At 55.6% G+C, this 115,343-nt stretch carries 96 protein-coding genes and 2 pseudogenes (1 of these 98 cut by a window edge); 61 read left to right on the top strand and 37 right to left on the bottom strand.

Going from position 1 to position 115,343, the window contains the following annotated elements; genetic code table 11:
* The 6 genes from QYQ99_RS27055 to QYQ99_RS27030 all read left to right on the top strand — a co-directional run.
* Window positions 1-162, top strand: the 3' end of a protein-coding gene (locus tag QYQ99_RS27055) for a hypothetical protein (RefSeq protein WP_302090792.1). 1,170 nt of this gene lie to the left of the window's left edge; 162 of the gene's 1,332 nt are visible here — the last part of the coding sequence; its start codon lies off the left edge, out of view; the stop codon is at window positions 160-162.
* 1 nt (window position 163) lies between these two features.
* Window positions 164-484, top strand: a complete 321-nt coding sequence (locus tag QYQ99_RS27050) for a hypothetical protein (RefSeq protein WP_302089379.1) — start codon at window positions 164-166, stop codon at window positions 482-484.
* Window position 485: 1 nt separating this feature from the next.
* Window positions 486-776: a hypothetical protein gene (locus tag QYQ99_RS27045; protein ID WP_302090791.1), complete on the top strand. Its 291-nt coding sequence runs from the start codon at window positions 486-488 to the stop codon at window positions 774-776.
* Window positions 777-871: 95 nt separating this feature from the next.
* Complete coding sequence (locus QYQ99_RS27040; RefSeq protein WP_302090790.1) at window positions 872-1,192, top strand: hypothetical protein; 321 nt, start codon at window positions 872-874, stop codon at window positions 1,190-1,192.
* Window positions 1,185-1,736 (top strand): lysozyme, encoded by a 552-nt coding sequence (locus QYQ99_RS27035; protein ID WP_302090789.1) that lies wholly within the window; start codon window positions 1,185-1,187, stop codon window positions 1,734-1,736. Before QYQ99_RS27040 ends, QYQ99_RS27035 begins: the two co-directional genes overlap by 8 nt.
* On the top strand, window positions 1,736-2,251 hold the full coding sequence (locus QYQ99_RS27030; RefSeq protein WP_302090788.1) for a hypothetical protein: 516 nt from the start codon (window positions 1,736-1,738) through the stop codon (window positions 2,249-2,251). Before QYQ99_RS27035 ends, QYQ99_RS27030 begins: the two co-directional genes overlap by 1 nt.
* Window positions 2,252-2,305: 54 nt before the next feature.
* Here the strand turns inward: QYQ99_RS27030 and QYQ99_RS27025 are convergent, their stop codons facing one another.
* Entirely contained in the window at window positions 2,306-2,560 is a 255-nt protein-coding gene (locus QYQ99_RS27025; protein ID WP_302090787.1) for a hypothetical protein, read from the bottom strand.
* 660 nt (window positions 2,561-3,220) lie between these two features.
* Window positions 3,221-3,493, bottom strand: a complete 273-nt coding sequence (locus tag QYQ99_RS27020) for a hypothetical protein (protein WP_302090786.1) — start codon at window positions 3,491-3,493, stop codon at window positions 3,221-3,223.
* 299 nt (window positions 3,494-3,792) lie between these two features.
* Between QYQ99_RS27020 and QYQ99_RS27015 the strand changes: the two genes are divergently transcribed.
* Both QYQ99_RS27015 and QYQ99_RS27010 read left to right on the top strand, forming a co-directional pair.
* Window positions 3,793-4,458, top strand: a complete 666-nt coding sequence (locus QYQ99_RS27015) for an SOS response-associated peptidase (RefSeq protein WP_302090785.1) — start codon at window positions 3,793-3,795, stop codon at window positions 4,456-4,458.
* Between the two features lie 118 nt (window positions 4,459-4,576).
* On the top strand, window positions 4,577-5,422 hold the full coding sequence (locus QYQ99_RS27010) for a trypsin-like peptidase domain-containing protein (RefSeq protein WP_302090784.1): 846 nt from the start codon (window positions 4,577-4,579) through the stop codon (window positions 5,420-5,422).
* Window positions 5,423-5,819: 397 nt separating this feature from the next.
* Here QYQ99_RS27010 and gloA read toward each other — a convergent pair whose 3' ends face one another.
* The 4 genes from gloA to QYQ99_RS26985 all read right to left on the bottom strand — a co-directional run bounded on the left by gloA (window position 5,820) and on the right by QYQ99_RS26985 (window position 7,783).
* Window positions 5,820-6,275 carry a lactoylglutathione lyase gene (gene gloA / locus QYQ99_RS27000; protein WP_302090783.1) on the bottom strand — a complete coding sequence of 152 codons (456 nt, stop codon included), beginning with the start codon at window positions 6,273-6,275 and terminating at the stop codon, window positions 5,820-5,822.
* Between the two features lie 79 nt (window positions 6,276-6,354).
* A complete protein-coding gene (locus QYQ99_RS26995) occupies window positions 6,355-6,579 on the bottom strand; it encodes a hypothetical protein (RefSeq protein ID WP_302090782.1) in 225 nt (74 codons plus the stop codon).
* A gap of 119 nt (window positions 6,580-6,698) precedes the next feature.
* On the bottom strand, window positions 6,699-7,511 hold the full coding sequence (locus tag QYQ99_RS26990) for a hypothetical protein (RefSeq protein ID WP_302090781.1): 813 nt from the start codon (window positions 7,509-7,511) through the stop codon (window positions 6,699-6,701).
* On the bottom strand, window positions 7,511-7,783 hold the full coding sequence (locus tag QYQ99_RS26985) for a hypothetical protein (RefSeq protein ID WP_302090780.1): 273 nt from the start codon (window positions 7,781-7,783) through the stop codon (window positions 7,511-7,513). The genes QYQ99_RS26990 and QYQ99_RS26985 overlap by 1 nt, the downstream gene beginning before the upstream one ends.
* Window positions 7,784-8,132: 349 nt before the next feature.
* Here QYQ99_RS26985 and QYQ99_RS26980 point away from each other — a divergent pair, with 349 nt between their 5' ends.
* From QYQ99_RS26980 to QYQ99_RS26925, 12 genes are all read left to right on the top strand, one after another.
* On the top strand, window positions 8,133-8,582 hold the full coding sequence (locus QYQ99_RS26980) for a hypothetical protein (RefSeq protein ID WP_302090779.1): 450 nt from the start codon (window positions 8,133-8,135) through the stop codon (window positions 8,580-8,582).
* Window positions 8,583-10,554: 1,972 nt separating this feature from the next.
* Window positions 10,555-11,363, top strand: a protein-coding gene (locus tag QYQ99_RS26975) for an IS5 family transposase (RefSeq protein WP_302093079.1) whose coding sequence is annotated in 2 segments (ribosomal slippage) — window positions 10,555-10,885 and window positions 10,885-11,363 — 810 coding nt in all. Because the reading frame shifts where the segments join, the coding sequence is not laid out codon by codon here.
* 137 nt (window positions 11,364-11,500) lie between these two features.
* The gene (locus tag QYQ99_RS26970) at window positions 11,501-12,211 is read left to right on the top strand and encodes a hypothetical protein (protein ID WP_302090778.1); all 711 of its coding nucleotides are present in this window, start codon (window positions 11,501-11,503) and stop codon (window positions 12,209-12,211) included.
* Complete coding sequence (locus QYQ99_RS26965; RefSeq protein WP_302090777.1) at window positions 12,201-14,120, top strand: hypothetical protein; 1,920 nt, start codon at window positions 12,201-12,203, stop codon at window positions 14,118-14,120. Before QYQ99_RS26970 ends, QYQ99_RS26965 begins: the two co-directional genes overlap by 11 nt.
* 8 nt (window positions 14,121-14,128) lie before the next feature.
* Window positions 14,129-15,316 (top strand): ATP-binding protein, encoded by a 1,188-nt coding sequence (locus tag QYQ99_RS26960; protein WP_302090776.1) that lies wholly within the window; start codon window positions 14,129-14,131, stop codon window positions 15,314-15,316.
* Window positions 15,297-16,826 (top strand): hypothetical protein, encoded by a 1,530-nt coding sequence (locus QYQ99_RS26955; protein ID WP_302090775.1) that lies wholly within the window; start codon window positions 15,297-15,299, stop codon window positions 16,824-16,826. The genes QYQ99_RS26960 and QYQ99_RS26955 overlap by 20 nt, the downstream gene beginning before the upstream one ends.
* Window positions 16,827-18,285: 1,459 nt before the next feature.
* Entirely contained in the window at window positions 18,286-20,481 is a 2,196-nt protein-coding gene (locus QYQ99_RS26950; protein WP_302093285.1) for a type I secretion system permease/ATPase, read from the top strand.
* Complete coding sequence (locus tag QYQ99_RS26945) at window positions 20,478-21,974, top strand: HlyD family type I secretion periplasmic adaptor subunit (RefSeq protein ID WP_302090774.1); 1,497 nt, start codon at window positions 20,478-20,480, stop codon at window positions 21,972-21,974. Before QYQ99_RS26950 ends, QYQ99_RS26945 begins: the two co-directional genes overlap by 4 nt.
* 32 nt (window positions 21,975-22,006) lie before the next feature.
* On the top strand, window positions 22,007-22,633 hold the full coding sequence (locus QYQ99_RS26940) for a hypothetical protein (protein WP_302090773.1): 627 nt from the start codon (window positions 22,007-22,009) through the stop codon (window positions 22,631-22,633).
* On the top strand, window positions 22,633-31,149 hold the full coding sequence (locus QYQ99_RS26935; RefSeq protein WP_302090772.1) for a calcium-binding protein: 8,517 nt from the start codon (window positions 22,633-22,635) through the stop codon (window positions 31,147-31,149). The genes QYQ99_RS26940 and QYQ99_RS26935 overlap by 1 nt, the downstream gene beginning before the upstream one ends.
* 277 nt (window positions 31,150-31,426) lie before the next feature.
* Window positions 31,427-32,668: a TolC family protein gene (locus QYQ99_RS26930; protein WP_302090771.1), complete on the top strand. Its 1,242-nt coding sequence runs from the start codon at window positions 31,427-31,429 to the stop codon at window positions 32,666-32,668.
* A gap of 695 nt (window positions 32,669-33,363) precedes the next feature.
* Window positions 33,364-33,906 (top strand): hypothetical protein, encoded by a 543-nt coding sequence (locus tag QYQ99_RS26925; protein WP_302090770.1) that lies wholly within the window; start codon window positions 33,364-33,366, stop codon window positions 33,904-33,906.
* Between the two features lie 740 nt (window positions 33,907-34,646).
* Here the strand turns inward: QYQ99_RS26925 and QYQ99_RS26920 are convergent.
* From QYQ99_RS26920 to QYQ99_RS26905, 4 genes are all read right to left on the bottom strand, one after another.
* A complete protein-coding gene (locus tag QYQ99_RS26920; RefSeq protein WP_302090769.1) occupies window positions 34,647-36,050 on the bottom strand; it encodes a hypothetical protein in 1,404 nt (467 codons plus the stop codon).
* Window positions 36,051-36,082: 32 nt separating this feature from the next.
* On the bottom strand, window positions 36,083-37,951 hold the full coding sequence (locus QYQ99_RS26915; RefSeq protein ID WP_302090768.1) for a S8 family serine peptidase: 1,869 nt from the start codon (window positions 37,949-37,951) through the stop codon (window positions 36,083-36,085).
* A gap of 448 nt (window positions 37,952-38,399) precedes the next feature.
* Entirely contained in the window at window positions 38,400-40,058 is a 1,659-nt protein-coding gene (locus tag QYQ99_RS26910; RefSeq protein WP_302090767.1) for a hypothetical protein, read from the bottom strand.
* A 503-nt stretch (window positions 40,059-40,561) separates the two neighbouring features.
* Entirely contained in the window at window positions 40,562-41,893 is a 1,332-nt protein-coding gene (locus QYQ99_RS26905) for an MmgE/PrpD family protein (RefSeq protein WP_302090766.1), read from the bottom strand.
* 170 nt (window positions 41,894-42,063) lie between these two features.
* On the opposite strand from QYQ99_RS26905, the gene QYQ99_RS26900 reads away from it, so the two are divergent.
* The 3 genes from QYQ99_RS26900 to QYQ99_RS26890 are packed head-to-tail and all read left to right on the top strand — an operon-like array spanning window position 42,064 to window position 46,311.
* Complete coding sequence (locus QYQ99_RS26900; RefSeq protein ID WP_302090765.1) at window positions 42,064-43,218, top strand: acyl-CoA dehydrogenase family protein; 1,155 nt, start codon at window positions 42,064-42,066, stop codon at window positions 43,216-43,218.
* A gap of 33 nt (window positions 43,219-43,251) precedes the next feature.
* Window positions 43,252-44,223, top strand: coding sequence for a Bug family tripartite tricarboxylate transporter substrate binding protein (locus tag QYQ99_RS26895; RefSeq protein ID WP_302090764.1), 972 nt, complete (start codon window positions 43,252-43,254; stop codon window positions 44,221-44,223).
* Window positions 44,224-44,226: 3 nt separating this feature from the next.
* Window positions 44,227-46,311, top strand: a complete 2,085-nt coding sequence (locus tag QYQ99_RS26890) for an acetate--CoA ligase family protein (RefSeq protein ID WP_302090763.1) — start codon at window positions 44,227-44,229, stop codon at window positions 46,309-46,311.
* Window positions 46,312-46,556: 245 nt separating this feature from the next.
* On the opposite strand, the gene QYQ99_RS26885 is transcribed toward QYQ99_RS26890, so the two are convergent.
* The 5 genes from QYQ99_RS26885 to QYQ99_RS26865 all read right to left on the bottom strand — a co-directional run bounded on the left by QYQ99_RS26885 (window position 46,557) and on the right by QYQ99_RS26865 (window position 51,390).
* Window positions 46,557-47,477, bottom strand: a complete 921-nt coding sequence (locus QYQ99_RS26885) for a LysR substrate-binding domain-containing protein (protein ID WP_302090762.1) — start codon at window positions 47,475-47,477, stop codon at window positions 46,557-46,559.
* Window positions 47,478-47,980: 503 nt separating this feature from the next.
* A complete protein-coding gene (locus QYQ99_RS26880) occupies window positions 47,981-48,883 on the bottom strand; it encodes an amidohydrolase family protein (protein WP_302090761.1) in 903 nt (300 codons plus the stop codon).
* A 192-nt stretch (window positions 48,884-49,075) separates the two neighbouring features.
* A complete protein-coding gene (locus tag QYQ99_RS26875; RefSeq protein WP_302090760.1) occupies window positions 49,076-49,603 on the bottom strand; it encodes a carboxymuconolactone decarboxylase family protein in 528 nt (175 codons plus the stop codon).
* Window positions 49,600-50,565: a Bug family tripartite tricarboxylate transporter substrate binding protein gene (locus QYQ99_RS26870; RefSeq protein ID WP_224650620.1), complete on the bottom strand. Its 966-nt coding sequence runs from the start codon at window positions 50,563-50,565 to the stop codon at window positions 49,600-49,602. The genes QYQ99_RS26875 and QYQ99_RS26870 overlap by 4 nt, the downstream gene beginning before the upstream one ends.
* Window positions 50,566-50,592: 27 nt before the next feature.
* The gene (locus QYQ99_RS26865) at window positions 50,593-51,390 is read right to left on the bottom strand and encodes an SDR family NAD(P)-dependent oxidoreductase (protein ID WP_224650622.1); all 798 of its coding nucleotides are present in this window, start codon (window positions 51,388-51,390) and stop codon (window positions 50,593-50,595) included.
* A gap of 123 nt (window positions 51,391-51,513) precedes the next feature.
* Between QYQ99_RS26865 and QYQ99_RS26860 the strand changes: the two genes are divergently transcribed.
* Complete coding sequence (locus QYQ99_RS26860) at window positions 51,514-52,413, top strand: LysR family transcriptional regulator (RefSeq protein WP_302090759.1); 900 nt, start codon at window positions 51,514-51,516, stop codon at window positions 52,411-52,413.
* Between the two features lie 21 nt (window positions 52,414-52,434).
* On the opposite strand, the gene QYQ99_RS26855 is transcribed toward QYQ99_RS26860, so the two are convergent.
* From QYQ99_RS26855 to QYQ99_RS26830, 6 genes are all read right to left on the bottom strand, one after another.
* Window positions 52,435-53,040, bottom strand: a complete 606-nt coding sequence (locus tag QYQ99_RS26855; protein WP_302090758.1) for a hypothetical protein — start codon at window positions 53,038-53,040, stop codon at window positions 52,435-52,437.
* Window positions 53,041-53,083: 43 nt separating this feature from the next.
* Complete coding sequence (locus QYQ99_RS26850) at window positions 53,084-54,076, bottom strand: tripartite tricarboxylate transporter substrate binding protein (protein ID WP_302090757.1); 993 nt, start codon at window positions 54,074-54,076, stop codon at window positions 53,084-53,086.
* A 21-nt stretch (window positions 54,077-54,097) separates the two neighbouring features.
* Entirely contained in the window at window positions 54,098-55,081 is a 984-nt protein-coding gene (locus QYQ99_RS26845) for a Bug family tripartite tricarboxylate transporter substrate binding protein (protein WP_302090756.1), read from the bottom strand.
* Between the two features lie 22 nt (window positions 55,082-55,103).
* On the bottom strand, window positions 55,104-56,093 hold the full coding sequence (locus QYQ99_RS26840) for a tripartite tricarboxylate transporter substrate binding protein (protein ID WP_302090755.1): 990 nt from the start codon (window positions 56,091-56,093) through the stop codon (window positions 55,104-55,106).
* A gap of 249 nt (window positions 56,094-56,342) precedes the next feature.
* On the bottom strand, window positions 56,343-57,176 hold the full coding sequence (locus QYQ99_RS26835) for an alpha/beta fold hydrolase (RefSeq protein ID WP_302090754.1): 834 nt from the start codon (window positions 57,174-57,176) through the stop codon (window positions 56,343-56,345).
* A gap of 234 nt (window positions 57,177-57,410) precedes the next feature.
* Entirely contained in the window at window positions 57,411-58,208 is a 798-nt protein-coding gene (locus QYQ99_RS26830) for an IclR family transcriptional regulator (protein ID WP_302090753.1), read from the bottom strand.
* A 286-nt stretch (window positions 58,209-58,494) separates the two neighbouring features.
* On the opposite strand from QYQ99_RS26830, the gene QYQ99_RS26825 reads away from it, so the two are divergent.
* The 8 genes from QYQ99_RS26825 to QYQ99_RS26790 all read left to right on the top strand — a co-directional run bounded on the left by QYQ99_RS26825 (window position 58,495) and on the right by QYQ99_RS26790 (window position 68,886).
* Complete coding sequence (locus tag QYQ99_RS26825) at window positions 58,495-59,472, top strand: tripartite tricarboxylate transporter substrate binding protein (RefSeq protein ID WP_302090752.1); 978 nt, start codon at window positions 58,495-58,497, stop codon at window positions 59,470-59,472.
* Between the two features lie 34 nt (window positions 59,473-59,506).
* A complete protein-coding gene (locus QYQ99_RS26820) occupies window positions 59,507-60,298 on the top strand; it encodes an enoyl-CoA hydratase/isomerase family protein (protein WP_302090751.1) in 792 nt (263 codons plus the stop codon).
* A gap of 4 nt (window positions 60,299-60,302) precedes the next feature.
* Window positions 60,303-62,396, top strand: coding sequence for an acetate--CoA ligase family protein (locus QYQ99_RS26815; protein ID WP_302090750.1), 2,094 nt, complete (start codon window positions 60,303-60,305; stop codon window positions 62,394-62,396).
* On the top strand, window positions 62,396-64,498 hold the full coding sequence (locus QYQ99_RS26810) for a 3-hydroxyacyl-CoA dehydrogenase NAD-binding domain-containing protein (RefSeq protein WP_302093284.1): 2,103 nt from the start codon (window positions 62,396-62,398) through the stop codon (window positions 64,496-64,498). The genes QYQ99_RS26815 and QYQ99_RS26810 overlap by 1 nt, the downstream gene beginning before the upstream one ends.
* Window positions 64,499-64,522: 24 nt before the next feature.
* The gene (locus tag QYQ99_RS26805) at window positions 64,523-65,539 is read left to right on the top strand and encodes a tripartite tricarboxylate transporter substrate binding protein (protein ID WP_302090749.1); all 1,017 of its coding nucleotides are present in this window, start codon (window positions 64,523-64,525) and stop codon (window positions 65,537-65,539) included.
* A gap of 11 nt (window positions 65,540-65,550) precedes the next feature.
* On the top strand, window positions 65,551-66,366 hold the full coding sequence (pcaD, locus tag QYQ99_RS26800; RefSeq protein WP_302090748.1) for a 3-oxoadipate enol-lactonase: 816 nt from the start codon (window positions 65,551-65,553) through the stop codon (window positions 66,364-66,366).
* A gap of 370 nt (window positions 66,367-66,736) precedes the next feature.
* Entirely contained in the window at window positions 66,737-67,528 is a 792-nt protein-coding gene (locus QYQ99_RS26795) for an alpha/beta fold hydrolase (protein ID WP_302090747.1), read from the top strand.
* A gap of 14 nt (window positions 67,529-67,542) precedes the next feature.
* Window positions 67,543-68,886 carry an MmgE/PrpD family protein gene (locus tag QYQ99_RS26790; RefSeq protein WP_302090746.1) on the top strand — a complete coding sequence of 448 codons (1,344 nt, stop codon included), beginning with the start codon at window positions 67,543-67,545 and terminating at the stop codon, window positions 68,884-68,886.
* 73 nt (window positions 68,887-68,959) lie between these two features.
* Here the strand turns inward: QYQ99_RS26790 and QYQ99_RS26785 are convergent, their stop codons facing one another.
* From QYQ99_RS26785 to QYQ99_RS26760, 6 genes are all read right to left on the bottom strand, one after another.
* Entirely contained in the window at window positions 68,960-70,234 is a 1,275-nt protein-coding gene (locus QYQ99_RS26785; RefSeq protein ID WP_302090745.1) for an MFS transporter, read from the bottom strand.
* Window positions 70,235-70,244: 10 nt separating this feature from the next.
* Window positions 70,245-70,592, bottom strand: a complete 348-nt coding sequence (locus QYQ99_RS26780) for a DMT family protein (RefSeq protein WP_302090744.1) — start codon at window positions 70,590-70,592, stop codon at window positions 70,245-70,247.
* Window positions 70,593-70,676: 84 nt separating this feature from the next.
* The gene (locus tag QYQ99_RS26775) at window positions 70,677-71,351 is read right to left on the bottom strand and encodes a hypothetical protein (protein ID WP_302090743.1); all 675 of its coding nucleotides are present in this window, start codon (window positions 71,349-71,351) and stop codon (window positions 70,677-70,679) included.
* Window positions 71,352-71,517: 166 nt separating this feature from the next.
* On the bottom strand, window positions 71,518-72,867 hold the full coding sequence (locus QYQ99_RS26770; protein ID WP_302090742.1) for a sigma-54-dependent transcriptional regulator: 1,350 nt from the start codon (window positions 72,865-72,867) through the stop codon (window positions 71,518-71,520).
* Window positions 72,852-74,165: a sensor histidine kinase gene (locus QYQ99_RS26765; protein ID WP_302090741.1), complete on the bottom strand. Its 1,314-nt coding sequence runs from the start codon at window positions 74,163-74,165 to the stop codon at window positions 72,852-72,854. Before QYQ99_RS26765 ends, QYQ99_RS26770 begins: the two co-directional genes overlap by 16 nt.
* Before the next feature lie 490 nt (window positions 74,166-74,655).
* Window positions 74,656-75,867 carry an MFS transporter gene (locus QYQ99_RS26760; RefSeq protein WP_302090740.1) on the bottom strand — a complete coding sequence of 404 codons (1,212 nt, stop codon included), beginning with the start codon at window positions 75,865-75,867 and terminating at the stop codon, window positions 74,656-74,658.
* A 152-nt stretch (window positions 75,868-76,019) separates the two neighbouring features.
* Between QYQ99_RS26760 and QYQ99_RS26755 the strand changes: the two genes are divergently transcribed.
* The 3 genes and pseudogenes from QYQ99_RS26755 (at window position 76,020) to QYQ99_RS26745 (ending at window position 79,418) form a co-directional block, all read left to right on the top strand.
* Window positions 76,020-76,934 carry a LysR family transcriptional regulator gene (locus tag QYQ99_RS26755; protein ID WP_302090739.1) on the top strand — a complete coding sequence of 305 codons (915 nt, stop codon included), beginning with the start codon at window positions 76,020-76,022 and terminating at the stop codon, window positions 76,932-76,934.
* A gap of 677 nt (window positions 76,935-77,611) precedes the next feature.
* Window positions 77,612-78,094, top strand: a pseudogene (locus QYQ99_RS26750) (transposase); the annotation flags it as partial.
* A gap of 124 nt (window positions 78,095-78,218) precedes the next feature.
* Window positions 78,219-79,418 (top strand): tyrosine-type recombinase/integrase, encoded by a 1,200-nt coding sequence (locus tag QYQ99_RS26745; RefSeq protein WP_302090738.1) that lies wholly within the window; start codon window positions 78,219-78,221, stop codon window positions 79,416-79,418.
* Between the two features lie 157 nt (window positions 79,419-79,575).
* Here QYQ99_RS26745 and QYQ99_RS26740 read toward each other — a convergent pair whose 3' ends face one another.
* Together QYQ99_RS26740 and QYQ99_RS26735 are read right to left on the bottom strand one after the other, a co-directional pair.
* Window positions 79,576-80,616, bottom strand: a complete 1,041-nt coding sequence (locus tag QYQ99_RS26740) for an IS481 family transposase (protein WP_302090104.1) — start codon at window positions 80,614-80,616, stop codon at window positions 79,576-79,578.
* Between the two features lie 1,367 nt (window positions 80,617-81,983).
* Window positions 81,984-82,792 (bottom strand): IS5 family transposase gene (locus QYQ99_RS26735; protein ID WP_302093079.1). Its coding sequence is split into 2 segments (ribosomal slippage): window positions 81,984-82,462 and window positions 82,462-82,792, totalling 810 coding nucleotides; the frame shifts between segments, so codons are not numbered across the junction.
* Between the two features lie 86 nt (window positions 82,793-82,878).
* On the opposite strand from QYQ99_RS26735, the pseudogene QYQ99_RS26730 reads away from it, so the two are divergent.
* Together QYQ99_RS26730 and QYQ99_RS26725 are read left to right on the top strand one after the other, a co-directional pair.
* Window positions 82,879-83,990: pseudogene (locus tag QYQ99_RS26730) on the top strand (IS30 family transposase).
* Window positions 83,991-84,212: 222 nt separating this feature from the next.
* The gene (locus QYQ99_RS26725) at window positions 84,213-84,560 is read left to right on the top strand and encodes an H-NS histone family protein (RefSeq protein ID WP_302090737.1); all 348 of its coding nucleotides are present in this window, start codon (window positions 84,213-84,215) and stop codon (window positions 84,558-84,560) included.
* 182 nt (window positions 84,561-84,742) lie between these two features.
* On the opposite strand, the gene QYQ99_RS26720 is transcribed toward QYQ99_RS26725, so the two are convergent.
* The 3 genes from QYQ99_RS26720 to QYQ99_RS26710 all read right to left on the bottom strand — a co-directional run bounded on the left by QYQ99_RS26720 (window position 84,743) and on the right by QYQ99_RS26710 (window position 87,691).
* Window positions 84,743-85,792 carry a site-specific integrase gene (locus tag QYQ99_RS26720; protein WP_302093283.1) on the bottom strand — a complete coding sequence of 350 codons (1,050 nt, stop codon included), beginning with the start codon at window positions 85,790-85,792 and terminating at the stop codon, window positions 84,743-84,745.
* Window positions 85,793-86,156: 364 nt separating this feature from the next.
* A complete protein-coding gene (locus QYQ99_RS26715; protein WP_302090736.1) occupies window positions 86,157-87,059 on the bottom strand; it encodes a hypothetical protein in 903 nt (300 codons plus the stop codon).
* 161 nt (window positions 87,060-87,220) lie between these two features.
* On the bottom strand, window positions 87,221-87,691 hold the full coding sequence (locus QYQ99_RS26710; RefSeq protein WP_302090735.1) for a hypothetical protein: 471 nt from the start codon (window positions 87,689-87,691) through the stop codon (window positions 87,221-87,223).
* A gap of 96 nt (window positions 87,692-87,787) precedes the next feature.
* On the opposite strand from QYQ99_RS26710, the gene QYQ99_RS26705 reads away from it, so the two are divergent.
* On the top strand, window positions 87,788-88,075 hold the full coding sequence (locus QYQ99_RS26705) for a helix-turn-helix domain-containing protein (RefSeq protein WP_367882831.1): 288 nt from the start codon (window positions 87,788-87,790) through the stop codon (window positions 88,073-88,075).
* Between the two features lie 329 nt (window positions 88,076-88,404).
* Here the strand turns inward: QYQ99_RS26705 and QYQ99_RS26700 are convergent, their stop codons facing one another.
* The 3 genes from QYQ99_RS26700 to QYQ99_RS26690 are packed head-to-tail and all read right to left on the bottom strand — an operon-like array spanning window position 88,405 to window position 92,655.
* A complete protein-coding gene (locus tag QYQ99_RS26700) occupies window positions 88,405-89,550 on the bottom strand; it encodes a hypothetical protein (RefSeq protein ID WP_302090734.1) in 1,146 nt (381 codons plus the stop codon).
* A gap of 1 nt (window position 89,551) precedes the next feature.
* Window positions 89,552-92,239 (bottom strand): MobH family relaxase, encoded by a 2,688-nt coding sequence (mobH, locus tag QYQ99_RS26695; RefSeq protein WP_302090733.1) that lies wholly within the window; start codon window positions 92,237-92,239, stop codon window positions 89,552-89,554.
* Complete coding sequence (locus QYQ99_RS26690; protein ID WP_302090732.1) at window positions 92,236-92,655, bottom strand: hypothetical protein; 420 nt, start codon at window positions 92,653-92,655, stop codon at window positions 92,236-92,238. The genes mobH and QYQ99_RS26690 overlap by 4 nt, the downstream gene beginning before the upstream one ends.
* Before the next feature lie 355 nt (window positions 92,656-93,010).
* Between QYQ99_RS26690 and QYQ99_RS26685 the strand changes: the two genes are divergently transcribed.
* The 23 genes from QYQ99_RS26685 to QYQ99_RS26575 all read left to right on the top strand — a co-directional run bounded on the left by QYQ99_RS26685 (window position 93,011) and on the right by QYQ99_RS26575 (window position 114,314).
* The gene (locus tag QYQ99_RS26685; RefSeq protein ID WP_302090731.1) at window positions 93,011-93,994 is read left to right on the top strand and encodes a DUF6710 family protein; all 984 of its coding nucleotides are present in this window, start codon (window positions 93,011-93,013) and stop codon (window positions 93,992-93,994) included.
* A 47-nt stretch (window positions 93,995-94,041) separates the two neighbouring features.
* The gene (locus tag QYQ99_RS26680) at window positions 94,042-94,539 is read left to right on the top strand and encodes a hypothetical protein (protein WP_302090730.1); all 498 of its coding nucleotides are present in this window, start codon (window positions 94,042-94,044) and stop codon (window positions 94,537-94,539) included.
* A gap of 456 nt (window positions 94,540-94,995) precedes the next feature.
* Entirely contained in the window at window positions 94,996-95,499 is a 504-nt protein-coding gene (locus QYQ99_RS26675) for a hypothetical protein (RefSeq protein ID WP_302090729.1), read from the top strand.
* Between the two features lie 2 nt (window positions 95,500-95,501).
* Window positions 95,502-96,866: a hypothetical protein gene (locus tag QYQ99_RS26670; RefSeq protein ID WP_302090728.1), complete on the top strand. Its 1,365-nt coding sequence runs from the start codon at window positions 95,502-95,504 to the stop codon at window positions 96,864-96,866.
* Between the two features lie 3 nt (window positions 96,867-96,869).
* Window positions 96,870-97,400, top strand: a complete 531-nt coding sequence (locus QYQ99_RS26665; protein WP_302090727.1) for an integrating conjugative element protein — start codon at window positions 96,870-96,872, stop codon at window positions 97,398-97,400.
* A gap of 1 nt (window position 97,401) precedes the next feature.
* On the top strand, window positions 97,402-97,941 hold the full coding sequence (locus QYQ99_RS26660; RefSeq protein ID WP_302090726.1) for a PFL_4695 family integrating conjugative element protein: 540 nt from the start codon (window positions 97,402-97,404) through the stop codon (window positions 97,939-97,941).
* Complete coding sequence (locus QYQ99_RS26655; protein WP_202787453.1) at window positions 97,938-98,108, top strand: hypothetical protein; 171 nt, start codon at window positions 97,938-97,940, stop codon at window positions 98,106-98,108. Before QYQ99_RS26660 ends, QYQ99_RS26655 begins: the two co-directional genes overlap by 4 nt.
* An 11-nt stretch (window positions 98,109-98,119) precedes the next feature.
* Complete coding sequence (gene traD, locus QYQ99_RS26650; RefSeq protein WP_302093281.1) at window positions 98,120-100,351, top strand: type IV conjugative transfer system coupling protein TraD; 2,232 nt, start codon at window positions 98,120-98,122, stop codon at window positions 100,349-100,351.
* Window positions 100,348-101,124, top strand: a complete 777-nt coding sequence (locus tag QYQ99_RS26645; RefSeq protein ID WP_367882830.1) for a TIGR03747 family integrating conjugative element membrane protein — start codon at window positions 100,348-100,350, stop codon at window positions 101,122-101,124. Before traD ends, QYQ99_RS26645 begins: the two co-directional genes overlap by 4 nt.
* 23 nt (window positions 101,125-101,147) lie before the next feature.
* Window positions 101,148-101,462 (top strand): RAQPRD family integrative conjugative element protein, encoded by a 315-nt coding sequence (locus tag QYQ99_RS26640; RefSeq protein ID WP_302090724.1) that lies wholly within the window; start codon window positions 101,148-101,150, stop codon window positions 101,460-101,462.
* 18 nt (window positions 101,463-101,480) lie between these two features.
* Window positions 101,481-101,723 (top strand): DUF3262 family protein, encoded by a 243-nt coding sequence (locus tag QYQ99_RS26635; RefSeq protein WP_029158356.1) that lies wholly within the window; start codon window positions 101,481-101,483, stop codon window positions 101,721-101,723.
* Between the two features lie 29 nt (window positions 101,724-101,752).
* Window positions 101,753-102,136, top strand: a complete 384-nt coding sequence (locus QYQ99_RS26630; RefSeq protein WP_302090723.1) for a TIGR03745 family integrating conjugative element membrane protein — start codon at window positions 101,753-101,755, stop codon at window positions 102,134-102,136.
* A 43-nt stretch (window positions 102,137-102,179) separates the two neighbouring features.
* Window positions 102,180-102,566, top strand: a complete 387-nt coding sequence (locus QYQ99_RS26625; protein WP_034396555.1) for a TIGR03750 family conjugal transfer protein — start codon at window positions 102,180-102,182, stop codon at window positions 102,564-102,566.
* Window positions 102,566-103,306, top strand: a complete 741-nt coding sequence (locus QYQ99_RS26620) for a PFL_4703 family integrating conjugative element protein (protein WP_302090722.1) — start codon at window positions 102,566-102,568, stop codon at window positions 103,304-103,306. Before QYQ99_RS26625 ends, QYQ99_RS26620 begins: the two co-directional genes overlap by 1 nt.
* A 5-nt stretch (window positions 103,307-103,311) precedes the next feature.
* On the top strand, window positions 103,312-104,400 hold the full coding sequence (locus tag QYQ99_RS26615; RefSeq protein ID WP_302090721.1) for a TIGR03749 family integrating conjugative element protein: 1,089 nt from the start codon (window positions 103,312-103,314) through the stop codon (window positions 104,398-104,400).
* A 7-nt stretch (window positions 104,401-104,407) separates the two neighbouring features.
* Window positions 104,408-105,826: a TIGR03752 family integrating conjugative element protein gene (locus QYQ99_RS26610; RefSeq protein ID WP_302090720.1), complete on the top strand. Its 1,419-nt coding sequence runs from the start codon at window positions 104,408-104,410 to the stop codon at window positions 105,824-105,826.
* Entirely contained in the window at window positions 105,813-106,298 is a 486-nt protein-coding gene (locus QYQ99_RS26605) for a TIGR03751 family conjugal transfer lipoprotein (protein ID WP_302090719.1), read from the top strand. The genes QYQ99_RS26610 and QYQ99_RS26605 overlap by 14 nt, the downstream gene beginning before the upstream one ends.
* Complete coding sequence (locus tag QYQ99_RS26600) at window positions 106,295-109,144, top strand: conjugative transfer ATPase (RefSeq protein WP_302090718.1); 2,850 nt, start codon at window positions 106,295-106,297, stop codon at window positions 109,142-109,144. The genes QYQ99_RS26605 and QYQ99_RS26600 overlap by 4 nt, the downstream gene beginning before the upstream one ends.
* Window positions 109,141-109,587 carry a TIGR03757 family integrating conjugative element protein gene (locus QYQ99_RS26595; RefSeq protein ID WP_302090717.1) on the top strand — a complete coding sequence of 149 codons (447 nt, stop codon included), beginning with the start codon at window positions 109,141-109,143 and terminating at the stop codon, window positions 109,585-109,587. The genes QYQ99_RS26600 and QYQ99_RS26595 overlap by 4 nt, the downstream gene beginning before the upstream one ends.
* A 62-nt stretch (window positions 109,588-109,649) precedes the next feature.
* Window positions 109,650-110,879 (top strand): TraU family protein, encoded by a 1,230-nt coding sequence (locus tag QYQ99_RS28525; protein WP_302093280.1) that lies wholly within the window; start codon window positions 109,650-109,652, stop codon window positions 110,877-110,879.
* A gap of 20 nt (window positions 110,880-110,899) precedes the next feature.
* On the top strand, window positions 110,900-112,282 hold the full coding sequence (locus QYQ99_RS26585; protein ID WP_302090716.1) for an integrating conjugative element protein: 1,383 nt from the start codon (window positions 110,900-110,902) through the stop codon (window positions 112,280-112,282).
* Window positions 112,279-112,692: a hypothetical protein gene (locus QYQ99_RS26580; protein WP_302090715.1), complete on the top strand. Its 414-nt coding sequence runs from the start codon at window positions 112,279-112,281 to the stop codon at window positions 112,690-112,692. Before QYQ99_RS26585 ends, QYQ99_RS26580 begins: the two co-directional genes overlap by 4 nt.
* 5 nt (window positions 112,693-112,697) lie before the next feature.
* On the top strand, window positions 112,698-114,314 hold the full coding sequence (locus QYQ99_RS26575) for a conjugal transfer protein TraG N-terminal domain-containing protein (protein WP_302090714.1): 1,617 nt from the start codon (window positions 112,698-112,700) through the stop codon (window positions 114,312-114,314).
* A gap of 7 nt (window positions 114,315-114,321) precedes the next feature.
* On the opposite strand, the gene QYQ99_RS26570 is transcribed toward QYQ99_RS26575, so the two are convergent.
* Window positions 114,322-114,591, bottom strand: coding sequence for a hypothetical protein (locus QYQ99_RS26570; RefSeq protein WP_224648078.1), 270 nt, complete (start codon window positions 114,589-114,591; stop codon window positions 114,322-114,324).
* A gap of 253 nt (window positions 114,592-114,844) precedes the next feature.
* Window positions 114,845-115,264: a Cd(II)/Pb(II)-responsive transcriptional regulator gene (gene cadR, locus QYQ99_RS26565; RefSeq protein WP_003079129.1), complete on the bottom strand. Its 420-nt coding sequence runs from the start codon at window positions 115,262-115,264 to the stop codon at window positions 114,845-114,847.
* Window positions 115,265-115,343 lie beyond the last annotated feature (79 nt).

The following is a 115,343-nucleotide window of genomic DNA, read 5'->3' as shown; positions in this document are numbered from 1 at the left end:
TCTGATACAGCAGCCTACGACTTCCGCGCTTTTCATAACGTGGCTGCAGCAACTGTCGATTTTCTGAAGCGGGCAGTTGGTGTCACCACGAGCGGTGCATTCCCGGCTTCTGAAGTTGGCAACACATCGCAAATCTATCTTTCTGGTCACTATGAGGTCTGATATGTCGCTCGAAAAAGTAACTGTTCTCAATTCGGTGGAAATCGTATTTCCTTCTCGCTCCATTAATGTGTCTTGGCACACCTCTATTGTGGAAGATGGATTGGTGATTTCTGGTCCCAGCATTCACCGCACAGCGTTCAGTGCAGAGAATTCTGCGGAGGTGATACCTGAAATCAGCAGCGTCGTCTCTGCCGATTATCTCGCTGCCGTCCAGGAAAACTCGGTGCTGAGAGATGAGGCTATTACTGCCACTCAGCTCATTGCTCATCTCGAGGCGCAAGTAACCGCACTGAAGCTGCAACTACAAAACCAGGGTGGCTGATATGGACTGGACGCCACTGATTCACGCCCTGATCGCCCTTCTGGCACAGGCCCTAGTCGGCCTGGCGGTGGGTAACTGGTGGTTGGGGGGCGCGCTGGCCTGCAACTGGTGGCTGGCCCGCGAGCACACCCAGGCGGAATACCGATGGATTCAGGCATTTGCTGGAGGGCATCGCACGGGCATGCCCTGGTGGGGCGGGTTTGATCCCAAGGTCTGGAATTGGGCCAGCGGCCTGGATGCGCTGGTTCCGGCGGCCGCCTGCCTTGTTCTCTTTGTCTCTGTGCGCGCCTGACTGGAGATCCTCTCCCTCCCTAGCATCCCTGAGCTATGTCAAAGGCATCCGGACTTAACGGTTGCCTTTGGTGCTCATTACGGTGGAGGGAGTCCATGAACGAGACACTGGAGAATGCCGCGATCGTTGCAGGCAAGACAGCAACGTATGGAGGGGCCGCCGGCGCTGTGCTTGGCGGCCTGACCATTTCTGAGCTTGGTATCACGATTGGTGCCATCGTTGGCATATTGGGCTGGGTCTGCAGCCAATATTGGTCATGGCGGCGGGACCAGCGGGCCGCAGCTGCAGACCATCGTGCAGCAGCGGCCGATCTCAGGGACAAGGCAGAGAGCGACTTGCGCATGACCCTGATGCGCACGACTGGAGCGCCGATCATGCCGCCGACCAAGGAAATCGAGGAGGCCGAGCATGAATGAGGTCTCCATGCCCAAGGCTCCAAGCATTCCTGCCTCATTGGCCAGGAAGGGGGCGATCCCGGCCGCACTGTTGGCAGCCCTGACCAGCCCGCTGGCCTACACAACGCTTGAACGCTGGGAAGGCAACATTCTTCACGTCTACAAAGACAAGCTGGCCAACGGAATTCCCACGTTCTGCGCTGGCCGAACGGACTGGAAGGCCACGCCAGGCGCAAAGCTGACCAGCGACCAATGTCAGGAGATCAACAAGACCACGCTGCTGGAATACGGCTACACCGTCTTGGGCTGCGTGAACTGGGATTATCTGACTGCCAAGCGCCTGATCGGCCTGACGATGTTCGCCATCAACGTCGGGAAAGAGGGCGCTTGCGGCTCCCAGGCCGTGCGCCAGATCAACGTTGGCAACGTGACGGCCGGCTGCAACCTGATTGCCAGGACACCAAGCGGAGCGCCGAACTGGTCATTCGCGGATGGCAAGTACGTGCAGGGCCTGCAGAACCGCCGGCAAGCTGAGCGCTCGCTGTGCCTGGAGGATGGCAAGTGATGAACGAGCGAGCCAATTCTATTGCCATGGGCCTGCTGTTGGTGTTGGCCTTCTCCGCTGGCTGGGCGGTAAATGGCTGGCGAGCTGACGCGCGCATCGCGCGCTCTGATAGCACGCAAGCCAAACAGGAGGCAGAACTAGCCCAGCAATCGAAAGCAGCTACTGAAAACAAAGCGGTTGCCGTGGTCACGCACGGTGCTACCCAACAGGAAAATACCCATGACTACACGCAAGAACTGGCCCGCCTGGAAGCTGGCCGCGCTGCTGATGCTGTCCGCATTGCAGGCCTGCAGCACGACATCAGGGGCGCTGCCACCCGCAACGCCCAGCTTGCCGGTGACGCCGCTGCCTGCCGAGATCTCGCAGATCAGCACCAGCGACTCGGAGCCATTGCTGCAGAGGGCGCAAGCCTGGTTGGAGACCTTAGCGGCCTGGTCCAAAAGCGAGACGCCCAGGTGAACTTTCTACGCGGCCAGATCACGGCCGACCGGAAACTACTAGAGCAGCTGAATTGAAAGCGCCCCGATACCTCGATTAGTGTCGGGGCGCCTTTTTTGTTTGGAGCTCGATCAGTAGCCTTCGATCAAAGGCATTTCCCTCCCATCGACCGCAATCATCACGCCTGTGGTGTTGGAGTCGACCTCGATCGGGACGCCCCACATTTCATCGGGCTTGGCAAAAGCGTTGACGATGTTGAACTGGCGCAGCTCTTCCGGCGTCATCTTGATCAGCTTGGGATAGGCGTTGTTGTGGGCCTTCCAGTGCCGGAGGAACCTGTGGCAAACACGCTTGTGGATTGTGTGGATCGGAGATTCATCGGTCATGGCGCGATTGTCTCAGAGCAGAAAGTTGCGCCTGCAACTGTCAGAATGCTTTAGCCACAGTATCTAGACAGCATGAAAAAAACTACTGCACTTGCCATTGGGCTTTCAGTCGCCGCGGCTCAGTCCCTTGCGCATCAGCAATTTACGTGTGAATCAACTGAGTCATTGCCTGAGTATGGGCGCACGATGAGACTTGTTCTGACTGTCCCAGAAGAAACGGTCTTGGAAGACGCGCGATTGACACTTTCGCTACGGGATCGAAAGAGTAGCACTACTGAAGCACTAACTGACCCGCTTCGCACTGCAGTTGGCTCGCTGTCCGTGCATATCGGGAGGCCGTCTCTCTACCCATTCGTCGTCTTGAACTATCCCTCAATGACGTTGAAGCAGGACGCAGGTAACTCTCTTCGGGGCTTCGCGATCGATAAGGACACAAGCACAGTGCTTTCCTTAGCTATTTTTAAAGGCAAAGCGGGATTCGAGTTTGTTGCCTTCGACCATTTGCTCGCGCCAAGCACTGTTATTCGCGGCCGATGTGATTCAGCCTAATCTTTGCTACATGTCAGCCATCGCACTGCGAACCCCTAAAGCTTGTTACCACGCATCAAATTCTCAGTGCCCAAGACCGCTCCATGGAGACTTGCGTCTTGTGCTCAGTACTCAAAAAGGAGCGGGGGACACCACCACGCTTGCTGGTCCCGGCCCAAAGTACACAAGACCGTCATCAACGGTGACCACAAGCATCCATCCGGGGTGAACTTCTTCTGTGATGTAGTCGCTGGGGCTGCCAGGCAGGATGCGCTCATTGGGAAAGCCATATCGCCCGGGCGTGCGCAGCAGGGTCGGGTGACTAGGGTTGTGCATCGTGCGTGCGCCCCAGTGCTGGACCTGGCACGCACCACCAGCTTTGTCTGATGTGTCGATGGTGGACATTCCACTCTTGTCCACTCAGTCGCAGGCCGCCGCCATTGATCAGCTTGAGGTGGCAGTGCTCAAGCGGCTTGATCAGCTCTGGCACAGTGGGCGCGTCCGGCTCGGGCAGCAGATAGGCCTTGCAGAGAGGCATGCCAACCACTGGCGTCTTTGAGTGCATGTACAGCCAGCCGTAGACGCCATTGGCTTTTGCGACCTCTGGCGGCAGCCTCACGCCGTCTGAGTACAGTTGATAGATAGTGCACCACATACTGTAAATTTATACAGTAAAATATTTCCCGACTTGTTAGTATGCACTCATGTGCAACCGCTACAACACGCCCTCAGAGATCGAGATAGAGCGGCATTTCCGAATCGGTCGGGAGTCTCCGGGCTGGTGGAAGGATGAGCGGCTCGACATCTTTCCGCGCGCATCTGGCCCATTTCTTCGCCGCGCGGTCGATGATCCTGGTTACAGCATCGAGGGCGTGGCGGGCCAGTGGGGCCTGATCCCTTGGTTTGTCAAAGAGCGTGTGCTGAAGTACAGCACCAACAATGCGCGCTCGGAGGAGCTGGCCAGCAAAGCCAGCTACAAGACTCCCTGGGCGCGCGGCCAGCGCTGCATCATTCCAGCCTGGTCCTTTGACGAGCCATGCTGGGAGACTGGAAAAAACGTGTGGTGGAGATTTCGCCGGGCCGATGGTGCGCCGTGGGCGCTGGCCGGGCTGTGGAATCGCTGGAATGATCCCAAGACAGATGAGCTGGTGGAGAGCTACACCATGCTGACCATCAATGCCGACTCACATCCCCTGATGAGTCGCATGCACAAGCCAGATCCCAAGCTGCCGGCGGACCAGCAGGACAAGCGGAGCGTGATTGCGATCGAGATGCAGGATATTGATCAGTGGCTGGCCGGGACAGCACGGGAGGCTCAGCAGTTGCTGGTATTAGCGCCCGTCAACATTTTTGATACAGCCTATGCCTAGCTTTGAATCCTCTTTGGTATTTGCTCTCGGTTGTGGCATTTTGTTTGCAGAAGCCGCTTTCTGGTAGGCTGTCTGGTCTTTCCAAAGACCTACTATTTTCTTTTTTGAATGGATTCTGATGCGAGTTGAGACCTTTGCTGAACAGCTATTCTTCACTACTGTTCAGATTAGAACGTTTTCTGCCAATGGTGACCAAGGTTCGGGTACCGGCTTTTTTTATGCTTCAAAATTCGATAAAGGGGAGGCGCTTTTCATCGTAACGAATAAGCATGTGTACGCTGGAACCGCGCATGGGGAAATCACATTTCATCTCGCGAAGAATGGAAAGCCGGATATCGGCAACACCTATACCGTGCAACTCAATGCCGGCGAGTGGGCCATGATGTGGCACGGTCACCCAAACCCCGATGTAGACATTGCTGTTGCGCCTTTAGCCCCAATTCTCGAATTCGTTCGAAATCAACACCAGTTGGAGCTATTCTTTCGCTCGATTCCTGAGTCGTTGAGCCCCAATGAGGAGGAAATGCATCTGTTCGATGCCATCGAACCAGTGACCTTTATCGGTTATCCGAATGGCATTTGGGACAGTAAAAATTTTCTGCCGGTAGCGCGCCGCGGCACAACAGCCACCCCTTTGGAGGTGGACTTTGAGAATACTCCCCGGTTTGTTGTCGACGCTTCTGTCTTTGGCGGGTCAAGCGGTAGTCCAGTTTTCGTTATACACGAAGGAGCTCGCGCGACTCGAAACGGTTCTATTGTCGCGAATGGCGGTCAAATTTATTTTGTTGGTGTGATTGCGGCCGTTTTCCACCGTGTACAGACAAACATGGTTAAGGCTATACCAATTCCTACGGGAATGACGCCGGTCGTAAGCTCTCACGAAATGCTTGACCTTGGTATTGTCTTCAAAGCCAGAACAGTTGCGGAGGCTGCGGAGTCTTGCCTAAGGTCTTATGGATTTTGAATAGTGCCCTCTGTCCAGGGGCTGTCGTCAAAGGACGGCAAATTCACTACGTCTGCGGAACACTGCCGGTTCTGTGGCTGACCCAGTAAAGCCAATGCCTCTCACGACGTTTGCAGAGCGAGGTCTTGTAGAGACTTTCGCGAGTATTTGCACCAATCCCAGAGGCAGTTCGGCCGGTGCTTGTCGGGCGCGCTCCCCGAATGGTTGCATGCGCTCAGGGGGCGTCAATGCACTGCAGCCTCACGTTGACCTGCTCGTATTGCCCGGGCTCGCCACATCTGGCGGTCAAGGTTTCACCGTCTGATATACCGACGACGTAGAGGAGGGTGGCGGTAAGCATCGGACCTCAAAAAAGAAAAAGCCCCGCTGCCTTACTGTGTCGGGGCTTTTTTGTCGTTTACGCGTTGCGCAGCGGATCAAAATTATCGTCGGTGGTGGCATTCTGGCGGTCAGCCATGTAAGCTCTTGAATTCTCTTGTATTAATTCGATCTTGTAGCCGTCGGGATCCGTCACAAAAGCAATCACGGTACTGCCGCCTTTGACAGGACCTGCTTCACGGGTCACATTACCGCCGGCCGCCTTGATCTTTTCGCAGGCTGCATAGGCATCCGGCACACCCAGGGCAATATGACCGTAAGCCGTGCCCATGTCATAGCTCTCGGTTCCCCAGTTGTAAGTCAGCTCAATTTCCGCCTGACCCGGGTTACCACCTTCGAAGCCAAGAAAGGCCAACGAGTACTTGTACTCGGGGTTCTCGGACTTGCGCAGCAGTTGCATGCCGATGACGTTGGTGTAGAAGTCAATAGAGCGCTGGAGATTGCCAACGCGCAACATCGTGTGGAGGAATCGCATGGTCGCCATTTTGCCAGCAGGTTCGGAGCTGCGTATGATTTGCCTCGGGCAGGTTCTTTGGATATGGCAGCGCTTCGTTCTAAGCCTGAGCGGTGTGGCGCTCGCCCTTGCGCAAGCTCCTGGAAATGCCATAGCCGAAGAGCAACAGCATCAGAGCGGCTGTCCCGTACAAAGTGACCGTGGACTGCCAGAGCAAGCCATCGCTATCGACATTTACCAGTCCCCCAATTTGCTCTTTCGGGACGATCCCGGTGAACGTTGGAGAGTCGATTTGATAGCCGCCAGTCACGATATTGCGGCTCACGCGGCCTTCATAGGCTTTTGGTAGCTCTTGTCGATAAATTTGGCCTGCTCGTGGACTTGCAGCCGCGCTGCGAGGTTGAAGCCGGTTAGAAAAAAGTAAGGAGAGAACGCATGGAGCAATCAGGAGGCGCGTGTACGGGGCTTCTGGGCTGTGCGCAGTGCTTTAGCAGCATTCAAGGCATCCTCGGCAGCGCTGAATTCGTCCGGGGTCAGCAGCTTGTCCCCCGGGCACAGGAACCAGCCCTTGATGGATGAAAGATCGTGCACCGCGAGCTGGAGGTGTGTGTCATCGTATATTGCGCTCGATGGGTCAACTTGCTTGCCTTGTTCAAAGGCACCCCTCGAAGCTTGAAACGGTGCTGTATTGACAATCTGCAGGGTGGCTTCTCCGAGTTGCTTCAGCTGTGATGCTGTCAACGGGGATGAACCGCTCTCATTTAGCCCCAGCAACTGAGATAACTGAGCCGCCAGAGCTATCGCCTCGGTATTTGCATGTCTGCGCAAGGCATGAACCATCTTGCACACTTCTCGGTCGAAGGCTCGGTGAAGATTTTCGGTGTCACCCGGAAATGAAGGCTTATTCTTGGGCGGCTCTTTGCCATCGACTTCATAGGCCTTGACCATGAGTTCCGCCGCGAGGGTGAAGTTTTCAATCCCGCTCTGCGTGGTCAGGTCAAACAGGCGATCGATCTCAATAATTGCCCCAACAACAGCTGGCGTAGCTATAGGGTTGCGGGTGAGCTTGTGTTGAGGCCGCTTGCTGGAGGCTGTAGCAAGCTTTAAGGCGCGGGCTGAGTCGCCTTCGAAAAAGTACATCCCGTCATAGAGCCAATCATATGGGTTGGACGAAGGTACAGGGCTAGTGCGTCGTGATACCAGTGCATCACGGACTGTCGCATCGGTGCCGTGATACGCAATGAGGATCTGACCCATCAGGACTTGGGCTTGGAAGTCTTTACTTTGCTAGACAAGGCGAAGCCGCCAACGCTGCGCATGAAGTGCAATGCCTCATGGCCTGTCAGTTTGGGAACAACGAAGCCAAGATGGCTGTTGACGGACGCCTTACGCGCGGCGGCCATTTTCTTCTCAAAGCTGCGCGCGACCACCTCTTTGGATGTGCTTTTGTCGGCGGATTGAGTAACCACACGACCGCCTGCGGGGATCGTGCCCGTTTTCGCTTTGGTGAGTGTGTGTGCTTTAGCCATGGTCATAGTTTGCCACATACGAAAAAAAAGGACAGGTGTTGGTCATTTCTGAATGGCTCCGGCCAGCCAACACTGTGTGTTGCTGATCTCATGCGGCCAGCGCCAGCAGAGCGCGAACGTGGTTCAGTTCTTCTGGGGTGTGGACCGAGCCACCGGCATTGATTCTCAGGTAGTGGTACCTAAGCCGTGATTGCCTGCTGTGGCCTTGTGTTCCAAGTTGCCGCCAGATGAAGCCAGGGTCCTCGCGTGGCGCGCTCCTGGCAAAGATTGGGCCTTCGCGCCGTGTCCCGAGAGACAAACCGCCGTAGGCGCTCCGCCCTATGATTGGGAAAAGAGGAGGGGAGTGGCTATGGCTCGTTATATGGCCGATGAGAAAGAAAGCACATTTTTTGTTGATGTGCTCAAGATAGCGCTGGGCGTCTTCATTGGTGGACTGCTGGCCGCACTGGCTTACACCAAATACATGGCATGGGAGGTCGAATATTCACTTCGGCAGGCGACTGCCGAGATGCAGAAGCAGGCTAAACAACAGGCTGACCGATCTAGAAAGCAGGCGGAGGAAGATCGTCAGCGTCGTGAGGCCGCCGCTAATGAGAGAGTCGCTAGAGAGAGGCAGCAGGCAGCAGATGCACTGCAAAGGAAGCAGCATGAAGCAGATATGCGAGCAGCATGGAGTCAGATTTACAGGCCATCTGCTGCATGTCAGACAGACCAGATGACGCTGACATGCGCCAATGCTCATGCGGCTGCGCATAAGAGGTTTATGGAGATTTATGGCGAAATGCCTCCGCGCTTTTAGCCAACGCTGAAAACTGGTAGAGGCGCTCTGTCCTATGATCCCGACTGAGGGGGATGTATGGGAATACAAGACAGAGATTATTGGAAAGAGCGTTACGACGAGAACCTGAATGCCCGAAGAGATCCTCGTGATAATCCATTCACGAGTGGCCGAAGTGAAATGAGCTTTCTGGGGAAGTTCATTTTTACGATTGCGGTACTTCTAGTCGGGGCACTTGCATACAGATATCAGACTGAGATCGTTCGATTCTTGAAGAGGCCTCCTGCTGCTGGTCCTCAACGAACTGCTATTCAATCACCTGAACCAGAAGTCATTGCGCCACAGGCCGTAGTTCCTGATAGGTCAGTCACGCCATCAGCAGCCCAGATCTATCGATGCGGGAATATCTACAGTAACTCGCCATGTGACGGTGGCCAGCAGCTCGCGCAGCAGAACAGTCGGCCAGTAGACAGGTCCGAGACAAAGGAAATCTACCTCTGTAAAGACTTTCAAGATAGGTTGACATGGGAGGGGGTTCCGTGTTCAGCAAACGGTCGTTTTATGGATCGGATTGCACGTGTTCCCGCCCATGTATCTTGGGAAGAGCAGCTGGCCATTGCCAGACAGCAGAGAGATAGAGCCCACGCTATAGCTGCTGAGCAAGTCGTTCCTGTGGCTTCCCGTTCCATTTCTTCGACTCCGAACGAATGCCAAATGCTTGAGCATCAGATTCGAGTGCTTGATGCCGAGTGCCGCGTTAACGCATGCGGGATGAAGAAACTCGATGACGTCAGGGCAGCACGAAAAGAAGCCCGAGACAGACAATTTCGCATCGGCTGCTAGCCAATTTGGAAAATTGGAGCGTTTGCCGACGCGGTTTTTTGCCTCGCAAGCTCCTTTTCCATGGTCAAGATTTGCTTGACAAGCCTAGCGTTTTTGCGCTTGAGAGATTCGGCCAGTGCGTAGTTGCCAGCTGCATGATTGAAAGCGATTGCGTCGATGGTAGAAATTCCCCATCGTGACTCCCAAAACAGGGCTAAATGAACGGCGCGAGGGGCTTGCCCCTCGCGCCGATATTTTTTGATGGTCGATGGCTTTAGGTCTAGGAGCCTAGCGAGCTGTGCATCGCTGTAGCGTAGATCATCAAGGATGTATCGAATATGCGGCAGATGTGCGGGATAAGGTGCTCTAAACATCACCCAACATTTCGCATGCGCAGCAGGTGGGTGAAGTAATTTCTTGTACTGGTCTTACAAAACGGTTGATTGAAAATTCGCTTAGAACCAGTAACGTTACTTTCCTTAGAGGCCAGCATGCTCCATTTTTGCTTCATGCCCCCAAGCAAAGACACCCGTTAGCATAGAGCTGTGGCGACAGTTCTAGTCTCTGGTCCGTGCCTCACATGTTCATCAAAGGTTGCGCAGGGAAGCTCACCGTGAGCGTTGAGGCAGCTCTTAACGGGCTTTAAACAAGCATATCTTGGGGTGGATCTCCACTATGCCCAGAACTGCGGCTGCGGTATGACTTGATGGAGACGCTCACGTGATCGGCGTCTGGCAGAAGTTGCTTCAGGCTGTGCTGGTGTCACTGCTTGAACATCACTGAAGCAGGGCCATCATCGATGCTTCATTGGCAATAGTCCCCGGGAGGCCAGGAAATGGCCCCAACCCCACCAATGGAGTTGACCCGGTTCCAAACGACACCTCGTTATAGATGTCAGAGACGTTCCGTGGTGGCCTTCGTCAGCGGACCAGCAGGTATGACTCCTTGATGGCCGAGATGCGCATGGATGGCAGCCATTGCAGGCCTGTTGGATCGGGCACGCAAGCGACCTCCAAAGCTTCACGCCGACAAAGTCTATGCGCGTGCAATCTTGTCCTTTCTAGCAACACGAACTGAAGACTAGACAAATCCGGGCGCCCGTGTACGCACTTAGAGTGGCTAACATCACTTCGTCATAGCCCCTCGCAGAGCAGTTATGCTTGCGGCCCTCATGGCAAGACGACCCGTTAGCAAAGAACTGTGGCGACAGCTACAACCCCTGATCCCAGCCTTCGTGCCTTCTGCCAAAGGCGGTGCGCGCAAGCTCGCGGTCAGCGACGAAGCCGCCCTCAACGGCATCCTGTTCGTGCTGCAAACAGGCATTCCATGGGAGGACCTTCCCCAATCTCTTGGGTACGGCAGCGGCATGACTTGCTGGCGGCGCCTGCGAGACTGGAATGCCGCTGGTGTCTGGAAGCAGTTGCACCAGGCCATGCTGACGCGCTTGCGTGAACACGACCAGATCGATTGGAGCCGGGCCAGCATTGATGGCTCCTCGGTACCAAGCCCCCGGGGGGCCAGGAAACGGGCCCCAACCCCACGGACAGAGGCAAGCTCGGCTCCAAACGACACATCGTCGTAGATGCCAGAGGCATTCCGCTGGTGATCTTGGTCAGCGGCGCGAACCGGCACGACTCTAAGATGTTCGAGAGGTGCGTGGACGCGATTCCTGCGATTGCAGGCTTGTCAGGGCGTCCCCGTAAAAGACCAGCCAAGCTGCACGCTGACAAAGGCTACGACTTCAAGCGATGCCGAAACCACCTGAGGCAGCGGGGCATCATCGGCCGGATTGCCAGACGAGGCGTTGAGAGCAGCCAGCGGCTGGGCAAGCACCGCTGGGTGGTGGAGAGGACGCACAGCTGGTTTGCAGGCTTTGGCAAGCTGCGAATCCGCTTTGAACGACGGCTGGATATCCACGAAGCGCTGTTGAAGTTGGCGGCAGCGATCATCTGCGCACGCTTCGTGGATAGGTGGTGTTAGCCAGTCTTAGTACAAATAATTACTTGGTTTTTTTTCGAAGTAATTATTTGTACCATCTGGCAAGACTCAGCAAATGTTCTTGCTTTTAAATGGGATCGGCGTACGAGTGAATGAGTGGTCACATGAAGGAGACCCGCATGTACACCTCTACTGGCAATGCGCTGAAGAATATGAATGCGCTAAAGCCCAGCGCCGCACTCAGATCGGCCATGCGCGCTCGCGGGAGGCGTACAGGCTCTATTACCTATTTCTATAGTTCAAAGAATAATCGCGATTTAATTTTTGGTACTGAATTGGAATTCAGCTGTGGTCTGCTATTGGAAGCCGATGAACGAGTTAAAAATTATGAAATTGATTCAGGTTTAATTAATTATCATTTGGATAAAAAGGCATTCTTGGGGGATAAGCCGAATTTCATTGTGATTCATCATGATGGAAGTGTTTTATATAGAAAAACAAAGTACCTAGAAGTGATTTCTTTTAATATTGAAGATGATAGAAATATACTATTCGCAGATGCTGCTGGAGTTTCATGGGATTATTTTACAGAAGATCAAGCACGCAGCAATCTAAGACTAATACATGATTGGCTCTTGATATGTACTGTGTTAGCTCAAACCAGATACTCAGTCACCGCTAAATGGATTAGTTTGAGTAGAGATGTTATATCAACTATTGGTAATGGTATTTTTCTTGAAGATTTGCAGAAGATGTGTGATCAGCCTTGGGATGAAATCTTCAGCACTGCATTCAAGTTGGTTCAGTTAGGAGTAATTAAATCCGATTTGGATTCCCTGCCGCTTAGTCCTAAAACTATTTTAAATATAGGGCAGTTTTATGGCCGTTAAACAATTACTAATAAAATACTCTGACTGGAACTCTTGGCCAACGGTCGATTCTTCAGTGCTATCATATACTGATGAATATCGATATATAAAGCTGCATAATGCAATTATAGATGTTTGTCAAGGGGCGCTACCAAGAACCATTAGGGATAGATATGGGATCTCTAAAAGCCTAATGGCTTATTACATAGATAGATGTTTAAAAATTCATCCTGATGGAAAAATATTCGGATTCCGGGCATTAATAGCATATTCACGTACGGAAGATTATAAGAGAACTAAAGATATAGACAAAATATACACTGGGTCTGGTCTCTCTGGCGCATTTTCAAGATTAATGTTAGATAATCCTGAGGTGAATAATTGGCTAATCTCAAAATTAGAAGGAAAAAGAATTGCGGGTGTTGGGATAAAACTTTCAGCGCTGCATCAAGACTTTTTGACAGAATTACGAAAGTCTGGATGCCAGACTAATCGATATCCTTTCACCACCTCTAGACATGCCTATGAGTCATTTTGCGCCTATGTGAAAAAGTTGCGTAGCACCAATAATTTTGCAATGCATGAGATGTGCTGGGGAGAAGGGGTATTTCAGGGGAAAGGACGTAATGTTAGATCGGCACTATTAAAACCCATTGTCTCACTAGAACGATGCGCTTATGACGAATACTCCCTACCAAATATTTCCACGATAGAGGTATCTCTGGATTTTGAAAGTGCTGAGATACCATTAAACAGATTGTACTTTTGCCCTATAGTTGACTATCAAAGCGTTGCCATTCTAGGTTTTTCTCTATCGATCGGAAGAGGATTCAATTCTTCAGATATATCTAAAGCTTTTGAATATTATATTTCTCCTATAGACAATAAAGACGATAATTTATTCAGAAATTTCGAAAAAATTTCAGGAGAAGGTTTTCCTGCGGAGGTTATCCCTTTTGTTAAAGGTCGTAGAATATGTAATCTTTGTCTTGATAATCATCTTAGTCATTTGGCAAATTCTGTCGTTGTGGATCTTAGAAAAAGAACTGGAATATCGGTGACATACGGGCCAGTACGTAGTTGGATCAATAGATATGTAGTTGAGGGAATATTTTCAGAACTTCAAGAAGATTTGCGATTACTGCCATCCTCAACGGGGAGTGGGCCATCTGATCCATTAGTTTCAAATCCCGTCGGCCAGGCACTAAAGTATAAAGTAAATGTTAATTCAATTATTTCATTGGTTATTAAGTTGTGTAGAAGACATAATGCTCAAAGAAGAAGAGCATTAATGGCGCTAACTCCAAACGAAAGAATTTCGATAGATTGGCAAGGTGCCTCACGCTTCAGCATAATTCCTAAATATTCAGGAGATTTTATTATGAATCCGGACGTTTCAACTGAGAAGATTTGGGTTGCTGTTCGTGGTAATCAGTCGAAAGGGAGAGTTCCTTATGTTCAGTTAGATGAAGCGCAGTACACGAATGACATATTGCGACAAAATTGGAGCTTGATAGGAAAAAAGATCTGTGTGCATGTTGGAAGTGATTATCGAACCGTTAAAGCATTTAGGGAAAATGGCGGCCTTCTTGGTGTACTGAGTGTTAGCGGAGTTTGGGCTTTAACTCCACACGACAGGCAGACTCGAAAAGAGATCAATAGGCTTTACCGGGAAGGGATTTTTAGAGATAGATCAACAGACCCAGTGAGAATGTACCAAAACTATCTCGCAAGCAATATCCTTCATAAGACTTCCAAGAAATCATCGCCAAAAATACTGAAGGATGCAAAAAAACTTTTAAGAACATTAAGTGGTGATGGGGTGAATAATATCTCTGCTCGATTTAACAGTCTAACAGAGTCGGTAAAAGATCAAGAAGATGTGAAAAATCTAGGTAGACGAGAATTCTTCTCTCCAGGGGAAGACTAGGGGATTATATGCCGTTCAAACCTAATTCAAACTCTGTTGATTCTAAAAAGGATTCCCAGTCCGCTGGATTAGTTTCTTCTAAAGAAGACGATGTTAAGGAAGCAGAAATCTCTGGAGGCAAGAGATCTAATAGAGTAAAAAAAGAGCCGCTACAAAATAACTGCCAAAGTGAGTTAGATGTAGCCAAAGAAAAGCTTGAAAACTCTAGGAACACTAAATTTATGGAATCCGACATAAGTTCTGAAAAGGTGCGGATTCGCCTAACATCATTGCATCCAATGCTGGAGAGTGATTATTTCATCGATACGAGTGATACAGACAATTTTTATAATGTTGTTTTTGATCATGTTTTCGCGAGGAAAAGCGGCTTGTATATTACTGGTGAATTTCGCGTTGGTAAGTCTAAGAACATAGTCAATACTATATCCAGGCTAAAAACTGATATGCCTATTATTTATGCTGCTTCATTTTCAGGGACAAGGAATCTTAATCAAAGTAAGTCATCATTTTGCCAAGAGATTTTAACTTCATTGAAGTACCATTCATCGTCACACCAAAATTCAATTGTAGCTTTGCCTCGCTATTTGATAGCGAATTCCGTGATGGCTGGGAGCAGGACTTGCGTGCTTTTCGTTGATGAAGCGCAAATGCTCACAGTGATTCAACTTCGCTATTTATTAGAGATATGGAATGATTTGAGGCGAGAAGGATTTTTATTAGTTACGGTCTTGGTAGGTCAGACTAATTTAGATTACTTAATGCAGCTGACCGAGGAGCAGGATCAAGGCGCAGTTATTGCTCGATTCTTTGTCAATAGATTTAGTCTTGGAGGACTCCATACAAAAGAGGGATTGGAAAGATACCTGTCAGCATACGATAATATGCTTTTTTATCCCATTGGCTCCAATTGGAGCTACTCGAGGTTCTTCCGAAACATGGCATTCGATGCTGGTTGGAGACTGGAAAGTGAAGCTGAGAGGTTTTGGAATATATTGATGGAACGATCTCGAACCAATAGCATTTCGCTTCGAAAGAATGGTTTTCGGCTTGCGTTCATAAATGACGCTATTCATTCATTTCTTATTGACTCCATGAAAAAAGAAAATTTAAGCGAGAAGGCCGCGCTTGAATTATGGGGGGAAGCTGTTTCGTCAGCAGCCTCTAATGAATTATTAATTGGCTATGCCGATAATTGAAAATAATTATCCCATGCTATGGGCCGCTTCTGGATTAGCTAACTATGAGAGTAGCTGGATGGCATTTCATCGGTTTTTATGGATGAATGCAATTGACGGCGCCGGTTTGTGGAGAAAAATGATAGGGACTGAACGGCAAAAGCTACCGATGCCAATTAGCGAGCCTTTTGCGGATCAATATGTAGAAATAATGAGCAGTTGCAATTTTATAAAAGATTTCTTCTTGCACTTTAGAAGAAGAAGCTTCGACGCGTGCTATGGATTCGATAATTCTCAGTTAATGTGTAGTACACAGTCTCTAAGATATTGCCCATTATGTCTTAAAAATTGCTTTCACTCACCCTGTTTTCAGTTCGCAACAATTGATGAGTGTCCTTATCATCATGTCCCTCTAATAATGGGATGTATGCATTGTGGGCAGCGTTTAGGAGTGCCGCGTTTTGATCCAAATCGTTTCTCTCACCCCATGTGCTGTCAAAATTGTAAGAAGCCTTTGGTTAAAGGCCGGTTTGCTTGGAAACTCTTCGCAGGCACGGTTAAGGGTATTGAAGAATTCGCCCTGATAGAGAAAGAGATGGGTAAATTACGAAATATTCAATTTAAATCTGAGTATATATTGCGCGGTGAACCATGGTCTCCCAAACTCTATAGAAAAATATGCCAGTCAATTGCAGGCCTTGGAGCTAATCGAGAGTACTTAATTGAAGGTGGACTTCGTATCTCTGAAAAATGGAGTGAATCTCAGATTTTTCACTCTCCCGAGTATGCGTCTAGTAGAGTTAAATTGCCATTGTTTGATGAAGTGAATATTATTGTCCCAATAGTGAAGTCAATTAATAGATATATTAAAAAACAGATGTACTCTATATGCAAGCATAAAAAAACCAGTAAATTGTCTTGGGGCACACATGATAGACCTTTTACAGCTGCTCAACCTGTAATCTCTGCAGGATTATATGATTGTCCATGCTGCGCCCTACTTGATCAATGGCGAGCATACGCGGGAAAAATAATTGCCTTACGAAATGTTTTGAAGAGTGTTGGTCCAAGGTATGAAAACTATGATGTGAGTATTAGAGCCCAGTATTGCCTAGTGCCGAATATTTGTGCCGAGGCATTAGTTTCATCTTTTTCATGGTTTGTCTCTACTTTCTGTGAGCATATGGATTGCTTACATAATAAAGAGTATCCATACTGGTTTTTAGACGACAGAAGATATCTTGAGATGCGTGTGCCTTATAATTTAATACGCTTTGATACCTATCGATTCAATACGCAGGTTTTTGGCTATATTATGAAGGACGAAAATAATAGCGAAATATTTGTTGTTCTGAGTTTGCGCAATGCATTCAATAGGATTAAAGAGTATTTTGATAACGTCTACTCTGTGAGATATAAAAATCCTGTAAATAATAAAAGGGTTGATATGGATGATTGGTATCTTGGGATGTCTGAACATTTCATTCAAAGGGATTCTCAAAGTTGGAGGTTCGTACCAATTAGTGAATGAAATGTAATTTATTTATATTTTTAGATATCATCTAAATATGGCCTAAACATTCCCCAGTTGGGTAAGGCTTGATCAGACCGCAACGGGCGAGAAAGCTACACAGGGCGCTGCAGCATTCCGCGCCACTTTACTGGCGGCAACCGACGCTTCGAGTGACTTATATGGAAGCCTCCCGGATTACAAGTAACCCTTGTGCATGAAGAATCAGGAGGCGGGGCTGCAGTCTTATATCCGGCCTATTGTGCAGGCTGGTACACCCGCTGGCCCTGATGGCATTCGCTGATGAGGCTCCCATCTAAACGAAGCCATGGAGGCGGTGAAGCTACGCTTTTAAGGCGGCGGCTTGGCGTCCGCAATTGCAGGGGCAAGATCATTTACTCCCCCCAACAGCAGCCACTCGACTTGCATCAGTGAATTACTCAAAGGCAGCTATCGGAGGCGAGTACGAAGTGGTGCTGTCGGTCAACAGCAGTCCTTGGAGGTGTTCCTGCAAGCGACTGCTTCTGGCTGTATGAGCGGTCTGTCGCTGAATGGCAGACTTGATGGGGCCGCGCGATACACCGAGGGTACCCTTCAGCAGTCCTTCGTGTCCGCCAGCGATCGACCCATGGTGGTCATCGGCGCCTCAGCGGCTAATGCCTGCTTTGCAACGCTTGCTGCCGCTCATGGTCGCAGGGCGAACTACCAGCCATCGCCTCATGCCAGTATCAGAGCACCAAGAAAGTCGCTTCTTCAATGACTGTTTTCAGGTGAGCAGCAGCCCTTCGATAACAGGCTGTCCTCGGGATGCTGGAAGTCCGCGATCGTGACTCACGAGTAAGTACTATCGACTCATTGCTGTCGATTGAAATGTTCCGCTCTGTGCCTGCTTTGCCGCAGTTGCTCCTGCTTAGTTCAGCAATGGGGCAAATATCGGACACTGCCGCGTAGTGGTCGTCCTGAGCATAAAAAAAATCGATCCGCAATGACCGGTCTAGGTTAGCAGCTCTCAATTTTATGTAGGCGACGCAGGGAAATGCTGCAATTCGCTCATTACGGATCAAAAATGTCTTAGACAGAACAGTAACTATCCGGGGGGATCCAGCTATAGGAAAAATGGCGCATTGGAGCGCACTTCAAAGCTACCGCCGGCTATTCGGAGTAGGTATTCACATAGGAAATATATAGTCTTGTCTGCGTTTTTTAATATTGGCAATTTTGTTAACATGTTATTTAATTGGATTTATATTTAACGAGTTAAGTTAAGTTAAAAAATTCTTCGCTATTTTTCTAGTTCCGGATATATTTGAAAAAACTGAGAATTATTTAGTATTTATTAAAGAGGGGCGGGTTAGTCATGGTCCAGGTAGTTGGCGGTGACGATTCAGATCAACTGCCGCATGGAGGGGACACAGCCAAGTTGGTGTCTGAGCAAGGCGGGCCACCTGCAGGCCAGCCGCAGTTGCTGGCTTTGTGCGCTATGGCACGGCTACATCAAGTAGCCGCCGATCCAGCAGCTTTGGCCCATCAAATGGGCCTTACTTCCAGCGATCCGGTTGATGTTTCACTTATTCTGCGAGCCGCCAAACTCCTTGGCCTTAAAGCAAAACATGTCCGCACGAACCTTCAGCGTCTGAGCTTGACGCCTCTGCCTGCGCTGGCAGTGTTGCGTGATGAAGGGGAGCAATGCTCGCGCGTTGTGATCCTTGCCCAATGCGATGGCCAGCGGGTACTGATTCAATCTTTTGAGCCTGGGCAGGATGGGAAAAATGCCAAACCGGGACGGCCGGTCATAGAGCCTTTGGATGCCTTTGCTGCTCAATGGGCTCGTCAATCGAATTCAAGCGGGGAGTCTGTTGGCGAGCTCATTCTGATCACTAGCCGAGCAAGCCTGGCAGGCGAACTTGCCAAGTTTGACTTCTCCTGGTTTATTCCCAGCCTTGTTAAATATCGCCGCCTGTTGGGTGAAGTGTTATTGATAAGCCTGGTGTTGCAGTTGTTTGCGCTGATCAGTCCATTGTTTTTCCAAGTTGTTATGGACAAGGTGCTGGTGCATCGTGGTCTAAGCACTCTGGATGTGCTGGTGATCGGTTTAGTGGTTGTCGTTGTTTTTGAAAGCCTGCTTACAGGCTTGCGCAGTTATGTGTTCAGCCACACCACAAGCCGTATTGACGTCGAGCTGGGTTCTCGGCTGTTTCACCATTTGGTTCAACTGCCGTTGGCTTATTTTCAGGCGCGTCGAGTGGGTGATTCAGTGGCTCGCGTGCGTGAACTGGAGAATATTCGAAGTTTTTTGACAGGTAATGCCCTGACAGTCGTATTGGACGTGGTGTTTTCCATCGTCTTTATCGCAGTCATGCTTTTGTACAGCGTGCCTTTGACGTTGATCGTTCTGGTGAGCCTTCCGCTGTACTTTGGGTTGAGTTTGGCCGTAGTGCCTATCTTGCGTCGCAGACTTGATGTCAAGTTCGCCCGTGGCGCTGAAAACCAAGCCATGCTGGTGGAAAGCATTACAGGCATCCAGACCGTTAAAGCCAGTGCCTTGGAGCCTTCCTTTGGTCGCCGCTGGGATAACCAGCTTGCAGCCTATGTCAGTGCCAGCTTTAAAACCCAGAACCTGGCCAGTTGGGCACATGAAGGCGTCAATCTAATTGGCAAGTTGGTCAACGCAGCCACGCTCTGGTATGGCGCTCATCTGGTAATGGATAACCAGCTTACGGTGGGGCAGTTCGTAGCCTTCAACATGTTCGCCCAGCGTGTTTCGCAGCCCATCATGCGGATGGCTCAGTTATGGACGGATTTTCAGCAGACAGGTATTTCGATGGCTCGTCTGGGTGACATCTTGAATACGCGCACTGAGGTTCTGCCGTCCACTGCAGCTCAGTTGCCCGCGCTTAAGGGCCGAGTTCAGTTGGAGAACGTCACTTTCAGGTACAGGCCTGAGGCAGCACCTGTACTTCATGGCGTCAATCTCCAGGTCCGCCCTGGTGAAGTGGTTGGGATTGTTGGTCGTTCAGGCTCGGGCAAGAGCACGCTGACCAAGCTCATTCAACGCTTATACATTCCTGAGCAAGGTCGTTTGCTGGTGGATGGCATGGACATCAGTCTGATTGATGCCGCACAGCTTCGCCGTCAAGTCGGTGTTGTTCTCCAGGAGAACCTGCTCTTTAACCGAAGTGTTCGCGAGAACATTGCTATCGCAGACCCTGCTGCTCCATTGAGCCTAGTGATGCGTGCAGCGCAACTGGCAGGGGCTCACGATTTCATCAGTGAGCTACCTGAGGGCTATGACACGGTCGTAGGAGAGCAAGGCGCTAGCCTCTCTGGCGGACAGCGTCAGCGCATTGCGATTGCGCGAGCCTTGTTTACGCAGCCGCGTATCCTGATCTTCGATGAGGCAACCAGTGCTCTGGACTATGAAAGCGAAGCCATCATTCAGCGCAATATGGCGGCCATCAGCAAAGGACGAACGGTCTTTATCATCGCCCACCGCCTTTCTGCGGTCCGTCATGCTGACCGCATTGTGGTGATGGACAAGGGACGCATTGTGGAGATGGGCAACCATGATGGCTTGCTTGCTCAACCCAAGAGCATTTACGCAAGGCTGTGGGCCATGCAAAGTGCTCCGCAAATGCCTGCTGATCCTCCGGCAGTTGCAGAAGGAGTCGCATCATGAGTACACCTCAGGCGGCTGCAACTGCTACGCAAGCCGCAGCTCCACGGCGTCATCCGGTGCTTGAGCTGTTGGCACGCTATCGCGCGATCTTTGGCATGGCATGGACGCATCGGCATGAGCTGGCCGGTCCTCAGCGCCTGGCAGATGAAGCTGCTTTTTTGCCTGCAGCATTGAGCTTGCAAGAAACGCCTGTTCACCCTGCACCGCGGCGTCTGGCTTGGGGCATTGTGGCCTTGTTCTTCATCGCATTGATCTGGTCCATTGTCGGTCAGGTGGACATTGTGGCTGTGGCGCCTGGCCGCATCATCGTCAGTGAGCGCACCAAGGTCGTTCAGCCGTTGGAGCGCAGCGTTGTGCAGCGTATCTTGGTCAGAGACGGTGACCATGTGCAGGCGGGCCAAGCGCTTGTGGAGTTGGACCCCACAAGTGCTCATGCAGATAAGACGTCCGTACAAGAAGCCCTCAAAGTCTCTCAAGCAGACGTGCTGCGCAGCCGAATTCTGCTGAATCTACTTGCAAAACAGGATCTATCTGCGTTTGCGGTGTCGGCTCAGTCTCCTCATCTGACTGCTGAGAGCGTTCCTGTAAATTGGACTACTGATGACACCCAGTCGGCCCAAACTCAATTGGCGGTTGAGTGGAGTGACATAGCCGCTCGCTTGGGTAAGGCGCAAGCAGAGATATTGCGCAGGCAGGCCGAAGCCAGCACGGTACGTGAGCTCATCGCCAAGCTGGAAGCCACACTTCCCATTGCACGGCAACGCGAAGCAGATTTCAAAACGCTGGCTGCACAAGGCGATATTTCTCAGCACGCCACGCAAGATCGCTCCCGCGAGCGCATTGAGATGGAGCGAGACCTTGCAACCCAGCGAGCTCGCCTGCAAGAAACCATCGCCGCTCAACGCGAGAGTGAAAACACAAGAGCTGCCTACCTTGCCGAAACCCGTAAAGCATTGCGCCAGCGCGAGGCCGAGGCTGACCTCAAGCGCAATCAAGCATCGCAGGAACACAGCAAAGCCGTTCAGCGAGAAAAGCTCACCACTCTCAAGGCTCCCGTTACTGGCACCGTGCAACAACTGGCTGTGCACACAGAAGGTGGTGTGGTTACCGAAGCGCAACCTCTGCTGGTCATTGTTCCTGATGAAGCCTCGGTCACTGCAGAAGTGATGCTGGAGAACAAAGACATCGGATTTGTTCGTCCAGGGCAGGAGGCAGAGATCAAGCTCGAAACCTTCCTCTACACCCGCTATGGAACCGTTCCAGCGACGGTAAAGACAGTCACGGCGGATGCCATCAATGACGAGAAGAAGGGGGCTATTTTTCCTGTCATGCTGACATTGAGTTTGAGCGCAATTAATGTGGATGGAAGACCAATTAAGCTAGGACCAGGAATGAATTTGACTGCAGAAATAAAGACTGGAAGACGAAAAGTCATTGAGTACTTGCTTAGTCCAATACAAGAAACTACCCATGAGAGCCTTAGGGAGCGTTAAATGGAATTTGTTTCAATAAATATTAAAGTATCATGAATAAGCTATCTGTTGACGATGAGAAAATTTCAAGAAATTATTATTTAATAACTTTTGTTACATATTTCTTGGTGGCTTCATTAATCATTAGAGTTATTTTTATTAGGGTCTATAGAGAGGGTGGGGGAAGAGAATATATTACGGATTCAATATCAATTGCATTGGTCGTTCTTATTTCTGGAATGATTTTTTGCAGATGGTTTTTTTTAGGAAAAATATCGATAGATATTGATGGTGAATCATCACGCCAAATTTATTTGGCGTGTACCGAACTCGCGTCTCAGATGCATCAGGGATTTAGATATTTTATTAAAATTGTTCCTAGCTCTATTCTCTTGGAAAAAACATCTGAAATTGCTGCTATGAGTAAAATAGTAATTTTAGATAATTTTGATATTTATAGAGTGATTTTTATGACAAAAGGCTTTTTGCCTGCAATTTTTCTTACGTTTTTTGTTTTTCTGGGAGGGTTATATCTGGGGGTAGATCTTTTTTCAAAAGGCTCTTTACAAGCATTTATGCCTTTAACCCCTGTTGCTATGGCAATTTGCTGGATGGCGGTAGCTTATTCAATTGCTTGGATAGCTTTGTATTCTGTGGTAAATATCTTTAGGAGAAAATAATGTCTTTAGTTTCAACCGGATATATCATTACGCGACAAGGAATCATTGTAATTCAAGGTAGTCCACAGACGGTTCAACAAGCCGGAAGTATTATTGCGTCTGGGGTAAGTTCAAGTTTGCAGGGAGGGGCCAATGCAGGCACGGCAATGTCTGCGCTAGAGCTTACCGATTTGGCTAACTCTACTGTTGGTGCTGCTACTGATTCCAATCCAGTTCTTGGTTCTGTAAAAGTATTAGGCTCTGCTGCATTTGGAACTGGAGTCGGTTTATTTTTATCTCCGTTTCTGACTCCATTGGGTGGTGCTGCGGCAGGATTCGTTGCAGGAAAAATATATGATGCTATTTTTGATCAATTGAGAAAAACAGCTGAGGAGGCCACCTGGGATATTGACATACCTCACGAAACTCTTGGAAGGCCTATACAAATTATTGATAAAGATGGAACCAGCAGTGTCAGAATTTTGACGCCAAAATCATATAGTGAAACAGGAATTAACTTAGGCGTTAACAGTTGTTTCAGGGATGCAAAAGGATGGCGTCAACCTATCGATCCCATTATGCTAGATCTTGATGGCGACGGCTTGGAGTTGCGGCGTGCTGATGGACAAATTCTCTTTGATCACGATGGAGATAATGTCAGAACTGGTACTGGGTGGATCAGTGCAGATGATGGAGTCCTAGTACGCGATATCAATGGAGATGGTCAAATCACATCAGGACTTGAGCTGTTTGGAGATCAAACCATCAAGTCTAATGGACAAAGAGCAATTAATGGTTTCGATGCCTTAGCTGATCTAGATTCAGACCAAGATGGAAACTTCACAAGCTCAGACACGGCCTGGAGCCAGGTCAAGGTTTGGCGCGATTTAAACCAGGATGGGGTGTCAGATGCAGGAGAATTATTTACTCTTGACGCGCTTGGGATCAGTCGTATCGGTGTCGTAGGCAGCACTACTAATGGCACCGGCGGTATGCAGGCGGGAAGTACTATTGAAGGGAATTATGTAGCACAAAGTGCTAGCTTTACGCATGTTGTTAATGGTCAGGAATTTGAAAGGACTGTTGGTGCTATTGACCTGGATGCCAATGACTTTCATCGAGAGTTCCTGGTGGATGTTCCTCTTCCTTCGGAAGTTGAAGTAGCTGAAACGATAAGGCTTTTACCTAATATGCAGGGCGCGGGGCGTGCAAGAGATCTGCATCAAGCCGCCACATTAAACCCGTTGTTGGCAGCAAGCCTCACAGCCTTTAGTCAGGGAAGCACGCGTGATGAACAGATATCTTTGCTAGACAATCTAATTACGCAGTGGGCTCGCAGCAGCGACTATTGGAAAAGTATCGAAGATAATCTCGGGTTAGGTACGAGCGGATTATATGGAGTCGTTGCTGTGAGCATCAATCCTCCAGCGGGGATGACAGTAGATCAGTTTCGTAATTTGATTGCAGTTCTAGAGGTATTTAATGGAGAAAGATTCTATGAAGCACAGAGCACATCAAGTGTTGCTGGCTTAGGAATGCAGAGTGCCAGCAATTCCTCTGGAGGTGGAGGGGTATCTAGCCTCCCCAATTATGTCATAACTCCCCCCGCTGCACAGGTTGATATCTTGCTGCAAGGTTACGATGCACTTAAAGAAGGCATCTATGGGGCACTAATTGCACAAACACGACTTAATCCTTATCTTGAAAGTATTCGGCTTAACGTTGATGATGCAGGTGTTAAATTCAGTATCTCCGAACTAATTGCGAAGCTTAATAATTACAAATCCGTTGATGAGCGCAATGCATTTCTGGATTTGATTGATCTGAATAGGTACTTACATAGTACACTCCAAGTGACGGGGTTTGATGGATTGAGCTATTTGCAAGATTGGATCAATGAATTACCCCCCAGTTCGGCGTTATTTCCAGAACTGACAGCAATGGGCGTGTTCTTAGAAAATTCGAGCAGCGGTACTCGTAAAAGTGATATTTATCTGGGATCTGATTCGGCTAATGGGTTTTATGCTGGTGCAGGGGATGACTTACTGCGAGGTGGAGCCGGAAACGATTATCTTGATGGGCAATCTGGTAATGATTTCTTAGATGGGGGTTTAGATGACGACAATCTATATGGGGGAGATGGCGAAGATACTCTGCTAGGAGGGGATGGCCATGACTACTTGAATGGACAAGCAGGTAACGACAGATTGTATGGAGATGATGGAAATGATACCATCTATGGGGGAGATGGCGTTGACGAGTTGATTGGTGGGGAGGGTAATGATTACCTGGATGGTGGAAATGGGGATGACATCCTCGTTGGAGGCATAGGAAACGATACCCTTTCGGGAGGGGGTGGTGCTGATATCTACCGTTTTGCCAGAGGAGATGGACAAGATACTATCTACAACGCTGAATATGTTGTACCGGGAATGAGTGATCCTGTAGATATTTTGGAATTTGGTGAAGGTATAGCTCCTGCGGATATTCAGATTACTCGTAACTGGTATGGGGACTTGACTCTCTCCATCACGGGCACAAGTGACAGAGTAACCATCTCGGGGTACTTCCAGAACGATGGCGCTAGCTCGAACGCAATTCAGAAAATAGTTTTTACGAATGGCACTATCTGGGATATCGAAACAATCAAATCAATGGCATTAATGGCCAATGATTCTGGCTCTAACATCTTTGGCTTTGAATCCAATGATGTGATTGACGGCGCAGCCGGAGTCGACATTATTTATGGCCGAGGCGGTAATGACACCATTTCCGGGCATGACGGAAATGATGGCCTGTACGGTGAAGCCGGCAACGACACACTCATTGGTGGTGCCGGTCGTGACTACTTGGACGGTGGTGACGGCGATGACATTCTGGATGGTGGTGCCGGCGATGACCAACTCGCCGGTGGTGCAGGCGCTGATATCTATCGCTTCGGGCGAGGTGGCGGCAAAGACACTATCAATAACTATGAATACATCGCCAGCGGTCAAGCTAACCCGGTCGATGCCATCGTGTTCGGGGCAAGCGTCACTCCGAACGACATTGACGCACGCCGCTCACCATGGAACGAGCTGGTGCTGACAATCAAGGGGACGAATGATGTGCTCACCGTCTCTCAATATTTCCAGGATGACGGCACCAGCAGCTATGCAGTCGAGGAGGTGCGCTTTGCTGATGGCACCGTTTGGGATATCGCAGCAATAAAACAGCGGGTGCTGCAGCCGACGGAAGGCGCTGACGCCCTGACTGGCTTCAGTACGGATGACACGATTTACGGTGCGGGTGGCGACGATACGCTTCAGGGTGTTGGCGGCAACGACCTGCTGGATGGTGGCGATGGCAATGACACCTTATTTGGAGGCGAAGGGAGCGATCAGCTTCTTGGTGGTAGTGGCCAAGACCGTTTGTATGGGGAAACAGGTAACGACACGCTCATTGGTGGTGCAGGTCGAGATATTCTGGACGGTGGCGACGGCGATGATGTGCTGGATGGTGGTGCTGACGATGACCAACTAGTTGGTGGTGCGGGCGCTGATATCTATCGCTTCGGACGAGGTGGCGGTAAGGACACCGTCAATAACTACGAATACATCGCCAGTGGCCAAGCTAATCCGGTCGACGCCATTGTGTTCGGGGCAGACATCACACCGAACGACATTGACGCACGCCGTTCACCTTGGGGCGACCTGCTACTGACGATTAAGGGCACCAATGACGTGCTCACTGTCTCTCAATATTTCCAGAATGATGGCAGTAGCACTTATGCGGTCGAGGAAGTTCGATTTGCTGATGGCACTGTCTGGGACATTGCAGCTGTAAAACTGAAAGTGTTGCAGCCCACAGAAGGTGCAGATGCCCTGACGGGCTTCAATACGGATGACGCGATTTACGGTGCGGGTGGCGACGATACGCTTCAGGGTGTTGGCGGCAACGACCTGCTGGATGGTGGTGATGGCAATGACACCTTATTTGGTGGCGAGGGTGCTGACCAACTATTGGGTGGCAATGGTCAAGACCGCTTGTACGGTGAAATAGGTAACGACACGCTCAGTGGCGGTGCAGGTCAAGACTACCTTGATGGTGGAGGCGGCGACGACGTGCTGAATGGCGGCGCCGACGATGATCAATTGGTCGGTGGTGCGGGTGATGACATCCTGGACGGCGGAACCGGTAACGATATTTTGAAGGGAGGTTCTGGCAACAACATTTACCGCCTGAGTATTGGCGGAGGGCAGGATGTTGTTGTGCGAGAGACTTTTGCTGCAGGAGTGGCAACTGACACTATTTTGGTGCCGACCTCTGTTGGATTGCAGAATATTGAATTCATCCGCGAAGGTCTGGATGTGGTGTTTCGTATTAAGGGGACACAGGACAGCATCCGTGTGCTTGGCATCCTGACCAATGACGGCATTTTTGAAAACTATGACTTCAGCCTGAAATCGGAGGATGGTGCTCTACTCAGTTGGGACGGAATCAAGCTGGCACTGCTTCATGGCGATGCAGGAGATAACACGCTAACAGGCTATGCGACAGCAGACACCATGACTGGTGGGGCTGGCAACGATCTGATCGACGGCGCTGCTGGCAACGATACGATTTCCGGCAATGAAGGGGACGATCATCTGCTGGGCAACACGGGATCTGACCATTTATATGGGAATGAAGGAAATGACGTTCTCGATGGTGGAGAAGGTGACGACATTCTTGTAGGCGGCACAGGTGATGACCGCTACGTAGTCGACAGCGCGGGCGACGTTCTCATTGAAAACGCGGGAGAAGGTAACGACACCGTTCTTAGCAGCGTGACATTTGCGCTATCGGATCATTTCGAGAACCTGACCCTTACTGGAGATGCCAATATCGATGGGGTTGGCAATACTGCGGACAATATATTGATAGGAAATAGCGGCAGCAATCACTTGGTTGGTGGTCAAGGCAACGATGTGCTTGATGGCGGACTCGGCACCGATACTCTTGAGGGGGGAGAAGGCGACGACAAATACTATGTGGGCCAAAGCAGTGATGTGATCATTGAGGCAGCAGGCGAAGGTTATGACACCGTTTATGCCAGCGCGGATTACACCCTGTCAGCAAACCTCGAGAAGTTGATACTGGATGCCAACGCCTATGGCATCAATGGTACGGGCAATGCACAAGCCAATGAAATCATCGGAAATTCGTCCAATAACCGTCTTGATGGCGGCGGTGGCACAGATGTGCTGATTGGCGGCGATGGCGATGACACCTATGTCATTGACTCTGCAGATGATCAAATCATTGAAACTGCTGCTGGTGGCTGGGATACGGTGGAATCCTATATCAACTACCAACTGACCGACCTATTGGAAGCAGTGACGCTGCTCGGCAGTGCGGATCTGCAAGCATTCGGAAATAGTGAAGACAATGTTTTGCAGGGAAACACCGGCAACAATGTTCTGGACGGTGGTGCGGGTGCTGACACTATGTCTGGCGGCGAAGGCAACGACACCTATTACGTTGACCAAGAGGGAGATTCCGTGATCGAGTATGCCAATCAAGGCACCGATACGATCATCCGCAGTTTCGACACGACCTTGATCCTCGAAGATAACGTTGAGAACCTGACCTTGGCAGGCACTGTCTTCCGAGGCAATGGTAACGAGCTAGACAATGTCATCACAGGCAATGATGCGGACAACAATTTGCTGGGGTTAGGCGGCAACGATACCCTTATTGGGGGCGGAGGAAATGATGCCCTGTTTGGCTCAGAGGGCCAAGACATTTTGATTGGTGGTACAGGTGATGACTACTACGAAGTAGACGATGCGGGTGACGTCATCATCGAGTACGCGGGTGAAGGAGACGATTTTGTTCGTTCTTCTGTAAGCTGGACCTTGGGAGATAACGTAGAGCGATTGGCGCTCGATGGGAACGCAAACCTCAGCGCTACAGGCAACAGCCTTGATAACGGTCTATGGGGTAACAGCGGAAACAACGTTCTTACAGGCGGACTGGGTAACGATTTTCTCTCTGGTGGAGCGGGCAACGACATTTATGTGTTCAATGCCGGTGATGGGCAAGACACCATCGATAACACGGATGTAGTTGGTGCACTCGATACATTGCGTTTTGGCGCAGGTATTGCCGAGTCCGATGTACTGGCCTTTAAATATGGCGACAGTCTGTTCTTGAAGATCCGAGGCACTACAGACCAGGTTGCCATTTCCAACTATTTTGCGGCTAGCACCACAAGCAATGGTTTGACTTCTGATCGCAAGATTGACCGTGTGGAATTCGCTAACGGAGCGTCCTGGGATCAAGCAATGATCCAGACGGTAGTGGATCGCGCTATCAATGACCAAGCGCCCACGATTAATAGCGGGCTGCCAACACTGAAGGCCACGCAAGGCAGTGCATTCACCTATGTGGTTCCGGTGGGAACGATCACTGATCCTGATCCCTGGGACTCGGTCACGTACAGCGCAAAAATGGCGAATGGAGCGCCATTGCCGTCCTGGCTGACATTCGATCCGCAAAGCCGGACTTTCTCAGGGACGCCAGCTGCAGGCGATGTAGGCTCCTTCCAATTCGTCCTTTGGGGGACTGACAACTATGGCAAGAGCACAGGCACGTACGTGAACTTTAGCGTTGCGTCGCCAAACCGTGCACCAGTCGTGTCCACACCTATCGCTGATCAGACTGCCACGGCGGGAAGTGCTTTCAGCTACACCGTGGCTGCAGGCACTTTCACAGATCCAGATGCAGGCGACAGTTTGAGCTATGTGGCAACGTTGGCGAATGGAAGCGCATTGCCTTCCTGGCTCGTCTTTAACGCCAGCACCCGTAAATTCACAGGCACGGCGCCCGCAGGGACGGCTCAATCCTTAAGCATCAAGGTGGTGGCGACTGATTCTGGCGGGCTCACTGTGCAGGATGTGTTCGACATCAATGTCGTTTTGGCAGGCCAGACCCTGAACGGAACCGCCTCTGCAGATACGCTGACGGGTGGCGCGGGCGATGACACGATCGATGGCAAGGGTGGTAACGACACTCTGATCGGCAATGCCGGTAATGATCGCCTGATCGGTGGCACGGGCAACGACACCATGCGTGGAGGAACTGGCAACGATACCTACGTGGTTGACGCTACAGGCGATATCGTGACCGAGTTGGCTAATGAGGGCATCGATACGGTGGAGTCAAGCATCACCTACACTTTGGGCAACAACGTTGAAAATCTCGTCCTCACAGGAACAGCAGCGCTCAACGGAACAGGTAACAGTCTTGCCAATACCCTGACAGGCAATTCCGGTGCCAACACGTTGCAGGGCGGTGGTGGAAACGACACCTTGATCGGTGGTGCTGGCAATGACTTGTACTTGTTCAACGCTGGAGATGGCCAGGACACCATCAATACTCAAGATATCTTGAGTGCTGTCGACGTTCTTCGTTTCGGCGCTGGAATCACTTCGAACAATGTGTCGCTAGCACGCTCAGGCGATGACCTTGTACTCAAGATCAATAACTCGTCGGACCAAGTAACGATTGCTGGCTACTTCACGGCGAACACCACCACGGGCGGGGTCACTCAGAACCGCAGGATTGACAGGGTTGAGTTCGCCAGCGGCACCCCATGGAGCCAGGCAGACATTGACGCGGCGTTCAATCCACCAGCGCAGAACCGTGCACCCGAGGTAGCAAACTATTTGCCGACACTGAATGCCACGAGTGGCCAGGCGTTTACCTACACGGTGGCAGCAGGAGTCATCACCGACCCTGATCCCGGTGACACCATCACTTACAGCGCCACTTTGGCAGATGGCAGTGCTTTGCCATCGTGGCTGAGCTTTAATTCAAGTACACGAACCTTCACCGGAACGCCGCAAGCCGGAAATATTGGAAATCTGCAGTTTGTGCTTTGGGGCTCTGATGGTCATGGTCAATCGGTAGGCATGTATGTGACCGTGAACGTGGCCAGCGATCAACCTAGTGCTTTCTCGCCAAGCTTTAACTTTGACTATGTGATCCCAGACGGGACCTCCGGTGTGACGATTAGCGGTAATGCACCGTACAACATCAAGGGCAACAGTGCGAACAACAGCATTACAGGGAACACAGGTGCGAATGTGATCTATGGCGCAGGAGGCAACGATACTTTGACAGGTGGCACTGGCAATGACACCTATCTGTTAGGGCGCGGCGACGGCAAGGACGTCATTGTTGAAAATGACAGCACGGCAGGAAATACGGACGTTGCTCAGTTTGCAACGGATATTGCAGCCGATCAGCTGTGGTTCAGGCAGGTCGGGAACAACCTGGAAGTTAGCGTTATTGGCACCAATGATCAGTTCACAGTCAATAACTGGTATCTGGGAAATCAGTATCACGTTGAGCAGTTCAAGTCAGGCAATGGCAAAGTCCTTCTGGATAGCAAAGTGCAGAATCTTGTACAAGCCATGGCCAGCTTCTCGCCACCGGCTGCTGGACAGACAACTTTGCCTGCCAATTACCAAAGCAGCCTGAGTGGTGTCATTGCGGCGAACTGGCAGTAATTGGACTGTGTTGATTACTGACGATCCCACAAGAAAGACAGTAGGGCTAGATGAACTCTGGAAGCCAGTAGGCGTGATGGCACGCGCTGCTTCCATTGTGGCTCTTGCTCTGCTGACAGGAATGCACCTCACAGCCTCGTTTGCTGGTGATAGCACCGGCAACGTGGCTAGCCTGCTTAGTGATCCACTACGCAGCGTACCGGAGGCCTTGGCTTTGGGGGTAAAGCCTCCGGGTTCTGTACAGTCTCTGGTTTGCTTGCCAGCCAGTGACTTGGACATGGAGCTCTCACTGCGCGATGCAGTCCATATGGCGCTTTGCGCAAATCCCAAAGTCCAACTGGCGTGGATTGCCATCAAAACTCAGGCCAACAACTTGGGGCAAGCGCGTTCAAGCTACCTGCCCAAAGTCAATGCGTCTGCAAGACGGTTGAATGATTCGACCTGGCTCAGTGATGGAAGGCAATCGGCATCAACGGAGCGTTGGGGGACAAGTGCTTCCGTTTCCATGATCTGGCGGCTACTGGATTTTGGAACACGCGGTCACAACGTGGATGCTGCCAACGATCTTTTAGCTGCGGCTTTGGCGACGCATGATGCAGTGCTGCAGCAGACAATGGCATCTGTCATTCAAGCCTACTTTGATGTCCAGGCCGCGCAGGCATTGCTGGATGGACGGCAGGCCAGTTTGGCATTGGCTCGCAGCACTCAAGACACAGCACTGAGAAAAGTCTCCGCAGGATCGGGGTCCATGAGCGAAAGCCTGCAAACCAAGACCGCTATGGCACGTGCAATGCTTGAGGTTTCACGGGCCGAAGGTAGTCTCGCGCAAGCACAAGTTGTGCTCGCTAATGCGATTGCTGTCTCTCCTGAATCAAGGATCAAGTTGCCAGTACTTTCTGCCCCAGACAGAGCTCAGTTGCAGAAGGCCCTTCAATCATGGCTTTCTGAGGCGAAAGAACGACACCCTGCAATCACTGCTGCGCGACTGCAAGAAGCTGCGGCAAAAGCACAAGTCAAATCAGTACGAGCAGACGGATTGCCATCGCTGGATCTCATGGCTGCTTATTACCGAAATGGCAGACCAGAACAAGGGTTGAGCAGCTCACCTGTTCGAGAGAGACAGATTGGTGTTGTGCTCAATATTCCTTTGTTTGAAGGGTTTGAGCGCACCTATCGAATCAGATCGGCGGAAACCATTGCAGAGCAGCGACAAGCAGAGTTGCGTGATGTGGAGCTGAAAATAGCTACAGAAGTTGCGCAGGCGTACGCGGGTGCCTCTGCTGCATTGACGGGCCTTGAAGCCTCAGACTTATTGCTACAAAGCGCGAAAGAATCCCAGGCTAGTTCGAATAGGCGCTACCAACATGGTGTAGCTGATGTGCTTGAAGTTTTAAGCACCCAGCAGGCACTAGCAGATGCTCAGCAACAACGAAGCCGAAGCGTGGCTGAGTGGCATGCTGCTAGTCTGCGATTGGTTGCGGCAGCCGGGAGATTGGGGATGCTTGAGTTGGAGAACTAAAGTGCTGGGATATTGGACTGTCCCTAGGGGCGTTCCACAATGTAGCGCCTGCTCAATCTGAACAATTCGCTTTTCGGTAGCCGCTCCGATCCAACCAGTCTTAGCGTCTCAGCGAGTGGTGAGACCGGGGCGGTACCTCTAGTGCGTAGCATGTGAGAGCCAGTCTTTGATTGGCGCGGAGCCACGAATCTTAGTGATACTGACTAAATGACTGGTCTTGGCAGTGTTGCAGCCGTTCGGTCTGCGAAAAGTCCAAAGACCGTTATCAGCGGTAGCAGCCATCAGGCCGCCAGAACTGGATGACGGTAGCCAGCCTAGACCTGCCGTTCAGGGCTACTTACAGGACGACAGCTTCTGGCCGACTGACGACGGCCCGCACCCGTTGTCTGCCTGTCCTCAACCGGACGCTCAAGGTGCAGCCCTGAAAGTCAGCTTTGCGGTGCTGCGCCCACTGGTAGCTAGGCCCGGCTTCGGCCAAAAGCCGACATTGAGGAGAACGGGTTAAGCGACTGCTCCGACCAGAAGCAGTCGTGTTAGGTGACCTGAAAGGGCAAGACACCTAGGTAAGCGTAGTACGTAGCCAGGGGCCCCGACCAAATCATCTTGACGTCAATCTCGCTGACGCTCACGATGATGGTATTCAGTGAAACCGTGACCGCGGTGCTGCGGTGTGCTTGCTTTCAGTGAGGTGATTCATGCTTATCGCAGCAATCGCGACGATTTTCTTGATATCAGTCTTGGGATTGCTTCTTGCGTATTGGCTAAGCAGTAAAGATAGAATGAAACTACAGCGTGCGAGATATGTTTTGCGGAAAAATATCGAGCACTTGGATACAAGTGTATCTATTCAAGAATTGATTAATTCTTGCAAATTTGATATTTCCTCTTGCCAAGGAATGTTGGCCACTACTAAGATATTAATCGAATCGCTTCGATTGTATGATTTCATTCCAGCCAGTAGAGTCCGAATGAAATATTTGATGAGCGCAGACTTAAAAAATGATGAAAATATTTTGGAAAAAATAGAACCATATTCCTATGACCTCATAGAAGGACTTTTTTCTATTGGAGATAAAGAAATATGGGAGCGAGAGTGTAAAATTGGTTCAATTCCATCCAAAGAGGAAGAATTAATAGAATTAATATTGGAAATGACGGTTGGCGATTTTTTGGAATTTTTTGCACCTCTTGCAAAGCAGGAGAAATTACAGAATTCTCGCCTCAGGCCTGATATTTGAATGCTACTGGTTAGTACTAGTGCATGGGTGACTGATTTAAAAGTGGTAACTGAAGGGTCTCGGTACCCCCTTCAGAAGCAGCAATTGTTGCAAAGCAGACATGGACCGGCAAAGCTCAAATGACTGCAATGGGTCGTTTGCTGGTTGACGCGAACGACCGCTGGCGGGGGACTCAGCCTTGTAGCGTTGATGCACAGGATCTGGCGTCAGGGAACGACCGCTTATGTCGGCAGCAGACATTGGGAACCGAGGCGCGAACGACAACAACGGGTCGGCAGCGCCTGTTCATGGGCCGCAATAGCGGACTTCCTGCAGTCCCTCGGGCTGCACTGACGCTCACGGTCTGCTGCTCATCAAAAACCTGTCGTTGGGCAGCCATCAGCCCTGGTGCTCGGATGTCCACTATGAGGCTGTGACCGACAGTCGCTCTGCAGCAGCGAACCGCAGCAACCGCTGAAAAGTCGACCTCGGAATCAGAGGTCGGCTTCAGGCTGGGAGCCACCATCAAGTTCAAGCCCCTCGATGGCTGCTGATGTCGATACCAGACAGTCCGTGGTGATCGACCTGAACTACTGCTCTACGTCCCCAGCCTGCCGTTGGACGCATCAGCAGGTCCGGCAGGATCTCAATGACCGCTTTTGCAAACGCCGAACTGGTGTTGTCGTCCAAAAGCAGAAGTTCGAGATGCGTTGCGGTTGCAGTCGACGCCCCTCCCAATGCGGCGGTTGAGCGCTCCAGGATCAAGGGCAGACAGAGTCAGCTTTCGTTATGGCACAGCCCGAGAACGTATTCGTACCGGCCTTGGTCACCTCCAACTCCGGCGCGCTCGTCGACTGCTCCCGGGCGCCACTTACCAGCACCTTGCCGGCCTGGTCGAGCACGTGATATAGCACTTCCACATGATTGGTGGCCATGATCTGCTGGCTTGTCCAGGCCGAGGTCTTGGTGATTTGTACGTCTTGGGCCGACACCGTCAATACCAAGCGCGGTTTGTCTTTCCATTTCTTGTCAAAACCAGCCCACATCAAGGCCTCGGTGACGTCCGCTTGGCGTGTCTTAAGGGAGTCGAAAAAGGTCTTGAACCGTTTGACCGCCGGCTCCACGAGATGAAGCTGCTGCGCCAGCGGCAGAAACCCTTGGACTTTGGCATCGGCGTCTGCGATCTTCCGCGCGGACCGCTCTTGCCCGGTCTTCGCCTTTTCCGCAGCAAGCGCGCCTTTGGCGGCGGCCTGTTGGGTTGTCATAGCTGCCAGCTTCCCATCGTAAGTGTCAACAAATGCGATCAGCGTGTTCAGCGCAGCGTCCAAGTCGGAAGAGTCCAGGTCCAACCGAAGCGAGGTCTCCAGATCTGTGTTAACCAATTGGTTTGGACAGCGTGCCCCTATGGACTTCTCGATCAAAGCCGCGCGGGAGGTGTTTGCGACGGTCGCCAAAGCGTAGTCCGACCGGAAAGTCTTGGCGAGATCCTGGACGCCGCCAACCAGATAGCGGGCAACTTGGAGGCTTGCCACCACCGCTGCGGCTGACTGCAGATTCACTTGGTCAAGTGTCGCCTGCTGGTCTTCAGCGTACTTCTTGAGGGAATTTACCTCTGCCATGAAGAGCCTCGTGCGCACGAGCTTCTCGTCGAAGCCTGCCGGGGCGATGTAAGCGCCAGAGACGTTCGCATCCTTCAAGTCAGCACAGATCTTATTTGCAATATCTAAGGAAGCCCAGGCGCTGCCCGAGCGGGTGGCTAGCAACTGCGTCGTGCTGCCATCAGTTATGCTGATCGCCCCCTCCTTGCCAATGTTAGGAGCTCCCCCGAAAGCCTCCTTTAACTTGGTGGCCAGCAGCAGGTCGTTACCAACCTTCGCCCCCGAGACTGCGCCTGCTGCCTGGAGGTCAAGCAGCTTCTCGGCATCAGCCTGCCGGGCGAGAAGGCGCTGCGCCGCTACCTGCTTCTGGGCCTGATCCATGGTTTTGAGATCGGCGTCCTTAAGGGCTTGATCAGCCTGCAGTAGTTGCAGTTGCAACTGCTTGAGCTTGATCTGGGCTTCCAGCGCCGCCGTGTCGTCCGTCAGCGTTTGTGCATCGGCCTGCAGTGCCCCTGCCCACAGCAGCATGGCCGCAACAAGGCGGCCCGTCACCTGTTGAAGTGCCATCGTTCGCTCCCTATTGATTAAAAACGTTAAAGTCAGTTGCTCGGCGAACCCAGCAGCTTCTGCCACGTGACGTTGAAACGCATGCTGTCCTGCTGGGTCAGAGTGCGCAAGTTCTTGATGCGCGTCTTCTGCTGGATCTGCCATATCGAGCGCTGGCCATCGGTGGCTGGCGGGATGGCGATATAGGCCTCGCGCGCCGCTAGCAGCCACGCCACGCGGGGCGTCGAGAAACTGGTACCGCACAACTTTGTGTTGGAGATTTCGCCCGGGTATCCCAAGGCCAGAACATCGACTCCCTCCGCTTGGGAGAAGTGGCTAGAGGAGCACAAGTACTTGGTGCCGTCGCTGTTCTCCACCCCGATCACGTCACCAGGATTGGTACTGCGGTAGGCGAACTGCACCCGCTGCTCTTGTACGTTTACTGTCGCGGTGTTGCCAGCGGCGGCCAGCATTAGTCCGTAGCTGTACTCCGGAAAGTAGATTTGCCAGGCCAGCTCCCGGGACGTCCAGGACATGGACAGGAAATGCGGTGTCTGCGACGCGTCGGAGTACAGCTTCAGGAAGAACGCTAACTGCTCAATGAGCGCTTGGTCTGTGAGAATGCTGTTGGGGCCGGTGGCGTTGAACGGGCTCAAGAAAGGAGATATCTTGCCTTTCTGGTCGGCGAAGCTCTTGGCAGCAAAGCTACGCGCAGTGTCAATTTGGTCTTTCTGTGGCGGCGACCACACCAGTTGGGCGCTGAAGTTGTTGGACTTGATGCGCGCGAGGTATGCTAAGTAGAGGATCTCGCGCAGCAGCGGCCGGGACCCGTCTTGCGCCGTTCCCATCGGAATGAATACCACGCTTACCCCATGGCCCTTGTCATTGCAGGTGAAAGATCGCAGGCTCGCCTTAATGGCGGACGCATGTGTGCTGATGTTCGGATACGGCCCAATACCGGGCGGGAATGAGGTTCCCTTTATCTTAGATAGCTCGTCAATGTCGCTCAGCGTCGACATGGGCCCGTCCAGCTTGAACTTAGCTCGGATCAGCTTCGATGCGTTGACGACGAAGTCTCGAGCCTTCAGGAACTCCTCGTCATCAGGCCAGGAATCGTCCAGCACTACGACAGTCGCCTGGGTGCGAGGCTTGACGGCCAAGATGTTCGCCAGCGCAGGATCTACCGCCGGGCAATCATCGCTGATTGGCGCCGCTACGGGCGCGGCGCCGAACTCAGCCGTAAAGGGTACCTGAAGGGCTGCGTAGCGGAAGTCGGTGGGTACGTCCTCGTCTGCAGGGGCAGCAAAGGCTTTCGCCGCACCCAACGGCAACTGGCGGATCTGCAGCACCGTCTGCGCTCCTGCTCGCCCCAGTTGAGAAACGACAGGCTTGCCGCTGAGCGAATTCTTGTCTGCATCCCAAGCATTGGCCCCGCGGTCTAGCGTAGAGATTTTCGCAGAAGCGTTCAGTACGTTGAAAGGGGATTGCTTACTTTTACTGGCTTGCGGCAAATCCGGAACGATCAGCGGGCCCGGCTTCAAGTCACTGTCCTTTTCCAGGTTGTTCGCTTGTTTGATCTGCTCGACCAACGCTCCATAGACAGCCGGTGTCCTGGTGCTGCTAACATTGAAGTGCTGGCTGACCACCGCCGACAGTGTGTTGTTAGCCTGGACCTCCACGTTACGCGGCAGGGACTTGGCCACAAGTGCTTTGATCGTTTCGGCCGAGAATTTCGGATCGTGGAGATCAGCTGGCACAACGCGCCACAGCAGGATGCCATCGTCGTCGGATGCCTCTGTGGATTGAATAGGTGAAGCATTGGCAGCTTGCACCCATGGAGCGGCCACCGAGCCGATAGAGAAGGTCCACATCAGCCAGCAGCACCCGCGGGCTAAAGTCGCCGTTACGGCGATTTTTCTCATGAACTCTCCTTGCCCTAAATTGAGAATCAATCTATGACGGATCAGGAAGTTGGGCAAGACATTCTGAAAAAATATTTGTGGATGATCTGCCCAAATATGAGCACGCTGTTGCTGGGATGCCTCCAATCACCGCACAAGCACATCTCACTCATCAGAGCCACGGCTGCTGTTGTGCACGTAGGGCACAGACCACAGTTGCCAAACGGCTCGGCGCCGTCGACTCGCCAATTGAGAAGAAAAAACGAGACCCTGTTCTTGCTGATGGACTCCCTCAAAATGGACCTTGGCATGCCTCTGCTTTTGGCCGGTAGGCGACCGTCTCAGAACGGCCAGGAGCGGTCATAGGCAGCAGGCAGGTTTGGAGATGAAAAATCAACTTCGGCGAGGTCCGCAGCTCGCGCACGCCAGCCTGGATTAGTCGGAGCGCTCCAAATATGTCTGCTGCTGGCTAGACGCCATATCTGCTAACGCGGATTGCGTTCAGTAAGCTCGTAGCTTTGATACGTTCGAGGGCCTCCTTTGCCTTGGCTGTGATCTCAGCGTGTTCACTGTCTGCCCACCGCAGCGACCATTTGACCAGGCTCGACAACTTGACCTCATCGTGCTGCTTCAAAAACATAGCTTGGTAGTCGTCCACAGATGCCATCTTCATCGCTTCAAGGTGTTCAGGGTTGTAGCCACTGTTCTTGGCCATAAAGGTAACTGCCTCCTCCAACCCGGGCAATTGCGTGAGCCTAGAGTGAGCGGCTTCGAAAGTGGCACGCAGCTTGGTGTCGTCGATTGAGCCGCCAAAAGGGTGCTCCTTCAGATCGAAAGTCTTTGGCTTACCCCTGTTCGCTTCAACGAACTTGTCAATCAGATCGTCGGCGAGGTCATCTCGCAGTAGATCTCTCAATAACCGGACGGTAGCGTTGAGATCGCCACTGCTGATTTGGGCTATCGCGTGGAGCGCGGAGTCATGAAGCTCCGCGATGAATACGTCCTGGTCGTCAGAGAATGAATCATGGAAGCGGCGCCAAACCGCAGTGAACGGCACAGACATCTCGGCGCTTCGCAGTTCCTCGTCCAACTTTTTCGCAACTTCGACAAACCCTGTACCTTCAACATAGCCGCGTTCGACGACACGAGCAATGGCCAAATCGAGGTCATCGACGTGCGTGAAGCCGTAGGCCTTCAGCCGCCTCACCCAGGCTAAGGTCAGAGGATCTAGGTCGGCTTCCTCCTTGGAAGACATTAGGGATTTGTTCCAGTTCTCGATCTCCTCAATCTTTGGCTTTGACATGTCAGGGGCGTATGCGCACCAACACAGCAAAACGGTGGTCGCAATGGCCGCCTCGATCACGTCGGAGTGCATGTGCACCATTTCCGAAGCGATTCGCATGATCAGCTGTTGTAGCTTGCGCAGGATCCGCACGTTCGTGATGCCAAGATCGACGACATGACGCAAGGCGAGATCGCGCTTCGGAAAAGCGGCATCAAACACGAGGTCGAAAGCCTCTTGAACTGTCGGCGCGTATAGGACCTCAAAGTCAATCGCTTTCTCTCGGTAGGCGCGGTATGCATCCTTTGCGCCAAGCTTTTCAGCGTTGAAGATCAGGACGACTTTGCAGCCGCGTTCCTCTCTAAGTTCCGTGATCAGCCCCAAGACGTCCTCCGCCGTAATTGTGGTTTGGCGCTCAAAGTCGTCAAAGCACACCAGTGTGTCGCGGACTGCGCTGGGAGCTAGAGCCTCCAGACCCAGCGAGACGCTGCTGCCATGGGGCAGGCTCCTCATCATCGGACCGAATCGCTCATACTGTCCTTTTAGCCAGTCCTTTGCGATTGAGCACCAGTGCTCGTTGATCGTGGCGAAATCGAGCTTCTGGCCGAGAGTCGACACCGCGACCGACTTGGTAAACAACGATATCCGCAACTCGGCCATGCTGTTGATGCCGAAGAGACTGACATAGCAGTAGTGTTTGAACTTGATACTGTCCTTGTGCGTCAACAGCGCTTCGCGCCACGCGTAGGTTTTGCCGGTGCCCCAAGCTCCCGTCAACGCAAGGACGTTCGTTTCCGCACCACCCAGAAAATCCTTCAGCACTGTCTTGGAAATCTGTACGCTCATCCTTCCTCCTGGCTGTTCTTTGGAATGACAGGATACCGGGATGAAGAGGCTGCAAAAATTCGCGTTGTACGAGCGGCCCCGGGTTGAGGTACACCACCAAATTTGGCGTCCGCTTGGCGGTGCCACTGCGAGCTAGGGCTACGTCTGCTCAGGGTCGAGGCTGTGTGAAAACTCGCTCAAGTAGGAAATTCAGGGGTCTTCACACCATTACCCTGGTCCAGAAAAACGCATACCGAGCGATCTGAGAGGTCAGTTTTTTGCCGATACCAATGCTGGATGTGTTTTCACACAGCCTCGGTCGATCGCAGGCCCTCGCCGATGGCCGCTAACCGGCATGCAAACTGGCCGTGCACGAATTGCTACTCCGCTTGGGGTTGTGTGACGCCTGAACTATGTGTTGGGCGCCAACGGCGTCCTAAGCGATGGCTACAGCGACAATGGCGCTGTCGATTTCCACATCGCCAATGCCAAGTTAAGCGCCGCCACCGAAGGCGATCAGCTAACTAAAAAAAATGCAGGTTGGGTGCAGATTCCAGCTTCCACAGCTGTGCTGATACGGCGCGTAGCTTGCTCTTACCCAGTGTGGCCGTCGCCAGCTCCTCCAACTTGCTTTGCAGATCCTGGTCGGTTAGCGGCATGTCCGGGTCTCCCTTGCGCGTCGGCTGAAGAAAACGCAGTTCCTGCCCATCGTTCAAGCGGATGGTAACTTCGGCGGCACGCTGGCCCGGGAACTGGCTGTCCAGGTCCGGGTGAACCGATAGCGACACTTTTTTCATCAACGCACGTGTTGCTGGGTGGTGCAGGTGCTGCTCATCGAAAGCGGCCAGACGCACGCTGCCAAACAACAATGCGGTGCAAACCACGTAAGGAATGCTGAAGCGAGCCTCTGCAGCAGTGAAGGGCGCGGGGTTACCTGCCACGGCCAATGCGGGGCTGTAGGTGGCGATGTCGATATGCCTAATCGTTTCGGTGGGGAAGCCATATGTGCGCTGCAACTCCAAAGCGCCATCAATAGCCGCAAAGGTATGACCGCAGCATGCATGGTTCTTGAAGGTCATCTCGGTGATGTTGAAGACTTCACCCAAATCGGCGAGAACGGCGGTCCAATCGGGTGTGTTGCTCATGGCGACACCCAAGCCCATTTGGCCTTCGAACACATTGATTGAACCTGTGATGCCTTGCTGGGCCATCAGGGCAGCAGCCACTCCGGCTTCAGCTGCGCGGCCTGAGTGCAGAGGCTTGGACATGGAGTCCATCTGAAAGGCCTGCTGCAGACCCGCTGCAAAAGTCGCTGAAGTACACAGTGCATGGGTGAATCGGGTGCCATCCAATCCCAGCAAATAGGCGGCTGACGCTGCCGCACCGAAACAGCCAACGGTGCCAGTGCTGTGCCAGTACCTGTAGTGGGCACGGCCTAGGACCTGGCCAATACGGGTGGAAATTTCATAACCGACGATAACCGCCTTCAGAAATTCGCTTCCTGTGGCATTCACCTGCTGAGCCACGGCCAGAGCTGCAGAAATAGTGGGTGCGCCGGGGTGGTAGATAGCGTGTTTGAAGATGTCATCGACCTCCGCTGCGTGAGATGCTGTGCCGTTGATCAAGGCGGCCGCTTTCACGGTGGCAGCTCGGCCCAAAGCTAGGCGCGCCGGTCCCCGGTCCAGATCGTCTGCCATGGCAGCTTCCAGAAAAGAGGTCGGATGCATGTGATAGCCAGCAATCAGGGCTGCGTACCAGTCCACCACAGCGCGCTGGGCATGGCTAAAAACGGCGGGACTAACTGGTTGTGTATGGAAGAGGGCACCAAATTGGCCCAAGGTTTCGCTGACGTACATAGGAAATGGGCGCCGTAAGCGGCAAGCAGTGAAAGTGATTGCTAAGGATAAAAGCGAGTGCTGGCATTAGATATATCTTTAACTCATATCTCGTGGCGAAATAGGAAGAACTCCATGGCTTTATCGGCAGAGATCATTCAGGTCATTCGTCAACAGAGCCTGAGATCACCATGGACTTCAATCTTTCCGTAGAACACCAAGCATTCGCCGACAGCGTGGCCCGCTTTGCTAAAGACAAACTGGCAGTTGGCGCACTAGAGCGGGCCCATTCTCCTCACTACCCTTGGGAAACTGCGAAGCTGCTGTCCGAGCAAGGTTTGCTTGGCATTGCTTTCCCAGAGGAGGATGGTGGCCAGGGTGGTACCTTGATGCATGCTGTGCTTGCGATTGAGCAGGTGGCGCTGGTCTGCCCTAAGAGCGCCGACATTGTGCAGGCTGGCAACTTTGGCCCCATCCGGACCTTTGTGGAATATGCCACGCCCGAGCAAAAAACGCGCTTCTTGCCTGACTTGCTGGCGGGAAAAAAGCTCATCTCTCTCGGCATGACAGAACCAGATGCTGGATCAGCAGTGACCGAGCTTAAGACCTCGGCGGTGCTGGATGGTGACCACTACGTCATCAACGGCAGCAAGGTATTTTCCACGCACAGCCCTGAAGCCGAACTGTTCCTGATTTACGTGCGTTTTGGGCCCGGTGTTGACGGCATTGGCTCTGTGCTTGTGGAACGCGGAACACCCGGATTCGAAGTCGGGAAACCTTCCAACTTTATGAATGGCGAGCAGTGGTCTCAGCTGTATTTCGAAAATTGCCGCATTCCTAAGGCTAATTTGCTGTTGGGTGAGGGCGGCTTCAAAAAACAGATATCGGGCTTCAACGTAGAGCGCTTGGGGAATGCATCGCGTGCGCTAGCACTGGGCCGATACGCTTTCAACATGGCCCGCGAGCATGCCATGGTGCGTAAGCAGTTCGGCCGCGAGTTGTGCGATTTCCAAGGCTTGCAGTGGAAGTTTGCCGAGATGTGGATGAAGCTGGAGCAGGCTCAGTTGCAGCTCTACAAGGCCGCTTTGGAGGGCGAACACGGCTTGCCTAGTGCGCAAAGCACAGCCATGGCCAAGCTGGCCTGCAATTTGGCGGGCTGGGAAGCGTCCAATGAGGCGATGCAGATCATGGGAGGCATGGGATTTAGCCAGGAGGCGTTGGTCGAGTACTGCGTGCGTCGTACCCGAGGCTGGATGATCGCCGGCGGTTCGATCGAAGTGTTGAAGAACCGCATTGCCGAAGGCGTGTTCGGCCGTACGTTCTCTCAGCGTGCACCCATGAAATAAGTCCGACACCTATTACATAAAAGGAGACACAAAATGCTACGACGTACATGGATGGCAGCGATAGCAGCCATGAGCGGATTTACCCTGGCAACAGGCGTAGTGGCTACAGAGGTTTATCCGTCCAAGCCTGTAAAGATTATTGTTGGCTTTCAGGCAGGAGGCCCAACCGACGTGGTTGCACGATTGGTAGCCAAGGCGCTACAAGACGAACTTAAAGGCGCCTTTATTGTCGAGAACAAGCCTGGTGCCACAAGTAATATCGCCTCGGAAATGGTGGCTGCGTCCCCGGCAGACGGTTATACGCTGCTCCTGGCGGCAGCACCGTTGACGATGAATAAGTTTGTGTTTCCTAAGCAGAGGTTCGATCCGGTCAAAAGCTTTGAGCCTATTTCCAAAGTGTCCTCGGCCCCAGGGATACTGGCGGTCAGCAACAAGCTGAACATCAAGACTTACAAAGAGTTTGAGGAGCTGGCGAGGAAAAAGCCCGGCGCGCTGAGCTATGGAACTACCGGGGCGGGTGGCACTCAACATATGGCAACGCTGCGGCTGGAGCAGCTTGCGGGCCTCGAAATGCTGCATGTCCCGTACTCGGGCGGCTCTGGGGCACTCAACGACCTTATCGCAGGGGTGGTAGATGTTGCGTTCATGACCTCGACAGGTGCAATGCCCAATCTGGAAGCAGGCAAAGTACGCGCTCTTGCAGTGGCTGGCCCCAGCCGTTTGCCCGGCTTGCCAAACGTTCCCACGTTTAAAGAGGTGGGGCTTCCAGGTATGGTTTCCGATTCATGGAATGGATTGCTTGCTCCTGTCGGCACACCCAAGCCCATTGTCGACAAACTGGCTGCGGCCATTGCCAAGGCCGTCAAGACAAAGGAGATCAAGGACATTTTGATTCCCCAAGGGGCTGTACTGATTGGCAATTCGCCCAGCGAGTTCAAGACTGAGCTGCAGGCAGAAGTAGCCCATTGGTCTGAGCAGTTCAAGAACTTGAAAATAGAAAAGTAAGCAATGTCCAAGACACCTGCACAAGAGCGAATCCTTTCCCAGGCTCTGCTATATCCCACCAGTATCGCTCTGGTCGGTGCATCCGATGACGTAAAAAAAACTGGTGGTCGTCCCTTGCAGTTTTTACGCCGGGCAGGGTTCAGCGGCAAGATATATCCGATTAACCCCAGCCGCTCGGTAGTACAGGGGGAGAAAGCTTGGCCTAGTCTGGCCGCCTTGCCCGAGGTGCCAGAACATGTGTTTGTGCTCTCGCCCACTGAAACTGTCGTGGCCACAGTTCAGGAATGCGCAGACTTAGGGGTCAAGTTGGTAACTGTGCTTGCCAGTGGATTCTCGGAATCCGGCCCCGAAGGTGTGGAGCGCGAAGACGATTTACGTGCCATTGCTAGCAAAACTGGAATCCGCGTTCTCGGTCCCAGCAGCTTGGGGGTAGTCAACCCTGGCAATGGCTTGATGCTCACTGCGAATGCGGCATTTGCTGAACCTGACATGCCTAAAGGCAATGTATTTGTGGCCTCGCACAGCGGCAGCATGATTGGTGCTCTGGTTTCGCGCGGCAAGGCACGCGGTGTGGGCTTTGCAGGTCTGGTGTCCGTGGGCAGCGAAGTCGATCTGAGCGTTGGCGAAATTTGCGCATGCACGTTGGACGACCCCAATATTCAGGGCTACGTGCTGTTTCTGGAGAGCCTGCGTCACGGAGACGCTCTACAGGATTTCGCCCGTGCAGCAGCCGCACGTGGTAAGCCCGTAGTGGCGTACAAGCTGGGGCGTTCCAGCGCTGCGGCTGAGATGGCTGCCACACACACTGGTGCGCTTGCCGGCGAGGATGATATTGCCGATGCTTTTCTGAAAGATCTGGGCGTAGTTCGGGTAGAAATGCTGGAAACGCTGTTTGAAGTGTTCCCACTGGCCAAAAAGCTCCCACTCGGCCGCCTGTGCGGTAAGCGTGTGGGGATTGTTACCACAACCGGTGGAGGTTCAGCCATGGTCGTGGACCAACTGGGCGTGCGCGATGTCTCCGTACAACCAGCCTCGGCCGAGACAGTGGCCAAGTTACAGGCTGCGGGAATCCCGGGCAGTGCTGGTCGAGTACTCGACTTGACACTGGCTGGCACCAAATACGAGGTGATGAAAAAGGCGCTGGACATTTTGCTAGAGGCACCGGAATTCGATTTGGTGGTTGCTGTCGTAGGTTCCTCGGCTCGGTTCCAGCCCGATCTGGCTGTCAAGCCCATCATCGACAGTGCTCGGCACACCAAGCCTTTGTTGGCTGTGTTGGTGCCAGATGCGCCAAATGCTTTGGCGCATCTGACAGCGGCTGACATTCCCTGCTTTCGCACACCAGAAGCCTGTGCTGATGCGATTGCAGCTGTGTTTTCGCGCCGCACACCCGGCATTCGCGCTTTCACACTCGGCCACGACGCGAACACAAAGCTTCGAAGCCTAAGCGAAGCTCAGGCTTATGAGCTGATGGATCAATTAAATGTTCCGCATGCACCTGCGGCCACCTTTGATCTGAACCAGTCCCCAACGCAGCTGCCCTTTGCCTTTCCCGTGGTGGCCAAGGTCTGTTCTGCGCATATTCCCCATAAAACCGAGGTCGGAGGCGTAGTCCTGGGCATTCAGAATGCTCAGGAGCTGGGGAAGGCATTTGGCACCCTGGCCACCAATCTTGCAAAGCATGCGCCTGGCGTGCTTTGCAACGAGGTACTGGTACAGCCCATGCGGCAGGGATTGACTGAGGTGCTGGTCGGTTACCGGGTGGATCCGGACGCTGGCCCCATCATCATGCTAGCAGTGGGAGGCATCTGGGCTGAAGTCATGCGTGATCGCAGTATCCGCCTAGCGCCAGTCAGCGTGGATACGGCACGCGAGATGATTGCGGAAGTCAAGATGCTCAGAACCGTCTCTGGTTTGCGTGGCAAGGCGAAGGGTGACCTGGATGCTTTGGCACAGGTCATTGCAAACCTTTCACTGTTGGCTGTTCGTCCAGAGTTCAATGTTCTGGAAGCAGAAGTTAATCCCCTCATGGTCATGCCTGAAGGCCAAGGCGTGATGGCCGTGGATGCTCTAATCATCAAAGCCTGAAGCTGCATCCGTGAACTTGCTCCGCTCTGGCAGTGCTTCCTGCTCGGATGTGTCGGCGACTCAACTCGATGGTTGGGTATCTGGCTTTAGTGAAACTGGATACTCGCCTTGTGCAGCCAAGGCTGACTTATCGATGCCTTCCTGACTCCGCCTTCACATAAAGGACTGCTGCTAAGCGTTTTTCGCTATGTTTTGTCGTGTGAAGGTCGGAGCTGAATTGGGGCTGGATAACCAGGATGCCTCTTTCAAGAAGCCACTGAATTTGCTTGCTTACTGGACTCAGATGCAAGCTGCTCAAGCATCCAGTCTCTAAAGGCAGTTACCTTGCGAGATTGGCGCTGCAACAGAGGTCTGACCAAGTAATAAGATGCCCCTGTCTTAATCGGCAAGTGAAACGGGGCAACCAACTTATTCTTATGAATATCATCGGCAAGCAGTGCCGTCTGCCCGATCGCAATGCCTAAGCCATCAATGGCTGCCTGCCAAGTAAGCACAGAGCTACTGAATCGCATGGACTCCGTGCCATCGACTTCACTCTCATAGCGGCACAGCCGCGCCCACGTCTGCCAATCCCTGGGACGATAGTGCGAGATCAATAGACGTGTGCGCAGCAGTGCCTGCGGGTAAGCCGTCTCGGGGGCATGCTTTCGGAGGTAGTCAGGACTGCAAACGGGCTCGATCACATCTTCAAAAAGAAAATCAACTTCTTGTCCTGGCCAAGCACCATTGCCCATCTGAATAGCCAGATCGACTACATCACGATCAAAGTCGACATCCTGAACCGAATTCGTGATTACCACTGCAATGTCTGGATAGCGCTTATTGAAACTGAACAAGCGCGGAATTAGCCATTTGGCAGCAAATGTCGTGTACGTTTGTATACGCAATTTATTGTCAGCACCGCTGCGCATAATTTCCTTTGTCGAGGCTGCGATCAAGTCGAGTGCCGGAGAGATTTCATCGCCAAACCGTATCCCAGCCTGCGTCAGCACAATTCCATGCCGCTCACGCCGAAACAACTCAATGCCCAGATAGCTCTCGAGCACATTCAGTTGTTTACTCACCGCTGACTGGCTGATGTGCAGTTCCTGAGCCGCTCGGGTCAAGTTCTTTGTGCGAGCCACCACGTAAAAGACTTTGAGTGGATTGAGGGGGGGCAGCTTCATGGAAGACCAATGCAAGAACAGAACGGGTCACTTGATGTGCAACGTCTCTTGCTTGGCAGCTGTCTTGGGCTTGAAAGCAAGAAGCAGAAACGGATGGCACAGCATTGTCGTAGATCCTGCATGCCAGCTCAACAACGGGAGTCTAGCGAGTTGGGAAGTAGGGCTGGCCATTTCTTGCAAACTTTTGGCGGCGATAGCTGGCTAACTCGTTGGAGAGTCGGCAACCATAGTCAGAAGAACTCAATACAGGTGTTCTATGTAAACAGCGAGGCCACTGCGCGCTGAAGCATCGATACCAGTCAGCGCGCTCCAAGACCCGGTAGATAGATGCGGAGTGATGGCGTTGCCATACCCGCATCAGTAGGTTGACCTTAGCGAATGTGAAGGTTCGCCTCCGACCCCAAAACGCCGAGCCCAGAGGTGAGAGCGGGAAATGCAACCTCCCAATAAAGCGCGCCAAGATACGCTGGAGCGGTTTAAAGCTAACTCACGTCCAGGAGTGCTCAATGCGCCTGAAATCGATAAAGCGCCTGCGGATTCTTGACAAGTAGGTGTTCAAGAAGATTGGAGTTGTTAGCTATTTCAGACAGTGAATCAACTAGTATTCCATCGTCGGGAATGTGTGTGTGATTGGGGTGGGGCCAGTCTGTCCCCCAAACACAGCGCTCTGGAAAGCGCTCTAAAAGTGTGCGTGCCAGTGCTATTCCGTTGCGGTAGCGTTGCTGCGGAGGTGCATGGGCATCAATACGGTCAATTCCACTTACTTTTGCATAGAACTTCCCATTGTCTAGCAGTTTGAGAAGTGCTTGAAAATCAGCATGGCTAGCCCCACGCGTAGCGTCTACGCGTCCCATATGATCAATCACTACCGGTACATGGCTGCGTTGCAGGGGCTCGGCAAGTTCATGAATCAGTTCGCTTTCAAAATGCACCTGCAAATGCATCCCCACAGCTGCAAGGCGTGGCGTAAGCGCTAAGACTTTGTCGACGGTAACCCCGCCGTCGATATGTCTCATGAAGTTAAAGCGCACGCCGCGAAAGCCCACCTGTGCGAGGCGTTGAAGCTCGGTGTCGAGGATGTCTGGATCAACCAGTGCAACACCGAGGTAACGCCCCTCTCCCGCAGCAATTGCATCCTCGACAACCCGGTTGTCTGTGCCGTGTGTTATCGACTGAACGATGACACAACGTTCGATGCCCATTTGACGATGCAAGGCAAACAACGTCTCCTTAGGCGCCTCAACTGGGGTAGCCCGACGCTGGGGGTTGTAGGGGAATCGGGCAACAGGTCCTAAAACATGGACATGGCTATCGCATGCCTGTGGGGGCAGGCGCAACTTTGGTGCCGTCGGGTGTTCCAGGTAGGTACGTACAGGGAGAGCAGAGTCGGAGGTCAGGGCAGACATACAGGGCAATGGTGAGTTGAGCAGGGGGAGCGCTTAGGCGTCAATTGGTACACCATCAAGCTTTGAACCTCGATGGTGTTAGGCCATTAGCGAGCTCATGGGGCAGGCTGGGCTCCAAGCACTACCCCATTGAAGGAGCAGCGATCGAGCTTGCGACGGCTTGCTCGCTCTGGTTGAGGGTGCTTGCGTGCTTCAATGCGAGATGTTGAGTGCCACCAGGAAGCGAGACACCATGTTGTAGGCCGCTACTGTCGCCACAAGTTCAACCACTGTCTGAGGATCGTGGAGTGCGTTGATGCACCCCATCAATTCTTCTGGCACTTTGACATCGCGTGTCATGCGGTCGGTGAGTTCCAGTAGCAACAACTCTTGCTCAGTGAAGACTCCTTCTGGAGTCGTACTTTTGAGCGCGTCAATCTTGTGCTGCGGAAAGCCGGCTTTGAGTGCGTGCGGGATATGTGCGTCGAACTCGAAGGCTGCATCGTTCAAAACGGCAATTCGAAGAATGATCATCTCGCGCAGGTCTGCCGCAACCCCTGTTCGATTGCGCACGGCGGTCAACATAGCCTCCCATCCCGCAGCAATCGGTGCGCTGTTGAGCAATGCCTGATACAGCAGTGATATGCGGCCGCGTTCGGACTGTATGCGCGCTTCTACCTCAGCTAGTTCAGGTTTCGAGCCTGGTACCACCAGGGGCACGCGAATATGAGAGGTCGTCATTGATCTGCCTTGATGTTGCGGGACTTGATGATGGCGCCCCATTTTTCCGTATCCGCCTTCAGCAGAGCGGCTAGTTCCTGGGAAGTAGAAGATTTCGGCTCTGCACCCCCTTGCAACAACCTAGCACTTACATCTGGATTCGCGATCGCTGCACGCACCGCTTTGTTCAGTTGCTCGACAACGGCGGGAGAGGTCTTTGCGGACACGAACAAGGCATACCAGTTATTGGTGTCGACAGCCTTGATACCTTGTTCTTCGAACGTTTTCACGTTTGGAAGCGAAGGATGTCGCTTCTGTGCTGCTAGCCCGATGGCTTTCAGACGTCCCCCTTGGACGTGGGGCATGATGGCCGCGACGTCCGCAAAAACGCCTTTCACCTGTCCACCCATGATGTCGGTCATCGCTGGCGCCATTCCTTTGTACGGGACATGCAGGAACTTCGCCCCTGTGGACTCTTCCAACTGGATAAGAGCCAGGTGAGGGATGCTGCCGGATCCTGAGGAAGCCATGGGTGTTGACTCCTTAATGCTCTTCGCATTTTTTACGAACTCCGCTGCATCCTTTGCGGGGTCCTTAGAGCTGACCACCAACACTTCTACGTTGTTTGCCACTAGGGAAACTGGTGCAAAGTCGCGCTGTGTGTTGTAGGGCGCCTTTTCCTGCAATGACGGGTTGATTGCTGCAGCCCCCACACTGGTGATCCATATAGATGTCCCATCGGCTTCTCCTCGCAGGGTCTCCATTGCGCCTAATGCACCATTTGCACCAGGCTTGTTCTCCACGATGACTGGGCGCTTGAGTTCGCGTCCTAGCTGATCGGCCAGGGTACGCGCAACAAAATCGACAGGACCTCCTGCGCTGAATGAGGTGATGATGCGCACGGGTTTTCCACTGGACTGCGCATAACTGATAGATGCCAGCGAGAGCGCTGCCGCTGCGATGAGGATGTGTCTTTTGTTCACGAATATGTCTCCTTGCACTGGCATTGCTCAGTCGCAGCGAGCAGTCATGCCACCATCCACGACCAGTTCCGTTCCTGTAATGAACTGTGCTTCGTCACTAGCGAGATAGAGTGCAGCGCTGGCCGTATCGCGACCGTCACCCATGAAGCCAAGTGGAATACGCTTGACACGGGATGCCAGCAAAGACTCCACATCGCCTCCCGTGCGCTGCTTGGCTAGGCGCACCTCAACCATAGGGGTGTGCAACTGACCTGGAACTACCGTATTCACGCGGATCCCATCCGGAGCATGCTGAACGGCAACTACGCGAGAAAGATGGATCACGCCGGCTTTGCTTGCGGCGTAAGCAACCTGAGCGCTGCCAGTCCAGCGAAGGCCTGATGTAGACGCCACATTGACAATGGCGCCGCGTTTTTGCTCCACCATGTGTGGCAGCACATATTTACAGGTCAGGAAGACGCTTTTGAGGTTGATGTCAATCTGACTGTCCCAGGCTTCCTCGCTCAACTGCACTGGCCCTCCTGCAGCGGAGCCGCCTACGTTGTTAATCAAGATGTCCGGGGCACCATAAGTCGACAGACATGCTTCGACCATGGCTTGTACGCTTGCAGAACTAGTCACATCGCAGATGCAGGTCGTGATGGAAGAGGCTGCATCGCCCGCTAGAGATAGCGTTTCATTCAATCGATCCTGGTCGCGATCGACAGCCAATACTTTGGCGCCTTCTTCGGCGAGGCGAACGGCCATTGCACGACCGTTGCCCCAGCCGGCTCCGACGCAACCGGCGCCCGTTACGATGGCAATTTTGGATTCGAACCTTCTCATGCTTGCTCCTGTCATTGAAATAGCGGAGCAACCGTCGTTGCGGTTGCTGCATGGAAATCAGTTTGCGCTTTTGAGGGGGTAAGTTAAACTCGATAGCTCCTATATCAGCTATGTCTATTTCCTATGGATCTGCGGCAGCTTGAATACTTCGTCGCTGTTGCTGAGCAAGGTAGTTTCAGCCGTGCCGCAGCGACCCTTAACCTTGCGCAACCCAGTGTCAGTCGGCAGATAGCCTTGCTGGAAGAGGAGCTTGGACAACGTTTGTTGGAACGCACCGGGAGGGGGGTCACTGCGACGGCTGCCGGTCATGCGCTGCTCGCTCATGCGCGCGTCATGCTCAACGCGGCCAGCCAAGCACTGTCGGACCTTAAGGAGATGCATTCAGAACCCGTTGGACGAATCGTCGTTGGCTTGCCTAATCGAGTGGCCATGGGCTTGGGGGTCCCACTGATTCGGGAGTTTCGGCGTCGCTTGCCGAATGCATTGTTGTCCGTGGTCGAGGGGCTTAGTCTTTCGCTGCGCGAAGGCTTAATAGCAGGTCGTATCGATCTGGGTTTGCTATTTGATCCAGCACCCACGCCGCTACTGTCGTATGAACCGTTGATGCGCGAGCGGATGGTGCTTGTTGCGCCGAAAGGCTACCGATTACCGAAGCAAGTGAGTCTTGAGGTGTTGGCCGACTTCCCGTTGGTGCTGCCAGGGTCGCACAACCCGATCCGAAGTCTGGTGGATTCGGTGCTCTTGCCCCACCGCATCGTGCTGAACGTCGTTGCGGAGGTAGGAGCCGTGCATACCGCATTGGCGGTGGTTGAGGACGGCCTAGCTTGCTCTATTCTTCCAGACAGTGCCCTGTGCCTGAGCAGTAGGAGGTCAGAGATCCAAGCAACTCCGATTGGGCCGCCAGCTATTCACAACCTCTTAGTGCTTGCACTGCCGCGAGCTCGGCCCGCAACACGTCTGGTCGCAGAGACTGCCAAACTGCTACGAGAGTTGGATTTCCGTAATGGAGCACGCTCGCTTTGAGCCATACGCGCTTGCTCACATTCACAACTGAATGGTGAACATGGTCCGAATGGTGTTGGTGAAATGAGGGCGCACGTGATCACTCCAGGAAGTTTCGCGGACCGCTAGCCATTCGGGTGAAGCCAGAGCTTGTTCATCGACTAGGTCGTAGCATGCGAAAGACCGAGGTCCTTCGTCATGGTTCCAGAATCTCTGTGCCTGCACGCATCCAGGAGTCTTAGAAAGACCCGGGAGATGTTCCATTGCATACCATCTCTGAAGCTCTAACTCCCAGCCCGTTTCAGGCGTCGTTTCCACGACATAGTGAAACGACGCCTGTCTTAACAAGCTAGCTCCAGTCAGGCTATCCATCAATGTCATGCGACTGGCAGATAGGCTTATGCCGGGCCTGGATGGGCATGTCAGAGCATCCAATGTTTGCTTCGCGAGAGACAAACGGTGGGGCAGAGCAAGATAAACATATGCAGTTTGGGAATGCTCTGCCCAGGCTTTGCGCACGATTGAGCCCTGCAACTCGGCATTGACGGGATTGGCCATCACGTGCAGTTCGAGGCCGGAAATCATGGACTGCTGCGCGCCCTGCATGCGCAGCAAAATCATGTCTGTGGGAAGGAATTCACTGGACATATGTTCGCGGAGGGGACTTACGGTGCGATGAGGGATTGAGGCTTCAGTCGATAGTGACTTTGCCAGCGATCACCACCTTACGCCAGCGTGCCTCCTCGGCGCGCATGAACTGTGTCATCTGCTCCGGCGTGTTTACCGCTACGGTCAACCCTTCGCGAGCAAGGCGCTCGCGATAAGCGCTTGTTTCTGCAACTTTGCGCAGAGCTGCATTAATCTTCGAAATGACCGGTGCTGGCGTGCCAACAGGTGCAAACGCTGCGTACCAGACATCGGCCTCATAGCCTGGCAGGGTCTCTGCAATTGCTGGAACCCCTTTGTAGGCTTCGCTGCGCTTTGGAGAGGTTATGCCGAGCGGTCGCATTGTGCCGCTAGCAACCATTTTTGCCACTCCACCCGCCGTACCGAACAAAAGGTCGACTTGACCGCCAATCAGATCGGTGTAGGCAGGGCCAGCTCCTCGGTAGGGCACATGCGTGATATCCACGTTAGCCATGGTCTTGAACAGTTCGCCAGCCAAGTGGACGGCAGATCCGTTGCCCGAAGATGCATACGTCAGCCTTCCGGGGGCTGCTTTCGCGGCGGCAATCACGTCAGCGATGCTTTTGAAGCGGCTGTTGGGGGGAGTGACCAGGACGTTAGGCCCGCTGCAGACCCGTGCCACTTCAGTGAAGTCCTTTTGCGTCTTGTAGGGGAGCCTCTTGACCAGAGAGTCGTTGATCGCAATAGCTGAGGTCGTAAGAAGCAACGTGTAGCCGTCGGCAGGCGATTTGGCCACGATGTCTGTGCCTATGATGGTGCCGCCACCGGGCTTGTTGTCAATGATCAAGGCTTTTCCAAGTTCCCGCTGCATTCCTTCCAGCAAAGCCCGCCCAATGACATCGGTGCCCCCGCCCGGGGCGAACGGTACAACCACACGTATGGTGCGTGTCGGGAAGTTGTCGGCAGACCAGGCTTCTAAGCTTATAAGTGACGAAGCCGAGGCAAGTGCTGTACCGGACCGCAGAACCTGGCGACGTGTGAAAACAGAGTGCGACATTTATGAGTTCCTGGCTGCTAGTTAAAAGTCAATTCGAATCTCTGCTTCCTTGACCGCTTTGCCGATTTTCAGCAAGTCTTCAGCGATCAGCTGCCGAAATTGCGAGGGACTGGACTTTGTAGGCACAAATGACAGTTCGGCAAATTTGGTCTTTAAGGACGGTGCTTCGACGGCCTTGGCGATCTCTGCATTCAGTCTGTTGGTAACTTCGACTGGCATGTTGGCTGGGCCCCATACGCCATACCAAGACAACAACTCGAATCCCGGGACGGTGCTTTCAGCTAGCGCCGGAACGTCTGGCAGTGATGGAGCTCGCGTCTTGCTAGTCACCGCCAGTGGCCGCAGGCGGCCGGCCTGAACAAAGGGTGTGACCCCGGGCATAGGCGAAATCGCCGCGGAGACATGTCCACCAACCACATCAGTCAATTGAGGCACAGCTCCCTTGTAAGGAACGATCTCCATTTGCAGACCAAGTGCTCGGTTGAGCATTTCTTCACTCAAGTGACTGGTCGTACCCAAGCCGGAAGTTGCCCAAGTGAACTTCCCAGGGTTGGCTTTGGCCAATTTGATGAATTCTTCGATCGTCTTGGCTTGAACGCCATTGTTGACGGCAACGATGAGCGGCACGTACCCTATCTGCGCTACGGGAGTGAAGTCTCGCTGCGGGTCGTAGGTCTTCTTGGCAACTACGAGCGGCAGGTACGCCTGGCTGGAGGCGTTGAACAGCAAAGTGTAGCCATCGGCCTTCGCGTTCTTCACATGCATGGAGCCAAGGAGGCCAGAAGCGCCTGGCGTGTTTTCAATGACAATCGGCTGACCGAGTTGGCGCTGCAACTGGTCAGCTACCAATCTGCCAACGGTATCGATGGATCCTCCTGGAGTGTAGGGAATCACCATACGAATGGTCTTGCTCGGATAGTCTTGCGCACTGGCTGTCGCGCTAATTCCAATCAAGGCGCCTGTTAGAGCAAGTCTCAGGACGAGCGAAGTATTTGCTTTGTTCATGCTTGTCTCCCGTTATGGCTTCTTATTTCGTGATCACGTCTGCCTTGACGAGCTTGGACCAACGAGCGATCTCAGCACGAACAAATGCTTCGTATTCGGTTGGAGTGCCCGTTTGGGCCACCATGCCTTCATGAACCAACTTTGATTTAAAGAAGTCGCTCTGAGCTGCTTTACGGATTGTGGCGTTGAGTTGTTCAATGATGGCTGTAGGCGTGCCGGCGGGAGCATGCAGGCCGTACCAACCCTCCGATACATACCCTGCGACACCTGCTTCAGCCATGGTTGGCACGTTCGGATAGGCGCTCGAGCGAGTCGCCGAAGTCACCGCGAGCGCTCTTAGTTTTCCGCTGTCAATGAATGAACCAACAGACCCTGATGTGCCGAACAGGATGTCGGTCTGCCCGCCCAGCAAATCAGTGAGGGCAGGGGAGGATCCTTTGTAGGTGATGTGCTGAATCTGTAGCTTAGCCAGATCCGCAAAAAGAGCTGCAGCGAGGTGAGACGAAGTTCCGTTACCAGGCGATGCGTATGTCAACTGGTTGGGCTTTGCTTTGGCTGCCGCAATAATGTCCTTGACTGTTTTGTACGGGCTGCTTGCGCGCACGACCAGTACATTTGGGGAGCGCACCACCATGGACACCGGCGTGAAAGCTTTTTCTGTAGCGTAAGGAAGCTTTTCCATAAGACTCGGGTTGACCGAGTGCGCTATAGAGGACACCAGTAGCGTGTAGCCGTCCGGAGCACTCTTGGCAACCATTTCCGAACCGATGATCGTGCCTGCTCCAGGTTTGTTTTCAACGATGACCGATTGCCCTAATTCTTGTGACATTCCGACTGCGAGCGTTCGCGCGATCAGATCTGCCCCACCTCCGGGCGCGAATGGAACCACTAACTTTACTGGTTTGTCAGGGAACGCTGCCTGGGCCGCGTTGAGACCAATGGCCAGGGTGGCCGCAAACATGGTGGCCGCCTTGAGAGACGTTCTGACCGTGCGTTGGAAGGAATGTTTCATTGATGTCTCCGGTAATATTTATTTCTGTCAAAACCCCTGCAGCTGACTCTTGGGTGGTCTTGTCTTGCTGCAGGGAGGTCGAACTGTGCTGATTCCTACATGGCGTGGCAGGCCATGCGCATATGCCACGCGCGGTTTCAGTGGGCACGTGGTGTTTACGCTCCCTATTGGTAGGCGCGCTATCGAAATAGAAACAACGCAAAGAAGCGGATTGCCGTCGGTCTGGGCGAGCGCTGTGGCAGGGCTCGCTTACTTCTGATAGATGCGATGAGCAAAAGCAGCGATGGCATCGGCCATGGCGCGTGGCTGTTCTGGTGCCATTGCATGACCGGCGTCGCTAATCACTTGCTCAGTGACACGCTCGCCAAGGTAGAGTTTCATTACCTTCGGAATCACTACTGCATCGTGCTCGGCCTGTAGATCCAGGATGGGCACTTGGGTACCAGCAGTGAAATAGTCATCGACAGGGGTGCTGCGTCGAGCATGGCTTTGAGCCTCGTGAGCCTCTGTGTTCCAGCCGTCTAGCCAGACGCGTGGATCGTGACCAGGGGCGAAGAAGGCTCGGCGCAGGCAGTCCAGCCGCTGTTCTTCTGACAGGCTAAAGTCACTTGCTCCATCTATGGCGTCGCGCAGACGGCTGTATGGCATTTCGCTCGACTCAGGCGGCAGCTTGCCCGCAGAAGCAGCTGCCATGATGACGCCGCATACCAAATCGGGGCGATCAGCAGCCAGCATGCGAGCGGGTTGGCTGCCCCAGGCATGACCCACTATGAGGATGGGGCCGGTGCGCTCCTGATCCAGGACAGCGGCCACATCGGCAGCAAAGTCATGCAAGCTTAGGCCCTGCATGGGACCATGGCTATTCCCGATGCCGCGCGGCTCTGGGCGAATTACGCGGAAGCCGTCTTGCTGCAGGTGGTGCGCCACGACGTCGTAGTCGCGACCTGATCGAGCCAACGAAGGAAGAATGCAAATGATTCGACCTGTGCCTTGATCGGCATATTCGATATGAACTTCCGTATTGCTCTTTGGTGGGAGGTACCGAACAAGTCGGCGTGATGTCTCTGTAGTTGTGTTAGTCATGCAACCAGTCTCTTACGCCACTGGCTCTGCAATAAGCCTCTAGCGGCTATATCAGCTATGCCTTTTAGCTATTTAACTGAGCATCGGCGGCAATTTGGGAGTTAGTGCGGCGCAGGCTTTCATTGCTTGGAAATAGCGGCTTTTCTCCGCTGGATTTTTGGGACAACCTAACTTTGGCACTGTCGTCATCGCGATGGCTTCGATGCACAGCATAAGCATGATGAAAAATCCCGTTTACATCGATTGCAGAGCGCTCAGTCTTTTCTGGATATCGTCTCGTAGTGCTATCAACGGGCTCCACAGGTCCTCCACGACTTTTGCCAGAGCCTCCTCTGTAGAGATGCTAAGGTTTAGAACATAGATTGCATCCGGCGTGACCAAGGGAGTTGCCAGGGCAACCACCTCAGGCTGCCATGCTGCGGCACAGAAGCCTCGCGTTCTCACGCTTTGGCGCGCGTCTTCGATCGCCTGCTCAAGGACTTCCCACTGTGCGGCTCTGCGGTGTTGAAATGTGGCTAGCAGTGCCTCACGTTTGGGTTCGGACGCGACCGCCAGATAGGCACGCCCCAAGGAAGTGAGCTCCATGGGGACTCGCTGGCCCGAAACCACATGGCGAAGCACCACGCGCCGGCTGTAGCGGATGGATTCCAGGTAGACCATTTCATCTCTGTCGGGGGCGGCTAGGCCAACGTTGATGCGTTGGGCCTCTGCAAGCGTCCGCATCAGCGGTGCGGCAATGGCTAGGACCTGCGAGCCGGTACGCATGGCATGTGCCAGGCTTAGAACAGCCGGCGCCAGGCGGTAGGCGCGCACAGATGTGTCCACCTGCAGCATCCCAGTTCCGACCAGCGTCTGAGTTAGTCGACTGACGGTAGACCTCGATAGCCCTGTTCGCTCTGCAATATCGCCATTTCCAAGCAGCTCCGATCCAGGTCGGAAAGCGCGAAGTATTTCTATTCCTCGCTCAAGCGATCGATTGGAGGGCGACTGACCCGGCTTGTCATTAAGGATGGCAGAGCGGCTTTTGATCATTAGCTTTTTGATGGTTCGGAGTTCACACGGGGATAGCGTCGGTTCTCAAGGAGGGCGCTGAATTAGTGCAATTTTGATCGCTCTTGCACCCACACAACTGTCAAGGAGTGTTCCATCCCTTGGAATTCGAGACATGCCAACTTTTCCTGCAAATTCCATCTGTTGGAAATAGGGGGGTGCCAGGATTGCTATCTCTCCCTAAGCTTTAAAAGACCGACATCGAGAGCCGCGATGTTCCGGCTTTGAGAGACAGGCGGCAGATGCCGCATAACAAGGAGACAACTCAATGACTGCTTCCCTGGTTCGCAGAGGTGCGAGATCCATTGCACTTTTCATGGCCGTTGTTGCTTCAGCAGGATCTGCTATGGCAACGTTCCCAGATAAAACCATTCGCATGGTTGTTCCGTTTGCACCGGGAGGTGGCACGGATTTGATCGCTCGCACATTGGGGGCAGAAATGTCCAAGGACTTGGGACAGCCCGTCATAGTGGAGAACAAGCCTGGCGGAGGAACCATGATAGGAACCGACAACGTTGCCAAGAGCGCTCCTGACGGATATAGCATCGTCGTTGCATCCTTCGCGCATGCGGTGAATCCAGCACTGCAACCCAGGCTTCCATATGGAAGCAACAAAGCATTTGCGCCGGTGATGCTCATTGGTAAAGGCCCCAACGTACTGGTTGTGCGGCCCAACAGTCAATTCAAGTCAGTAGCCGATGTCGTAGCAGCTGCCAAGGCTAGCCCGGGAAAACTGACTTTTGCTTCCCAAGGGGCTGGCACTTCAGCCCATCTCGCCGGAGAGCTGTTCGCCAATCTGGCCCAGATAAAGATCAACCATATCCCTTATCGCGGCGCAGGGCCGGCACTGACCGATCTGATGGGAGGTCAGGTAGACATGATGTTTGCAACAGCTGCTGCAGTTTCGCCATTTGTGGACGGTGGAAAGCTTAGAGCACTGGGTGTCACAACTTCTGAGCCTTCGCCGGCGTTCAAGGGCATTGCGCCTATCGCTGCCACGGTGCCTGGCTATGTCGTCGATAGCTGGTACGGACTGTATGTCCCCGCAGCCACCCCTCCAGCTGTGATAGAGCGCCTGAATGCAGCAGCTCGGAAGGCGGCTCGCTCACCTGATTTTGTCCGCAAGGTCGAACACGAAGGTCTGATTGTCAGCGCGGGCACGCCATCCGAATTGGATGCATATGTACAAGCCGAGGAGCAACGTTGGGCTCGCGTGATCAAGGCAAGCGGCATCAAGCCGGACTGATCGGCATTGTGTCGGGTAATTTTTGGAGAAAACAATGAGCTATTCCCTAATAGAACTTCAAGTCAATGACGCGGTGGCAACGCTTACGTTGAATCGTCCGGACAAGCGCAATGCGATGAGCGATGACATGCGCACGGAGTTTATCGACGCGCTGGAACGTGTTGCCGCCGATAAAAGCATCAGGGCGTTGGTTCTCACCGGAGCAGGAAAAGGCTTCTGTGCAGGTGGAGACATCAGTGGCATGCAAAAGCGAATGAATGCACCGGCCGGCGAAGTTGGCTTTAACGGTTGGCATCGTCAGCAACGTGTGCACCGTACTCAAGCGTTGCTGCACACAATGCCTAAACCGGTGGTTGCCGCTGTCAACGGAGCAGCTTCTGGGCTGGGGGCCGACACTGCGCTGGCCTGCGATTTCATCATCGCCAGCGAGTGGGCAAGCTTCACCTGGTCTTACATTCACCGCGGCATCATTCCTGACGGCGGCGGCATGTATTTTCTGCCGAGACGCGTAGGTCTTTCAAAGGCCAAGGAACTGATCTTCACTGGGCGCCAAGTCAAAGTGGACGAAGCCCTCGATTTGGGCATCGTCGATCGAAAAGCCAGTGCCGACACCTTGCTGACCGATGCGCAGGCATGGGCTGCGGAGCTTTCCAAAGCCTCATCAACCGCATTGGCATTGACCAAGACCATCCTCAATCAGAGCTTCGAGTTGTCGTCCCACGACGTGTTCGCGCAGGGCAGTCTGGCACAAGGTATCTGCTACACGAGTAGCGAACACCGCGCCTCGGTAGAAGCCTTTTTAGCTAAAGCTGCAGCGAAGGAATGATTGTATGAACAGCGCCATTTCAAAGCTGCTTTCTCCACGAAGTGTTGCCGTCATCGGAGCCTCGGCTGACCCGAAGAAAACTACAGGCCGACCTGTCGCGTACCTGCGAAAGCATGGGTACTCCGGTCGAATCATGCCCGTGAACCCCAAGGTCGAAGCCATCGGTGATCTGCCATGTTACCCAGATATTGCCTCACTTCCCGAGGTTCCTGATGTCGCAGTTGTGTTGCTGGGCGCAGAGCGAGCGCATCTTACGGTAAAGGAATTGTCGGAGCGCGGTTGTGCTGCGGCCATCGTGTTGGCCAGTGGCTATACCGAAACCGGTGAAGAAGGCGCTCGCCGTCAGCAGCAACTGGTCGAAGCGGCCGGCACGATGCGAATTCTGGGGCCCAATACGATCGGACTGGTCAATCTGACTGACAAGATAGTGCTTTCGCCTTCTGGTGCGTTGGAGATGGACGACTTTAAGGCCGGAGGGATCGGCGTCGTCTCGCAAAGTGGCGGCATCCTTGGGTCACTGCTGTCGCGTGCTTCAGCTCGCGGCATTGGTCTTTCCAAACTGATCTCCACCAGCAACGAAGTTGATCTGGAGCTTGCTGATTTTATTGACCACCTGGTCGATGACCCTGCCACCAAAGTGATTGCGCTGTACGTGGAGACGGTGCGCAATCCGTCGAGATTCCGCGCTGCCTGCCTGAAGGCAGCGCATGCGGGCAAGCCAGTCGTGGCCTTCAAGATTGGTCGCTCCGAGGCTGGCGCCCAAGCCGCTGTGTCGCACACAGGAGCGATGGCTGGTGCCGACAGCATGTACGACGCGCTGTTCAAGCAGGTCGGTGTGATCCGCGCACAGACTTTCTCCGACCTGCTCGACATCCCCGCCGCACTGACCACCGGCCGTCATCTGCGCGGTAAGCGCGTGGCAATCCTCACCTCCACCGGCGGTGCCGGCACGCTTGTTTCCGATGATTTGGGCGTGGCCGGGTTCGAGACGCCCGCGCCCGACCTTGCCACGGCCGACGCGCTGCGGGCGCTGCAAACCGGCAGCGAGGCGGTGCTGGACCGAAACCCTATAGACGTGACCCTAGCCGGGTTGCGGCCTGACCTTCTGCGCGGAGCCATCAATGCGCTGCTGGCCAGTCCGAGCTACGACGCTTTGGTCATCATCGTCGGATCGTCCAGCCTAGCTATGCCTGAGCTACTAGTGGGCGCCATTCAAGAGTGCTTGCCTAATTCCGACAAGCCTGTCTTAGCGTACGTAAGCCCGCACGCGCCCGAGATCGGTGCACTGCTGACAGAACGCGGGGTGCCGGCGTTCGGAGCAGCGGAAAGCTGCACTGCGGCGCTGGCAGGAATGTTGCGCGTGGCTAACTTCCAGGAACCAGCTCCGGCCGACGGTTGCGAGGCGGCTAAACCCGTTGCACTCGATACTCTACCGAGTGGATCACTGGACGAGGCCGAGGCCAAACAGCTGTTCACCCGCTTCGGCTTGCCATGCGCGGCTGAGCAAGTGGTCACCACTGCCGAAGAGGCGCAGGCTGCCGCACGCACCCTGGGTGGCCGCGTTGTACTGAAGATTCTGTCCGCCCAGATCACGCACAAAAGTGACGTAGGTGGTGTAGCTGTAGGCCTGTCACCCGAGACCATAGGAGCACGGCTCACGCAGATGGCCGCCGAGGTCGAAACCAAGGCTGGTGTGCGACCCCGGCGCTTCCTAGTGCAGAAGATGGTCAGTGGCGGCACTGAGCTGATCCTGGGCATGCACCGCGACGCTCTGGGAACCGCCATTATGTTGGGTATGGGCGGCGTGGCGGCAGAGCTGTTCAAGGACACCACGCTGCGCCTGTTGCCGCCAAGCGGCGGGCTTTCGCGCGCCGACGCACTGACTATGGCCCAGGATCTCAAGACCTGGCCGCTGCTGGATGGCTTCCGCGGCCGGCCCAAGGCTGACGTGGAAGCGCTGGTCTCGGCCATCGTCGCCTTCTCGGAGATGGCGGCGCAGTTGGGCGACCGCTTGGTCGAGGCCGAAATCAACCCAGTGTTCGTATTGCCGCAGGGACAAGGTGTGTGTGCAGCAGACGGCGTGGTGGTACTAGCGTGATGGATCCCGCACCTTTGGACCAGGTGCGCCTGGAGCGCGACGGCGACGTCGCCATCATCGGCATCGACAACCCACCCATTAACGCCGGTTCTGCGACTGTCCGTGCCGGACTTCTACAGGCCATTGATACAGTGGCACGCGACGACAGCCTGGTGGCCGCCGTACTAATCGGCGTCGGCACCACTTTCATGGCCGGCTCGGATATCCGCGAGTTTGGCCAGCCGCTTGCCGAGCCTCAGTTGCCCAGCGTGATAGCAGCCATCGATGCCTGCAGCAAGCCCTTTGTGGCCGCGCTGCACGGCGCGGCGCTGGGCGGCGGCTTTGAGCTGGCTCTGGGTTGCGATGCGCGCATCGCAGCGCCCGACACCGTTGTCGGCCTGCCAGAGGTCACGCTGGGCATCATTCCGGGCGCGGGCGGCACCCAGCGCCTGCCGCGTCTGGTCGGCGTACCTAGCGCCATAGAAATGATCTGCAGCGGCAAGCGGGTTAAGAGCCCATCCGCCTTGGCTGCCGGCCTTATCGACGCCGAGGCCATAGGCGAGCTTCGCTCTGAGGCGCTGGCCCTGGCACGAAGCCTGGTAGGGCGTAAGCGGCGCTTGCGAGATCGTTCCGTGCCTCCGGCCGAGCCCAAAGCCGTGGAAGACGCTGCCACAGCCGCACTGAAAGCTGGCAAGTACCGCCCTGCCGTAGTTGCGGCGATCGAAGCCATCAAGGCCTCGGTTGTGCACGACTTCGACACCGCGCTAGCCGACGAACGCGCAGTGTTCCAGCAGTTGCGCAGTTCGCGCGAAGCCTCAGCTCTGCGCTATCAGTTCTTCGCCGAGCGTGAGAGCGCCAAACATCCTTCGCTGGCCGGCGTAGCACCGCGTTCAGTGCGGGTCATTGCAGTCATCGGCGCCGGAACCATGGGCTCCGGCATTGCCATCGCGGCACTGGATGCTGGCTACGAAGTGCTGCTGCTGGAGCAGGACGGTGTGGCGCTGGAACGTGGAACAACTCGCATCCAGGACCACTATGCTGGCCGTGTGCGCGCAGCCAAGATGGCGTCCGATACAGCCCAGGCGCGCCACGGGCGTTTACGCAGCAGCTTGCGATGGGACGACCTGGCCTCGGCAGACCTTGTGATCGAGGCCGTGTTCGAGGATCTGGACGTCAAGCGGCAGGTGTTCGAGCGCATCGATTCTGTGGCCCGGCGCGGTGCTGTGCTTGCAAGCAACACGTCATACCTGGACCTGGACGCCATCGCTGCAGCTACGTCGCGCCCACAGGACGTGGTTGGTCTGCATTTCTTCAGTCCGGCCAACGTCATGCGGCTCATGGAAGTCGTGCGCGGCCAGGCGTCGGCGCCTGACGTTCTAGTCACAGGGCTGACTGTGGCAAAGAGGCTCGGCAAGCTGCCGCTGCTGACCGGCAATGCCTTCGGCTTTATCGGCAACCGGCTGTATGCCGCTTACCGGCGCCAGTGCGAGTTCCTAGTCGAGGAGGGCGCTTGGCCTGAGCAGGTGGACGCAGCACTGCAGCGCTTTGGCTTCGCCATGGGCCCATTTGCGGTGGCCGACCTGTCTGGACTGGATATTGCTTGGCGCATGCGCCAGGCCCAGGCAGCAACACGCGATCCGCAAACGCGCTACGTTGACATAGCCGACCGGTTGTGCGAGGCCGGCCGGCTGGGACGAAAGACTAGCGCTGGTTACTACGCCTATGCAGAGGGTGGTAAGCCGGCGGTGGACCCGGCAGTGCATGTGCTAATCGAGCAGGCACGGGCTGACAAGGGTATCGCACCGCGTGTCATTACTGACGAAGAAATCGTGCGCCGTGCGCTACTGGCCCTTGCCAACGAGGCCGCACTGCTCCTGGCCGAAGGAGTTGCGGTCTATGCCACCGATGTGGACCTAGCTCTGGTCAATGGCTACGGTTTCCCGCGTTGGGAAGGCGGCGTGGTTTTTTGGGCCCGCGAACGCAGCGAAGCCGGACTGCGAGAAGATTTTGCTTGGCTGGCCGAGATCAGCGGCCCCGCAAGTAGAGTCGGCGACTCGCGAGACCTACTGCTGGCACCGACTAACGCGGGAAGTCCCCGTGCAATCCCAACCAGATTGCCTTAAGGCAGCACAAATCCAGGAGACAACATGCCCTACACCTCTGTTCATACTCCGTCGCGCCGCGCACTGCTTAAGTGTGTACCGGCCGGCATCGCCTGCGCCGCAGCTCCGGCTTGGGCGCAGTCACCTGTCGGCAGCGAACTTCCGGCGCCGGCTCTAGCCAGTTACCGCTTCATCGTGGGCTTCGGCGCGGGCGGTGTGCCCGATGCGGCTGCGCGCTTGATCGCTGCGACCCTGTCCGAACGCTGGAGGCTGCCGGCCATCGTGGAGAACAAGGTAGGCGTGGGCGGAACGCTGGCGGCACGCGCTGTACTGGCCGCTCCGGCCGACGGCAGCACCTTGCTCAGCGTGTCGCCTGCCCATGCGACGGCTCCGGCCGTTTTCCGCAACCCAGGCTACGACACGCTGCGCGATTTCGCCCCGGTCACGCTAATCGGCGAAGGCCCTGCGCTGATCGTGGTGCCCAAGGACCTTCCCGCCAAGAAGCTGTCGGAGCTAGTGGCGCAGGCTAAGGCGCGCCCTGGTTCGGTCAGTTACTCGTCGGCAGGAGTGGGAAGCAGCTCGCACTTCGCAGCCGCTCTGTTCTGCCAACAGGCTGGCATCGAGGCCGTGAACATTCCGTACAAGAGCGTGGGCGAGGCGATGACCGAAACCATCGCCGGGCGCGTGCAGTTTCATATCGCGCCCTACGTCTCGGCTGTCGGTATGGTTAAGGACAGGCGGGTGCGTGCGCTGGCGGTGACTTCAGCCTCACGCATCGCCGAGATGCCAGACGTGCCTACCACTGCACAGGCCGGCGTGCCAGGCTACGAATGGAGCTTCTGGTACGGGTTGCTGGCCTCTGCAAAGACCCCTGCGCCGGTAGTCGCCCAACTGAACAAGGACATCAATAACGTCCTGCGCCTGCCGCAGGTAAAGGCGCAACTGGCCGACATGGGCGTGAAGGTGGCGGCCGGCACTCCCGCCGAATTTCAAAAACTAATTGAATCGGAAGTAGCTAAGTACGCACGCATCGCTAAGGCAGCAAACATTACCGCGCAATGAAAGCAGACCCAATGAGCATGTTCGAACCGGCTGGTGCCCCGGCCATCCACTACACCATCGACGGAACGCGCGGCCCCTGGCTGCTGCTTTCTCACTCGCTCGGCTGCGACGTTTCCATGTGGGACGCTCAGATTGCAGCACTGGCCGAGCGCTATCGCGTGCTTCGTTACGACACGCGCGGGCACGGACGCAGTGGTGCCGGCCAGGCTCCCTACACGTTAGACCAGTTAGCCGATGACGTCGCACAACTGATGGACCATCTTGGCATCACGGTGGTCACTTGGATCGGCTTCTCCATGGGCGGCATGATTGGCCAGACCTTTGCGCTCAAGTACCCGCATCGCGTGCAGGCACTTGTACTTGCCGATACCACCAGTCAGCACGACGCGACACCCCAATCGGTCTGGGACGAACGCATCCGTGTCGCTCGCTCCCAGGGCATTGCGCCCCTTGTGGATCCGGCCATCGGGCGCTGGTTCACGGCCGCATTCCGCGAGGCAGAGTCCGCGGCTGTGGCGGACGTGGCACGCGTCATCGCTTCTACCACCATCGAAGGTTGGACCGGTGCCTGCGCAGCCATCTCGTCGGTGCATACCACGGAAGATCTCCCCCGGATCGACTGCCCAGCGCTTGTGATCGTTGGAGAGCACGACATCGGCACGCCGCTGGCTGCCTCGCTGGAGATGCACCGCAACCTACCCCAATCCACGCTAACCGTGATCGCAGACGCGGCACACATGACCTGTATCGAGCAGCCAGAGCGCTTCAACCGCTCCTTGCGCATGTTTCTTGACAGCACGGTAGGTGCCACATCCGACACCACATGAATTTGACGGTGCAGAAGCATCACTCCAATTTTGGCATCGAGTAGATACAGGCATAACTGAGGTCAGCACCTGCCGCGAACGTCGTAAAGCCGAGGACGCCTAGCGTACATGTGTACAGACGTCAGCACCGTGCTCTTCCCTATGGTACGGGAGCAAGTATGAACAGGCCCTCACGCCGTGGCGTGCCGCCCGGAAATACAGGAAACCCTTGAATGAAACGAAACTCAACAAAGACCCTCTCGGCACTGCGTCGTAGGCTGCTACAAGGCACCGCTGCCAACTTGGCGTTATGCAAGTCGCGCCAGGTGATCAGGGCTCAATCCATCAAGGCCGTATGACGCACGCGCTCGAACGGCAGCAGGAGCTCCAAATGGTGGACAGCCACGGAGGCCGTGTGGCCTGGCGAATATTCGGCCATGGCCGTCCCTTGGTGCTGCTGCACGGTGGCCATGGAACATGGAGGCACTGGATTCGAAACATCCAGGCTTTAGCCGAACAGCGTATGGTCTGTGTGCCCGATATGCCAGGTTACGGAGACTCTGACCCGACCGATGAGTCGACGGTGAAGGCTCTTCTGGAACGTCTGGATAGTTCCCTGACGATTCTGCTGGGCACAGGTACACGCATCGATTTGGGAGGCTTTTCCTTCGGCGGCTTGATGGCGGCGCACCTCGCTGCAAGCCGAGGCGACGTGGACCGCCTTGCGCTTCTGGGTGTCGTTGGCCACGGAGGCATTCGTCGTCCTAAGGCCGAGTTGCTGGATTGGCGTGTCCATGCGCAAATGGGTGACACACAGGCCTTGAATCAAGCCATGAGGCACAACCTGCTGGCCCACATGCTGCACGCCGAGGCCAGCGTCGACGAACAGGCCTTGCAAATCCATACCGATGCTTGCCTACGCACACGCTTTCGTAGCAAGCCCATCTCTAGATCCGGTGGCTTGCAGGCTCTGTTGAGCCGCACGGCGCCAAGCCTGCTGCTGGTCTGGGGAGAGCACGACGTGACCGCCGATCCGGTGTCGCTTGCGCCAGCCTTGGCTGCCTGCCACCCACACTGCATCACTGCCACCCTGCCAGACGCAGGCCACTGGGTTCAGTACGAATCCGCTGCAGCCATCGACATGCTACTTAGCAAATGGCTAGCAGCCCCTCACCTCGATTGAAGGAGATCCATCCCATGTACGCCACAGAAGTCTTCGGCCAGTATGCTGAGCAATTCCAAGGCACCCGTTTGCCCGACGAGGTGGTCCACCATGCCAAACGTGCCGTAATCGACTGGTACGCCTCGCTGTTCCCCGGTCTGGCGGCCGCCCCTCTTGCTCAGCTCGAACAGGTTTTGGCCGAGGATCTGGACCATGGACGCGCTCGACTGGGCAATGGCCGCACCGCCACGGCTCGCGCTGCCGCACTGTACAACGGCACAGCAGCCCATGCAGCTGAGGTGGACGACAGCTTCCGCGACGCCATGTACCATCCCGGCGCAGCGACCATCGCTGCGGCCCTGGCGGCCAGCCAGGACGCCGGTGTCAGTGGTCTGGACTTCCTGCGTGCGCTGGTGCTGGGCTACGAGGTCTCAACCCGCATTGGTGTGGTTATGGGACGTCCGCACTACCGCTTTTGGCACAACACAGGTACGGTTGGCACCTTCGGCGCGGCCGCAGCTTCCGCTGGCGTGTTGGGCTTGGGTGCGCGGCCTTTCGCACATGCCTTGGCCACGGCCGCAACATTCGCGGCGGGACTACAGCAGGCCTTTCGCATGGATTCCATGTCCAAACCGTTGCATGCGGGTCGTGCAGCCGAGGGGGGGCTTTTGGCTGCGCAGATGGCAGCGCGCGGCGTGACTGGTTCGTTGGACGTGCTGGACGGGAAGTCAGGCCTGGGTCAAGCCATGAGCAACGGTCCGGACTGGTCAGAGGTCGGCGCCACGCTTGGGAGCGACTTTCACATCACGCGACTGACCTTCAAGAACCATATCGGCTGCGGCCACACTTTCGCTGCCATAGATGGCGCATTGGAGCTACGTGAGAAGCACGGCCTGCATGCCGAGGACATTGCCCGTGTTCGTGTGGACACCTACCGGCCTGCACTGGACATAGCCTGTTACGAGAATCCGGCCAGCGCCAACGAAGCCCGCTTCAGCCTTCGTTACGTCGTCGCTACGGCGCTGACACGTGGCAGCGTGCGCTTGGCTGCCTACGACCCTGCACAACTGGAGGATACGCGTGTGCGCGAGCTGATGACCCGCATCGAACCGCGCGTGGACCCCGAGATCGACGCTGCATTTCCGGGCCAGCGGTCGGCGCGTGTTGAGATCACCACCCATAGCGGTGCTAAGCTTGTGCACCTGCAGCCCAACCGCAAGGGAGACCCGGAGTTACCGCTGTCCGATGCAGAACTAACAAGCAAGTTCCTGGAGCTATCGGAGCCGGTGATAGGTGTTACGGGCGCTAAGAACCTACTTGCTCAACTGTGGGCGCTGGAACGTGCAGATACACTGTTCGACATCCAAAGCGCCAGCTGAGCGGGCGAACGGAAGCTTCAGATTGATCCGAGACGCTCAGAGGACTCCCTTCAATCCATTACGACTCTGAGATTTAGCTGTCCTTGTTTCGCAGGGCGAGAGTGCGACTTTTAGGCCGTCTGGTGGGGGCAGTCCAACGGTTCGCGAATTGGTATGTGAGAAGCGCGACGGCAGCGATCATGCCAAGTGAGATAAACGCGGTGCAGTAACCGAAACGCTGTGCAACGGCTCCCGCCAAGGCGGGGCTTATCGCCGCTCCAAGCCCCTGGATGCTCATCACCGCACCCAGTCCTGCATTGATGTGTCCGGTTCCGCGCAATATTCTGGAGACCAGGCCGGGCAAGGCGACTCCGAGCAGGCCGGCTCCAATGCCATCTAGAGCCTGCACGGGGATCACGGCCCACGGAGACTCCCAGAAGCCGGCCACGATTCCTCGCACGGGCAGCACCATCAAGGCCGCCATGATCAGGGGGCGATAGCCGTGGCGGCTTGCATACCGTCCGGCGCCTAAAGCTATGGGGATCATGACAAGTTGCGCAACGATGACGGTTGAGGCCGTGAATGCGCTGGGATTCACGGGTGCGCGAGCGACCATGGCCTGAGCAAACAGCGGCAGCATGGCAGCATTGCCCAGGTGAAACAGCAGCAGGGTCGCTGCCAGCAGGCCAAGCTCGCGCGACTGTGCGAGGACCTGAAGCGTGGATGTCTGGCCACGCTGGCGTGCTCTATCTGAAGCCGATGTCGCCTCAAGGCCCCGAGCCCGGTCGTGATCGATATCTTGTGGACGGATCTTGTGCAGGCACAGCAGGGATGCGCAGGCCATCAGCGTCATTAGAACCAGCACCGCTGAAATGCCCCAGCAATATCCGGCCAGGCCAGCCAGAGTGGCCGCCACCATATTGCCAGCATGATTCCAGGCTTCGTTACTGCCCAGCTGTTTTGACAAATGCCCTGGATCTACAAGGCCCAGGGTGATGCCCATGACACAGGCCCCCAGCAAGGCTCCGACCACCCCGGTCACCAACTGGGAGACAAGCACGACGCCAAACGACGGCGAGCTCCAAAGTGCTAAGCTGGCCAGAGTGAGCGCCAGTATGCCGAGGGTCAGCAGCAGGCGCTTGTGGCGCGAGGCATCCACCCAGGCTCCCATGGGCGCGGTCGCCAGCATGCCAGCGATGCCGCCGGCCGTCATGACATAGCCAATGTCGTCGGCGCGCCATCCTTGTCCAAGCAGAAGAACTCCCAGAAACGGGCCCAGGCCATCGCGCACATCAGCGAGGAAAAAGTTCAGACCGGACAGCGGGCGGCGCGAGCCAGTAGGCTCTGGTGTCAGATGAGGCTTTGCCATCGTCCCGCTCCTAGTGCAAAGGGCCTTTGAAGACGAAGAAAGCACCCAGGCAGATGAAGCTGAAACCCAGAAGGTGATTGAGCGTGAGCTTCTCTCCCAGATAGACGATGGAGAAGACTGCAAAGACCACCAAGGTGATGACCTCTTGCATCGTCTTGAGTTCGGCAGCGCTATACAGGGTGTGGCCAATGCGGTTTGCCGGCACGGCGAAGCAGTATTCAGCCAAGGCGATCATCCAGCTCACGAGAATCACCAGATACAAAGGGCGATCTCCGAATTTGAGATGGCCGTACCAGGCCACGGTCATGAATGCGTTGGAGATAAAGAGCAGGACGACGGGCAAGATTTTGGGAGGCATGTCGTATTTCGGTGGGAGAAATAGGGCGATCAAGGCCAGTGCGACTGGATGCCGCACAGGCCTGCCAGATTTCGATGCCTCTGTTTACTGGGCGCGGTCGTAAAGCGGTTGCAGGGCAGCTAATGTGGTGCCCATGCTCACGGCCTCCAACGAAGTGCCAAACTCATTGCGTGTGCCCATCCCCGACGCTGCGAAAGCGGCTCCAGGTTGAACGGAAATACGCAGGCTCTCGGGAGGGAAGCGAACAATGCTGCCGTCGCTGAGGATGACGCCATTTGCCTCTCCGCGCGGACCCGTGAGCACGGTGTCTATGCGACCCTCGACCTGTTGAGTCTGCAGACGTTGAGCGCGCAGATGTGGGGGCAAGACCCGTCCTTCGCCTACAACAGGGGGCTGCTCGTAGACTGTCCGCCCGCTGGCAGTCTGGACGATAGCTTCAGCCTGTACTGTGCCTCGGGTTTGCGCTCTACCAATGACGCGCACAGCATCCCCGACCTTGACAGCGGCCAGGAGCGCCTCGGCCATGTGCGGTGGGAACTTAACGATGGTGCCGTCTTTCAAGCGCAGCCCGTCGACTTCTCCATAGGGATTGATAAGCATCCTCTGCACCTGGCCTTCCACAACGTACTGCCCGGCAAGACCGGGGCGGGAGGGCATCGGAGGATGTTGGGGGGCAGGACCATGAGGCTGGGCTTGCACGCTCAGGCTGCACAGGCTGAAAGCAAGCACAGCAGGCAGGGAAGTAATCGACTTGGACATTGAAGGTCTCCTGGGTTGAGTGAAAAACACTCCCTAGAAGTTGCAACGACCGTGCCATTCATGATTCTTAATTAAATCAAAGGCTTGGTGTTCTTGATGATCATTGCTTGTCCGCTTGTGTGACACGGGGTGTCACAGAATCGGACACTTCCCACTTTGAAGTGATCTAGTCCAAGTCGAACTCGGCCAGCTTGCGATATAGCTGTTGGCGCGACAATCCCAGGCGTCTGGCGGCTTCTGCACGGTTACCTGCGGTCGCAGCGAGGGATCGGGCAATCATTTCTCGTTCGACGCGTGCCACAGCCTGGTCAAGAGAACCATTCCAGTCGATCTCCAAGCCCGGAGTGCTGGGTGCTGTGGGTATCTGCAATCCAACGTGCTCAATCTCAATCACAGGACCATGGCTGAGCAGCACCGCTCGCTCCATGGCATTGCGCAGTTCGCGCACATTGCCAGGCCATGAGTGGGCCAGTAGTAGTCGAGCCGCTGCAGCGCTCAGGCGCTTGGGCGAGTCACCCCCCTGCAGGCGTAAAAAATGCTCGGCGAGCAGCACCACGTCGCCGAGCCGCTCGCGCAGCGGAGGAAGCCACAGAGGTACCACCTGCAGGCGATACCAGAGGTCTTCACGAAACCGTCCTTGCTCAACGGCTGTGGGCAGATCCTGGTGGGTGGCAGCGACGACACGCACGCTCACGGACTGCACTCGGTTGCCGCCCACCGGCGTCACCTCGCGCTCTTGAAGCACCCGCAGGATTTTTGCCTGGGTGGACAGCGGCATGTCTCCGATCTCATCGAGAAACAAAGTGCCGCCATCCGCTTCCCGGAAACGGCCCATGCGTTCATTGACGGCGCCGGTGAATGCGCCTTTGACATGGCCAAACAGCTCGCTTTCCATCAACTCAGCCGGAATTGCAGCACAGTTCACGGGCACAAAAGGCCCTTCTGCTCTTGCGCTATTGCGATGTAGGGCCCGAGCCACCAGCTCCTTGCCAGTTCCGGTTTCACCAAGAATCAAGACAGTGGCATCGCTGTCTGCTGCAAGCCCAATGCGTTTGAAGACCTGACGCATTGCCTCGCTGCTGCTAATCAGCTCACTGCCGTCGTGCGTATCGGCATCGGGGGATTCTGCCGTCCCTTGGACCTGCTGGGAGGAGGGCGGTCTCTCCCGCAATGCTCGCTCCAGTGTCTCCACCAGACTGGCACGCGCAACAGGCTTGGTCAGGTGATCGAATGCACCCAGACGCATGGCCTCTATGGTGTTGTCACCACTGGCATAGGCGGTGAGCATGATGCAGGGCACGAAGGAGATCTTGGCTGCCCGGCGTAGAAATGACAGGCCGTCTTCACCGGGCATGCGCAGATCGACGATGACGGCATCCACGACTTCTGTGCGCAGCCTGTGCAGACCGGCATCGGTGGTTTCGGCCTGCAGCACGGAGTGACCCAGGTCCTCAAGCATTTCCGCCAGACTGGCGCGAAATGCGACATCATCATCAACAATCAGGATGTGGGCCATGGCAGCTCCATCTCTATGCGAGTTCCTTTCACGGAAGGCGCTAATGCAACTCGCCCACCGTGTCCCTGAACGATTTCGCGCACCAGCGCCAAACCCAGCCCGGTACCGCCAGCGCGAGTCGTGGCGAACGGTTCAAACAGCGTTTCGCCCAAGGAAGGCGGGATGCCGCAGCCGTCGTCAGCCACCCAGAGCCGCAAAGCGCCTGCAGGCGTGCGGCTCGCTCCAAGCTCAATCGAACCATGAGGCACGGTATGCGCAAGCGCGTTGAGCAGCAAGTTGTCATAGACCCGTGCCATCTGGATGGGATCGAACAAAGCAAGTCCTTGTGCGCTAGCAAGCAACTGGGACGAAAGCGCCACAGTAAGCTGTTTGTGCTGCTGTTGGGCAGCCTCGGCGTGGGCGTTGCATCGCTCCTGGAGCCATTGGTGCAGATCGACTTCCTGATGCTCCACGCGAAGCGGCTGAGTCAACGCCAGCAGACTGGACACTAAGGCTTCGAGGCGTTCGGTTTGCGACAGCACGACTTGCAGTGCACTATCGGCGCGCACACTGCGCAGCTCAGCAGGAGCCGCGAGTGCGTTCTCCGCTTTCATGCGCATGGTGCCCAGCGGATTGCGGATCTCATGAGCCAGTCCTGCAGACACCCGGCCTAGTGTGGCCAGACGCTCAGACTGAGCCAGTTGTTTTCTGAGTTCTGCAGACTGGCGTTGCCATCGCGAAATCATCCGGCCGAGCCAAGCCCCGGATACCACGACCAGTGCAAGAAGCAGGCTCACCGCAAGGATCAGCGTATTGACTGTCTCTGCTGCCATGATCGGCACGCGCATCAGCGTCCAGGCGACCAGGCGCTTGTCACCCAGATCGACAGGGCAGGCGGCAAATGCGACAGCTTCGCGTAGACCGGGCCGTATGTCGGTCACAAGTACGCCAGCGTCCTGGGCACGCTGTGCGGTGGATGCAATGCGTTCCAGCTCGGCGCTTGGCGGGTCGCGCTTAATGCCAGTGCCGTCATAGGTCGGAAAGGCATATGCGACGACTCCGGCATCGGCTCGCCAGATGCCACCTTCCATGCCTGGCTGATCCCGCAGCGCGAGATCGAGAACTGCCTGGACGATCGCCGGGGCAACGCTGATGGAGGTATCGGCAGATTGCTGACTCAGGTGTTCTGCACCGGCCTGGAGTGCCCTGCAACTCGTTGAGGTCAGGCGTTGTGCGTGCGCGATTTGAGGGCCTGAACCTTGTCGGCTCAGAGTCAACAGCAGCCATCCAAGCACAAGGGCCACTGCAGCAATGCACATCCAGAGAATCAGCAGGTCACGTCGGACGGGGGCGGGTAGTGACAATGCAGACTCCATTGCAGTGAGACTTGGGCAGGACTTGAGATACTGGCTTGGAGCCGGCTTCAATAAGCCACCGAATCATATCTGTGCTGTGCGATCGTTGAGCCGCAGTACAGCCTCGAGGAGCCATTGGGGCAGCGGGGTTCGGTTCCATCGGTTTGCCAAGTCGTGCCTGCTAGAAGCGGTACCCGCAATACGCGCTAGGAGGAGTTAGCAGTTTAGTTCAGCTACATCCCGGGAAAGCGGACAGCAGGGCATCAACTCCCGAATGGAGCATTGACGAGCAGAACTGGATGACTTATAAATTTCGTCGGGCCGAATCAGGCAGGGAACATGCCTGCTGCACAGGTGAACGCGAGGTGACTTGACATGCGTAACGACGTCTTAACCTGAAGTGTGAAGGTTTGCAATCGCTGCCAAGCCGACTTTGCGGCGAGTCATCTGTAGGCTAGCTTCTCAGACGCAGTGCAAACGCAGTCAGTGCAGTGGCCGTTGCCAATGCAGTCACCGCCATCCAGCCGAACTGTGCGAATAGCCAGGCCGCCAGGGCCGACCCAATTGCCATACCGATGAACATGCCGGTGAACAGCACAGCGTTGAGCCGGCTGCGAGCGTTGGCATCGATGCCGTAGACGATGGTCTGATGGGCGATCAGCGAGGCCTGGATGCCCAGGTCGAAACCGATGGCGCTCAAGACCAGCAGACACAGCTGGGCGCCGGGCGCCATGAGCGGTGCCAGTGCCATGGCCGCGAAGGACACTGCGACTAGGCCCGCACCCAGGCGGGTGACGAGCGGCGAGCCGTAGCGGTCGGCGATGCGTCCGGCAACAGGCGCAGCCAGGGCTCCGGCCGCTCCGGCCAATCCGAAAGCGCCTGCTGCCGCCGCCCCCAGATGGAACGGCTCACCATGCAGCATGACCGCCAGGGTGGACCAAAAGGCGCTGAAACCGATGGACAACAGACCCTGGGCCCAGGTGGCCCGGCGCAGCGCCGCATGTTGCTTCCACAGCCCGCCAAGTGATTGCAACAGCGCGAAGTAGGAAAGGTGCGTGGTTGGTTGGAAGCGCGGGAGCTGGCGCCATGCGGCGAGACCGACCAACGCGATGCTCAAGGCCGCGCCACCGAACATGACCCGCCAGCTCCAGTGCTCTGCGACGAAGCCGCTGACCACCCGTGACAGCAAGATGCCTAGCAGCAGGCCGGTCATCACCGTGCCCACGATCTTGCCGCGGTGCGACGGTGGTGCCAGTGTTGCGGCTGCCGGAACGATGTCCTGCGCCATTGTGGCTGACAGACCGATCACCATGCTGGCGAGCAGCAGCGTCATTAGCGAAGGTGACAGTGCCGCGAGCAGCAAGGCTGCAAACAGGACGGCGGCCTTGGTCAGAATGATCTTTCTGCGGTCATGCCGGTCGCCCAGCGGCGCCAGAAAGAGGATGCCGAGGGCATAGCCCAGCTGTGTCAGCGTGGGCAACAGCCCGACCGACTGGGCCGAGGTACCGATGTCCGAGCCCAGCACGCCCAGCATGGGCTGGCTGTAGTACAGCGAAGCGACCGATAGGCCGGCACCGCTGGCCAGCATGAAGATCAGGGGAAGCGGGAGCCCGGAGGGTGCGGCAGGCGTCAGTTTATCGTTGGCAGTTGCGTGAACGGAGGTCATGGTGGTAGTCCTGAAAATGTTGGGCGGTGAGCCATGCGATGGGTTGTGGCATGGCCTGTGCGGACACGGCAGGAGGAAGATTAATCTTTGCATTCATGTAAATGAATACATAATCATTGCAATCAACCATTGCGAATAACGCAAAGATAAATATGGATAAATTGCATGCTCTGCGCGCCTTTCTGGACGTGGCTGAGTCAGGTGGCTTCTCCAAAGCCGCGCGGCGGCTGGGGGTCGCCACATCCTCCGTCACGAGGCTGATCGATGGCCTGGAAGAGTCTCTTGGCACCGCACTGCTGACTCGTACGACGCGTCGGGTAACGCTCACAGATGCCGGGGCAGCCTACATGGAGCAGGTCTCCCGGGTGTTGTCGGATCTGGAGGAGGCGGACAGCAGCGTGTCGGACACAGGGGCGGAGGCGGTCGGCCCCCTGCGCGTATCCCTTCCCGTGACCTTCGCGCGTCTTTGCCTGGGGCCGTATATCCCAGGCTTTCTGCGTCAGAACCCGCGCGTGTCACTGGACCTGGTGCTGTCCGATACGCATGTTGACCTGGTCTCGGAGCGGATCGATGTCGCGGTCCGCATCGGCACGCCGGCCTTGCAGCCCCAGTTGATCGTGCGCAATCTGGCAGAGCACCGACGTTATGCGGTGGCAAGCCAAGAGTACCTGGAGCGCCACGGCGCTCCTTTGACGCCCGAAGAACTGACGAAGCACGAATGCCTGCGATTCAGCTACCAGGCCGGCCCGCAGCGCTGGTCGTTCCTTCGCCGCGACGGACAAGTGCAGCACGTGGAGGTGCAGGGGCGTCTGACCGCGAACAACGCGGACATTCTGCGCGAGGCCGTGCTAGATGGATTGGGCGTTTCGCTGCTTGCTGAGTGGCTGATCCGGGAGGACGTACGCGCAGGACGTCTGCGGCGGCTTTTTGAAGACTATGAAATCAACCCCAAGGAGCAAAGCGTTTGCGTCTATGCGGCCTACCTTCCAAACCGCCGGTATTCCAAAAAGGTGCAGGTGTTTCTCGATTTTCTGCACACAAATCTCGCGAGGACTGGGGCGGGTTAGCGCCATGTTTCGAAAGCTCTTGCTGAGGGAGGTGAAATCGCCAGTTTTTAGTGATAGGCACGGCCCAGGTGCGTCCATAGGATTGCGGTATCCACGCAACTGCATACAGGCGCCGCCGTGTCTTTCAGAAAACCATTCGGTAATCGCCTCAGGGCGCTGGCGTGCGTGTTGCCTGTCTGGGCCCTGGCCGCGCATGCGCAACCAGCTCTATCCGGCTAGCAGGATAGTTTTCAGCGGATCCAGATGGTGGTGGCCAGTCCACGCTTGGAGGACGCCTTGAAGCAACTGCCCATCGAAAGCATTGAAAGCTTGGGCCGTGAGGCCGAGAGCAAGGCTAGGTATTGGCGCGTGCGCAGTCAGGCCTGCGAACTCACGCTCCAGCTTGAGGCCAAACCGCCAGGCTGCAATCGGAATTGAATAGAGTGCGAGAAGTGCTGTGGCAAAAATGACTTGGGCCAAACCAATCGCATTAGCAGAGAGACTGAGGAGCGGCGCAAACAGGCAAAGCGTTAGAGCAATGATGGCTGTGTAGCGCGATGCACAGTCACTCCGCTGGTTAAAACTGAGCGAATGCTTCTGGCTGTGGATTCAACTGGTCAATGCAACACAATGACTGCCTCTGGCGGATGGAGTGTTAAAGACCGCGCATTTACTACACCGAAGCTCAGAAGGCTCTGATGTGGGATCGCTGGAAAGCTGGCCATACCTTGCACGGGATCGGCAAGCTGTTTGAGCGACCGCACACCTTGATTCACAACATCCTGAGTGCGACAGGGGGCATCCGACCACCAGCAAGGCATCTTTGGCTGAGCGCGAGGAGATATCGCGCAGCTTGGCCGCAGGTGAATCCATCCGCCGCGTTGCCATGCGCTTGAAGCGAGCAGCATCGACCATCAGCCGAGAACTCATGCGCAATGGCGGCAAAACCTGCTACCGAGCTACAAAAGCAGATGATGCAGCGCTGGCAGTGAGCGCACCGCCCAAAGACGTGCAAGTTGGCCTGCAATCCTGCGTTGGCGCAGATCGTGGCGGGTAAATTGCAGAGTCAATGGTCGCCTGAGCAAATAGCAGGATGGCTCAAACGAACTTACCCGGGCGCAAAGGATATGCAGGTGTTTCACGAAACCATCTATCGCACGCTCCTCCTGCCAACAACTGGTTTTGCTAGTTATCAGTGATAAGGCAATGTGTATTGTGTAGTGTATATAACAGATATTTATTAGTATAATACAGAAAATCCAATTTTATGGACATAATTACTCTAATGTCCATAGAATTGGGCCAATGAATGATTTGAGTGTTGTGGAAGTAGGAGTAGGGCGGTTGGCTCCCTTGGAAGGCTTGGCGTTGCCCGCTGAGCTGTCAGGTGAGCGCGGGCGCAATCGTGCCTCCGGCCTTGCCCAAGTGGCGGCCAACGACGATCGATCCGCCGTTCTGGCCTGGCTCGCGCGGTATCAAAACTCACCCGCAACACTGGACAGTTACCGAAAGGAAGCCGAGCGCTTGCTGCTGTGGTCTGTCCTCCAGCATGGCAAGGCAATGTCAGATCTGACGCATGAGGATTTCCTGGTCTATGAGCACTTCCTCGGCAACCCACAGCCCGCCGATCGATGGGTGATGCAAGTTGCACAAAAGGCTCCACGCTCTTCAATCCACTGGCGGCCATTTGCCAAAGCCCTGGATCCACAAAGCCAACGCCAGGCGCTCTCGATCCTAAATAGTCTTTTCAACTGGTTGGTCCAAGCGGGATATCTGGCCGGCAACCCCTTAGCGCTCAGGAGGCGCAAAACCGTCCGACGTGCCAGTCAGACCAGCCGGTTTCTACCGCATGAGCACTGGGCCCAAATGAAAGCCACGATCGAATCGCTTCCGACGGACACGCCACGTTTGGCTAAGCAGGCCGCACGCTACCGCTGGCTGTTTTCACTGCTTTACATCGGGGGGCTGCGGATCTCCGAGGTCTGCAACAACTCCATGGGCGACTTCTACTGGCGCCGCGGCGTCGATGGGCGCGAGCGCTGGTGGCTGGAGGTGCAAGGAAAAGGAGAGAAGCAGCGGCTAATACCGGCGACCGATGAATTGATCTCTGAACTCATGCGTTATCGCAAAGCCAACGATCTCGCCGTGCTCCCAAGGCCTGGCGAAGACCTTCCTTTGCTGCTGCCCATGATTGGATCTACCAAACCCATGGCGCGAAGCGCCGTGCACGAGCTAGTCAAGGAGGTTTTCCGAAGGGCAGGGGAGTCGGTCCGCGCTAAAGGGCTGGAATTTGAAGCCGCTGCAAACCATTTGGAACAGGCATCTGCTCACTGGCTTCGCCATACAGCAGGTACTCACCAAAGCGACGGCATGGACCTAAAAATGGTGCGGGATAACCTGGGACATGCCAATATTGCAACCACCAGCATCTATATGCACACCGAGGACGATGCGCGCCATGATCAGACCTCCAGCGCACACAAGATAGGCTGGTCAATAGAGTAGCGCGCAATTATTGTTAGTCGGAGCACGTGAGCCGCCTATAAGCTATCCGAGCGAATGACACTCACTAAATAGCGAGCTGCGAAGGCAGTTCTGTCACCTGTAGAAGTTCCGATCTGATCTGACAGATGCTCCCGTTTCGGACGGTACGGCTGTCAGATTAATTCAGCTCTTTTACCTTGTCGTCCCACACCTCCTTTGCATCCATCAGCGTTTGCAGCGGCGTCCGGCCACAGCACATCTTGCCTTGATGTGTTCGCTGCCCGTTGTAGTAATTGATCCAGTCGTCCAGATCCGTTTGCAGCTCGTCAATTGATCGGTAGATCTTGCGCCTGAACGCCACCTGGTAGAACTCCTGCAGGATGGTCTTGTGGAATCGCTCGCAGATGCCATTGGTCTGCGGGTGACGCACCTTCGTCTTGGTGTGTTCAATGTCATTGACGGCTAGGTACAGCTGGTAGTCGTGCGTTTCGGCCTTACCGCAATACTCCGTGCCCCTGTCGGTCAAGATTCGCAACAGCCCCATGCCTTGCTCGGCCAGGAACGGCAGCACCCGGTCATTGAGCAGATCAGCACCCGTGATCGGTGTTTTTGTGGTGTAGAGCTTGGCAGCGGCCCATTTGGAATAGGTGTCCACAAAGGTCTGCTGGTAGATGCGCCCGACTCCCTTGATCGAGCCCACATAGAAGGTGTCCTGGCTACCCAGATAACCGGGATGGGCGGTTTCGATTTCTCCGCAGGCCAGCTCATCTTCACGCTTTTTCTCCAAGGCTGTCACCTGGGCTTCGGTGAGCACAGCGCCAGTTTTGGCGACCTCGGCCTCCAGGTTTGACAGACGCTGTTTGAAGCTGGCCAGTTGATGGCGCATCCAGATGGAGCGCACACCGGATGGCGACACAAAGATGCCCCGCTGGCGTAATTCATTGCTGGCACGCAACTGTCCATGCGCTGGCTGCTCAAGGGCATAGGCGAGGACAACCGCTTCAATGGCTTCATCAACCCGGTTCTTGGGATTGGGCTTTCGCCGAGAGGTCTGGATCAGGGCTTCAACGCCACCTTCTTCGTGGGCATGCTGATAGCGATAAAAGGTGTCACGGGACACGCCCATGACTTTGCATGCCTTGGAGATGTTGCCCAGCTCACTGGCCAGATTGAGTAGGCCGACCTTGTGCCGAATGATGGTTTGGTTGAAACTGTTCATGAGGTTTCTCCGTTGGGCGCTCGCGCGCCCGGATTGATAAAGATTCGTACCCTTATCAAAACGGGAAACCTCACCTATTGGCAAGGCCCACTGTCAGATCAAGTCTGAACTTCTACATGTCACCATGGGAGCAAATGCTTAAGTTCTTGTTGGGGGCGCTGGGCTTTGTCGAGTACCGCAGAGCCCTTGGATCACTGCGTAGCCCATCCAAGATTGATGCCGCATCCTGAATTTCCCGTGGAATTGACCACCTCAGGCGGTTTCTGCTGACCAGACTACTACTCTCGAATGGCTTAGTAGACATTCGCAGCGAAGGTCCGCACACAAGCTTCAGGCTGATCGCAGCCGGTCAACTCAAGACTGCTGCTATCCAAAGCACTCATTGCGCTGAATCGCTTTTGCATGTCCGCTCTGCACCTCAACTGTCGCTGGTGGATAAATTAGGTCGATTGGCCGCTTTTGCATGCGTTGATGTGGTGCGATCGATCCGCTGCTGCCGTCCATACTGCTGCGTCAGATGTCTGCTCTGCAGAGGTTGCGGTCATCGGCACTTAGCTGTCGAGCGCGCACCAATCGACTACGACCGGACATTTCGAGCCGTTCTCAATGTGCTCGTACCAGTCTGCTGTTTTGGACTTAGTAGTCGTTCGGAGCGGAGTGGATCGATGGCCGCGCCCACCCTGCAGCTGAGTGATAGCTTCTGAGTTGGCTCCGCAAAGGCCGCAGCCTGTCGAGGACGTTTAACGACTGAGCACCCTTTAATTTAGTAGCCGTTTCGCTGGTCTCAAGCCGAAAGCTCTCTTTGAGAGGTGGCCTGCTTCGCTCATCGATATGAACAATCTGTTACCGTAATGCCATTTTTAGGCTAGAACTAGCTGCCTTTCAGTTTGCGAGGAAAAGAATGGCGGGAAAGAAAAAGACAAGAAATGGCGTAGTTGCAGCCATTGTTATAGTAATTCTTTGTATCATTTTTCCCCGCAGCACATGGGGCTACATCATTCTAATGATTGGTGGTGCCTGGGCTTATCGAACACTGTTTTCCAGTGCGTCGGAACAGCCGAAATCCGAAATACCTTCTCAAGCAAAAACGAAAACGGCAGCTATAACAAAGTCACCCGAAACCTCGTCTTGGGTAACGCAGGAAACTGCGGCGGCTCGTGATCGAGAGGCAGATTCACTTCATGCCTCAGTTACGGCAACCTCTAGGTTCATTCCTGATGTACACCCTGTATCAAAGGGGCAGAGTGAAGCGTCTGTGCCAGTAACTACACCCCCACCAACGTCTCCAACAGTCACAGCTCTTTCACGGCGTTTTGTCGAGGATGACACCCTTATTCCAGTTGTCACGAAAGAAGCACTAAGACTGGCTAACACCACCTATCCACGAAGCGTGCGCAGATGATCGCTGCCGCCAACTTCAACAGCGCTTCGTGGATATCCAGCCGTCGTTCAAAGCGGATTCGCAGCTTGCCAAAGCCTGCAAACCAGCTGTGCGTCCTCTCCACCACCCAGCGGTGCTTGCCCAGCCGCTGGCTGCTCTCAACGCCTCGTCTGGCAATCCGGCCGATGATGCCCCGCTGCCTCAGGTGGTTTCGGCATCGCTTGAAGTCGTAGCCTTTGTCAGCGTGCAGCTTGGCTGGTCTTTTACGGGGACGCCCTGACAAGCCTGCAATCGCAGGAATCGCGTCCACGCACCTCTCGAACATCTTAGAGTCGTGCCGGTTCGCGCCGCTGACCAAGATCACCAGCGGAATGCCTCTGGCATCTACGACGATGTGTCGTTTGGAGCCGAGCTTGCCTCTGTCCGTGGGGTTGGGGCCCGTTTCCTGGCCCCCCGGGGGCTTGGTACCGAGGAGCCATCAATGCTGGCCCGGCTCCAATCGATCTGGTCGTGTTCACGCAAGCGCGTCAGCATGGCCTGGTGCAACTGCTTCCAGACACCAGCGGCATTCCAGTCTCGCAGGCGCCGCCAGCAAGTCATGCCGCTGCCGTACCCAAGAGATTGGGGAAGGTCCTCCCATGGAATGCCTGTTTGCAGCACGAACAGGATGCCGTTGAGGGCGGCTTCGTCGCTGACCGCGAGCTTGCGCGCACCGCCTTTGGCAGAAGGCACGAAGGCTGGGATCAGGGGTTGTAGCTGTCGCCACAGTTCTTTGCTAACGGGTCGTCTTGCCATGAGGGCCGCAAGCATAACTGCTCTGCGAGGGGCTATGACGAAGTGATGTTAGCCACTCTTACTACACCGAAGCTCAGAAAGCCCTGATGTGGGATCGCTGGAAAGCTGGCGATACCCTGCACGAGATAGGCAAGCTGTTTGACCGACCACACTCGTCCATTCACACCATCTTGAGTGCGACGGGTGGCATCCGGCCACCAGCGAGGCGTCGGTCTCGCTGGGCATTGACCATTTCTGAGCGAGAAGAAATCTCCAGGGCGTTGGCCGCAGGTGAATCCATCCGCTGCGTTGCCAGGCGCTTGAAGCGAGCAGCATCCACCATCAGCCGAGAACTCCTACGCAATGGCGGCAAAACCTGCTACCGAGCTACAAAAGCAGATGAGGCAGCCTGGGGGCGGGCACGTCGCCCAAAGATGTGCAAGTTGGCCTGCAATCCTGCGCTGGCACAGATCGTGGCGGGTAAATTACAAAGTCTATGGTCGCCCGAGCAAATAGCAGGGTGGCTCAAACGAACTTACCCGGCGCAAAGGATATGCAGGTGTCTCACGAAGCCATCTACCGCACGCTCTTCGTCCAAACACGCGGAGCCTTGAAGAAAGAGCTTCTGGAGCATCTGCGGCGCACCAGAGGAATGCGTCGCTCACGCCATTACACCCAGAAGACGCCGACCCATGGCCGGATCGTTGATGCAGTGCCCATTAGCGAGCGCCCAGCCTGCATAGAGGATCGAGCAGTGCCGGGCCATTGGGAGGGCGATCTGTTGTTTGGCGATGCCTACAGCCAGGTGGCAACGCTAGTAGAGCGGCACACCCGCTACGTAATGTTGGTCAAGCTAGTGGACAAGGACTCGTACACCGTGGCGGCGGCGCTGGCCAGGCATGCGCAGACCTTGCCACAAGAGCTCTATCGATCCTTGACCTGGGATCGAGGATCGGAAATGGCGGGGCACAAACGATTCACTGTGGCCACCGACATCCAGGTCTACTTCTGCGATCCACAAAACCCATGGCAGCGCGGAACGAACGAGAACACCAATGGGCTACTGAGGCAGTACCTGCCCAAGGGCATCGACATCTCTGGCTACTCGCAGGATGAATTGGATGCGATTGCGAGAAAATTAAACGAGCGGCCCAGGAAGACCTTGGGGTACAGAACCCCGGCTGAGATGTTTAACGAATGTGTTGCATCCATCGGTTGAATCCACAAAGGTGAAGCGGTCGGCCGCTTTCAACCGCTCATGTTTGCTGGACGAAACTCTGCTAGACAGGAATGAAAAGCCTTTCAGCCTCCCGCTTAGCCTGCAGAGTCGCTGGCTGTTATCAATCGCTGCACCCAATGTAAAGTTAGCGTAAGGTTTGTCGAGGGGCATGATCCTAATAAGATAATAAGCACACGGAGAAATTACTTCCTCACAACGTAAATGCCCCAAACACTTAAAGAACTTGAAACCTCTCTCGCAGCCCTCGATGCGAAAATCGTGGCCGCTCGCCAGACCGAATCAGCCGCGGCACTGGAGAAAGTGCAGGAGCTCGTCAGCGAGTTTGGCTTCTCACTGCAGCAGCTGTTCCCCATCGGATCTTCGGAAAAGAAGAAGAGGGAGGCCAAGTACAGGGACGATGAGTCTGGTGCCACATGGACCGGTATTGGCAAGCCTCCCTCATGGATTTCGGGCAAGAACCGCGAGGATTTCTTGATTGTCGAACTCCCTCAGTCCCAGGGTCCATTCTTGGCTGAAATGGCCGCAGCGGCAGGGCGCAACCGCCGCTAAATGGGGCTCACCTCCACAACAGCCTCTACACATGAGCTTGGCTGAGGGTGGAGCATGTATTCGTGATATCTCTCGCTTTTTAGTTGAAGGCGAACGTGTGTACTTGTTTGAGAACGCCGTAAGAGGTCACTTTGAAGCTCAGTTTCCTCTTAGACACAGCCCAGCCGCGGACCTCGCTCACTTCACAATAGGTTTGCCGCCTTGCTGTTGGTTGTCGCCCGAAAGTAGCCCAGCACACTGGAGACGCTACGGTGTCCCGTCAGAGCCATGGTATCTGGCAGCGGAATATTCTGATTCGCAGCCTCCGTCACAAACCCTGAACGCAGTGAATGGGCAGAAAAATCGTCCGAAAGCCCGGCGAGCTGTGCCCGCTGGCGGACGATGTTCCGAACCGAAGTAGGGGAGAGCGACTCTCCGAGGCGGCCGTTTTTGAGGACGCGCCGGAAAATGGCCCCTTCCCGGATCCCCGATTTTTCCAGCCAATTTTGCAGGGCCTCACTGGCCGGTCCTTGAATGGGCTTGCGATTCTCGGGACGGTCGTTCGCTGCCTGGTTCGATTTGGAGTGCGTCAGCGTATACACAAAGGCGCCGCCCGTAACGCGCTTCAGAAACTTCATGGAAGCAGATGCCACCTCCGAGCGCCGGCGTCCTCCGGTTGACCAGGCAAAAAGGAGGAGGGCACGGTCGCGCAGGCCGATCAGGCTGTCATCGCAGGTCTCAAGCATGGCCAGGAGGGGCTCCTTGGTCAGCGCGTCTTTTTTCTCGGCGATGTCACCTCTTTTCCCGTACGCTCGCCGCGTCCGGGCCACCAACTCCTTCACCTTTCCATCATGGCAAGGATTGTCCAGCTCTTGTAGTTGATGCGCTTTTGAAATCACCGCGAGACGGTGCAGCAAGGTCGTCAACTTCATCGGACCTGGCTTGCCCTTGATCTTGTGCTTCACCAGAATCTGGTCGATCTCAACCGGCAACTCATGCCGTAAGCCGGCAGCGGTGGTGCGAGCAGCGTGGTCCACGACAAACTGCACCACGACGTTGACAGGCAGAGGCAGTGACAGGGGATGACCAAATCGCAATTGGTACCAGGCAGCCCAGTACCTCAGAGCCCCTCGATAGCTGGCCAGCGTGTTCGAAGATTCGCCTTCGTGAATCAGATCATCGGCGGCCTGTATGGTGACCGCCGCCAGCAGGTCAGGGTCTAAGAGCTGCACATCCACAGCATCCAAAGCGATCAGCTCAACGCCAGATAAATTATTTGTTTTCAATGGTTTGCAAACTTAGGTTTCGATAATCTTCATTTATCGAAAGTAATTAATTAACCCAAAAATGAAGGTCGGATGCGTGAACTGCCCCCTCTTTGGTTGGTGGAAAATTCAGCATCTCACCCTGCGCTAGGTAGATTTTATTAGACCGTAGTTTCTGCCGATGACTTAAGAAACGTGAGCGGGAGGTAGAACATGGGCATGGTTGAAGGCGTGATCCGCATGCTCAAGGACCAATGCGTGCGTCGCCATCGCTTTGAGACCCTGTAGCATGCCAGCCCAAACTTTCGTTGAAAGAATCGTAAGCCTGCTGCAGCTCAGAAAACTCGAAAGCCTAGTTGCCTTTCCGGACAAGGCGACCAGATTCGAGCAACTGTTCAAACGAATCCTTTTCCCTTGTCGTAAGGCCAAACAGCATATTCCAAGCCACAAACAAATGGGGGGCAACGGTTCTCATCACGCCCATTCGTCCGGTCTTGCTAATAAGTACTTGCTCAAAAGAAGGGTGCGTTTCACTTTCAACAAAGATCAGATCAATGTATTCACGAACCGTATCGTGAATGAACTTTGAATAGCGCCGAAATCTGTGTGCCTCAGATGATTTTGGGTCATTGCTCGAACGAGACGTTGCTTGAGGTTCGATGATCAGTAAAGTACTCTGGCCACCCCGTACTGTATCCAGCTTAAAGGCCTTGCATCGGTGGAGCTTGTTAAGAGACATTGCATCTAGTCTGCGTTGCACGAATACTATGTGCCTACCTAAGTCCTCGCCGTCGCCAAGAACCTTAGGTACTTCAAGACCAGAAAACTGCCAGTATGCATGTTGCGCTGGCGTTCCCATCCACAAGCAATCTTCTGAGATTCCGACTCTTTCAAGCAAGCGGATAGTGTCAATTACATCATCTGACACGGCACCGGCACGAACTGCTTTGTTCATTCGTTCATACACTGAGATGCGCTCTTGCAGCGCTGCCTCGCGCTGCTGCAATCGTGCGCGCTCAGTTTCGTATTCTTTTAGGCTCTGCTCCGTTTGACTTGACTTGATACCGAGGTGATGAACCTTGCGACTGTCAAAAAAAGAGCACTGGGCCAAGTAAACGTAGTCCCCAGACAGCTTCCAAAACATACGACCACCTAGCTTTTGCATATAACGCCGAGTGCGAATCAACTCTTTATAGGCACGGGTCGCATCGATCACTTGCTTGGCAGTGACGTTTGGCTGCTGCTTGAACTCCATGTTGTATTCAAAAACCTACTTTTAGAAAAATTAAGGAAAACCTTTATTTTTCAATAATTTGCAGAGTTCTCTCAAAGAAATTCACCCACCCCTAACTTGTGCAAGTTATATAACTTGTGCATGTTAGGGGTGGCGCATGAATGCAATGAATGTCCTTGTCGTCAGTGAAGTTCGTTCGTTTCACTCACAGACTTCGCCGGATAGACGGGGAACGCTAGAAGCTGTTCCCAGTCTTTGGGCTGAGCTGCCGTGGCTTCAGGCAGCGAATCTACATGATGACTGCCATCCACTTTTGCATAGATCTTGGTCATGAGACGAGGGTCCGCCGGATCTGCAGCTTCCCAGATCCCCGTTAGCAGATCCTTTTGCCAACCGCCGCCAAGAATAGGAGTCATGAGATACACAGAGAGTATTGACTCATGCTGGGAAGCAAAGCTCAAAACATCTTCTGCTGTAGACAGCAACACAGTGTCTGTAAAAGATAGCTCATCACTACCTTCCCGATAGACCCACTGATAGTCGATCATGAACCAAATTCGTCGCAGTTGGAGCTCGACACCTGTCCAAACATGAGTGCCTTTGTTGTACAGCTGGGAAACAGGATGCTTGTTGGCGTCGTTGGTCTGAAACATGAAATCGTGGGATTGGCTGACACACCCAACAGCAAGGGGTGTGAAGCTTGCTAGGTTAGAGAACAATGATTATGTATCATTAATGCTGGTGCTCAAATGATGCAACCCCGCGACAGTCGGCGGGTGCCAAGTGTCTCCGAACTCAACTTTCGTCAAGCAGTTGCGGCTGAGGTCAAAGCTCGTCGTGGCTTGATCGGGATCAGTCAGGAAGAGCTCGCGTTTCGAGCGGGACTTCATCGAACTTTCATTGCAAGGCTCGAGGTGGCCAGTACCCAGCCATCGCTGAGCGTTACGTTCCAATTGGCTGAGGCCTTGCTAGTGGCTCCCGAAGAATTAGTGAAGGCTGTTCGTCTGAGGATTGCACGTTCAACTCGTGAAGGCTAGTTCGGCTGTCACCATCAATGACAGTACAAGAACTTACTTCACACTCGTACAAGAATTTACTTCACCCACCTCAATCGTTATGAAAACTGGAGCGATGTCAGTCGCATGGACAGTCTTGCCTTGAGCTGTCGAAGACGCGATTTAACATAATATACATCGTCTCTAGTAGAAAAGCTCTAAAAATAGGAGCACTAGAGCTCCAGTTTTCAAGGCTTTCAGTAGACCCATGGGACTACGCTTTTACCTCTTCCTCTTAACCAATTCTGCGAGAGTTACAAATAGCTCCCGTTGACGCACGGTACGGACTCTAAGGACTTCGCTGCCAACTGTCAAACATTTTTGTTTGACCTGTCATGTTTTCCCGGCATCGGCGCTGCGTCCGCTGCTACAAAGTCGCAAGCACTGGAGCCTTGGTGAGCATCCGCAGGCTCGCCGCATGAGGCACATGGCGTCCAGTCAAAGTCCAGCATTGAATCGCTTCCATTGTCTACGTCTCCGCATCCAACGGGACACCAATGCGGGTCAAGGCCGTGGCTGCAGCATCCGTCATCCTGCAGCATCCGTTGTGTCTGTGCGCGTTGTTCCGTCGTGGTGTATCCGTGCTGTATGGCGATCTCGATGGCGCGATCGAGCTGTTGCTCGGGCACCTGTTGTAGTGCTAGGTCAATGCTGGCTCCGACGCGGAGCTCGTAGGTCTCGTAGACCTGGCCACAGCCTCGATTGGCAGCATCCGACAAGGCTGAGCACTTCGCTGCCCAGTCGTTTTCCGAGAAGACTTGCGCCTCGCGAGCTGGTGCCACTTCGAGCGCTACGACACTTGGAGACGTAGTAGTAGTTTCTTGTAAAGAAGACCCTTGTATATAGAGTGCAGGAAACGGCAAATCCAGTTTGCAGGTTTCGGCAGACTTTTTTGGCTCAAGTTTGCAGGTTTCGGCAACCAACTTGGGCTCCAGTTTGCAGGTTTCGGCAAGCGGTTTCGGGGCCTGCTTGATGACTTGGCCAAGCCATTGCCCATCGACGTAATCGAGTAGCCCCTCCAGGACGGCCTGCCGCTCGTCATCGGTCATGGGGCGACCTGGGCATTGCGTGGGCAAGGCCCTGCCAGATCCGCCGCAGTTCCTGCACTGGGTACGATCGTGGCCGATGCTGTGGGGTGAAAAGACAGCTGCCCGTGGCGCTGGCTGGTCGGAGTCCATCATGGTGCGATCGATGTGCTCGAGCTCAGCAATGACGGCTGGGCAGACTGGCATCAATCCATTGCCTGGCGGCCAGCGCTGCAGCCACATGACCTGATCCGGGTATTTGAGGCCGAGCTTTGCGTGGTGCCAGGTCAAACTGCCTTCGGCAAAAGCACTGAGCACGTTCCATCGGTGCCGCAGCCGAAACCAGAAGCTACGTGATTTCCATAGCTCTAAGCGCTTGTCTGGCGCGGTGTTGTCGCCAATCTCGTAATCAGTTGAGCAGGTGGATTTCATATCAAACCATCTTCAATGCGGGATTGCTGGGGGGGATGGGCTGGACCCACCGGCCTGGGCTGGTGAGGACAACACAGGACAGATGGGCCACTACCGTGCCGCGGCTGTGGATCTCATAGCGGACGATGTTTGTGCGGTTCGCGGCTGGCAGGTGCCAGCCACACTTGATGACCTCCCGCTGGGTCTTGGTGCTCAGCTCGTCGACGGTGAGATCCTCGTGGCCGTCCTCACGGTCGCCATGGCGTGCGTACTCCTTGAAGATCTTGGGCGATACCAGGGCCATGCCCTCCTCCACGAAGTGAATCGCCGCGCCGGTCTCATTGAACTTGAGCTCGCGATTGACCAGCCCCATTTGCACCCACTGCATGAAAGCCAATGCCAAGGGGCTTGGCTCGGGTGGCGGCTTGTCGGGGTTTGCGTCGATGTCGGGCAGCGGCTGAAGCAGAAGAACCGGCCCCGGTGTTGCTGCGGCCGCCGGCGGCGGACTTGCAGTGACGGTGCGTCCCTTGAGTACGGGCAGGTCATCGAGCTCGTCCAGATCAGCGGCCATGCGCTTGAACTCGGCACTCACGCTTTGAGAGCGCGGCACTTGGTCATGGCGTAGCACGGGGGCGGGATTCTTAGGTGCGCTTGGCGCTGGCGGCGGCGCAGCTGCTGCAGGTTTGACAGAAGGCGGCCTTGCGGCCGCAGTTGCGGCAGCTTGGGGCGGCTGGTGCAAGGTGGCGGGCTGAGGAGGCGCAGCTGGTGGTGGCACCGCTGCGGCATCTTGGAATGGTTGCCCCAAGGGCGCTGCGCCCTTCTCTGCCGGCTGTGGGTTCTTGGCCGGCTTGTTCTTTTTGCCAGGCTTGTCCGATGCTGTTGCAGATTCGGATGGATCGAGGAAGTAGCTGCCCTCGCTGTCGCCCAGCAAATACGCGGCTTCGCCGTTGTCGAGGCTGTCGTAGTCCAGCTTCAATGGCGTGGGCACGCCGGATCTCGATGCTGCCCCACCTTCAAACTCGTCGTAGGCTGTATCAGCTTGGGTCTGCTTCACTGGCGCCGTAGGCGCCCTAACTGCCAAGACTGCCGCAGTTTGGGATGGAGTTTCTGGTGCAGGTGTCTTGGCTGCTGCCGCAGTGGTTGCCGCAGGCCTGGGCTTTGCCGCAGCATTCGGCGGCTTGGTGAAAGTAGGCTCCCGCATGATGGCGGCATGCTTTTTTGCTTCTGCCGCATCCTGGGGGCGTTGCTTCGCAGGCTTTGCCGCAGCTTGGGTTGGCTGGGCTGAGGATGCCGCAGCTGGGGGCGCATTGGCATCGATTGCTGCCGCAGATTCCGATGCACTGAGAGTTGCAGCAGCTTGATGTTCGTCTTGCCCTGCTCGACGGTCGCGGATCTCCAGCCGCCCGCGCATGGCGGCCGGGTACTTGCTCTCGTGGTTGAACAGCTTGGCCAGAGGGAACTTGAGCATGGCAAAGTCATGCATGTAGGCCCCCTGCTCTGACCCATCCTCGGCGTAACCGTGCACCGTGACATGCCAGACGGCCTGGCCGCTGGCAGGGTTGAGCTCGATCGCGCCGTAGTCCTGCCAGGTGTCGAACAGCCGGTCGTTCTTTGCGTTGCCAGGCACGCTTTCGTCGGGCTCGTTTGCTTGGATGTGCTCTCGCACGGTATCAGCGAGGCGCTTGGCCACGAACCAGATTGCCCCCTCGAACACCCAACCTGCCGCACCGTTGCGATTCAGGGGGAGCTGTGTGCCAGCTTGGAGCATGGTCCTCATGGACTGCATCAGCAGCTCGATGAGAGGCACGGCCTTGGCCGTGGCGAAGCGAGCCTTGGAGCCTTTTTGCAAGGCTCGCTGTGTGGATAGCTGGTCGGCCCGCTTGACGATCTTGGCAACGAGACTGTCCTTGTCCTGGCCGGTGAGGTATTGCTCCAGGGCATCCAAGGCTGTGGGCGTGTGCGCCAGGAATCGCAGCGCACTTTCTGGCGCAATGCGGGGTAGCAGCAACTGGGCCAGCTTGGCATGGGCGCTGTAATCGCGCTGCCCCTTGGGCGCAAAGTCCACTAGGTACTCGGCAGTACGTTGGCCAGCGATCTGAGACAGGCTTCCGCCTGCAGGTGCCCAACGGATTGGATCGTTCTCGCCGACTGGACGCCACGCGATACGCAGGTCGGTCATCGGCTTGGCGATGTCATGCAGCAGGGCGCAGAAGAACACCACATAGGTCCACTGATCGCGCTGGGCGTCAACGATCTCGATCTGGCTTCCGCCTGGCAGCAGATGGGCATTGCGCCAGGTCATGGCCGCAAGCAGCATTTCGATGGTGTGCGACAGCAGGCCGCCTGCGTGGGCGTGGTGGTGCGCTTCGGAGGCCGGCATGAGCTGCACGAACTCGGCGTACCGTCGAATCGCTGGCAGCAGGTCCCGTTCCCAAATGGCCTGGGACTGGTGCGACTGGCTCCAGATCTGGGTGATAGCCCGCTCTGCGCGGACCGTGGCCAGCAGCTGCTGGGCATTGAGCACGCGCAACCATCCGGGCTCACTGCCCGCGATGTGGATCTCGTCTGGTTTGAGTGGCAGATCTTGAGCGCCCGTCGATACTGGCGCGTCGGGCAGCGGCAGCGGCAGCGGGCCTGCAGGCGCAGACTGCACGGGCTTGGCCTTGCTCCAGGGCACCATGGCAAGCAACTTTGAAGCAATACTCTTCACGCGCACTCCTCTTGGAGCAGGATTCGAGCGAAGTGCTGGGCACGGGCTGACTTGCCATCGGTGGGTGTCCAGATAGACAGCTCCTCCCCAGGCTGGCCCAGCGCGAGGAAGTCCATGAAACTCTGCTGCAGCGGGTTCCATTTGATGCGTGAGGCGATGCCGTCGCGGCCCCAGTCGCCACATGTGTGCACGAACGGCTGCGCCACGACTCGCAAGACGAAGCTGTGCCAGTTCTTCTCTTGCTGAGGTTTGGGCACATGCGGCATCTTGGGATGGTCAGCAACCAGCTGCAGCAGGATTGAGCGCACGCAGAAGATTGGGTCAAGCTCCTCCTCCAGATGCTGCTCCAGCCCCTCGAAGCGACTTAACCAACGCATGAGCGGGTTCGTTTTGCTGGCAAGGCCCAGCAGTTGCAAGCTGTCTGCGATAGCGAATATCGAGCAGCCTCGATCAAGCGGATCTCGGCCTAGAAATGGTGGATCACTGTTGGCTCTCTGCTGGATGTGCTGACTATGTAGGTGCGGTGCGCGGGCGAGGTCGTCCATGGGGCGCAACCGTACCTAGTGCACCCTCACCTGTCAGCGCGAAACCCTGCGGTGATGATCGGAGGCTTTTCGCTTGAACTTCTGCCATAGATATGCTAGGAGCGTAACATATTGCTACAATTTAGAAGCATACTTTCCCTGACCGAATGATTTTTGCCAGAACCAGATGCTCGTTCCTATTTCTAAATCGACTGACTCACGGCCACAAGAATCCCTGATCTATCGCATGCTGAGTATTATCTTGCCAAGCAAGGGGAAAATTACGGAGCGTACTCTGCGCTTTCAACACGTGATGGAGTTGGCAAACGATATTGCCACGCGTGACCCGAAGAGTCTTAGCACCTTGGTTCGATTGGTCGCGGCACCATTACAGGCGATGACAACTACCGCTGCCGCATATGCCGAGTCCCATACAGTCAAAAGGAAAGACAACTTCGGCGCTTTCTTTTTCGAGGAGGACCAGGCTATTTCCATTAACCGCGAGTCTGCCAATGACATATCACCGCGGCGCACTAATCAAATTTACAGATTGCGTCTCGGTATTGACCCAGTGCTGGCAACTCCGAGGCGTCGAGATGACTTGGCAAAAGCTCTGGCAAATATTGGCTTCGGAAAATTAGAGGGTGCTTGGAGGCAAGACAAAAATCATCGCGTGGCGGTACTGCTCCCAATAGGGATTGGAATTGTTCATGGAGGCAATCACTCCTTGACTGCGGGAATTGCCAATGTAGAAGGTTATATAGACTCTTCGGATTTTCGTGACCTGACTCCACTGTATCCGCACGTCTACTATGACGGAACGGCTTTTGTACGGTCGCACGATGGTTATATTCTCTCAGAACCTTCAAGAGAAGAACCAGGAATATTATTTGAGATCGGCCGATTGATGATGATGCATGGCGTGCAGCCGAGCGTAAAGCCGACTTCATCCGCAGAGGCTCCCACGCCGATACGCTCACTTGGCGAGTTCTACTACCATGTCCTGCTCAATGGACAGGACGCTGGTGCTGAGCTACCTGTCAGCGCGGCTGTACATACGCTAAGCCAAGTTGGTTTCAAAGAAGGAAGCACGGAGTGGGACCAAGCGCTTCACTTTGAAGCGCCATTCAAACACCCATACTCTCAAGACACTGTGCAGCTGAAAAAAATGCAATATCGTCTCGTAGCAAAGGATCTGAAGTATGTCCGTTCGCCACTGAGCAATGATTAGCTTCATTTATGGCTAGTTTAATTACAGATAATAATGAAGACTAACCTATGAAAATTCAGATGGTGCATATGATTGCTGGAGGCACAATTACTCTAGCATCTATCTCACTGGCCTTAAACTGGTACAGCTTGAAGAAATTTGATTACTCATTTTTTTCCAAGCAGATATTTTATATATCTTTGGTCTCTTCTTCTTTGCTATTGATTGGACTTTACTTGACTCCAAAAAATAGAAGTCAAATCAGCTTTGATCTTGCGATTGCAGCTGCATTAATTCTCGCAAGTATATCCATCATGATTTGGCTTCTATTTGTCAATTGTGTTGCCACCACAATTGGATTTGGACTCATCTGTTCATTAATTCAGGTCCCGGTGTTATTGATGATTTCCCTCATTGTTGCTCCGATATTGTTTATTGGTGGATTAATTTGGTTTTTCGGAGGAGCAGGTGTAGCGCGGCCACTAGATGGAAAGACAAGTTCGCAAAAGATGGAAGAATGGTATTACAACAGAATGAATCCAAACGGGTTTTATAAGAAACATTAATCATTAGCCGCGCGCAGATTCTCCTATTCTGAGATCGCGAAGGGCTTCCCTTTCAAAAGCCCCTGGCCTCCCCGAGGCCAGGGGCTTTTGCCTGTTGCCCGTATATGCCCTTTCCCTGTACCAGTGAATCCTTTGCGCATGCTCCTAAATTTTTAGGAGCATGCGCGCCCTTTGGATAGGCCCTGTACCCAGTAAAACCGTTTGTCCCGTATGCGAGCGGCCCCTGACGCTCGCCATCCTTTACACCATTTAATTACCTACCATTTATTTTCTTTCGTGTCAAGCGTTAACCGTTAGGTATGTAACGCACGGTTTCCGCTGGCGACAAAGCGGCAGCTCTAAGAACATTCGGCTCGGCGACTGACGCATTGCGTCGACACCCCCGGGCCACTGATCTTCTTCGCACACCTCCTCTTGGTTGTGGTCCGGGTTCTTTTTACGGAGTTCCTACGGTCCATGACCCGCATGCCCAGATTCTTTGCCAGCATGGCTTTGCTGGCCATGGCCTCAGCCCAGGCCACCCCTCAGCTTGTTGATGGCAACAAACGCCTGCAGTTGGGCCGCTACACCACTGCCGAAGCCCTGCCGCAGCCGCATCTGAATGAGCCGCTGGCCCTGGTGGCCCAGCTCACATTCCCGCGCGAACAGGTGACCACCGTTGGCGAAGCCATCGAGTACACGCTGCTTCGTACGGGCTATGCCCTGGTGGATTCCCAATCACTGACTTCCGATGCGCGGCGCTTTCTCGGTCTGCCGCTGCCCGAGGCTCAGCGCACGCTGGGCCCGTTTTCTGTTCAAGACGTTCTGAATGTGCTGGTGGGCACAGCATGGCGCTGGCACACCGACCACATCACTCGCCGCGTTTGGTTCACCCTGGCCAACGCAGCCAAGCCTCGGCGCCTTGAGCCCATCGTCAGCCCTAGCACTTCGCCTCAGCCGAAGGCGTCCGCCAAGGAGTGAGCATGTCGGTACAAAGCACTGTCGATGCGGACGTACAAGTGACTGAGCCAAGCGTGCCACCGCCGCCGCCTCCCGATGTGGCAGATTTGCGGCCTGCGGTTTCTGTGGCCCCCGAGGTCACTGGTGTCGACGATTCAGCCGTCGACCATTCTTGGTTGAGCGAGCTTGAGACTGCCGCTCCTCTCAGTGCTGCCACTGCAACTGCGGCGGCAACTGCTGCGCCTGTAGAGGCTGAAGAACGGCCAGGATTCCTCGCCCGCGCGTTCGGTCGCGCACCGGCTGCAGCAAAACCACGCAAGGCCGAGGTGCCTGTGAGTGTTGAGTCCAGCGATATCCCCTCTCGACGCAAGCCGACGAACCCATGGGTGCTGCGCACAATCGGCATTGCGGGTGTCGTGGGACTATTGGCAGTGGGGTACCTTCAGTACGGGCCGAAACGTCTACCAGCACTGGATCTGCTTGGCTCATCGCTTCCCGAGGCCGGCCTGGTGACGCCGCAGCCTGCTTTCGATGCTTCCGAGTTTGATCCGCGCCTGGCTGACACCTCCCCGCTGCCCCTTGCGCCCTTGGCTGACGCGGCTGCGGCACCTATCGGCGGAGCACCAGCTGGCGACGCGGACCCAATCCCCGTGGGCATGCAGCCAGAATTCGATCCAGAGGCGGTTATGCGGCAGTCTGCAGCTGATGCAGGCGTTGCCAGCCTGGGGGACGCGGGCGCTTTGCCGCAAGCCGTGGCCAACTTGGCCCTGCAGCGAAATGAGGCCGCTGCAGCAGCACCGGCTGGTAGTGCACCTATTACTGCCGCACCAGCGCCGACTATGGCGGTGGCCCCCACGGCAGTGGCGACTGCAACACCAGTCGGCGTCGACCCCCAGGTGCTTGATCGCATGAAGCGCATGGAAGACATGATGTTGCTGATGTCCCAGCAACTGGCCGCCATGCAGCAGGCCAACGCGCTTGCTGGCAAGACCTCTGCGGCACCGGCTCCTGCTCCTGCGGTAGCCCCTGCAGTGGCTCCGGCAGCCGCACAGGCCGCCCCCGTCGAGCAGCCGTCGCCGCGCCCAGCACCCAAGCGCGTGATGGTGAAGGCGAAGCCGGCGACTCCACGCCAGGCTGCAAAGGTCGTTGCAGCGAAGCCAGTTGCAGCTCCTGCAGGTGCCCAGCTTGTGTCCGTCGATATGTGGAACGGCGAGCCTTCGGTCGTGGTCGCGTCGGGCGTGCCCGGTGATCGCCGAGTGCGTGTCTTGCGCCCAGGTGATGTGGTCAATGGTCTGTCGCTCAAGTCGGCAGATCCTGTGTCTCGCACAGCCACATTCGTGGCTCCAGGCAGCCAAGGCCTGACCCTTTCAGTGAGCAATGGAGGCTGATTCATGAAAAAAACTGCCGTTATTGCCACCGTGGTCGCATTGCAGCTGAGCACGGGCGCCCTTGCGCAGCTGCGCACTGGCCGCACTGCAGAAGCGAGCTCGTTGCCCAGCACGACTCAACAGGGCCGCTCGCAACTGGACGAGACAGCGCGTGCTGTGCAACAGATGTGGGGTCTGACTGCCGATGAGATGCAGCGCGCCAAGGTGCTGTCACTGGGACCTCGTGCCAATTTCTCAGTCAAGGAGCTCTCGCCCCTTGAGGTGCTGGGCATTCATGCTCGCAACGATGCAGAGCGCCGCCAGTATGCCGAGCGCATGGCGCGGATCTTCCACCAGGATGTGGAGCGAAGCATCTTGTGGGACCGTGAAATGCAGGCGGCCATGGCCCGCCTGTATCCCAATGAGCCGATGGTGAACTATGACGGCCTGCCGCGCGTGCAGTCGTCTGTAGGTGCAGCCGACATGCTGAACGTGCCGCGCACGCAGATCATCGAGCGCGCATCGCCAGCTCCTGCCAACCGCGGAAAACGCTGATATGCACTGCAGGTTCGCCATCCTCGCCCTTGGATTCGCTTGCAGCGCGCCGGCCCTGGCCGGCGTGGAGCTGGAGATGATCCACGACAGCGGCAAGTCGGTGCCGTTGGCGCCCTATGTGGCCCAGATCGTGGGCGGCACAGATGAGGCGAATGTGCTCGACGGGCTGCGTTTCCCATTTCGCAGCCAATTGCGCGGAGGTGTGCTCAAGCAAGACGGCGTGCAGGTCTTCAATGGCCAATGGCTGACTCAGCCCATGTTCGTGATCGGCGCGGACGACGCGTCTTTGCGCTGGGTAGCCTTCAATCACAAGAAGCTAATACAGCTCAATGCTGTCGGCATTGTGGTGCAGGCAGCAACGCCAGCCGCATTCAAGCTGCTGCAGCAAGTGGCCAACCCCTTGCAATTGGCTCCTGATACAGGGGCATTCCTTGCAGAAACATTGATCGCCAAGGGTGCGCCAGTTTTTCCCGTGCTGGTGCACAGCAATGGCCGTGCCTACCAGATCCTGCCTCAGCGCACGTTTGGAGTGGCTCCATGAGCGAACTCGGCCTGGTGCATATCGGATTGGAAGGCGCTGTGAAAGCATGCGCCAATGCTCGACTGTTGCGTGCTGTGCTGAGTCAGTTTGGAACGGCTTTTGGGCCTGAACAGTCCCAAAATGTTCCAAGCCATCACGGCATGTTCCAGCTGGAGGGCATGCAGTGAGTGACGGGACCATGGAAGGCGTGCTGAGACCGCCAGTCGAAGTATTGAGCGCAGCCACAGCTTTTGGGATTGCTGGCGTAGCTGCAGCCGCGCCATGGGCGCTGATGATGCCCCACTCGCTGGGCGCAGTCTCGGGCGCAATCGCTGCCGGCTTCGGTTGCGTGCGTGCGCGCCAGGCCTTCCAGGTCTATAGCTATCAACGCGGGCTGAAGTTCACCAAGATGACGCGCTTGGCCCCTCACAAGCTTCCTGTCAATCTCAAGGAGCATCTCTACCTGGGCGAAGGCTTTGAGTGGACGCAGTTGCACACCCAGCGCTTGCTGGACGCGCGTGAGACAGATGTTCAGCGCTTCGTGAAGGCGTCGCCCACCGAGCTCAAGCTCGCAGCGACCGGCGAAAAGATGCGCAAGTGGGCGCAGGCCAAGACCGACAGCCTGCTGGCCAGGGTACTGGAGCGTGCGCTTGATGTCGGTGGTACCGCGAACCCCTTCGCCACGGGCGTGGACCTGGGCGGCAACCCTGTGCTTCATGGCGTGGGAGTGCAGAACGAAAAGCCGGTGGTGTTGCGCCAAGGCTCGCGCTCTGGCCACTTGCTGGTGATGGGCACGACTCGCGTGGGCAAGACGCGCCTCTTGGAGCTTCTGTGCTCTCAGGACATTCATGCCGGTCATGTGGTGATCGTCATCGACCCCAAGGGCGACGCGGAGCTGATGCTTCGCATGCATGCTGAGGCACGACGCGCTGGTCGCCTCGATCAGTTCTATATGTTCCATCTGGGCTACCCGGAGATTTCTGCACGCTACAACGGCATTGGCAATTTCGCGCGTATCACCGAAGTCGCTGGCCGTGCCACGAATGCCCTGCCCTCCTCGGGCAACTCGGCTGCCTTCAAGGAGTTCAGCTGGCGGTTCACCAACATCGTGGCTCAGGCCCAGGTGGCACTCGGTCGCATTCCGACCTACGAGACGCTGCTCAAGGACGTGACTGGCATTGACCCGCTGTTCATGGACTACGCGGGCATGACGTTTCGCAAGCTCGCGATTGACCATCCCCAGCGCTTCGGCAGCTATCAGGACCGCCTGGTGGAGCTGGAGCGCGCTATCGTGGCAAAGAAGGCTCCGGTTCCAAGAAGCCTGCAGGATCGTTCGCCCGATCAGGTGGCGATGTATCTGCTCATCAAGGAAGCACGACTGGACGACAAGGTACTGGTCGGCCTGGCGGCCGCATTCAGCTACGAGCGTTCGTTCTACGAAAAGATCATTGCCAGCCTGGGGCCATTCCTCGAAAAGCTCACCTCCGGCGCGGTGGGCAAGCTCATCAGCCCTGACTACTTTGACCCGAACGACAAGCGGCCGATCTTCGACTGGATGACGGTGTTCCGCCAGGGCGGCATCGTGTATGCCGGCCTGGATGCCTTGTCTGACTCCGTGGTTTCGTCTGCCGTGGGTAATTCCATGCTGTCCGATCTCGTTTCGACCGGCGGCAAGCTCTACAAGACAGGCCTCGACCCACACGGCGACGGGAAGCTGCAGCTGCCGACTGTGTGTTGCCATTTCGATGAGGTCAACGAGATTGCAGGCCCCGAGTTCGTTCCGATGGTCAACAAGCTTGGCGGATCGGGCTTTCGCATCACTGCGTACACCCAGTCGATGTTCGACATCGAGGCGAAGGTCGGTGACAAGGCCAAGGCTGGCCAGATCCTCGACAACTTCAACCACCTTTGCATGCTGCGGGTGCGCAGCAAGGCCACGGCGAGCCTGCTGACGGACCAGGTGCCACAGGTCAATGTGACGGTGCTCACGCCAGTATCGGGCGTGTCGGATACGGCTGCCCAGGGCAATGGCGTCGATTTCACCAGCCAGAACAATGACATAGCGAACAAGTCGAAGGCGCCGCTTATCGAGCCTTCTGACGTTCTCTCATTGCCACAGGGTCAAGCGTTTGCGCTGCTAGAAGGCAACCGCTGCCACAAGATTCGTATTCCTCTGGCTGATACCCAGGACGACCCGTTCATCCCTGCTTCGCTCAAGGCGGTTGCTGAGGACATGAAGCGCCGCTATCGCACGAGTGAGACATGGGCCGCAGAAACCGACTGGCTCAGTACCCAGCCTTTGGGCGCTGGTGCAGGCGGGTTGATCGACACGGATCTCGCCTCTGCCTTTGATGACGATATGCCTGGCTACGCCATGGCAGGTGCCACTTCGTCGGCGGTGGTCGGCAACGTGATGGGGCCACACTCATGACGGCTCCGAACTCGCCCCCCAAAAAGCCAAGTACACACGGCCCTGTGGGTGTGGCCGTGTTGGTTGGCTTTGGGCTATTCAGCGTGACAGTGTCCTCGTGGCTCATCGGTCTGGTGATTGAAATCGGCGGTGGCTATTTCTTCTGGCGTGGCCAGGGCATCCGCCATGCCCAGGAGATGGTGCAGCAGGATCTGCGCTATATCGCAGCCGCTCCACGCAGTCTGCTAGTGCCAGACACCGTGGACTTTTCGCTGCGCATCGTGAAGTGGGTACGTATGCCGTACGAGCGTCTTGGCGCGCTGCGCTGGTATCAGCGCAACTTGGCCGCCCAGCAGGCTGGCACAGACGTGGCACTGCCTAGCTTTTTGGGTCAGAGCGTGCAGCCTCAACTCAAAGGGTTGGCCATGGCTGGTGCGTCGTTCATCCACATGCTCAGCGAATGGGTGGTCATCAGCATGTTTGTCCTGCAGGACGTGCTGCTGCGCCTCTGCACTGCTGTTTTCGCGCTCCCCGCATTTGCGCTCGCCTGCCTGATGGGAGTGATCGACGGCCTGGTGCGCAGGGATCGGCGCCGTTGGCAAGGCGGCCGCGAATCCTCGTTCGTCTACCACCACGCCAAGCGCTATGTGGGCTGGGCGCTTACAGGTGGCTTTGGCTTGTACCTGTCCTGGCCATTCGGCGGCTTCAACCCGGCCTACATGGTTCTGGTATTCACCGTGCTTGTGGCATTCACCCTATCGACAACGGTAGGCGCGTTCAAGAAATACGCATGACATTGATTTTGAAGGAGATATTGATGAAACGCTCACGACATTCGTTCTTTGCCCTCTTGGTGATTGGAGTGCTCTCCACCACTGCGATGGCCTGGGCAGATGTTGCCGACGACGAGCTGGAGCGCGAGCGCCTGGCGCGCATCGCTGGCGAGATCGAGCAGGTGCTGCTGATGGTTGCTGACGCGGAAAAAGCCGCGCCGACCGGCCAGCGCGTGAAGTTCCGATACGACTGGCTGCAGCGCGACCTGGAGCTGCTGCGCCTCGGCGTAACGAACCATGTGGATGCACCTCGCCAACCTCGCCCAGTCGCGCCATTGCGTGGGGACTATCGGCAATAACCAAAAGAAAAACAAACCATGCAATCAGAAATGGCGACGGCATTTATGCAAGGGGCCGGCTTCAATCCTCAAAGCTTGAAGTACCTGCTTTTTGTCGTGGTTTTTGCGATGGTTTTTTCTATTGGCGCATGGCTCGGCACGCTGGTATTGAAGGCTTATGGAGACGGAGAGCTGAATGCACCGGAAGCCATGCGTGCATGTATTGGAATTGCCATCACCGTTCTATTAGTGGTCGGTGTGCTCGGATCAATAATTTTGTGAATCAAAGAAATTAATCAACCGGAGAAATCATGAAAAAACATTTGAAGAAAATTAATTCTGGAATCGCCTCTATTGCACTGGCTCCGGTTGTGCTGCTCGCAACCTGCCCTGCTTTTAGCGCTCTGCCAACAATTCAACCTCCTGCAGGTGGAAGTATCGGCGGTGGGACTACACAAGAGGGCGATGTTCTCGGGCAAATGGGAGCGTATTTTAAGCTCGGAATGACCATTCTGGGATTGGTTCTGGCCGCTATCGCATTTCTATTCGTTGTAACTGCCTCTTTGCAGCGCTACCGTGACTACACCGCTGGCAAGATTCAATTGGGCGACCTTAAGGAGTTTGTAATCGTGAGCGTGATTATTATTAGTTTTGTGATCTTGATGGTCAACTACGCGGCCCAAGCGCTGTCCTAACATGGCAGCGAATGACTCTCGCCTCCAAGGGAAGGCGCCTGTCATGGCGCCCTTGACAGATCGCGTGAATTCTGAGCCGCCGATTATTAATGGTATGGCGACGAGCGAAGCTGGGTATATTGGGGGCGTGTCGTTCGCTGTGAGCGCTTTTATTGGTGGGACGATAGCTCTTATTACCGGGTTTTGGGTCGCTCTTCCAATTTTGTGCGTTATCGTACCTTTCGCAGTCCTCTGGTATTCATCACTCTATCTGCAAGAAGTCAAGAGAAATCGGCCTGAAGGCTTCTATCTCCATTCGATGCATTTTTATCTTGTGTCACATAAATTGGCAAAGCCTAAATTCCTGGTCCATGACGGTCGGATGCAGTTGGGTTGCAGCTATCGCATGAATTCCATCCAGGCCAAATCTAAATCATCGGAAGATAAATAATGAGCAGCGGTGATTATCTGGACGCTTTGGCGTCGGAGCGCAGCCATACCAAAAAACTGACAAACATTATTTTTGCAGTCGTGTTTTTCGGTGTGGCTGGGATGTGGTTCGCGTCGCGCGTTCCTAAAAATATCGACTTGCACGTCGCACCCGATATTAAGGCGGGTGACGCGATACGGGTGATTGATGGGCAGTCGCCAGTGCCGTCTACAAATGCCTACGGCTTTGCGTACTACATCTGGCAGCAGATTAATCGCTGGCAAAGCGACGGCTCTCAAGACTATGGCAAGCAGATTTATGCGATGCAGTTTTATCTGACTCCGCGTTGCCAGGCGCAACTGCAAACCGACATGCAACAGCGTCACGCCAAAGGCGAGCTGCGCCGCCGTACCCGCCAGATCAGCGAGATTCCCGGCTTTCCGTACAGCGAAAACCGCGTGATCCGTGAAGGCTCGGACGCCTGGACAGTGCTGCTGGACATGCAGGTTCAGGAGACCTTTGCCGGGCAGCCTGTCAAGGACGTATTCATTCGGTACCCGCTGCGCGTGGTGCGCTTCGATGTGGACCGTGAGCGCAACCCATGGCGTCTGGGCTTGGATTGCTTCGGCAGCAGCCAGCCCGCGCGCCTCAATCCTGCGGATCTCAAGCCTGGCGCTCCAGTTCAAGCGGATCTGAAAGCACCGCGTCTGCCTGGAACTATTGCCCCTTCGAGCCTGCCTCGTGACACCTCTGTCGATTGATCCACATGATCCAACGTCGTTCTCTTTCGATCAGCCTCCTGGTCGCCCTGCAGCTTCTGCATGGCAGCGTCGCTGCTCAGCAGGTCGAATCGCTTGCGGGCAGTACCGAGACGCCCGAGTTCAATGAGCCTATTGATCTGGGCCAAACGGGTGCAGCAGCTGCAACACCAGCTGCTGGAGCCAATGCAGGACGCACCCCAGCTGGCGGGCGCATGGTGGCAGGTGTTAGCGTGCCCGCACCGCTGGCGAATACAGCCGTAGGTTCCGCCAGGCGCGCAGCTGCCGAAGCGTCTCTACGCCGCGTTGGTCCAGCTCCTTTGACTTCTGGCCCCGCCGAGCGTGCTGTGTTTGCGCGTGAGCCAGTCCGGGTGAATCTGACGGTCGGCCAGGAGCGCCTAGTGACCCTGCCAGCCGATGCGTTGCTGCGCATGCCCAGTGACATGGATAGCGTGGCGCGTATCGAGACGATCGCCGGCACGATCTATGTGACTGCGCTCGTGCCATTCACGGCGATCCGAATCATTGCCGAGCTGGTGGATAGCGGCCAGCAGATTCCGATGGATCTGATTGCGGTAGCCGCTCCAGACGCCAAAGACCCCAAGGGCAAGGTCGTGTCCACGCAGTCCGCTAAAGGCGAGCTGCAGGTTTCTGTGATCGAGCCCGCGACTGTGCCGAACCCCACTGGTGGAGCTGCTTTGTCTGGTGGCCAGTCTCAACGGCAAGAGAGCGTTGCTGCGGACATGGTGCAGCTCACTCGACATGCTGCCCGCCAGCTCTACGCACCTCGACGCTTGGCTGGTGGCACTCCAGGTGTGAGCCAGGTTGGCGTAGGAACCGAACCCGTGCCGACACTGTTCCGAGGCGCTGCCGTGGACACTGCGCCCGTAGGCCAGTGGAAGTCGGGAAACCTGTATGTGACTGCGGTGCGCGTCACCAACCGCTCGCGCTTTGCCCTGGAGTTGCCCTTGGAGAGCTTGCGCGGGCGCTGGCTCTCGGCCACGGCCCAGCATGGCCGGATCGGTGCTGCTGGTACAGACACCGACACCACGGCGGTGTACCTGGTGTGCGATCGCACTTTCGAGTCCTGTCTGTGAGGCACCCATGGCAGTGAAAAGCAACAAACTCACCCCTGTTCTAGTCATCGTGGCTTTTGTCATCGTCGGCTCGGTCATCGTCATGCGCCAGAACAATGCGCCTACCGCTGCGCCCATGGCAGCCGCCCCTCTGCCCAAGACGGCAGGCGCAGATGAGGACACACCCAGCGAGACGCTGGCCACGGTGGTCGCAGCCAACAGGGATCTGCGAGCAGATATTCAGGACGTGCTCCGTGCTAACCAGGATTTCAGCAAGCGCCTGGAGCGCTTGGAGAAAGGTACACCTGCAGGGACCTCTTCTGCTGGTGCTGTCGGTGGTACCAGCAATGACACAGATCCAGCCCCAGTCGATGTCTTTAAGCCCATTGGCGACGCCATCGACTCTGTTACGGGGCTTGGCTCGAATGGCGCCGGCGGAGGTCATCGTCCCGTTGGTGGCTCCCAGGATCTAGGCTTGTCCGGTGGCAGCACTGCCTACAAGGTGGTTCCGCCCATGGGCTACACGACCGAGACAACTCAGCATCAAGGGAAGATGGTTACGCGCTACGTGCGGGTAGCCCCGGACGGCACGCAATCCATGCCCAGTGCGGTCAGCGCGGCCCAGGCCGCACAAGCTGCTCAGGCCTCTCAGGCGGCCACGAAGCCGCAACCCGTGGCTTATTTCACGCTGCCGGAGAACTCCACGCTGGCGGGCGTCACCGCGATGACCAGTTTGATCGGCCGTGTGCCGGTCAATGGTCGTGTGACGGACCCCATGCAATTCAAAGCCATGGTCGGGCGCGACAACTTGGCCGCCAACGGCTGGGAGTTGCCCGAAGACCTCGCCGGGATGATCGTTACCGGCGTGGCCGTAGGCGATATGGCGCTGTCGTGCACCGAGGGAAAGATCCGCAGCATGACTTTCGTGTTCAACGATGGTGCGATCCATACGGTTTCGGCGCGTCGTGCGCCGCAGACCCAGGCAGGTGCCGGCGTCACAGCCATCGCTACCAATGGTTCCACAGACCTTGGATTCATCAGTGATCTGTACGGCAACCCCTGTATTCAAGGCAAGTTCGTGACCAATGCCCCGGCCTATCTGACCGACATCATTGGTGCCAAGGGCTTGGGCGTGGCCGCCGAGGCCTTGGCGCAGGCCCAGACCACCACCATGGCCAGCAGCAATGGCACCACATCTTCGATCACCGGAAATGCCGGCAGTTTTGCACTGGGCCGCATGGGTTCGGGAGCCACCGATGAGCTGGTGCGCTGGCTGACTGAGCGCCTCAAGAGCTCGTTTGACGCGGTGGTCACGCCCGCTGGCCAGCAGTTGGTCGTGCATCTGGACCGCCAGATCGAAATCGACAAGCCCGCCAACCCAAGAAAGATCGTGCACCGCACGCAGTCCCCCAATGTCCTGTCTGGAGCCCGCTATGGCCTCGAATAACTCCCTACTTCTTGCCATCGTGGTCCCTGCGCTACTGGCTGGTTGCACAGCAATTGGGTCGCGCGAGTCTCCGCTCAAGGAGGCTACGGCTGGCAGTCCGACCCTGGTGGATGTGTATCGGGGCAAGTTTCAGCCCCCGCAGTCAGCGGCTTCCTCTCGTGAGACAGCGCGGGACCGCCTGGAGCGTGCGTCGAGTGCGCGCCCGATCGCGCGCGGCGACGAAATGACGCAGCGTTACTGGTCGGCCCTGGAGCCTATGCAACAGCGCTTTGCACGCGTGCCCAACCCGGATCTGGTCATGGTGGTCTATCCCCACCTGGCCAAGGGCCGCTACCCCGTGCCTGGCTATGTCACGGTTTTCCCAATGTATGAGTCCACGGAGTACGCCATGCCCGGTGAGGTGGCCGAAGAGTTGCAACAAGGCCGCGCCGCATTCTCACGTGGCCGCACTGCTCGGGAGGCTGGCCAATGAGCGGATTGCTGGAAATGCTGGGCCTGTCTGGGGGCACCAAGGGCAAGCACAAGCGCCGGCTCATGACGGCCGCCGACCGCAAGCAGATGGCAGCCCGTCCGCCCTCCTTCACTGAGCTGCTGCCTTGGGTCAAGTTTTCACCCAAAGACCGCAACTTTGTGATGCGCGACGGCAAGACCTTGGGCGCGCTGTTCGAGCTGGGCGCTGTCGCTACGGAGGCGCAGCCGCTGGAGTACCTGCAAGAGCACTGCCGCAAGATTCAAGAGGCCATTCAGGCGATTCCCGAGGTCGACTCTTCGCCTTGGGTGGTCCAGTTCTTCCTGAGCGATGACCGAAACATCGACGGGCTGAACCAATACCTTCACGACTACATCCTGTCCCAGCACAAGGACGCCGAGCGCGCGCAGGCCATCATCGACTCGGAATACACGCAGTCCGTGTTGAAGGAGTTCCGCAGTCACCTGTCGCAGGTTTCCCGAGAGCAAGGGCTGTTTACCGACACCCTGGTGACGGGCCAGACCTGGCGTGGCCAGCAGCGCCGGGTTCGCTGCTGTATCTATCGCCAGTTTGATGACTTGGTGAATGAGCGCCGCATGGCCGAGCAGCAGATGGAGGCTGTGGCCACCACCTTGCTGGCCACGCTGAACGAAGCCGGCGTGACGGCGCGGCGTGCCAACGGCAAGGACTTCTACGAGTGGATGCTTCCATTCTTCAACCGTAATGTGCCCTGGGCCAGCACGGGCGCCGAGCTGTTCCGCGGCGCGCCCTATCCGGGTGACGAGGCTCCAGAGGGCATCTATGACTGGGATTTTTCCGAGTCGCTGAACCTGTCGGAGCCCTCGTGCAACCAGGAACAAGGCTGCTTCGAATTCGATGGCCAGCCGGTGAAGTTCCTCACGCTGCAAAACCTTCGTGCTCACCCTAGCATCGGGCACTTCTCCGCAGAGAGCCGGATTGGGAGCGAAGCCTATGCGCGGTTTGACCGACTGCCGCCTGGATCGATGCTGTCCGTGACGGTGACGATTGCAGCGCAGTACCAGGTCGAGCGCCACGTCGAGGACATCAAAAGGGCTTCCCGTGCTCAAAACGCCGTGGCGCAGGAGACCCATAGAGAGTCGGAGCAAGTGCTCCAGCACATGGCCTCCGGGGACAAGCTGTATCCGATGTTCATGGGGCTGTACCTGAGCGGTAAGACCCATGCGGATCTGGATGCGGCTGTTTCCGAGGTCAATGCCCAGCTGACGCCGACCGGGATGCGTTTCATCGAATCCCGAGAGGACCTGGTGCCGCATGACGCCTTCCTGCGTGCATTGCCATTTGCATTCGATCCCACGTTCGACCTTCGCAGCATGCGACGGTCGCGCCTGACTTTTGCGAGCCTGATCGCCGCCATTTTGCCGGTCTATGGGCGCTCACGCGGCACGGCCAACCCCGGCTTTTGGTTCTGGAATCGCGGCGGCGAGCCGTTGTGGATCGACCCACTCAACAAGATTGACCGTAAGAAGAACGCCCATATGGTGGTGTTCGGCCCCACAGGTGCGGGCAAGTCGGCGACGTTGAATTACCTGTCCATGCTGGTGATGGCCATCCACCGCCCACGTCTGGTGATTGCTGATGCAGGCAAGTCCTTCGATCTGATGGTCAAGGACATGGCCACCAAAGGCTTGAGCGTGCATCGCGTCAACTTGAGCGGCGATACAGACGTATCACTGCCTCCATTCGTGTACGGCAGCCAGCTGCTGCAGGACAAGGAGATCATGGAGTCCTTCAAGGCAGCGGAGGAATACTTCGGCGCTGGAGCGGGTATCCCCTCCGAAGAGGATGCTGAGCTCGTCGGTGCTGAGCGACTGATGGAGTCGGTCAATGAAGTGATGGAGCCTGCAGACGCCGACGACGACTCGGACGAAGAAAAGCGCGACTACCTGGGCGAGATGCTCATTTCGGCCATCATGATGATTACGGGTGGTGAAGACGCCGAGCTCAAACGCATGACGCGGGCCGACCGCTATCTGGTCACCAGAGCCATTATTCGAGCCGCAGTGCGCGTGTCCAATGAAGGCAAGCACCATCCTCTGACACAAGACGTTGCCCTGGAGCTGACCGCCATGGTCAAGGACGCATCTCTGTCGGAGCACCGCCGCTCGCGCGCCGAAGAGATGGGCCATTCGATGATGAGCTTCACGACAGGCCTGCGCGGCAAGCTCTTCAACCGCTTGGGCCAGGACTGGCCAGATGCCGATGTGACCCTCGTGGAAATGGGCACACTGACCAAAGACGGCTATGAGGATGCGCTCGCTGTGGCCTACACCAGCCTGCTGGACTCGGTGCAGTCGCGCGCAGAGGCCGCTCAGCATGAGGATCGCCCCCTCATCATGCTGACCGATGAAGGGCACTTGATTACCACCAACGAGCTGCTTGGCCCGAAGGTGGCCAAGGGCACCAAGATGTGGCGAAAGCTCAATGCCTGGTTCTGGCTGGCCACGCAGAACTTGAAGGACTTCCCCGGCAGCATGTCCCGCGTGCTGTCCATGTGCGAGTTCTGGATGTTGCTGACCATGGACAAGAACGAGATCGAGGAGATCGCGCGCTTTCGATCGCTCACACCAGAGCAACGCCACATGATGGAGTCTGCCGTCAAGGAGCCGGCGAAGTACACCGAAGGTGTGCTCATCAGCGCGAACAATCAGTGGCTGTTCCGAAACGTGCCGCCGGCACTGCCAATTGCGCTGGCAATGACGGAAGGCCACGAGAAGGCTGAGCGCCGCCGTCTCATGGACGAGCATGGATGCACCGAGGTTCAAGCAGCCTACCGCGTGGCGGCACGCCTGCAGGAGGCGCGCGCATGATGCGGTCATCCCTCACTGCCCTGGTGTTGTGCCTTTGCTCTCATGGTGCCCTGTCCCAAGGCTCCATCGGCCCTTCGGTGACGACCGTGGAGGTCTTCGCCAATTCGGCCACGGTGGTGCGGCCGCCGTTTCTCCAGCCTGGCTACGTGCTCAAGGTCTATCGCGTCGACGCCATGGCTCAGCTTGAGCAGCAGCTCAATGCAGGGCTGCCCAAGAACGAGGCCGACGCCATGGCCTACATGCGTCAGCACGAGGGCGAGATCCGCCGCCGCTACAAGGACCAGATCACCAATGCGGCCTCCGGCATGACGCTGGCCGTCCAGTACCGATTGGACCGCCTGCCGGCCATCGTCATCAATCGCGCCAAGGTCATTTATGGAGTTGCGGATGTGGACCGCGCCATCGAACTGTTCGCCGCGGCTCAGCAGAGGCCTCCCCGATGAAAAAACGAGCTTCCCTAAATCTCAGGCTGCGCCGTCTCGTCGCGGCCGTCAGTACGGCCTCGATGTGCGCCGTGCTCACACCGGCCACCACCATGGCAGGAACCACCACCCCGGCCATCATCGCGAATACGGCCAAGGCGGCCTTGTCTTGTGTGTCGTACTCCGTCGAGGGCGTGTGCTTTTTCTTGAGCTGCGGCTGGACCGGATGCTGGATTCGGACCTCGATCAAGATCTCCCACTATGTGCCAGACGTGGTGGTCAGCACTTACAACGAACCGCTGCGCCACCCTTGGACAGACATCGGCACGGTCGTGGCCACCACGTTGACAACGGCTGGATCTGCACTGACAGGACGGCTGCTGGACTCGTCCGCCGGCGGCCTGGACAGCAACTCGGCCATGGCGAACTTCAAAGGGGCGGATGCCATAGGCAATCCTGCCGGCATGTTTGCCAGCATGCTCGCGTCTGGTGGCATGTTCACAATGCCGAAGTCCATTGCATTTCCCACGGTTAGCGAGTTGGCCAAGTTCCCCTCGAAGGAGCTGCCCAACATTGGGCGCCAGTGGACCCAAGTGCCTGCCAGCATCGCGGAGACCGTGGCATCTGATGCCAAGGGCCTGTTGAGCTCGGAATCATTGCTGGCCAGCCTTGGAACGATCCTCAAGACCATCGAGGGCGTGAAGCAGGTGATGGAGATCGCCGAGACAGTGCAGCAGATCCAGGCAGGCATCGCCGGTCTGCAGCAGCTCTCCGAAATTCTCTCGGGCAGCACCGGAGGTGCCCTCTTCTGTCCTGGCGGAGCCAGCTATTTCAACCTGCACTTCCAAAGCGAGCTCGATGCGCCTTTCTGGCGCGGCATCGTGCCCGTGGAAATGATCTATGCGCAGGCCTGGGTACCCGGACTGGGCGAGATCGGCTCGGGCTATACGCAGACCTGGGGCAACCTGTACCCACGTACCGGAGAAATCATCCAGTCGCACCCCGTGAAGGCTTCTGCAGTGCTAGCTGAGCGTGTCGCCTCGATCATCTACAAGGAAGCTCAGCCTCACATCTACTCGCGCGTCCAGCCCTCCGGGGGCTATCGCTACTTCAACTATGGCGAGAAGCGTAAATGGCAGATGTTGTATCCGCAGGCTTGGTCCGGGTGCCAGCAATTCGGCCAGAACGACTCGCTGTCGCTGACTTCGTTCGGGGATGGAGCCACCAGCTCTGATGACGGCTACGCCTGGAACCTTTGGCAAAAGTACACCTGCTGCCGGCGTCGTGGCGTGTATCTCTACTCCGTGCCCTGACCTCCCACTCCAATTTCACTATGACAATCGCACACTCCTCTTCTCTGCGCTTCAAGCGGATCTGCGCGGCCGTGACCTTGGCCTGCGTGCTGGCTCCCACGGTCGTGACACCTGCGGCCGCCCAGACGATTACCTCGTCGGGTCTCTACTATCGGATGGGCGGGGGCTCGCCGATCAGCGCTGCCCCCCATCGCAGCGCCTTATCGATGCAGTTGGGTGCCGGCGTCCGCGCGAACTATTCCTGCGGGAAGTTTGACATCGGGCTCTCGTGGTCGGATCTCATGAATAGCATCCAGAACCTGGGTGCGACGATCACCGGGGCCGTGCAAGCGGGTATCTCGGCCCTGCCGCTGTATTTCCTCCAGCGCGCGCAGCCAGGCCTCTATCAGCTCTTCCAAAACTTCAGCCAGAAGGCGGATCTGCTGGTCTCTGCATCGCTGAAGACCTGTGAGGACATGGAGGCGATGATTAAGAATGGCCAGGACCCTTACGAGGAGTACATAGCCCTGGCCAAGGGTGATGCCTGGAAAGTCAAGGCCAATACGGGCGGCAGCGTGGTTAATGCCAAGCTCGATATCAACAAGAACGAGGCGGGCCAGCGTGCCGGATTGCCATGGGTATTTGGGAGCCGTGCCGGTGGGGCTGGGACCCCACCTATCCAGCCTATCCGCGACCTGGCCGTCGCCGGCTACAACGTCACCATCAACAAAGCAGCCAACTCGCTGTCGACGGCGAACTACGGCAGCTCCTCGCTGGCATCGACGCGCCTGGTCCAGGCCTTCAAGACCCCGGACGACCTGGCTCGCTGGAGTGCCGAAGTTCTTGGCGACCAGAAAATCTATATGTGCACCCAAGGCTCCGATTGCCCGAGCCCCACCATCACCTCGACGGCGACCGGCCTGGCCCCGAAATTCGAGCGCGAGCTGGACGAGGTACTGCCCACGATGCGCAATATGGGCTTCAGCACTTCAAGCAGCCATGCCGACCTGGCCAAGGTCAGCGCTCCCGGCATGGCCGTGAGCCCACAGCTGATGGACGCCGTGCGCAAGCTGCCGACCGATGTGCGGTCCGTGGCCATTAACCGCCTGGCCCAGGAGGTTGCGGTCTACAAGACCATCGACAAGGCACTGATCGCGCGTAACGCGCTGATCTCCGGTATGAGCCTGCCCGAGGCCACGGGCGCTGCTCCCGTTAGATCCGAGGTGCAGACGAAGATTGACCGCCTGACTCAGTACATCAACGACATGATGTTTGAGTTCCGCATACGGAAAGAAATGACCGGCGAGACAGCTTTGTCGATTATGGGCAACCAGCAGCAAGTCGGGGCCGCGTCGATGGATGTGCAAGGCGGCACGCGTGCAGATCCTGCGCCGTTGGTCGACGGACGTGTGAGCACAAGATGACCGACACCGAAAAAGTCGTGGAAGCGTCTGAGCCAGTTCCAAAGCGTAAGGGGCGGCTTCGTCGTTGGCTGCCCTGGCTCATCTACGGTGCCTTGATCGTTTTGATTGGCGGCACCTTATTGACCTGGCTGCTCAAGCTGGAGCCCTCACAGGTCGTCTCTGTCTCAGCATGGTTTCGCATAGGCGCGCAACTCGGGACGCTTACTCAGACCGCCCTGTGCAGTTGGGTGATTGTGAGCTGGCGTCCGATCGTGGCCTGGGGATTCAGGCGAGGCTACGTGGCCAAGCATGAGCTGCGGGCGGTGCTGGCTATGCGCTGGCGCGTCGCCGGCATGCTGGCCATGTACTTGGCACTCGTGCCAATTGGCGCGGGCAATATTGCCCGATTCATCATGGGCCTTATCTCCTGATCGATATGCAGCTCGATAGCTATCTTGAACTATTTACGACGCTCTACGGCTGGGCATTCGCCAACCTACTCGGCGAGATTTTGACCGGCACCGGCCTGGCCGCCCTGCCCTTCGCGCTCATCGCGTTTAACGCGTGGCATAGCGCCAAAGAAGAAGGCGCAGGGTTTAACGGTGTGCTGGCTCTCATCGAGTCCATACAGACCAAGCTGATTACGGCATTGCTGGTCATGGCGCTGTGCTTCGCGACAACGCCTTTTACATCGCTGCACAACATCAATCTCAGCTACAAGCCAGAGCGGGCTGCAGATGGTTCTGAGCCCCAGGTCGTGTCGACACAGGGCGGGACGAACTCGGGCTACGACCGAGCGATGGCAGACGCGGTGAACGGCTCTTTTGCCGGATCTGGAAACCTATCCTATGTCCCCTTGTGGTGGTACAGCGTCATGGGGCTGTCCTCTGGCATCAATGGCGCTTTTCGGGCGGGCGTGACCAGCTCTGAACGCGATCTGCGCGTCGTAGCAGATCTGGCCAGGATGGCCACGATTGAAGATCCGGCTCTGTTGCACGATGTGCAGCGCTTCTACAGCGAGTGCTTTGTGCCTGCGCGCAGCCAGTATTTCTCGATGGACAAGAATCAGATCTCAGCAAACGGCCGAGGCATTCTCGCAGAGGGGAGCATCTATGGCCCCACGGATGTGGACTGGGTGGGCAGCCAGTTTTTCCGAACAGAGCCCGGTTTCTATGACGTGATGCGCTCATATAACCCGGTGCCTGGCTGGAGCATCGACTTCAATCGTGACAGCGAATACATGCAAGGTGGCGGTTCGGATCAGGGCTTTATGAACCCGGACTGGGGGCGCCCAACTTGCAAGCAATGGTGGGAAGCTGACGCTGCTACAGGAGGAGTGCGAGAGCGCCTCACCAGCAACACCTCGACATGGCGGAGTCTCTTGCAAGTCGCCCAAAACACTATCACGTTTAGTTCGACAGATGAGGCCAAGGATGCCATGGCAAAGCTAGCCTTTGAGAAGGCCAACCCGACATTTGTTAGTCCTGACAAGATGCTGGGCGACGACTATGGCAAGGGCACGAACGCGTGGCGTACTGTCACAGGGGGGATTAGTACCATTGGAGTAGGTAAACAGGCATTTGAATCCTCACTCAGCATGGTCCCATTGTTGAATATGCTTCCCATGCTCCAAGCACTTGTACTGATGGCGTTGTATATGTTCCTGCCATTGATCGTAGTGATTAGTTGCTACGATTTGAAAGTGATGGTGGTTGGTGGATTAGCAATATTCACAGTTAAGTTTTGGGCCGTCATGTGGTATGTGGCCCGATGGGTTGACGCCCATTTAATCGATGCGATGTACCCAGGTTTGACCGGATCTGCATTGATGCAAGAGATTACGCAAAGCGTGAGCTCCGGTCAGCCGCAACTATACAAGCGCATGATTCTTAACACTTTATTGGCAATGATGTTCATTGCACTTCCACTCATCTGGAGTTCCATGATGGCGTGGGCGGGCTATCGACTTGGGCTTGAAAACTCCAGCATTAACAAAGCAGACAACCTCTCAAACAAAGCTGGTAAGGGGTCTAGCGTTCGATTAAAACGTTGACAGCTTGTTAAAGGTCTTCTTCTTGTTCGCACCAATACTGAAGTTCACCCATACCAATTTCTCCATTTTGGAATGCAGTATGGGCATCGTAAGCGCAGGAGATCGAGGTGCTTTCCTCATCATCCGTCATGGGCGAAGTGAAGAAGGCCCAAGCAGCATTCCAGAGCGAGCCAAGCACTAGGCCTCCAACGATGAGGAGGACTCGCCAAAACAGGCCGATGAGTGCGATAAAGAACTTGAGCATAAGAAGCCCCAACGATGTGAAATGGATCTTCATGTTTCCCTGGGCGATCGTGCATTCCACACGATCCAAATTGAGTGACTTCCACATCCCTCGAAGGTTGGGCGTGAAGCTTCTATGTATCGAACCGACTGAGGTTCAGATTGTCAACGTTGCGCGATCAAATCAGAAGTACCAGTGCAAGTATGCGCTATACACCGAAAGTCCATCATCGATGCAGACGCCGCGTGTAAATCAAATCTCTTCCTAGTCAAACTCTTGGGTTCGCTGAGTAGACGGCCGATATTTTTCATAACATCGTTGGCACCGGACTTTGCAACGCCGACGACAGGCCATCAAGTATTCCACACAGCTCGACGACCTGCCCGGAACAGCATTGAGCTCTAAGAGCGATCAACTGTCCCTCGAGAGCCTTCAGCTCCTCAATGCGTTTGACTAGCTGCAGGATATGTTTGTCCAGAAGCTCATTGACCTCGCCGCAAGGTTCACGCTGCCTATCTTTCAATTGAAGTAAAGACCGGATATCGTCCAGCCCAATATCCAACGAGCGGCAATTTCGCACAAACGCTAGTCGCTGTACGTGCGATTCGTCATATCGCCTGTAGTTGCCTGCCGTGCGCGCTGCAGGTGGCAGCAATCCCTCCTGCTCGTAGAAACGAATTGTTGGGATCTGCACCCCTGTCGCGCTGGCCAATTCACCGATCTTCACTCTGTATTCCCTGGCACTAGTTGCGGGTTTCCCTTGACTCTCAATCTGCTTTAGAGTTTTTAATGATGCGCTAGATAGG

The organism is Comamonas testosteroni (assembly GCF_030505195.1).
Lineage (GTDB): Bacteria > Pseudomonadota > Gammaproteobacteria > Burkholderiales > Burkholderiaceae_C > Comamonas > Comamonas testosteroni_G.
The sequence above is the reverse complement of the archived record's forward strand: the minus strand, read 5'-3'. Positions and strand labels throughout refer to the sequence as shown.

What these genes read in the sequence shown, in the direction of transcription:
- QYQ99_RS27050 (WP_302089379.1), top strand. Translation starts at nt 164, where the DNA reads ATGTCGCTCGAAAAAGTAACTGTTCTCAATTCGGTGGAAATCGTATTT.
- QYQ99_RS27045 (WP_302090791.1), top strand. Translation starts at nt 486, where the DNA reads ATGGACTGGACGCCACTGATTCACGCCCTGATCGCCCTTCTGGCACAG.
- QYQ99_RS27040 (WP_302090790.1), top strand. Translation starts at nt 872, where the DNA reads ATGAACGAGACACTGGAGAATGCCGCGATCGTTGCAGGCAAGACAGCA.
- QYQ99_RS27035 (WP_302090789.1), top strand. Translation starts at nt 1,185, where the DNA reads ATGAATGAGGTCTCCATGCCCAAGGCTCCAAGCATTCCTGCCTCATTG.
- QYQ99_RS27030 (WP_302090788.1), top strand. Translation starts at nt 1,736, where the DNA reads ATGAACGAGCGAGCCAATTCTATTGCCATGGGCCTGCTGTTGGTGTTG.
- QYQ99_RS27025 (WP_302090787.1), bottom strand. Translation starts at nt 2,560, where the DNA reads ATGACCGATGAATCTCCGATCCACACAATCCACAAGCGTGTTTGCCAC.
- QYQ99_RS27020 (WP_302090786.1), bottom strand. Translation starts at nt 3,493, where the DNA reads ATGTCCACCATCGACACATCAGACAAAGCTGGTGGTGCGTGCCAGGTC.
- QYQ99_RS27015 (WP_302090785.1), top strand. Translation starts at nt 3,793, where the DNA reads ATGTGCAACCGCTACAACACGCCCTCAGAGATCGAGATAGAGCGGCAT.
- QYQ99_RS27010 (WP_302090784.1), top strand. Translation starts at nt 4,577, where the DNA reads ATGCGAGTTGAGACCTTTGCTGAACAGCTATTCTTCACTACTGTTCAG.
- gloA (WP_302090783.1), bottom strand. Translation starts at nt 6,275, where the DNA reads ATGCGATTCCTCCACACGATGTTGCGCGTTGGCAATCTCCAGCGCTCT.
- QYQ99_RS26990 (WP_302090781.1), bottom strand. Translation starts at nt 7,511, where the DNA reads ATGGGTCAGATCCTCATTGCGTATCACGGCACCGATGCGACAGTCCGT.
- QYQ99_RS26985 (WP_302090780.1), bottom strand. Translation starts at nt 7,783, where the DNA reads ATGGCTAAAGCACACACACTCACCAAAGCGAAAACGGGCACGATCCCC.
- QYQ99_RS26980 (WP_302090779.1), top strand. Translation starts at nt 8,133, where the DNA reads ATGGCTCGTTATATGGCCGATGAGAAAGAAAGCACATTTTTTGTTGAT.
- QYQ99_RS26970 (WP_302090778.1), top strand. Translation starts at nt 11,501, where the DNA reads ATGTACACCTCTACTGGCAATGCGCTGAAGAATATGAATGCGCTAAAG.
- QYQ99_RS26965 (WP_302090777.1), top strand. Translation starts at nt 12,201, where the DNA reads ATGGCCGTTAAACAATTACTAATAAAATACTCTGACTGGAACTCTTGG.
- QYQ99_RS26960 (WP_302090776.1), top strand. Translation starts at nt 14,129, where the DNA reads ATGCCGTTCAAACCTAATTCAAACTCTGTTGATTCTAAAAAGGATTCC.
- QYQ99_RS26950 (WP_302093285.1), top strand. Translation starts at nt 18,286, where the DNA reads ATGGCACGGCTACATCAAGTAGCCGCCGATCCAGCAGCTTTGGCCCAT.
- QYQ99_RS26945 (WP_302090774.1), top strand. Translation starts at nt 20,478, where the DNA reads ATGAGTACACCTCAGGCGGCTGCAACTGCTACGCAAGCCGCAGCTCCA.
- QYQ99_RS26940 (WP_302090773.1), top strand. Translation starts at nt 22,007, where the DNA reads ATGAATAAGCTATCTGTTGACGATGAGAAAATTTCAAGAAATTATTAT.
- QYQ99_RS26935 (WP_302090772.1), top strand. Translation starts at nt 22,633, where the DNA reads ATGTCTTTAGTTTCAACCGGATATATCATTACGCGACAAGGAATCATT.
- QYQ99_RS26930 (WP_302090771.1), top strand. Translation starts at nt 31,427, where the DNA reads ATGGAGCTCTCACTGCGCGATGCAGTCCATATGGCGCTTTGCGCAAAT.
- QYQ99_RS26925 (WP_302090770.1), top strand. Translation starts at nt 33,364, where the DNA reads ATGCTTATCGCAGCAATCGCGACGATTTTCTTGATATCAGTCTTGGGA.
- QYQ99_RS26920 (WP_302090769.1), bottom strand. Translation starts at nt 36,050, where the DNA reads ATGGCACTTCAACAGGTGACGGGCCGCCTTGTTGCGGCCATGCTGCTG.
- QYQ99_RS26915 (WP_302090768.1), bottom strand. Translation starts at nt 37,951, where the DNA reads ATGAGAAAAATCGCCGTAACGGCGACTTTAGCCCGCGGGTGCTGCTGG.
- QYQ99_RS26910 (WP_302090767.1), bottom strand. Translation starts at nt 40,058, where the DNA reads ATGAGCGTACAGATTTCCAAGACAGTGCTGAAGGATTTTCTGGGTGGT.
- QYQ99_RS26905 (WP_302090766.1), bottom strand. Translation starts at nt 41,893, where the DNA reads ATGTACGTCAGCGAAACCTTGGGCCAATTTGGTGCCCTCTTCCATACA.
- QYQ99_RS26900 (WP_302090765.1), top strand. Translation starts at nt 42,064, where the DNA reads ATGGACTTCAATCTTTCCGTAGAACACCAAGCATTCGCCGACAGCGTG.
- QYQ99_RS26895 (WP_302090764.1), top strand. Translation starts at nt 43,252, where the DNA reads ATGCTACGACGTACATGGATGGCAGCGATAGCAGCCATGAGCGGATTT.
- QYQ99_RS26890 (WP_302090763.1), top strand. Translation starts at nt 44,227, where the DNA reads ATGTCCAAGACACCTGCACAAGAGCGAATCCTTTCCCAGGCTCTGCTA.
- QYQ99_RS26885 (WP_302090762.1), bottom strand. Translation starts at nt 47,477, where the DNA reads ATGAAGCTGCCCCCCCTCAATCCACTCAAAGTCTTTTACGTGGTGGCT.
- QYQ99_RS26880 (WP_302090761.1), bottom strand. Translation starts at nt 48,883, where the DNA reads ATGTCTGCCCTGACCTCCGACTCTGCTCTCCCTGTACGTACCTACCTG.
- QYQ99_RS26875 (WP_302090760.1), bottom strand. Translation starts at nt 49,603, where the DNA reads ATGACGACCTCTCATATTCGCGTGCCCCTGGTGGTACCAGGCTCGAAA.
- QYQ99_RS26865 (WP_224650622.1), bottom strand. Translation starts at nt 51,390, where the DNA reads ATGAGAAGGTTCGAATCCAAAATTGCCATCGTAACGGGCGCCGGTTGC.
- QYQ99_RS26860 (WP_302090759.1), top strand. Translation starts at nt 51,514, where the DNA reads ATGGATCTGCGGCAGCTTGAATACTTCGTCGCTGTTGCTGAGCAAGGT.
- QYQ99_RS26855 (WP_302090758.1), bottom strand. Translation starts at nt 53,040, where the DNA reads ATGTCCAGTGAATTCCTTCCCACAGACATGATTTTGCTGCGCATGCAG.
- QYQ99_RS26850 (WP_302090757.1), bottom strand. Translation starts at nt 54,076, where the DNA reads ATGTCGCACTCTGTTTTCACACGTCGCCAGGTTCTGCGGTCCGGTACA.
- QYQ99_RS26845 (WP_302090756.1), bottom strand. Translation starts at nt 55,081, where the DNA reads ATGAACAAAGCAAATACTTCGCTCGTCCTGAGACTTGCTCTAACAGGC.
- QYQ99_RS26840 (WP_302090755.1), bottom strand. Translation starts at nt 56,093, where the DNA reads ATGAAACATTCCTTCCAACGCACGGTCAGAACGTCTCTCAAGGCGGCC.
- QYQ99_RS26835 (WP_302090754.1), bottom strand. Translation starts at nt 57,176, where the DNA reads ATGACTAACACAACTACAGAGACATCACGCCGACTTGTTCGGTACCTC.
- QYQ99_RS26830 (WP_302090753.1), bottom strand. Translation starts at nt 58,208, where the DNA reads ATGATCAAAAGCCGCTCTGCCATCCTTAATGACAAGCCGGGTCAGTCG.
- QYQ99_RS26825 (WP_302090752.1), top strand. Translation starts at nt 58,495, where the DNA reads ATGACTGCTTCCCTGGTTCGCAGAGGTGCGAGATCCATTGCACTTTTC.
- QYQ99_RS26820 (WP_302090751.1), top strand. Translation starts at nt 59,507, where the DNA reads ATGAGCTATTCCCTAATAGAACTTCAAGTCAATGACGCGGTGGCAACG.
- QYQ99_RS26815 (WP_302090750.1), top strand. Translation starts at nt 60,303, where the DNA reads ATGAACAGCGCCATTTCAAAGCTGCTTTCTCCACGAAGTGTTGCCGTC.
- QYQ99_RS26810 (WP_302093284.1), top strand. Translation starts at nt 62,396, where the DNA reads ATGGATCCCGCACCTTTGGACCAGGTGCGCCTGGAGCGCGACGGCGAC.
- QYQ99_RS26805 (WP_302090749.1), top strand. Translation starts at nt 64,523, where the DNA reads ATGCCCTACACCTCTGTTCATACTCCGTCGCGCCGCGCACTGCTTAAG.
- pcaD (WP_302090748.1), top strand. Translation starts at nt 65,551, where the DNA reads ATGAGCATGTTCGAACCGGCTGGTGCCCCGGCCATCCACTACACCATC.
- QYQ99_RS26795 (WP_302090747.1), top strand. Translation starts at nt 66,737, where the DNA reads ATGGTGGACAGCCACGGAGGCCGTGTGGCCTGGCGAATATTCGGCCAT.
- QYQ99_RS26790 (WP_302090746.1), top strand. Translation starts at nt 67,543, where the DNA reads ATGTACGCCACAGAAGTCTTCGGCCAGTATGCTGAGCAATTCCAAGGC.
- QYQ99_RS26785 (WP_302090745.1), bottom strand. Translation starts at nt 70,234, where the DNA reads ATGGCAAAGCCTCATCTGACACCAGAGCCTACTGGCTCGCGCCGCCCG.
- QYQ99_RS26780 (WP_302090744.1), bottom strand. Translation starts at nt 70,592, where the DNA reads ATGCCTCCCAAAATCTTGCCCGTCGTCCTGCTCTTTATCTCCAACGCA.
- QYQ99_RS26775 (WP_302090743.1), bottom strand. Translation starts at nt 71,351, where the DNA reads ATGTCCAAGTCGATTACTTCCCTGCCTGCTGTGCTTGCTTTCAGCCTG.
- QYQ99_RS26770 (WP_302090742.1), bottom strand. Translation starts at nt 72,867, where the DNA reads ATGGCCCACATCCTGATTGTTGATGATGATGTCGCATTTCGCGCCAGT.
- QYQ99_RS26765 (WP_302090741.1), bottom strand. Translation starts at nt 74,165, where the DNA reads ATGTGCATTGCTGCAGTGGCCCTTGTGCTTGGATGGCTGCTGTTGACT.
- QYQ99_RS26760 (WP_302090740.1), bottom strand. Translation starts at nt 75,867, where the DNA reads ATGACCTCCGTTCACGCAACTGCCAACGATAAACTGACGCCTGCCGCA.
- QYQ99_RS26755 (WP_302090739.1), top strand. Translation starts at nt 76,020, where the DNA reads ATGGATAAATTGCATGCTCTGCGCGCCTTTCTGGACGTGGCTGAGTCA.
- QYQ99_RS26745 (WP_302090738.1), top strand. Translation starts at nt 78,219, where the DNA reads ATGAATGATTTGAGTGTTGTGGAAGTAGGAGTAGGGCGGTTGGCTCCC.
- QYQ99_RS26740 (WP_302090104.1), bottom strand. Translation starts at nt 80,616, where the DNA reads ATGAACAGTTTCAACCAAACCATCATTCGGCACAAGGTCGGCCTACTC.
- QYQ99_RS26725 (WP_302090737.1), top strand. Translation starts at nt 84,213, where the DNA reads ATGCCCCAAACACTTAAAGAACTTGAAACCTCTCTCGCAGCCCTCGAT.
- QYQ99_RS26715 (WP_302090736.1), bottom strand. Translation starts at nt 87,059, where the DNA reads ATGGAGTTCAAGCAGCAGCCAAACGTCACTGCCAAGCAAGTGATCGAT.
- QYQ99_RS26710 (WP_302090735.1), bottom strand. Translation starts at nt 87,691, where the DNA reads ATGTTTCAGACCAACGACGCCAACAAGCATCCTGTTTCCCAGCTGTAC.
- QYQ99_RS26705 (WP_367882831.1), top strand. Translation starts at nt 87,788, where the DNA reads ATGATGCAACCCCGCGACAGTCGGCGGGTGCCAAGTGTCTCCGAACTC.
- QYQ99_RS26700 (WP_302090734.1), bottom strand. Translation starts at nt 89,550, where the DNA reads ATGAAATCCACCTGCTCAACTGATTACGAGATTGGCGACAACACCGCG.
- QYQ99_RS26685 (WP_302090731.1), top strand. Translation starts at nt 93,011, where the DNA reads ATGCTGAGTATTATCTTGCCAAGCAAGGGGAAAATTACGGAGCGTACT.
- QYQ99_RS26680 (WP_302090730.1), top strand. Translation starts at nt 94,042, where the DNA reads ATGAAAATTCAGATGGTGCATATGATTGCTGGAGGCACAATTACTCTA.
- QYQ99_RS26675 (WP_302090729.1), top strand. Translation starts at nt 94,996, where the DNA reads ATGACCCGCATGCCCAGATTCTTTGCCAGCATGGCTTTGCTGGCCATG.
- QYQ99_RS26670 (WP_302090728.1), top strand. Translation starts at nt 95,502, where the DNA reads ATGTCGGTACAAAGCACTGTCGATGCGGACGTACAAGTGACTGAGCCA.
- QYQ99_RS26665 (WP_302090727.1), top strand. Translation starts at nt 96,870, where the DNA reads ATGAAAAAAACTGCCGTTATTGCCACCGTGGTCGCATTGCAGCTGAGC.
- QYQ99_RS26660 (WP_302090726.1), top strand. Translation starts at nt 97,402, where the DNA reads ATGCACTGCAGGTTCGCCATCCTCGCCCTTGGATTCGCTTGCAGCGCG.
- QYQ99_RS26655 (WP_202787453.1), top strand. Translation starts at nt 97,938, where the DNA reads ATGAGCGAACTCGGCCTGGTGCATATCGGATTGGAAGGCGCTGTGAAA.
- traD (WP_302093281.1), top strand. Translation starts at nt 98,120, where the DNA reads ATGGAAGGCGTGCTGAGACCGCCAGTCGAAGTATTGAGCGCAGCCACA.
- QYQ99_RS26645 (WP_367882830.1), top strand. Translation starts at nt 100,348, where the DNA reads ATGACGGCTCCGAACTCGCCCCCCAAAAAGCCAAGTACACACGGCCCT.
- QYQ99_RS26640 (WP_302090724.1), top strand. Translation starts at nt 101,148, where the DNA reads ATGAAACGCTCACGACATTCGTTCTTTGCCCTCTTGGTGATTGGAGTG.
- QYQ99_RS26635 (WP_029158356.1), top strand. Translation starts at nt 101,481, where the DNA reads ATGCAATCAGAAATGGCGACGGCATTTATGCAAGGGGCCGGCTTCAAT.
- QYQ99_RS26630 (WP_302090723.1), top strand. Translation starts at nt 101,753, where the DNA reads ATGAAAAAACATTTGAAGAAAATTAATTCTGGAATCGCCTCTATTGCA.
- QYQ99_RS26625 (WP_034396555.1), top strand. Translation starts at nt 102,180, where the DNA reads ATGGCGCCCTTGACAGATCGCGTGAATTCTGAGCCGCCGATTATTAAT.
- QYQ99_RS26620 (WP_302090722.1), top strand. Translation starts at nt 102,566, where the DNA reads ATGAGCAGCGGTGATTATCTGGACGCTTTGGCGTCGGAGCGCAGCCAT.
- QYQ99_RS26615 (WP_302090721.1), top strand. Translation starts at nt 103,312, where the DNA reads ATGATCCAACGTCGTTCTCTTTCGATCAGCCTCCTGGTCGCCCTGCAG.
- QYQ99_RS26610 (WP_302090720.1), top strand. Translation starts at nt 104,408, where the DNA reads ATGGCAGTGAAAAGCAACAAACTCACCCCTGTTCTAGTCATCGTGGCT.
- QYQ99_RS26605 (WP_302090719.1), top strand. Translation starts at nt 105,813, where the DNA reads ATGGCCTCGAATAACTCCCTACTTCTTGCCATCGTGGTCCCTGCGCTA.
- QYQ99_RS26600 (WP_302090718.1), top strand. Translation starts at nt 106,295, where the DNA reads ATGAGCGGATTGCTGGAAATGCTGGGCCTGTCTGGGGGCACCAAGGGC.
- QYQ99_RS26595 (WP_302090717.1), top strand. Translation starts at nt 109,141, where the DNA reads ATGATGCGGTCATCCCTCACTGCCCTGGTGTTGTGCCTTTGCTCTCAT.
- QYQ99_RS28525 (WP_302093280.1), top strand. Translation starts at nt 109,650, where the DNA reads ATGTGCGCCGTGCTCACACCGGCCACCACCATGGCAGGAACCACCACC.
- QYQ99_RS26585 (WP_302090716.1), top strand. Translation starts at nt 110,900, where the DNA reads ATGACAATCGCACACTCCTCTTCTCTGCGCTTCAAGCGGATCTGCGCG.
- QYQ99_RS26580 (WP_302090715.1), top strand. Translation starts at nt 112,279, where the DNA reads ATGACCGACACCGAAAAAGTCGTGGAAGCGTCTGAGCCAGTTCCAAAG.
- QYQ99_RS26575 (WP_302090714.1), top strand. Translation starts at nt 112,698, where the DNA reads ATGCAGCTCGATAGCTATCTTGAACTATTTACGACGCTCTACGGCTGG.
- QYQ99_RS26570 (WP_224648078.1), bottom strand. Translation starts at nt 114,591, where the DNA reads ATGAAGATCCATTTCACATCGTTGGGGCTTCTTATGCTCAAGTTCTTT.